Genomic DNA, 115,343 nt, shown 5'->3' with positions numbered 1-115,343 from the left:
AAAAACTACAATGGAAACCGGATGACGAAGCAATGACTTGTCTAGAAATGATTAGGCATGTTCTAGAAAGTGAACATTATTACCATCTAGCAATCCAAAATCAAGGCAGTCTGGCAGTATTTGATTCTCCTTTCGATAAACAGCCTTTTTCTACTGTGAATGCCGAATTGGAATTTGCCGAACCTTATAGAAATCGGTTCTTAGAAACAATTAGGTCATTTTCTGAAAAAGATTTAACCAATATTAAAATTGACCGCTCTGATGCAGGTTACATAAGAGACTTGGGTGATATGTTGTTAAGAGTTGCTTATCATGAATCTATCCATACTGGCCAATTGCTTGATTATTTAAGAACAGCGGGCATACCAAGACCCTTAGTTTGGGATTAATTTACTCACAGGTGTTATCACCTAGGTGATACACCCTTACTTTTTATATCTTACAGTTGTGTCTACTACGACGCTTTATGGTCGAACGGTTCAGTAAGGTTTGACGAACAGCTGAATCATTTGTTACAATCCACCTATCAAATAGGAAAAGGATGAGGACGATGGTTCGTCGTTTGAAACGGTTTAAGAATGTTGCTACGGCATTAAGCTTCTAAGTAAAAAATGATTTATACTACTTAGAAGCGAGGGAAAAAAATGAAACAACATCGATTTAACCACTGGTCTGAAATTAAGTATTTAAAAGATATTGTCACCAACCCAATGATTGAAGTAGGGGAATACTCCTACTACTCTGGTTATTACGATAATCATGATTTTGAAGATGGCTGCGTTAGATACTTATGGGGAGATGAAAAATCTAGAAAGTTGTTTAACCCCATCGAAGACCTTGGTTGGCATTTAGATAAGTTGATTATAGGAAATTACGTATGCATTGCAAGTGGTGTAATTATTTTAATGGGTGGAAATCACAATCATCATACTGAATGGATTACCGTCTATCCGTTTGTAGAGCAAATTGAAACTTCATATGAACAAAAAGGGGATACAATCATCGAAAATGATGCCTGGATTGGCATGAATGCAATGATTATGCCCGGTGTTACAATAGGTGAAGGTGCTATTGTTGCGGCAGGATCGGTTGTTGCAAAAGATGTCCCGCCATATACGATAGTAGGAGGCAACCCTGCTAAAGAGATAAAGAAACGATTTACAGACAAAGAAATCGAAAAGTTGAAGGAAATGCGTTGGTTCGATTGGGAACGTGAGAAAATTGAACGGGCTAGTCATATCTTATCCAGTTCATCTATTAACCAATTATACGACTTTTATCTAAGGGAAATTAAACCATAACGGATTAATCTTAGATCATCACCTTGAATAAATATTAATAAATTTAATAAGCCATAGTCTCTTCTTAATAGATAATTAAGAAGGGACTATTTTTAAAGTGAAAACACATCACTGCACAGTTTGTATCAACGGTGCGTTAATCAAATTATTGGTTTTGAGTATTGCAGCACATAACCCTTATCACTGTTGCATCTCCTTTTGAATCAACTTTTCCAATACATTTGTGCTAACTGATTTTCTTCTGAATGTTTTTCGTTAAGTTGTATCAGCAATTGAAAAGCAAACAAAAAAAAGTTCCTATGCTTGTACAAAATTCTACAAACATAGGAACTCATATCTATCGTACTCCCTTGGCAGGAATCGAAGAACTAGAATCTCACGCGCTATACATTGTAGCCCATCATGAGTTAATTCCAGAGGAAAGAAATCACTGCATATTATTTATGCAAACTTAGGACCTTTCACTCCACCCTCACTCTTTGGGATGAAGAAATACCAGAATATTACCTTCCTGAGCGTCACTAGAATAGCGTTCAGCTTCATCATCCGGGACTCCAATTTCCATTAGAGCATGCTTTAAACCGCCAGCACCAGAGCTAGCCCCTACGACTGCTCCGCCAATTGTTGTAATAATAGGACCTGCCGCCAACACAGCGCCAAATCCAGGAATCAATACAGTGGATAACCCTGCTATCACGCCCGCTATGCCAATTGCTCCTCCAGTTACAGCTCCTGCAATGGCTCCATCCTTAGTGGAAGGTTTTATTTCCTGTGTGATTTCAGATAGTTCTTTTGTATTTTTAGCAATAACTGAAATTTCCTCAGTTGTATAGCCTTTCTCTTTTAAATTTTCAACAACTTCAGTCGCTTGTTTTTCATTTTCGTATACGCCAATAACATGATTCTTCATTAAAAATTACCTCCTGTTTGCTTCAACTATGTATTCTTTACCCGTTCTTGAGTTTTTCTAGACACTTTAGCCTTCAAGCTTCATTCTTTTTGGAATTCGACTCCCATTTTGCAGTCCCTGGAAAGTGCTTTTTTAGGTCCTTCTTTGAATACTCCGCTATTTACCGTTTAATCGCCGGAAAGTTAAGATACATTAACGGATTCAAGTTCGCTTCTTCAAGATGTTAAGAAGTCTGCTCCTTTGTTTAACAAAAAAAACCGAAATCTCTACTATAATAGAAGAGATTTCGGTTCTTTGTTATGATAATAGAAATTACTTTTTCAAAACGTGCTATTTTATTTGTAAGAAACACTTAATTTGATCAATTATTAATCCAAAAGGACAAACAGAACAACTCAAGCTGTTCTATTTGTCCTTTATTATAATGTGTAACCTTTTATAAACCTCTTTTATTAACAAGTTTCATAATTACTATCATGACTTTCAACATAACAAAAGATGTCTAGTTTTTAAATTTTAGAATTCGTCTTAATATATATTATTTGTTATTAAAGATATCTTCAATTTCATCTAACATAATATTTGCTGCTAAAACGCCACCCGCTGTATTCCAGACAGCATCACTTACTTCATGAACATTTCCACTTTTAACAGCATTTAAATTTTTCCAAAGTGGGTCGTTCGTCCATTCAGTAGCAGTATCTAAGGCAGCTTGATCGCCTTGTGGTGCATATGTGAAATAGAATAGTACATCAGCGTCCATTTTCGGAATAACTTCTTTACCAACCTCAATCGCTAAGTTACCAAGTTTGTTATCAGCAGTAAAAAGTTCCGTTTGCTGTGAAGCACGTTTAAATCCTAATTGATCAAAAATAACTCCTGAGAATGAATCAGTATAATAAATTCTAGATGAACCAGCCATAAAGCGTACAACAGAAATTTCTTGGTTCACTTTATCTCCTAGATTTTGTTTAACTTCATCTAGATGAGCATCAAATTGACTTAATACTTCTTTTCCTTCTTCCTCAAGATTCAATGCTTTAGCATATAACGTAAAGTTTTCTTTCCAATCGCCTCGTAGTGTATCAGAAAATACTGTTGGGGCAATTGCACTTAACTGGTCGTAAACAGCTTCTTGACGTATTTTGTTTCCGATAATTAAATCGGGTTTTAAGGCTGCAATTTTTTCTAAATTCACTTCATGCTCTACACCCACAACTTCAACGTCTGTCATGTCTTCTTTAATGTGGTCGTACCAAGGATCACCTAGCCAAGATTGAACAGCACCAACAGGAGTTACTCCTAATGCAAGTAATGCTTCTGTACCTTCGTTAGTAAGAATTACAACCTTTTCGGGTGCTTTTTCAATCGTAGTAGTACCCATAGCATGTTCAACTGTGTAGCTATTATCTTCTTTGTCTTCATTTCCTGTTGTAGCAGTGTCTTCTTTTGTTTGTCCGCACGCTGCTAATAGCAATAAAGAAAATATTGAAATCATAACGAAAAAACGTTTCATATTAATCACTTAGCTTTCCTCCCAAATATAAATCTTATTGATAATCATTTTCAATACAAGCTTTATAATAGTTCCGAAATTATCCTATGTCAACATTTATTTGAAAATGATTATCAAGCTCATTGACACTCCTTATAACTTGCAATAGACTAGGTGATAAATAGATTAATTTATGGATTCTAGGAAGGTTAATATTATGTTATTAAAAACAAATGGACAAAAACTACTTGGGCTAATCATTATTGTTCTTATATTAGTCTTATTGATGTGCGCAAGTATAGTTTACGGATATACACAAACATCTTGGAAGATGGTACTAGATGCTTTTCAAAATAATAACGGCTCCAATGAACATATAGTAATTGCAACCGTTAGATTACCTCGCGCTTTAATAGCAGTTGCTGTAGGAAGCAGCTTAGCTATTTCAGGCGTCTTGATGCAAACTCTTACGAAAAATCCACTTGCATCCCCTGGAATTTTTGGCGTGAATGCTGGAGCAGGATTTGCAGTTGTTGTAGCAGTTACTCTATTCTCAGTAAGTAATCTTCAAGCATTCGCTTGGATATCCTTTTTAGGAGCAGCTGTAGCAGCAATTGCTGTTTATATTATTGGTTCAGCAGGAAGAGATGGACTTACACCTATGAAATTGACTTTAGCTGGAGCCGCGATGTCAGCTATGTTTGCTTCTTTTACGCAAGGTTTTCTTGTCATTAATGAAGCTGCTTTTGAGCAGGTGCTGTTTTGGCTCGCTGGATCAGTTGAAGGTAGAAAGATGGAAATCTTAACAAATGTTTTACCATATTTACTAGTAGGTTGGGTAGGATCTATTATTATAGCTTCTAAAATGAATGTTTTATCTATGGGAGAAGATGTCGCTAAAGGTCTTGGTGTAAATACTGGTTCTTTAAAAATTATAGTTGCTATTATCGTTATACTATTAGCTGGAGGATCCGTAGCTATAGCAGGACCAATTGGCTTTATCGGAATAGTGATTCCACATGTTACTAGATATATCATTGGTATTGATCATCGTTGGCTTATACCTTTTTCAGGTGCTCTAGGAGGAGTTTTGTTACTTGTAGCAGACATATTAGCTCGATATATAATTATGCCACAAGAAATTCCTGTAGGTGTAATGACTGCTATCATAGGGACTCCATTCTTCATCTACATTGCGAGAAAGGGGTTTAACGCACGATGAATCAGTATAAAAGCTTTAGAAAGTTAGAAGGAAAAGTATCCTTTTTGTTAGATAAAAAAGCCCTATTCATATTAATAAGCTTCCTAGTTGTAACATGTGTTGTTTTTATCGTCAGCACAGGTTTGGGTGATATGAAATTGAGCCCACTAACCGTCTTAAACGTTCTGTTTGGCGGCGGAAGCGAAATGGAACAGCTTGTAGTCCAATCCTTTCGCTTGCCTAGAATTATTGTTGCATTAATGGTGGGGATAGCTTTAGCGGTAGCAGGTGGAATCCTTCAAGGGATGATTCGAAATCCTTTGGCTTCACCCGACATTTTAGGAATAACAGGGGGAGCATCCGTAGCTGTTGTTAGTTTTCTAACCTTTTTCAGTGATGCAAATTACTCTCTGACAGTAAGTATTAAATGGTTACCACTAGCGGCATTTGTTGGTGCTGCAGTAATTGCACTATTGGTCTACATGCTAGCATGGAAAAACGGTGTATCTCCTATTAGAATAGTACTTATCGGAATAGGAGTTTCAGCGCTCATGCAAGCATTAACTACACTGATGATGATTATGGGACCTATTTATAGAGCGAGTCAGGCGAATATATGGATCACCGGTTCTGTATATGGATCTAGTTGGAGCAATGTAGCTATATTAGTGCCGTGGACCGTTGTTTTTGTTGGTATTGCTTTCTTTATGGCGAAGAATATTAATATTTTAGAGCTTGGAGATGACATAGCTACAGGAGTGGGAGGTCGTATTCAGCGACAACGATTCTTCTTATTATTAATAAGTACTGCCCTTGTAGGAGGGGCTGTAGCATTTGCTGGTGGTATCGGGTTTGTCGGGTTAATGGCTCCTCATATGGCAAGAAGGTTAGTAGGCTCTTCATTTGGAGCACTTTTACCTGTTTCAGCACTAATCGGGGGTATATTGGTTATGCTGGCTGATTTAATCGGGAGAACGATGTTTTCACCATTGGAAATTCCTGCAGGTGTATTTACTGCCGGAATAGGAGCACCTTATTTTATTTATCTACTGTTTAAAACTAGAAATGCATAATATGACCATGATAAGGAGTGTATTGAAATGAAGCAAGTGATTGAGACACAAAATTTAACCCTATCATATGGGGAGAGTATTATCATAGATGATTTAAATCTTCAAATACCAAAAGGGGAAATTACTGTTTTCATTGGTGGGAACGGCTGTGGGAAATCAACACTACTTCGCTCAATCGCTCGATTATTAAAGCCTAAAAGTGGAGCAGTATTGCTAGATGGAAGCGCGATATCTAAAATGTCTAGCAAGGATGTTGCAAAGCAAATGTCTATCCTTCCCCAATCTCCTGTTGCTCCTGAAGGATTAACTGTACTTCAATTAGTGAAGCAAGGAAGATACCCTTACCAAACATGGTTAAAGCAATGGACAGAGGAAGATGAAGAAAAAGTGACGAAGGCCTTAAAAGCAACAGCTATTGAAGACCTAAAGGATCGACCAGTGGACTCTTTATCTGGAGGGCAACGTCAAAGAGCATGGATTGCCATGACTCTAGCTCAAGATACAGATATTATCTTACTGGATGAGCCAACTACTTATCTTGATATGACACATCAAATTGAGATTCTCGATTTACTGTATGAACTAAATGAAACAGAGAAACGAACGATTGTAATGGTGCTACACGATTTAAATTTGGCGTGCAGATATGCGGATAATATAGTAGCGATTAAGGATCGGGAAATCTATGCACAGGGTAAACCAGAGCATATTATTAGCTGTCCATTAGTGAAAAGTGTGTTTGGTATGGATTGTCAGATTACAAAAGACCCTCTATTTGGTACGCCTTTATGTATCCCATTCGGTAAAGGAAGATGCATTCTTAAGGAAGTTGGAGTTTAATATTTAGTTGCTTTATTTTGTAACTACGCTACTAATTATTACAACTTTTAAAAGTAATATAGATGCACAAGATAACTGTTACATACTGTTTGATAAAAAAGTGATACAGACCACCTGTCTACTCTTTTGTCCGCATAATTAATTTTCTGTGTCAATCTTATCTTACTTAAATGAGGTTTACACTCGTGTAAACCTCATTTAATCAGACATATTTAACTAAATCGAATTCAGTTTTACCTGGTTATTTAAGGGTTACAAATTCGACAAGGTTGGGGTCGCAAGTTCGAGACTTGTTGAGACCCTCCTTCCCAAAAGCCTTCAAACCTTGATATTTCAAGGTTTGAAGGCTTTTTTTTATTAAAACTTCCTAATATACAATTCTTAATCTAGCATTTATCCACAGAATTTTTTTTGAATTATTGTCCTACTTGGATTGCATCGTGTAAAATGCCTGCAATATAACTATCCTCATTCGATAATAAATGTGCTCCCCTGTAACTTTAAAATCTCCCCCTCTTCGCATATTAGTAATTAGTATAGATGGCAAGTAAAAAAGTTAAATAATGTCGTCTTCTTTGCAGTTTTGGAGACTAATCAAGAAAAAATATTTACTGTTAGTTATTATTTTACAATATCATTAAATTCGGTAATCCTATTTCTCCCAATTTATTTTACTTGTATTTAAAAAATCAAAAATCGTATTCTTCGTCTTTTTTCGCTCGAATAATCTCAAAAGCTTCAACGGTTAACACTGTATCTTCGACTAAGCGATCTAGACGGAAAAGGATATCGTCATTCACAATTTCTTTCCGTAAGAAATCTTTTTCTTCGATAAACACATATGTCGGAACAATGTGAGCTTTCATATATGCTAAGATTGGCTTTAATTGCTGCTCTACCATTAAATAGTGTTTCGATGTACCGGCAGTCACGACACTACTTACGACTTTGTCACGGAAAGCATTGACTGGAAGTAAATCGAAAATATTTTTTAGCGTTGCTGGAATGGATGCTTGGAACGTTGGCGTACCAATAATAATGGCATCTGCTTCCATTATTGTTTCTGACACGTATTTTGTATCTCCTTCATATTCAAAATAATTACGTCCATCACTAAATTCCAATTTATAGTCGGCTAAATCTAGTAGTGTAACTTCATGCTGTGGATATTTATTTTCAAGTATTTCGACAACTTTAGTCATTGCTGTATTTGTTTTAGACCCGACAATTGAGCCGGCTATTGTTACTATTTTCATGTTAATCTCTCCTTTTTATTTGGATGTATATTTTTTAATCGCTGGAATTATTTCATTTCCAATGATTTCGATGTTTTTCATAATCTTTTCGAAAGGTACACCACCGAAGTCGATTTGTGCCATAAAGCGTTGCATCCCATATAGGTCATTTTGGTAAAGTAGCTTTTCGACAATTTGTTGTGTACTACCAACCATTAATGCATCACGTGTATCAGTTGCTTGGGCGAATTGTTGCTTAGGATACCCTCCCCCTCGGATCGCTTGGAATCCACCATTAATATGGGGGTACATGCCTTGTAATGCTTCTTTTGTTGTATCAGCTACATAGAACAAGCTTGTTGTTCCAATTGGGAGTGTACTTGGATCATAGCCATTTCGCTCAGCAGCCTCACGATACGCATCAACAGAAGGCTTAAAGTTGACAGCTGGTCCTCCTAAGGTAGTTAACATCATTGGAATCCCCATATAACCAGCTTTAATGGCACTTGCAGGTGGCCCACCTACAGCACGCCAAATCGGAAGTGAACCACTTTTTGGTTGTGGTAAGATTTCTGCATTTAAAAGTGGAGGACGGAACTCGCCTTCCCATGTAACACGTTCTTCTTCGTTTATTTTTTTTAGTAGTTCTAATTTTTCTTCGAATATTTCCTCATAATCTTGTAAATCCACACCAAGTAAGTGATAAGCACCAACGCGAGATCCACGTCCAGCGACGATTTCTGCTCGTCCGTTAGAAATTAAATCAATTGTGGAGAAGTCCTCATATACACGTACAGGATCAGATACACTCAGCACGGTTGCGGAGCTTGCAATTTTTATTTTACTTGTTGCTTGTGCAATAGCACCTAAAATTACGGTATGAGCTTGAGTTGTAAAGTAGGTTTGATGACTTTCTCCTAAACCGAATACCTCAATCCCTGCATCCTCAGCAAGTTTTGCCATTTCAATTAACTCTTTAATACGTTGTTGTGCAGATATACGTTCACCTGTTGTTGGGTTGACAATGTGATCTCCTAATGAATATAATCCAAATTCCATGCCTTTTGTCGGATTGATGCGATATTGTTCCATAATCAATTCTCCTCTATTGGTTGTAATTTTTCTTCAATTTCAGCACGACGCTGTTCTAAAAACGGTGGTAAATCTAATTTCTGACCAAGTGTTTCGATATTTCCGTCAATTGTAAATCCTGGTCCGTCTGTAGCAATCTCAAAAAGAATGCCATTTGATTCACGAAAGTATAAGCTCTTAAAGTAGAAACGATCCACAATTCCAGACGACTGGAAACCACGTGCTTGTACTTGTTCATCCCAGTATGCAAGTTCTACATCGTCTTTGACACGAATCGCTAGATGATGGATACTACCACGTCCTGGTTTTTCAGTAGGACCTTCTAAATACTTCACTACGATTTCACCAAATACTTCGCCTTGTACTGATTGGAAAATGGCTTCATCTTTCGTACGTGATATTTCGGTATACCCAAATATCTCTGTAAGCGTACTACCAAGCTTTTCAAGCCGGCGTACCGTTATTTCCACGGATCCCATGCCTTGAATTTGATGTTCTAGCGGTACGTTTGATTTTCCCCATGATTCCCATTGCTTCATCTTTTGTCCGTTGGATGCAAGTAGCACCATGCGTAAGCCTTCTTCATCTTCAAAGAATAGAGCAGGACGGTTGGCGTACGATGTAATATCACTATGCTGTACGTTGTATTCATCAAAACGTGCTTTCCAATAGGCTAAACTCATTTCTGTTGGAACAAGTAAACCGATTTGGGTGATAGCGTTTGTGCCTCGGTGAGTGCGTCCAACATTCGGAATTTCAAAGAAAGATAACTCTGTGCCGGGATTTCCAGTTTTATCTCCATAAAATAAGTGATACATCGATGGATCATCTTGGTTCACCGTCATTTTCACACGACGTAAACCAAGTACATTACGATAAAAGTGGTTATTTTGTTTTGCATTTTTTGTAATCATTGAAATATGATGATGTCCTGAAATTGTGTACATAATTTTTTCCTCCAATTCATCATTTGATTAGTCAAGTGACTAGGTAAAAAAATTACTTGTTTGGCAATTTCTTTTTTTCGCTATTTTTTTGTACACGCGACATAAGTAAATACAACGTTTTTTGTTCTTCATCAGATAAACAATCATCAAAGAATGAGGATTGAAATAAAAGCTGAGCTTCAAATGCATTTTCTAGTTTTTCCCGTCCTTTTTTCGTTAACGAGATCGTTTTAGTTTTCCACTCTTGCTTTCGTGCAATGAGTCCATCTTTTTCAAGGCGAGCAAGCATACGCGAAATACCGCCTTGTGACACGGTGACTTTCTCAGCTAGCTCACCTTGTGTTAATGGTTCATAAGTTGAAACTTGCATTAATACATCAAATTGTGCAGTAGTTAAATCAAATGGCTTTAAAAACTCATTCGATAGTAAGTTACTTTGATGTGTGAATCGAGAAATCCTTAACCATATTAACGACCCGCGAGTATTTTGTTGCATATTGTTTGTCACTCCCTTTCTTAATCATCACTTTACTACTCAATTGATAATAAAGCAAGAACAATATCTCGAATTCGAATTATTATTTTGGAAAATCGAGTGCCTATCCAATAACTCAGTTGGATTATTTTAATAACCCCCTTATCTGCTAACAGTTCAAAAATTTCCTCAAGTTCCTTTCTTGTAGTGGAAATTTTGATCCATAAACGCACTTCTTTGACTCTTCAAACTAGCATAAGTTATGGCTGCTTTAAATACCGATTTTCAACTTGTTACTTAGCAGATTAACTTTCAAATTCACGCACTTTGCCAATGGTAGATTGTTTTCCTACCGGCTGTTTAAGACGGTATAGCTCATTATTTTTATACCATTTCATCCACATTTTAATTTGACTCACATTACGAATATTCAAAACCGTTACTATTTCTTCATTGGATTTATCTGCAAATTTCATTTGAAGAGCTTTCATTTTCACTTCTACTGGATAACTGACTCTTGTCACCATAGAAAAAACACCTCCGTATTGAATTTAGGTGTTGTAAACCCGTTCTTCAACGAAAGGTGTTTTTATTTGTCTCATATTTTTGGGTCAGTGCAGTTTTAGATCATGCTCTCTTCACTATTAATCTTATTTAAGCTTTCCTTTTATGGACTCAGCAGCTGCATCAGCAGCCTCTTTTGGAGTTTTTTTACCTTCTAGCATAGTTTGAAGTTCTGCTTGTATTAAAGGCATAATGTTACGTCCTTCAGGATGTATTACTCCAGATCGAGTGAACTCAGTGTAAGACGCTAGTTGAGCTAGATATTTTTGATCATCATAAATATCTTTTGCAGATTCTCTGGTAGGGATAAATTGTGTTTCTCTATTAAATATTCTTTGGTTATCAGCATTAGTAATAACTTTAATGAATTCAGCTGCCGCATCCTGGTTATCTGAATTGATAGGGACTACAAACATTCCAGTGGTTCCATAGGTAGCCTGTTTTTTGTTTTTCAAAGGAGGAGCAATGACAAACTCAAAAGTCTCTTTTCCTAACATTCTACTAACTGATAGGCCTGCTCCTTGTATAGATAGTAGTTTTCCACTATCCCATAGAGAATCATGTTCTAGAGCAGTAATAGAATCCTTTGGAATCCATCCGTTTTTATACATTTTGTTAATAAATTCAAATGCCTCTACTCCATCTTCGTTATTAATCATTACTTCATTATCTTCTGTAAGAATTTCTCCTCCTGCTTGCCATAGGTAAGGATATAGAGTCCCGTTCATAGATCCTCCTCCTAGAAAACTAGAGGCATAGTAACCTTTCTCTTTAGCTTTTTCAGCCCACTCTTCAAATTCCTCCCATGTTGTAGGAAGTTTTGTTGGGTCTTCTCCTATTGCTTTAATTACGTCCACATTATAAATAAAGGTTTCAACCGATTGAAGGATAGGCACTCCATACGTCTTACCCTTCCATGTAGCAGAAACCATTGAACTATCCACAAAATCTTCCATATCATTGTCTTCCAAATAAGAGCTGAGATCTAATAGCATTCCGGCTTCTGCATATTGGGGCATTTGATCTGGAATTGCATAAAACACATCTGGTCCATTATTGGCTGCTAAAGCTGTAAGGATTTTTTGGTCACGGTTTGCCCAAGGAATTTGTTGAAAGTTAACCTTTACACCTGTTGTTTCCTCATAGGAACCGATTAATTCCTTCCACATTTCCCCTTCTTTTTCCTGGTTGTCTGTATAAGGATGAGCCCAAACTGTAATTTCTCCTTTGCCCTTAGATTCAGAAGTCCCCGCTTCATCACTACACCCCATAAGTAATACTCCGCATGTTAATAATAATAGAAAAATTATTAGTTTTTTCAATTAATTGACCCCTTCCATTTTTCATTAATTGTGTCTATCCCATTTCTCTTAGTTCCTATTTCATGCCTCCCCCCTTTCAAATCATGTGGAAATTCATAAGCTATAACAAAGGAAGCGAGGTTTACTACAAATTTTGAGAACGCTTAAATTTAAAGATAAAATTATCGGGTTTAATTTACAGAATAATAAGTTAATTAATAAACTCATAGTATACGATTTAACAGAAAGAGACAATGTCTTTAAACGGTCTTAAATTACGATCTAATTGAAAAAAGAAAAAACCGGACCAGATTAGGTCGGCTTTCGGCTTTCAATTTATATATTATAATTCTCTTCTTAACTTGCAATCCATAAGCCTATTAAAATCTTATAGGAATAATCCTAACTCTTTTTCTGATGAAATAATCGATACGTTTGACTTGCATTGGATATAAAGTTAACGCTAGTTCCAAATATAATTCTTCCTCAAACAAATTTCTAAAACAATCCCTTAAAAAATTATTAATTTAATGAACTATTTCCATTTTCATAAAAGAATTGCAAAGAACTAATTATTTTGAATAACATCTTCTATACTGAGCACATTAAACTCTAGGAGGTGAGGATATCATGACAAAGAAAAGCAAACCAAACTTTAAGAAGAAAGAACCTAATTCAAGAAATGACAATCGGGAAGAATTTGCAGAAGATCTAGATTTAAATCAAGCTAAACAGAAAAATGCACAACAAAATAACCAAAAGAATCGATAATAGATCATCCAATCATTCATTGATAAAGGCATTCAAAAAATTTTATCAATGCTTTCTCCTTAAAAAGCTACTACTACAAAATGGATCGAACTAAAGGATGACGCATCCTTCAAAGACTGTGTCAATGTAAATGGTAATCCTAAATTTGGGGGTGCACAAAAAGAATGGTTTTCAACAATTTGAAAACCATTCTTTTTTATTTATCAGATTTTTAGGAGATCACGATATAATTTGAGATATTGCTGCGAAGATGATGACCAACTAAAGTCAAGATCCATTGCACGCTCTACTAGGTTCCTCCATTTGTTCGGCTGGAAGCGAAATAGTGCAACTGCACGCTCAATTGTATACAGCAATTCGTGGGCATTATAGTTAGCAAAGCTGAATCCATTTCCTTCTTCAGTTAATTCATTATAAGGTATTACCGTATCCTTCAGCCCACCTGTTTCACGGACGAGCGGCAAGGATCCATAGCGAAGTGCAAGTAATTGTCCAATTCCGCACGGTTCAAATTGGGATGGCATTAGAAAAAGATCTGAACCGGCATAAATTTTTCGTGACAATGCTTCATCAAAATAAAGGTTGGCTGACACATTATCGGGATAAATTTCTTCAAAATATCTGAATGCCTCTTCATACTCCTGATTGCCTGTACCTAGTAAAACAAATTGGACATCCAAACCAATGATTTCATGGAATACATGTAGAATCAAATCTATACCTTTTTGATCAACTAGTCTAGTAACCATTGAAATTATTGGGATATCAGGGTTCATAGGAAGCCCAAGTGTTTCCTGTAGATGCTTTTTATTTACAGACTTTCCACTATATTCGTCGTATGGAAGAAATAAATTTTCATCACCTTTTGGATTATAGGAGTCATTGTCAATTCCGTTAACGATTCCTTGAAGATCATTTCCTATTTTTCGTAAGAACCCATCAAGTCTTTCCCCATAATAGGGAGACTGTATTTCGTCTGCATAGGTTGAACTTACCGTTGTCACGCAATCAGCAAAGGCCAGTCCACCTTTTAGGTAGCTGACATCCCCATAAAACTCTAAGGCGTCCATGTGAAAATAGAGCTCGCTTAAATCCAGCAAATCAGAAAGCACTGATTTAGGATATACCCCTTGGTAGCGTAAATTATGAATAGTGAACACAGTTTTGATGCCCTGGTAGTATGGATTATTTTCATAATGGGCCTTCAAATGAACAGGTATCAACCCTGTTTGCCAATCATGGCAATGGATTATATTGGGCCGTTCTTCTAAATACGGTAGAGCCTCTAGTACGGCTCTGGAAAAGAAAGCAAAACGTTCACCATCGTCTCCAAAGCCATAGCTACCATGCCTTTTAAAATAATATTCGTTATCGAGAAAGTATACTGTTATCCCCTGATAATGAAATTTATCTATACCGCAAAATTGACGTCTCCAGCCTACAGGTACTTCAATGCTTTTGATCCATTGCATTTGTTCTTTAAAATGTAATGGAAGGTCGCCATATTTTGGTAGTATCACGCTAACGTTTGCTCCCTTTTTATGTAAAGCTTGAGGCAAGGCGCCTATAACATCACCCAGTCCCCCGGTCTTTATAAATGGGGCGCACTCTGAGGCTGCAAATAATACATTCATGCTGTTGTAACCTCCAGTTTAAACTACTCCCTCTTTTTTGATCACCATTGGCTTATTTCTCGCCGTTATGATTTGATCCCTTGTAATGGTTACTTGTTTATCAGTAATCACATTTTCGACATGTGCTCCCTCTTCAATATCACCCTTTTGCATAATGATACTGTTTTTAACAACTGCACCTTTTTTTACTTTTACTCCTCTGAAAATAATACTATTTTCGACGGTGCCCTCAATAATACATCCATTGGCTATTAAAGAATTAGACACCTTAGAGTAATTTGTGAATTCGGCAGGTGCTTCATGTTTAATTTTCGTGAAAACTTCCCATGAATCATAAAAATAGTTACGAAGAATTTCTGGGTTAAGAAATTCCATATTACTAGCATGGTATGTTTCTAGGGAATGAATAAAAGGCATATAACCCGTGAACTGATAACCTTGCACTTTTAGATTTATCAAATTTGCTTTAACAATATCTTTCAAAAAATCATATTCATCATACTCTATACAATTCATTATTAAATCTATTAATAGTTGTTTTTTAATCACATATGTTTCCAAACATATATGATCACCTTTCTTAGGAGACGTATAAAAGTTTACATCACGGACTTCACCGTTTGTATCGAGTGAAATTTGATGATAAATTGGTCTTTTCACTGATAAACCATCATAATCCTTGTACAGAACTGTAATATCGGCTTCACTACTTTCATGTTCTTTGATCACATCATTAAAGTCAATTTTACAAATATGATGACCAGGAGCAATAATTACTGTATCTGCAGTTGCCCGTTGGAAAAATTCTAAATGATCATAGAACTGCTGTAAATCTCCTCTGATTTTTTCATCAGGATGAATCGAAGGAAGAATGAATAGACCTTGTGAACGATGATCAAGATCCCATTCCTTTCCAGAACCTAGATGATCCATCAATGATCGATATTTATCTTTTGTGAAAATGGCAACTTTACTTACGGAAACGTTCATAAAGTTTGACATAGTGAAATCAATCATTCGATAGCGTCCGCCAAATGGTATGGAGGCTAGGCAACGATGATGGGTCAATTCTTTTAATATGGGTCTTTCATTTACAAGATTAATTACACCCAATACATTTCTCATTTAAGCTACCTCCTATTATAAAGCTTGCAGAAAAGCACTTTCCGAAGAAACCAACTGATTTTCACCGATTAATGTAAGTCTTTGTTTAGTGTCAGAGATTACAGCCCCATCTTCGATAATTGTACCGCTACCGATTATTGCCTTTTCGATTATTACATTATTTCCAATTTTCACATTTGGCATAATTACGGAATTCTTGACGATAGAGCCACTTCCAACTTGGACGTTATAAGAAAGAACAGAATGGTCGACCTTCCCAAATACCAAACAACCTTCATTGACTAAAGATTGTGTCACATCTGCATCTTCAGATATATATTGTGGGGGGTGGTTGGCATTTCCTGCATATATTTGCCAGTTTGGGTCTCCGAGCTTGAAATCAGATGGTTCTTCCAACAAATCCATATGCGCTTCCCACAGGCTGTCAATCGTACCTACATCTTTCCAGTAGCCTTTAAATCGATACGCTTGTAATTTTGCATCATCTTGCAGCATCTTTGGAATAATGTCTTTTCCAAAGTCATTAGTGGAACTGCTGTCCTTTTCGTCTTCTGTTAAATATTTTTTTAGATGTTTCCAATTAAAAATATACACACCCATCGAAGCCAAATTACTTTTTGGATGTTTAGGTTTTTCATCAAATTCAATAATTTGATCCATTTCATCAGTATTCATGATACCAAAGCGATTTGCTTGTTCCCATGGTACCTCTATGACAGCAATAGTTGCATGTGCACCCTTATCAATATGATCTTCGAGCATTTTATTATAATCCATCTTATAAATATGGTCCCCTGAGATTACAAGTACATATTCTGGGTCATTATGATCGATAAAATGGAAATTTTGGTACACGGCATTTGCGGTACCTTTATACCATTCCCCACCATCTTTTCCCTGATAAGGTGGAAGGATAGAAACTCCGCCGTTATTGCGGTCAAGATCCCATGGGCGGCCATTTCCAATATATGAATTCAAAATATGTGGACGATATTGAGTAAGTATACCGACTGTATCTATACCTGAATGTGTACAGTTGCTTAAGGTAAAATCGATGATCCGATATTTGCCTCCAAATGGTACTGCGGGTTTAGCTAAGTCACTCGTCAACTCCCCGAGTCTTGAGCCTTGACCACCTGCTAAAAGCATTGCAACCCATTTTTTAGATGCCATTTGTACTGACTCCCCTTTTCCGTGTTTTTGTTTCTTTCATGAATATAGCAATCCCTAGTGGCGGTACGGTTATTTCAAGACAGTAAGGTTGATTATTGTGCGGAATTTTACTGGTATGGATTGGGGCAGAATTCAACTGTCCCGAACCGCCGAACGATGTAGCATCACTATTAAATGCTTCGAAATAGTTCCCGTTGGACGGAACTCCTATTTGGTAATTATGGTAAACATCGGCTGAAAAATTACAAACAACTATGCAATAATCCCCCTTCCGTTTTCCTCTCCTCATAAAAGTAATTACGCTTTGTTCCGTATTGTCCGCATCAATCCAATGAAAGCCAGTTTGCTCATGGTCCAGGCGCCATAGGGCACTAGTTTCCTGATAAAATTTATTTAGCTCTTTATAGTATCGATAGAAATTGGAGTGAGCTTCAAAATCTAACAGCATCCAATCCATTTCTTGCTGGTATTTCCATTCGTCAAACTGCCCTATTTCACTGCCCATAAATAAAAGCTTTTTTCCTGGATGAGCGAATAAATAGCCGAACAAGAGACGTAAATTTGCGAATTTTTGCCAGTAATCGCCAGGCATTTTATTTAATAATGATCTTTTTCCATGGACCATTTCATCATGTGAAAATGGAAGGACAAAATTTTCCGAAAAAGCATACAAAAATGAAAATGTCAGTAGGTGATGATGCTTTGGTCGTTCGCCAACATCAAGCCTCATATATTTCAGTACGTCATTTGACCAACCCATATTCCATTTATAATTGAATCCAAGTCCGCCTGTACTAGTTGGACTTGTAACCAGCGGCCATTCGGTTGCTTCCTCCGCCATCATGAGGGCACCAGGATATTTTCGAAAAATGGTTTCATTTAACTTTTTTAGAAATTCAATTGCTTCAAGATTTTCTTCGCCACCAAACTGATTTTTCAATTTTACTGGAAGCGGATTATCATGATTTAGATAAATCATGGATGAAACTGCATCAACCCGAATTCCATCAACATGATAAAAATCCATCCAAAACATTGCATTTGAAATCAGAAAGCTAACAACTTCGGGCTTACTATAGTCAAAACTATATGTTCCCCAGATTGGCCTCTCTGCTCGCAGGGGATCTACCGATTCGAATAGAGGTGTTCCATCGAACCTTCCAAGGCCATGCGCATCCTTACAAAAATGTGCAGGCACCCAATCCAGAATTACACCAAGGCCCTTTTGATGACATTGATCTATTAAATACATTAATTGCTCAGGTGTACCATATCTGCTACTCGCTGAATAATAACCAGTTATTTGATAACCCCATGAACCATCGTAAGGATGCTCCATAACAGGCATCAACTCAATATGTGTAAAGCCATTATCAATTGCATAATCGACTAATTCGTCAGCGAGTTCTTGATAACTATAAAACTCACCATCTTCTTTTTGTTTCCAGGAGGCTAGGTGAACTTCGTAAATCATCATCGGTTTGTGGTAAATATCTTTCTTTATTCTCTGTGCCATCCATTTTTGATCTTGCCATTCAAATGTATTTAAATTGTAGATAATTGAAGCTGTTGCCGGTCTCAACTCTGAATAAAAGGCATAAGGATCTGCTTTTAATTCCTTCCGTCCATCTGGTCCTATAACCTCATATTTATAAATGTCTCCATGAGAAAGCTCGGGAATAAATAAAACCCAGATTCCAGAATCCAAGCGTTCCATTGGATGCCGAGTACCATTCCATTTATTAAAGATACCCACAACGGAAACTTGCCTTGCATGCGGCGCCCAAACTGCAAAACGCACACCTTGAATATTGTTCTCATATAGGATATGAGCTCCAAGCATCTTATAACTTTCAAACAGTGTTCCTTCATGAAAAAGATATACATCAAAATCACTTGGGTATTGCCGGTTATTCAACTTCATAATTCCTACCATTTCAACACCTCTTACAATCTATGATTATTTGAATTTATATACCAGTGCTTATCCTAAATTATTCGCCATCTATCTAAAAACACCTTTAAAATATTTGACTTTTTACAATAATTAATAATTTTAAAACAAAATAAAAAATCCTCCAAGGAATGAAGGACTTTTGTAACTTTCATTTAGATCGTGAAATGATATCAATAATAAAATTCTAAAGTGCGATACCCGTAGACTATTTATCAGCTGTCCTCCCACATACCATACTTTTATACTTTAAATGTGATCCATAAGAATTTATAAGAATACACCTGTATTTGAAGCCTCAGTCATTTCCTGTCAATTGTGAAGAAGACATATTAATCATACGGTTTAAAAATATATAAGAGAGGGATACGGACCAAGCTAGTGGAGTATTGCCATTTGGCACATTTTTACCACCAATATATAACTCAGGGACTTCCCAATTATTTGGTACGATTTGTTCCGTTTTTTTAACATATTCATAAGCCTTATCATGCATACCCAGTTCAAAATAGCACAATCCTAGCCAAGGTAGCCCGAAGCACCATTCTGCTTCGCTGCCTTCGTTGTAATACTGATCGTTCTGATAACGAATGCAGCCATTTTTCCGCTCAAGGCGTTCAGAAACCATCTCGATAATCTTGAGTGCCGTTTTCCTTTCAACTATACGATACGGATAAATAAGTGATAGAAGGGATAAATCTGTTTCTTTCGTTTCACTTTCCCGTGGTAAAAGAAAACGGAGCGTCTCTTCACCTTTTTGTATCAGTTCATCCTTCACATTTACGAGCATTTTCACCGCACGTAATCCTGCCACGCATGCACCTACACTTGAAGCATGCAGTTCCATATTTTCTTCCCACATCCCATTATCCTTTGCCTGCCAGTATTGAAGACACTCTAAATAGTCGACTAGCTTCTGAACAATTGCCAGGTCTTTCTCATCACGGATAACCTTATGTCCGTGGTTTACTCCAACCCCTACTCCCCATAAGAAGGCTCCAATTGCATCATTCTGAGCATGGCCCCATTCTTGGCCCATTTCCTTTAAATCTGTGGAATACCGTGAGTGAATATATTCAAAAAGGTAAACCGGTTTTTTTTCACGGTGAATGTCGATTTTCCATTCATAGGTTTTAAATAGTTCAAATAAGGCATGATATGCTTTTTCATATCGATCAGATTCGTTTTGCAAAAAAGGCAAAACTGTGTATACGACATCACGTATCCAAACAAAATGATAGTCCTTTGAAACACTCGCAGTGTAAGCGCCGTTCGGTAGGCGCATCCGATCTAAAACCTCAAATGCATTGCTGATTTTCATATACGAGACCTCCCTTAAATAATTGCCTATATAGTGATTGTTAACCATTTGCGTTTATTCTAGACAAACCATTCCACGAAAGCGTTTCCAGTATAAAACGAAAAAATTTTATTACATATATTTTATGTAGGAATTTGTTATTTGGAAAAGCAATCAGACCCAATACCTAAAAATTCATTGGCAAATACTTTATATTCAGTATAGGAAATGACCACGATTCAAACTCTATTAAGGGTGTTAATAACTAATGTTACTAATACCCGAAAGATAAAACTTCAAATCAACTTTTGACGTTTGTAATGAGTTTACCTTTTCTTTAGTATTTTTTTAGAAAGAATATAAAGTTGCACTCCACTTACAAACAAGTAAAAAACACCCCACGTTTAAAGGGACAGAACCCATTTTTACGTAAAGGTGTTTATAAAATATCTAATTCTAGTTTAGCGGTATCTTTCTAAATACTAAATAGTAGAAGTGCTAACGCAAAATCTTACAATTCTTCTGCTATTACTTTAACAATTTCATCAATCGTAGTGGAAGCCCCAGATTTATCTTGTACTAACACGCTAAAGATGTACGATTGGCCGCTACCAGCTTCTAGATAACCACTCAACGTACTAACACCGGTTAATGACCCGGTTTTTGCATAGACTTTTCCGGCTGTTAATGGATCTTTCAATCGATTTCTTAAAGTACCTCCTACCATTCGATCTGTATTTGCAGCTACTGGTAAGCTAGTAAAATAGGTAGTAAACCAATCTTCTCCTTGCACTTGATATAACAACTCACTTACCAATAAACTCGAAACCCTATTTTCGTGAGACATTCCTGAACCATCTTCAAATTGCCAATCTGTCATATTTAAGTCTTTTGAGTTTCCATATTCTCTTATAGCTTGTAGACCAGCCTTTGTGCTACCGTGATTATTTTTCACTTTACCCATCGTCTTCACTAAAATATCCGCAATACCATTATTACTTAGTTTCATATAGGGGATTAGCAGTTGCTCCAGTGTCATCGATTGCTTCATTGCAACGAGTTTTGCACTATTTGGTGTTGCAGCTTGAAATACTTTTTCTTTTGAATACTCAATTCCTGCTTCTGCTAAAACTGTCTGGAACATCGTCAATGTATGTGTCGTTGGATGTTTGACTGTCACCCATTCTCTCTTAGTTTTATCGACAGGAAGGTTACCACTAATGACAATCTTGTTTGTTTGATGTAATCTTTCGATCGTTATTGTATTGGCTTTTCCCACTTCCACTGTCTGTGCTTCATTTACTATTTGTAAATCACCAATGTGAGGAGTTACTTTAATGGATGGTAAGTCTCCAACTATAGTCCCAACTGTTTCTACGATAATCGTACCGGAATCGTAGTCTGTGTTTGGAGAAGTGGTTAAAGCTGAAATAGGTGCAGCGTAATAATAAGACTCGTCCCCAATCCAAATTCCAGGTGTTAATAAATCATCATCAAACCATTTGTCATCACCAACAATCCGACCATCGATTTCATGGATACCCTGTGCTTTTAATTCTTCTGCGAACTGTTGCAAGTCTTCTATGGATAAAGTTGGATCACCTTGCCCTTTTAAATAGACATCCCCTTTTAAAATCCCGTTTGAAATTTTCCCAGAGGTATAAAGGCTTGTATTAAAGCGGTAATCCTTTCCCAATATGTCTAAAGCTGCTGCAGTAGTCAAAAGTTTCATATTAGACGCTGGTTTTACAGTTGCAAGACCATTGTAGTCATAAATCGCTTCTCCGGAGAATCGGTCTCTTACAGTAATACTCACATTTGCTCCTGGTAATTTTTCTTCTACAATCCTAGTAATAGAATCATTTAACGTTTCCTTTACTAATTCTTCTGCTTGAGCAGCATTTTGAAAACTTAACATACCCATAACTAACACCCAAGTCATCACCATGGTAATCCATTTTTTCTTCATGATTTTCCCCCACTTGTTTGAATTTTTAGATTATTACTTAAGTGTATATTCATCAAAAAGAAAATTTATCCTCTAAGACTATAAGAAACAGGCTTTTAGATTGAGCTTAAAAAACTTACCCTAAATATATAAACCTATATTTTTTTCAAAAATTACGTCTATTGACCTAGAATATTTGAACGATAAATTATTATTTTTAGATTCATTAAATTATGTCCGGTAAGTTGTTTTAATTTACTCCGCTTCTGAACAACTAAAAAATAATCCGCGCCTCTTACACTACCAACAAAGGATATAGTGGTTAAGTCCATAGAGTTAAATATTATGGAGGTTAGTTAGTACTAACTTCTACAAGAAAATTTTTAGCGAGCAATCTAACAAATAGATTTTCTACTATTAAATAGAAACTGTGCAATTTATTTTGCATTGTTATTCTTATAAGGGTAATTACCTAATTATTTGGATTTTTCTACAAAAAAAAGACATTCCAAAAGGAATGTCTTTTTTATTAAACTATCCGTCCAACGCCATCTATTGGAAACACAGATCCTGAGTTTTTAGTTGAAGCGTAAGAATTCAATTTGGCAGGAAGTGTTTTCCTTAAAGTTGATCAACGGCTTCCTTAAATATTTCATATGAACGTCTTCTAGCATGCTGGTCATAAACATAGGTAACAGCCATCAATTCATCTACTTGAAATGCTCCCAAGAATGATTTTAATTGCTCGGTGATAACATTTTGGTCGCCTTTAAACGTATAAGACGACATCCTACGTACCGCATTTTCTTCTAAATGGTTCCATAGACCATCCATTGTATCAACTGGAGGCTGCAACAAGTCCTTTTTACCAGTTACTACATTTAAATAAAAACGATCACTAGATGTAGCGAGCTTTTTAGCTTCCTCATTTGAATCTGCTGCTATTACATTTACACAAACTATCACATACGGTTCAGATAAATATTCAGAAGGAACAAACTTATTTCGGTAAATTTGAATCGCTAGCTCTAACTGCTGAGGGGCAAAATGTGCAGCAAATGCATAAGGTAGCCCTAAACGAGCAGCTAATTCCGCGCTTGAAGTACTTGAACCAAGAATGTAAATTGGTACACTAACACCTACACCTGGAAATGCACGAACTCCACCTTGATGATCTAATGATTTAAAGTAATTTTGCAATTCCACCACATCCTGCGGGAAAGAAAAAGAAGTTTCCTGTGTCGTTCTGCGCAGAGCATGAGCAGTTTGAATGTCAGTTCCCGGAGCGCGGCCCAGGCCTAAATCCAGTCTATCCGGATAGATGGTTTCAAGTGTACCAAACTGCTCTGCAACAACAATTGGTGCATGATTTGGTAACATAATCCCACCTGAACCTACTTTAATAGTTTCTGTCTTTTCCAATACATGACCGATTAAAATAGAAGTAGCAGAACTAATAACGGTAGGTGAATTGTGATGTTCCGTTAGCCAATAACGATTGTAGCCGAGCTCTTCAGCATGTTGAGCAAGATTAACCATATCCTTAAAAGCTTCTTTATTTGTCTGTCCTTCTTTTACGGCTACTAAATCCAAGACCGATACAGGGACGGTCTGAAGTTTTTTATTCATATACTTACTTCCCTTCGTTATTCAAACATCTCCATTTGATAATAGAACCAAGTAATAAATTCTTCAAGGTATCTGCTTCATAAGTGATGGATACTAAAACAGTCTAATTGGATTGAATTATTTGAACAACTTATTCTACCTGGTTTTCTGGCAATTTCCTTCTTACCTGAAGTAAAAAGGCTTGTATTAATACGGTAACTCTTTTAATTAGACTTTCCCATTGATTCGCCATGTTTACTGCCTAAATAATTTGGAACTATTTTTTGTATATTGACAATTCTATCAACATTTGTGATTCCTGTTTCAGTTCATTGATAATTTCAAACAACATATTGGATATCTTTATAGAATTGTCCATATTCTATGTATTCTAGAAATTGAGATAATAATTTTTCTTATTTCAATTTCTAGCCTCTTAAATTATAGAAATTAATATATGTGAGTCAATTTCATAAATCTTACTTTTTAAAAAACGTAGACTATTGTACTGACCTTTTTCTTGGTTTTTAAAACTAAGCTGTTAACAAAACTTTTCGTTTTATCTATCCATAGCCAAACGTGAAGCGTTATAAGTTAGAGTTACGAATTAGAAATGTAGTTTAGCTTTTTTGCCTGTACGATGCCTTACATTATTTAAATCAAAATACACTACGTTTTTCTTCTTCCATTCTTTGTTTAACTGCCAGCACCTTGCCTGTTTTTTAACAACAGAAAGTCAGCATCCATCTCTCGGACACTGACTTTTTTCTTTGCACTCCTACAGAAGATAAAAACCGATTCCCATGATTAAGTATGCGGCGAAAAGGGTCAAACCTTCAAACCAATTCGATTCCCCGTCATTTGAAAGGTTAATCACGAGAAGTGCGGCAGTAACCATCGCCACAAGTTCGGGCCATGTGAAAACGAGCGACATTGGTTCTGGCATAAACAAAGAAACAATAACTAATATTGGTGCTACGAACATGGCAACTTGCAATGTTGAACCGACTGCAATTTCCACTGATACATCCATTTTGTTTTTGACGGCCATTGTAATGGCGGAAACATGTTCAGCTGCATTTCCAACAATCGCTACGATAATGACCCCGATAAATAATTCTGTCCAACCAAACTTCTCGCCAAGCATTTCAAATGTATGGACTAATTGTTCCGATACAAAAGCGACCACTATAGTTGCTAATAGAAGTATTAAAATGGCTTTACCTTTCGTCCATTCCGGCACTTCTTTCTCCTTTTCTGGTTGGTCCGAGGAAGCGAAGACCCCTCGATGTGTGACAAGTTTGAAAAATAATCCCGCAAGATATAGTGCGATTAAAATAACGGCGATTCCAATGCTCAAGTTCAACGTTTTTTGCGAATCCATCCCCATTGAAAATACTTCAGGAATTACAAAAGCGATGATAACAGCAAAAATAAGCAACCCTGCATTATATCTGGAATCATGAACACTGAATTTTTGACGTTTAAACTTGATACCTCCAGCAAAAAATGAAAGCCCAAGTACAAGTAGTAAGTTTCCAAGAACGGATCCCGTCAGTGAAGCTAAAACGATTCCAACCATGCCTGCCTTCAACGTAAAAATAGAAATAATAAGTTCAACTGCGTTTCCAAAGGTAGCGTTTAACAATCCCCCAATTCTTGGTCCACTCACAATTGCAAGACTTTCCGTAGCTCGCCCTATGTACCCTGAAAGACCAATAATGCTTGCACAACAAAGAATGAACATAACCATATCCGACCAATTGAGAAATGCACCTACCAGAACTAATGGCACACCCGCAAAAACAAGAATGGCAAAGAATTTATCCACAAAAAACACCTCTTCATTAAACGAGTTCCTACACTATATTTCCCTTTTTTTTAAAATTAGAAACCTATTCCAATTACTTTTGAAAAATATTAAACACCCTTTCTCCCTTCAACAACTTTTTACTCATTGGTTATCTCAAAAGTCATTGTGGTTTTCATTCTAGAATTGTCCATATCCTATGTATTCTAATAAAAAATGAATATATAGAAGGTTATTCAAAATGAATTCTTTCCTGTTAAATTGAAAATTATAAAAGGCAGTAGAGAGTTATGACTTGTATCCTTCTACATCCAGGTTAATCATGTTGATTGTTTTCTTTCTCGTTAGATTAGAAGGAGGAAGATTTAAAAGACTTGCCTTTTATAAAGGACAAGTCTTTTATATTATCTTCTTATTTACTCTTTAGATTTTATTTCATTGGCTACTTTATTAATCCTTTCCAGCATTGTCGGATGGGAATATCGAAACCATTTTACAAGGAGTGGAGGATTCACTTCATTTAACCCGGCTCTTGTAAGTTCTTGAAAAGTGCTCACAGCAGCACTTGGGTCTGCGACTAACTCTATTGCATACTGATCAGCCCTTGTTTCTTGATATCTAGAAATATAATTTGAAAGTGGACTTGAAGCGAATAATAGAAAGGATGTAATTAGTAAAAACAATGGTAACGAGTGAATAGCATTTATCTGCCTTATTTTTAAACTACGCCCAAACCTAGCGACGATCCAAGGCATTATTTTCGCTGTTAACCAGAGCCCCAGAAACATAGTTAAAATATATTCAGCTATTCCGAAATATATATGTTTCTCCACATAGTGCCCCATTTCATGAGCCATAATGAAGAGAATTTCATTTTCTGATAAGCGGTTTAACGTCGTATCCCATAATACGATTCTGGAATTACTACCAATACCTGTAACATAAGCATTTAGCGCATTTGTCTTTTCCGCCATATTCACTTCATACACATGCTCGGTTGGAATATTTGCTTGATCGGCTAAAGTGAGTATTTTCGTCTCCAATTCTTTATTGGTTAGTGGGTAAAAATCATTATACAATGGGTCGATTACTACTGGTTGGATGAACATAAGGAAGATGGAATAAGGAATCATTAATAGCCAAGCTAGTAGCCACCATTTTTTGGAACTTTTCTTAATCAACCAATAAAGAACGGACACAATTACTACAGTCATTCCGAAGTCCACCCAAAATCCAATTACATTATCCCGCATCCAGGAAGCGAAAACCTGGGTACTAACCCCGTAGCTCTTACCTAAAGAATATCTGTAGTAGTCTAAAGGAAAGAATACGATAAATATAAAAAGGGAAAGCAAAAATAAATATACTCCGTTTTGCACTATTGCCCATTTGTTTCGCAAAGGATTCCATTTTTCAAATGCTCGAGAAAGTCCAGTAGATAATACAAATATATAGACAAGCCACTCGAAAGGTGTAGCTACAAAAAAGAGGAAATTCTTTATTTTTGAATACTCCTCACTAAGGTACAATTCCTGCTCCGACATAAAAACCTGTGGATCTGCAACCGTACCTTTCAAAGATCCTGGTATCCCCCCACTATTACTATGAAAAATATATACATACATTACTAATGCATATACCCCAAATAACAAAAGAGCAGTAATTCCGTATTTTTTCCTCAAATGCACTTCAACTCCATTCACACTTTCTTACATTAAGTGTAATCAGAAAAAAGAAAGATAGAACCAACTATAGTGTTTGGCTACTTTGAAGTCTCCCTGTGTTAAATACAATTCAAAACAGTATAGAATAGTTTTCGATTTATTTCTAACACAGGGAGCATTTTCAATATATCAAACTAGTTTTTATTCAATCTTGCTTCAACTAACAGGCCGCCACCATCTTTTAAGTATTTAATCATCCCTTCAGTTGCGCGGTAAATGAGTGCTGCAGCTGTTGTTGTTGGGTTTGTTACACCAAAGTGAGGGAATGCCGAAGCACCACATACGAATAGGTTTTCCATATCCCACATTTGAAGATAATTGTTTACGGCACTTGTATTATGTTCGGAACCCATAATGACGCCGCTTCCATTATACTGATAAGCAAGTCCTCCAGCATAATGTTCAGCCATAAGAACTGGTAGCAAATGTGTGGCACCCAACTTTTCCATTATTTCAACTTGCTTTTCTTGAATAAATGCATGAATTTCACGATCGTTATCGGAATAATCCCACGTAATGCGAATTAGTTGATCTCCATTTTCATCTTTGTAAATCGGGTCTAAATCAAGATAGTTATTTTTATACGGTAACGTCGCTTTTTGACTAACTAATGTCAACGAACGATTATGATAGAATAAAGATTGTTTTTTAAATTCTTTCCCCCATTGTGGTGTACCAGGTGGCGTTAAATTCGTTCCAATCGGAGCTTTACCACTATTAGGCGGTTGTCCAATAAGATAATGAAAAACCAAAGTGTTTATTGTAAAGTTTCTCACAAATAAAAGAATACCTTCATATAAATAAAAGTGTTTTCTAATTTGGAGACTTCCTACATATTCGGCTTCTAATTTACCATCAATTTTTTTATATCTCTAATTATATATTTTAGGATTGGATATTATTCCTTCGATCAATTTCGCCCTTCGCCTCCGCTTCATGTTCTTTCAGTTCCGCTTTAAACATACTCCTAATCACTTCTTTGTCACCGAACATTAGGATGAAGTCTCCAGCTTGAAGTTCAGTATTTAGTCTTCCCTTTCGGATAATGATTTCACCACGCTTTATTAATAGAATATTTATGTCTTCCTCTGAATTTAATTTTTCTATTAGTTTCCCTCCAATCATGCTGGAAGTACTGTGTAGAGGAACTTCCACTAAGTAATCATTCTCTTCTGTTAGGAAGACATCTTTTATTGTCAAATCTTGAATATCAAAGTTTGTTTCCAATTCACGCTCGAATAAGTCGGATAGTCTGTTCTTTACTTTACCTACTTTCAAAACAAATAGGAAAAAAACCAATACTCCTGCGACATAGCCTATTTTCATAGTGAAAAATTCATCTGACAGTATGCTGCTAATTGCAGAAATAATAACCGCTAATGAAAATGCACCAAAGAGGATTAAAAAAGCACCAAGCCTTCTGCGTATGGGATGATCAATAATTAGTTCTGATTCCCCAGTCGTAAATCCAGTTCCTGTAAGCATGGAGATAACCTGAAATCTGGCAATATGCTTTTTAAGTCCTGTAAAAGTAAATAGGAGGGTATTAATTTCTATTACAACTAAAATAATGGTTAAATATATTAAAATAAATAAATACCCCATATGGTTCCACCTCCGGTTAAATCTGTGATAAATAAAAAAACTTTAAGATAATCTATTTTAACCAACAATTGATAAATATATATTCGTTAAACTTTTAACTCCACTTTCCCATATGCAGCTAGATTAAAACATTAATACAATGAAAGTGATTATACAGATGTTAGGTGCTTTAATAATTCAACCATTCTCTCCAACAGAAGTATTATCAAATAAATTAAACCTAGTAGTCGAAAATTCAAAAGTTCACCTAGAATATGTAGACAATCAAAGAAAACAAACTTTTAAAGATTATTGCTAATCCACTATTTCAATAAAAATGGCAAAAAACCTTTAATAATTAATCACAATAATAATGTTCTTCAAATAAAAAAAGCATTCAACAATATTAAATCATCGAATACTTTTTAGCGATTATTCTAACTGCATGCTAAGGGTTGCTTCTTGTTTATCACAGTTATGTTCGTCACAAACTCAATCAGAATCATTTTACTTCAGCATGTATAAGTTAGATTTAAGTATTCTATCCCTCTATAAATAGTGTGAAATTATTTCATAAACATATTAGGATATAATCTAATCATTGCTTTCGATATGGTATCCGCCATTTCCCTTGCTTGTTCCTCAATCTTATCATATACTTCAATGTCTTTCTGATAATCCTTGTTTATCATATAAACAGCTTCCTGCTTTGTTAAATCTAAGTGGTGGTAGAACATTTCTCTTACGTCTTCTTCCAGTAAATACGGGTTAATGCTATTAAGAAATACAGCGATTTCATCCGCATTAGCATACCATTTTTGTTCTGCAATTCTCGCTGCTTCCTGGTCCTTAGCTAACGTTGCTTTTACTAAATCAGCTGCAAAAGTAAGATGTTCCTTAATTAGTTCTGCATACCTGTCAGCTGCAGCATCCCCATATAATGGTCGAATCATTTCTCCCATATCTGTCGCATTTTTCAAGAGACGTGCGATGACAAAATCTACGTCTGGCAGGTTAAATGTAAGGCTTATAATCGCCATTCTAGTCCATGCCACATGCTCCTCCCACAAACTACGATTATCATTCATTAGATCCACTGCTGACTGATTAATACATTCGTTTCGTCCTACATTTTGAATAGCTGTTTGTGAAACTGGGATGAAAATATGTTGTCCTACTAAAAGGGAGTACGGATTAACACCTCGATTAACAGTAAAAATATTCTCTGGAGTTGTATTAAACCTCTGTGCGATTCTCCAATAATTATCTCCAGGTTGAACAATATAGATAAATCCGCCATTTGAAAAATTATTCATATGCTTATACTTCACTCCCCTATCTAAATACCAATCAAAAAACAATGTGCATATTTGTATCCTTTACATCGTATTCAACTCAGTGGGATTGGGTGAGTCATATCAAAAAAGCTGTCCAAGTAGATTTAGTAACCTCCCTGTATTAGTAACAAAAACAATTCTGAATAGTTCCCGATTTATTCTATAATGGAGAAAAAAGGTTAATTAAATTTGAAAAGTTATTTTTTAATAAGTCGTCTTTTTGAATAGTAGAATCGTTTTCCTTGTAGAGGGGGTAATTTCTTGATAGACGAAGATAAATTAGAGCGGCTCATGCAGCAATATACAAAAGAATTGCTTCGTGTGAGTTATTATTACACGCACAATATGCATACAGCGCAAGATATTGTACAGGAAGTGTATATTAGGTTTTATCATAAACAAATTGCATTATTCGATGAGGAAATGAAGCCTTACTTGTTGAGGATGGTTATTAATCAATCAAAGGATTACTTAAAAAGCTGGCATTATCGGAAAATGAAAATAGTCGAAAAAATGTTCTCGCAATCCAGTAATGATACAAATCACCTCATACAGAAAGAGGAAGAGGATGAAATTAGTGAAGCTATTTTCTCTTTACCACTAAAACAACGGGAAACCATTACCTACTATTATTTTGAAGGATATACGACAAGAGAAATTTCCTATTTGTTAAAAGTACCTGAAAGTACGATTAAATCTCGACTAAATAAAGCAAGAGAACGTTTAAGAGAACAATTAAAAAATGCAGATTGGGAGGCGCTATTGAATGGCTAACTTTCGATTAAAGGAGCTTCAAGATATAACAAAAGAGGCACAATCCGTGAAACAATATGTACGAACAAACATGCATCGTCCGAAGAAAACAAACCATCTTGTTTATAGATTAACTGTTACTGTAGTCACTATTGCAATGATTTTTATTGTTTTGAATGTAGTGAAGTCTTCATTACCTCCTACTTATTCCTCCCTTTCGGAAAATTTGATTGAAGTAGAGAGTCTAGGTGGTGCTACAAGCAGTGAAATGTTTAGACATTATGATGATCAAGCTGATCGTGAATTGACGTATTATCGACCGATAAGTTTAGAGGAATATGCGGCACTATCCCCAATAAAAATTCCAGAAACTTCCATTCAACTAAAACAATATGATTCCACGGTAATAGTTGTGGAAAGTGACATAGGATTCGAAACGCAGTTCATGTTTGATAAACGTGATGAATATAAAAAAATTACCGATTTTTTAGTGATTTCGGTGAGCAATAGTGATATAAATCCATTTATTTTGAATGATTTCACAAAAATAACAGAGGATGGGGTTGGCAATTCTGTTCAAATGGAATCTCTCTCTGAATCGGTATACCTTATGCATCAAATTCGCACAACCCCCTCTGCACTTGTATATCGTTATTATGATTATGATGAAGCGACTGATCTCATTTCTGTAAATGTAACATCTGCAAATGAATTGTACACCTACTACAAAGGAAATATTTATCATATAGGCTATGATTTAAAACAGCCCATAGATGAAGTTGTAGCGTTTGTAAAAGAATTTATCTTACTGAATGCAGATAATTTTTAACCTTAAGTAGCACAAACCATTGTAGTGGTTTGCGCTACTATTTTTTTAGTGAACGAAAACAATTTTACTAAAAACAAGAGACCTAAAACCTTCTATTTAACCGCCTCGTTTTAGGGATAAGGGAGGAAATAACAATTGCTTCGATTGCAGTAGATAAACAAGAAGTTAAGGTGACTAAACAAAATTTCTTTCACTATTCGTATATATAATTCATTACATCTTGGATGTAACTTTCTAATGGTTGTCCAGTATCAACAGTCATGTACTTATATCCCCATGGTTTTTTACTATTTTCAATCGTGGATTTAAAAGCTATTTCAGACTTTATTTCTATTATTTGGCTTATCATTCTTTCACGATTTTTTAACCTAGAATTAGTTTCATGAATATCGTTAAGATAGCACTCTACATATTTATATTTCACATTATATTTTTTAGATAAAGATGTTCCTTTATCAATCATTTCTTGATATAAGCAAGGGCTATCAAATATTACATCTTGTCCTTGTGATAAGTGAAATTCAATTAAAGACCAATCAATATTGTATGAAATCTTACCAGCAAGATTTAAATCAATAACACCTTCCTCTATAGAATGTAATAAAGCCGATTTTACAATATCATGATCAATGATAACTGCTCCAGTTCTTTTAAAAATTTGTCGTGCAAGAGTGGATTTACCGGAGCCTGGGAAGCCAGACATTTGTACAAAAAACATAAGTATTACCTCACCTCAATTTATTCTTTTCCTTTGTAAAACTAAATTGCTGCGTAAGTGAATTTTCCGGCAGCATAGCTCTCTTTTTTATAATCACTTTTTCACATTCTTTTAAAGATGATTTATTATCTAGTTTAAATTGCATAATATTTAGTTTATAAAAACGGTAATAGAAATACGTTTTTTATAAAAGAAAGTTTCACTAATTGAAAATAATAAGTTTCCCCATACTATTCCTTTATTTTAATATTGTTCAATTTCCTCGATAAAAGTAGACATTAATAATGTTCTTTAAATAAAAAAAACATTCAACAATAATAAATTGTCGAATGCTGCTTTTTAGCGATTATTCTAACTGCATGTTAAGGGTTACTTCTTGGTTATTCAACATAACAGTTATTGCTGATTCAGTTACAAGCTCTGAAACAAACTGTATATTATGGACTAAGACATTTGATTTTATTAAAAATTCAAAGCGCTGGATTAATGATTTGGAATCTTCGCTACAATTTATTGAAAGGTTGATATATTTTTCAATTGGGTAATTATACTTTTTACGTGTGTCCTGAATGATTCGTATAAAATCACGAATCAGTCCTTCTTCTAATAACTCAGAGGTTAACTTCGTATTAATAAGTACCTTATAAATACCATCTTCTACAAATGCATAGCCCTCTTTTACATGGGTTTCTGTAATTACATGCTCCTTTAATAATTCATAGGATTCATTTGAAATAACTATTGGTATACTTCCTTTTGATAACAATAATTGTTTTTGGGTAGCTGTTAAATTCTCCACATACTTTTTTACATTATTCACATTTTTACCAAATATAGCACCAGCTACTTTGAAATTTAACTTAAACGAAATTTCTTCTAATTCATTTAAATCTGTTACCCAAGTTAATACTTTTATGTTTAATTCGTCTTGAATAATGGAGCCAAAGTCCTTCAAGCTTTCGTTGGATAAGTTTGTACAAATGACCATTTCAGCTAGTGGCTGTTTCACTTTCAAGTTATATGAACTACGGATACTGCGACCTAACTCAACGATCTTCAATACAGCATTCATATCATCCTCTAATTTTCCATCGATTAAACTACTGTCATGTTTTGGGTAGTCCCGTAGATGAACGCTATTATTGTGTAATTTTAAATGAATATCCTCTGCGATATAAGGACTGAACGGCGCAACTAACTTACTAACATTACTTAATACGTAGTATAACGTATTAAAGGCTGCACGCTTATCCTCAGAAAAACCTGTTGCCCAAAACCGTTGTCTTGACCGACGTACATACCAATTACTTACTTCCTCTACTAACTCAGCGATTTCACGAGTAGCTTGGGTAAACTGATAATCATCCATATATATTGTTACCCTTTGAATCGTACTATTCAACCGCGAAAGAATCCATCGGTCCATTTTTGTTTGGTTACCGGGTTTTGTTGTATCAAAGGAAAACTGATCAATATTTGCATATAGTGAATAAAATTTATATAAATTATCAAGCGTATCAAGTAGCTTTGAACTCGCTTCTTGGACAATCTTTGTTGAAAAACGTTTTGGATTCCATGGAGAACTATCGACCAATAATGCCCAGCGCAATGCATCGGCACCGTACTGATGCATTAATTCGAGTGGATCTAATGCATTACCTTTGCTTTTTGACATTTTCTGTCCCTGTTCATCCAATACATGGCCAAGTGATAATACATTTTTATAAGGTGCCTTTCCTGTAAAAAGTGTTGAAACCGCTAGTAAGCTATAGAAGAAACCTCTAGTTTGGTCAATTCCTTCTATCACTACATCCGCTGGGAACTGTTCGTTAAATTGTTTATTATCACCAAATGGATAATGATGCTGTGCAAAAGGCATCGATCCGCTATCAAACCATACATCTATTACTTCAGGCGTACGTAGCATCTCCCCACTACATTTTGGACAAGTACAGATAACGGCATCTATATATGGCTTATGCAACTCTAAATTTCCCGGTAATGGCTGAGATGCGAGTCTGGCTAAAGATGCAACACTTGTCGGTGCCTCTTCGTTTCCACAAGTTGAGCAAATCCACACGTTTAAAGGGGTTCCCCAGTAACGATTACGGCTTATATTCCAATCCACTACATTTTCTAAGAAATTACCAAAGCGCCCATTTTTAATGTGATCAGGGTACCAATTAACCTTTTCATTATTTTCAACTAGTTGCTCTTTTAATGCTGACATCTTGATGAACCAACTGTCCGTTGCATAATAAAGAAGTGGAGAATCACATCGCCAACAATGGGGATAGCTATGTTCATATTTCTCTTTATGAAATAGTAACCCCTTGGTCGATAATAGCTTAATAATCTCAACGTCACAGTCTTTCACAAATTTACCCTCTAAATCCGTGACTACTTCTGTATAACACCCTCGCTGATCCACGACATTTACAAAGGAAAGTCCATTTTGTTGCACTGTTCGATAATCATCCTCACCATATGCCGGGGCAATATGCACAATCCCTGTACCACTCGTTTCTGTTACATAATCTGCTAACACGACAAGATGCCCTTTTGGTACGTCTACATAATGGAATGGAGGAAGGTAAGGAACACCATCAAATTCGTCTCCTGAATGTTCACTTAGGATGATAGCTTTTTCTCCTAATACAGCAGGAACTAATGATTTTGCAACTATATATATTTCATCTTCTACCTTAGCTCGGACATAAACAAGAGAAGGATTCATAGCAAGCGCTACGTTAGCTGGTAACGTCCAAGGCGTTGTAGTCCAACCGAGAAAAAATTCATTAACATTTGCGAGTTTAAATTTAACAGTGGCTGAGAGATCTTTCACATCCTTATAACCTTGCGCCACTTCATGTGAACTCAGGGATGTTTGGCAGCTAGGACAATAAGGTGACACACGATGACCTTTGTAGAGCAATTTATCGCGATGCACTTTACTTAAAATATTCCATACACTTTCAATATAATCGTTACTTAATGTTAAATAAGGGTTATCCATGTCTACCCAATAACCTAGTTCCTCCGTAAAGGAACGCCAAACTCTTTCATATGTGAATACACTTTCCTTGCATTTCTTAACAAAATCCTCAATACCATAATTTTCGATATCTTGTTTACCTGAGATTCCTAGCTGTTTCTCCACCCCTAGTTCAACTGGTAAACCATGTGTGTCCCATCCTGCCTTTCGCTTTACTTTGTATCCCTGCATAGTTTTATAGCGAGCTACGACATCTTTAATCGTTCTTCCGAGTGCATGGCCTACATGTGGAAGTCCATTTGCTGTTGGTGGACCTTCATAAAAGACAAATGGTGTAGCCTCTTCCCGATTTTGTACAGATTTTTCGAAGGTATTATTGTTTTGCCAATACTCACGTATTCTTTGTTCCCGTTCTACTTTACTTTCTTTTACTTCATGCATGCTCATAACTTTTCCTCCTATACATTTTGTATAAAAGGCATACAAAAAACCCCGTCCCGAGTAAAGGGACGGGGTTAACCGCGATACCACCCTAATTCTATTGAGCCGATCCAATAGCACTTAGCAACGTACAAATCATACGTGTTCTTTTTAACGGTAGACACCCGGATAAGCTTACTAAAATCTTCAGCTCTTCTTCTCAGAGAGGATATTCATGTATCACTTGCACACTGACTTTCACCAATTTGTCAGCTCTCTGGGGAACTTATAGATACATTACTCTTTCTCTTCAACGAATTTATATGCTTTTATTGAATAGTACTATAACAAATTTAGTAAATAGTGTCAATTATTTTTCCGAATGCTAATAGTGTTTATATTAGCCGCAAACTGCTCAGTATCAGAAGCCTTCAATTTCTACATTAATGAATGAATAAGTTCAAGTTAATACTAACCATTTTTTGATTCATTTGAAAACCAGTGTTTATGACAAAAAGCCTTGCAAACGCAAAAAGCTTCAAAGTTCTGTGGACTCATTCCAATATATTTTTCACTCGTTGCACATATTCATCCATATCATAGGAATAGTATAGCTGACTAGCAAGTCGGACAGGATCCCCGAAGAAAAAACGTTCGTATAGAGTTTGTCTTGTGCCAAAAGCGCTCATCGTTAAGTCCCATGCTAATCGAAAAAGTTTCACACGGTCCTCTCCAATGTCCTCACTGGATTGTAAGTAATGATTTAACTCGTTTTTAATAGGTGATTGAAATGCACTTTCGGTTGGGATGGACATTAATCCACTCGCACCTAAGAGCTGAATGATTTCCGTAAACCTCGGATAAATGTGTGGAAATACATTCATTGCAATTTGTAATGTGGCGCGATCTGGTTGCATCCAACCCCCTTTGTCTATTTGGGCCTCTACCTCTGATTTTATCACTAATGCTTTCATCGTCTCCAGAGCTATGATTATTTCAGATGCTTTTTCTTGCACATGCTGGTATTCATCAATATTAATGGCATCGATAATTAATTGGACAATCCCCAGTATGAATTCGGTTTTTATAATTTGCCTAGATACTACTTGATGAAGTGTAAAGGGTAGGAACGAGTTCGACTTCATAAAATTATTTGATATATGGATATTATCATAATAAAATACGCGCTCCCAGGGAACTAAGACATTATCAAACACTACAACGCTATCCATTTCTTCATATTTCGAACTTAATGGATAGTTAAAAGAGGAATCCCCTCCAACAAATGATTCTCTACATATGAACCTTAACCCTTTTGTATTACTAGGTATGGAAAATGCGAAACTATTATCCTCTTCTACTTTCCCTCCTGCTGCGATTACTAATAATTCATCCGTTATTCCACCTTGTGTCGCAAGGAGTCGTGCACCTTTTACTATGATTCCATCTTCGTTCCTATCTATTATTTTTGCGGCAATCGGTTCATTCGAACGCTCCACATACAGTAGTGTTCGATTTACTTGTGGTTCTATAAAAGTATGGGTCATGGAGATATCATTTTCTCTTGCGTATTCATAAAATGATTGCAGATTATCTGGAAAACAGTTCTTTTGATCCTGCAACAAATGAACGGATGAAGCTAAAGCCATTAATGTTGTGTTCATATAATCTGGACTTCTTCCCATTAATCCATTATTCGATTTAGCCCAGTGCTGTACCATTTCACGTCTTGCCACTAAGTCCTCTTTTGTCTTCGGCTGCAAATACGACATACCTATCCGGTTTTTGCTAATTGGTGACAAATACGTTAGAACACATATTAAGTCTTTATGATGCTGCAGATCATATAATGCTGCCTGACTTTTGATAATTCCTTTAAACGCAGGATGCTCCGAAATATTCCCTGTGACAGGCTTTCCGTCTATCCAAACGTCCGTTTTCAACTGGTCAATCCGATCAATATACTGTTTCCCCGTTATAGCCGGCATACTCTCACTCCTAATGCATTAGGCTGTTCTTAGCATTATATTATTACTATTTTAGTTAAGGTGTGACTATAAAATAAACAAAGCTGTCTCCTCACTCAAAATAGTAGAGCTTCACTGTTTTCAATGCCATCTCTTCTTGGGAATCTGTAACATACCACCTACTAGATACTTATTTATGGTTCCATTCTCTATGTCTTTAGAATCAGACACGATAGGCAAAAGCTACGAGGAAGTGGATCTGTTGTTAAAATTTGTAGCCAATCAATTTCAGAAGTTAATTTCCCCATATAAGAACAGAATGGGACCGTTTATAGGTCTTCCATTCGGGTTCATTTTTTGTTTAAAGTGTTCCACCAGATCCACCGTCGATGTTTACAGATGTTCCAGTAACATAAGATGCTGCATCTGAGACTAAAAAAGTAATGACATTTGCTGCTTCTGCTGTTTCACCAATTCGTTGGAGTGGAACCGAAGGGCCAACTACATTTCTTGAATATTCCTCCCAAGTAAGTTCAGGAGCTTCTTTTTTCCATTTTAATTCGATTTGATTACTTCTGATTAGGCCAATGCAAACTGTATTAACACGAATATTGTCTTTTCCTAAATCTTTACTCATAGCTTTAGTCAATGCCATACCAGCTGCTCGACTAACTGTCGTTGGTAAAGAATTGGCAGGCGGTGTTTTCCCCAAAACTGCCGTTACGTTCACAATCGCTCCCCCGCCTACTTTTCTCATATATGGTAGAGCGGCTTTTGAAGTATGTATTGCTCCAAATAATTTTAAGTCTAAATCTGTTTGCCATAAATCTGTATCAACTGATTCAAAAGGATTCGCGGACGAAGTACCGGCATTATTAACTAAAATATCAATACGTCCATAACGATCTACTGTTTTTTGAACAATTTCTTTACACGCATCCTCTTTTGTAATATCAGCAGGAGCAATTAATACCTCTGTTCCAGTTTCACTTTTAATGAACGCTGCTGCTTCTTTTAATTCTTCTTCTCCACGTGCGCAAAGAACTACATTAGCTCCTTCTTGGACTAATTGTAAAGCAGTTTGTAAACCTATCCCTTTACTTGAACCAGTTACTATCGCTACTTTTCCTGATAACCCTAATTCCATAGTGTTGCCCTCCTCTAATTCAGTAATCTTGTTCATCTTTCATTATATTACAAGTTTATCATTTGTCAGAATTATTGCTCAGGTCATATAAAACCCCAGTACACTAAAATATGTACTGGGTTTATGAATTAGCTAATTTTTAATATAGGTTTAATTGCAATACCAGATTTAGAATCTTCGAAAGCTTCGTTAATTTGATCGAAGTCATAGAATTTTACTAGTTTATCAAATGGGAACTTCCCTGCTTTGTAGTATGCAACAAGTTCTGGTATGAATACTCGTGGCACTGAATCTCCTTCGATAACCCCCATCATTGTTTTACCTTCTGCCATTAAATCATTATGTATATCTATTGGCATTTCTGGTGTTACCCCAACAATTGCACAAGTACCAAGAGGGCGAAGGGCATTTAAGCTTTGTTTAACGACTGGAGGTACACCTGTTGTTTCAACTGCATAATTAGAACCACCATTAGTAATGGCCTTCACTTCTGCCACTACATCTACGTTACGTCCGTTCAATGTATGTGTTGCTCCTAACTCTTTGGCTAATTCAAGACGTGAATCATGTACATCCACAGCAATAATATGCTTGCAGCCAACAATTTTTGCTGCCATTATTGCTGATAAACCAACAGCTCCACTTCCGTAAATTACGATTGACGAACCAAATTCAGGCTGGATACGGTTAAGAACAGTACCTGCACCTGTTTGAATTCCACACCCTAGAGGTCCTAGTAATGCCAAATCTACATCTTTGTCTACTTTAATAACATTACGTTCGTGTGCAATTGCATATGTCCCAAAAGCAGATTGTCCAAAGAACGTTGAAAGTTCAACTCCGTCTTTACTTAACCTTTTTGTATTATCATCATGAACTCCACCAAAGTTTAAATCATTAAACGTTTCGCAAACTGTTGGATGTCCTGTTAAACAATTCGAGCAAGAACCACAATGAGCAAAAGATAGGACAACATGATCACCAACCTCTAGTCCCTTAACCCCATCACCAACTTGTTCAATAATTCCTGATCCTTCGTGACCAAGTACAGCTGGAAGTGGAGCAATTGCTAAATCACGTGCAACTGCATCTGTATGACAAACACCGGTTGCAACAATTTTCACTAATACCTCGTTTGATTTTGGATTAGCAAGATCAACTTCTTCAATTTGGAATGCTTCCCCTTGTCCCGGTGTAACTGCTGCTTTAATTTTCATGACATGTAACCTCCACTATAATTGTGATACAAAAAATTATTTACCTACATAAACATCATATATTTCCTTTCTTAGTAAAGCAATTATAAAGATTAGAATTTAAGTGGGAGTACTTTATTTCTAAATGTATATACATTATAGTTGTGTGTTGTTTTTCAGTAAACATACTAGATACAGAATGATTTATAGTAAATGACACATCCTAAGGTAAAGGAGATGAAATCAATTATGCAGAAAATAGTTGTTGCATTTGGAATTATCGCTTCCACCCAATCAGTTTCAACACATATACCTACAATTGCTCTCGCACAACAAGAAATACCTGCCTACGCTAAGTGGGGACAGCTCGCTATAAAAGAAACTCAATCCAAATATCCCAATGCGAGTATTATTGACTACCTCCACGAAGGAAGAGAATCTAAAGGAAATACTACAATTGAAAAATTTAGATTATGGTTAAAAGATAGTGACAAAGAATTTGGAGTCTCTGTAAAAATTGAATTTAAGACAGAGACTGATGAGCTACTTAATATTCAAATCCAAGAAATTTAGGATAAATTTAAGCACTATTTTGTTCATTGTTTTTTAGACATTAGCACTAAAATTATTAAGAAAGCCAATCATGCATGTCATTGGCTTTCTCTCACATTACGACTCGGAAGTTACATTATTTTCAAAAGGTTTGCCATCTCAATAGCTGAGATTGCTGCATCGTATCCTTTGTTTCCAGCTTTTGTACCTGCCCGTTCTATTGCTTGCTCAATGGATTCTGTTGTAACAATACCGAAAATAACCGGTACCCCAGTTTGTAAACCTACCTGTGCAATTCCTTTTGCCGCCTCATTGCATACATAATCATAGTGTGTGGTAGATCCTCTTATTACAGTTCCAAGACCAATGACAGCATCGTAATTATGGGATTCAGCCATTTTTTTCGCAATAAAAGGAACTTCAAATACACCAGGAACCCAAGCAACCTCAATGTTATCATCTGCTATTCCATGACGTTTTAATCCATCAATTGCACCATCAACTAACTTTGCATTGATGAAATCATTAAAACGCCCTACGACAATACCTATTTTCAAATCTGTGCCAATTAAATTTGCTTCTATTGTTTTTACCATTTTATTCTCTCCTTTAGCTAGCTTTAATATTTATTAAATAACTTGATAATTCTTCGATTGTTACAATTTTCATATGGAATTGTTGGGCAAATTCAAGTAAATCCGGTAGACGTGCCATTGATCCGTCATCTTTCATAATTTCACAAATTACACCTGCTTTAGCTGAAGCACAAAGTGTTCCAAAATCCACTGCAGCCTCTGTATGTCCACGTCTTTCTAATACACCACCAGGCTTTGCAATTAGTGGGAAGACATGTCCAGGTCGCTTAAATTGAAGTGCACTTGCTTGTGGATTAATGACTTGCAGCATTGTTTCTGAACGATCGAATGCACTAATACCTGTAGATGTGGTCTCGTGATCAATCGACACAGTGAATGCAGTTTGATGAAAATCTGTATTGTTAGAAACCATCGGTTGTAATTGCAATTCCTGTGCGATTTCCTCATGAATTGGCATACAAATCAATCCTCGACCATACTTGGCCATGAAATTAATATTTTCTGGTGTTGCAAATTCTGCTAAGCAAAGGAAATCACCTTCGTTTTCGCGGTTTTCATCATCTACTAAAATAATGAGCTTTCCTTGTTTTAGATCCGAAATTGCTTCTTCTATCGTATTTAGCATGTTATTATCTCCTTAAAAACCGTTCTGCTTTAAAAAATCTCGTGTAATAGTCGATTCCTTATTTGTAACATATTGATGCATATACTTTCCTAGCATGTCACATTCAATATTGACTAGTTCACGCTCTTTTTTCATCCCTAGGACGGTCTCCTTATTTGTATGGGGAATTAGGGACACGGTTATTGTCGATTTATTTATTTCAAAAATCGTTAAGCTTGTGCCATCAATCGTAATGGAGCCCTTTGGTATACAAAAGTGACTCACTTCTTCTGGTACACTTATATCAATATAAACTGCATTTGCAGTAGGACGTTTCTTCAAAATTGTACCGACTCCGTCAACGTGCCCTGAAACGAAATGACCACCAAATCGACCATTTGCCGCCATTGCTCTTTCTAAGTTTACAGCTGAACCACTGTTTAATAATTTTGTTGTAGTCGCGTGAAACGTTTCTGGCATAACATCTACTGTAAATTGGAATTGTGAAAACTCAATTACTGTTAAACAAACACCATTCACTGCGATACTATCACCTAATTTTATGTCTTCTAAAATTCGTTCGGCACGTATAACAAGTTGCATACTGCTTGCACTTTTTTGAACGTTCTTTACTGTGCCTAGCTCTTCAATAATTCCTGTAAACATTGCTTCCTCCTTTTACTAAGTATTTTAAGGCGAAAATTGTAAATCCCATATAAATAAAAAACTCCGTACACATAGGTGTCGGAGGAAAATTAGGTAGATTCAAATAAGCCTTTTGTCATTAACTCTCAAAAAGCATTGAACTACTCCTTCTCCCATCCAGACTGTAACTGTCGGCTTTGGATTTACACCAAATCATGCGTTTTACGGCTCACAGGCTCTGAGATTACTCTCTTACTGTCGATTGGGACTTTCACCCGACCCCGAAGGATAATTATTCAATTAAAAAACGCATCCAAAATTTATCGGATGCGAGAGAAGTCATACTTTAATAAGCCCTTTCGTTACGTTTTTTTTTAGCAGAACTAAAAAAACCTAGACAATAGGCGACCTACTCCTTCTCCCATCCAGACTGTAACTGTCGGCTTTGGACTCACACCAAATCATGCGTTTTACGGCTCACAGGCTCTGAGATTACTCTCTTACTGTCGATTGGGACTTTCACCCGACCCCGAAGGATAATTATTCAATTAAAAAACGCATCCAAAATTTATCGGATGCGAGAGAAGTCATACTTTAATAAGCCCTTTCGTTAAGTCTTTTTAGCAGAACTAAAAAAACCTAGACAATAGGCGACCTACTCCTTCTCCCATCCAGACTGTAACTGTCGGCTTTGGATTCACACCAAATCATGCGTTTTACGGCTCACAGGCTCCGAGATTACTCTCTTACTGTCGATTGGGACTTTCACCCGACCCCGAAGGATAATTTATTTAACTGATATTAGAATAGCAAGACTTGAATTTATTTGCAAGGAAGTTAGACTTTTATTACGATGACTCACCCTTATCTAAAAAATAATAAAATAAGAAAACGATATAAAAAAACGCCAATTCCCTCATTTAAAGGTAATTGACGAATTACAAATTTGTGTAAATAGAAGGTTATATTGACAATCTTTTATTTTTCATACCATTTAATATTTTCTTCTGTATGCTTAAATATTGGTCAAGCTCCTCCTCGGTTAATTCTTCAAATAACTCCACATATATTTCTTCACCTAGTTTTTGTGCTTCAATTAGAGCTGATTGACCTTTAGCGGTTATCTTCAGATGGATCGTCCTGCGATCTTCTTCATCATACAGTCGTTCAGCAAGCTCAAATTTCACAAGTTTTGATGAAATATTGGTTATTGCTCCTTTTGAATATTGAAGAATGTCTGCTAATTCACTTTGTTTTTTCGGTCCATTTGTACGTAACTGAGCTAATACTAAAATTGCTGATATTCCAACTGGATATGCAAACTTAGAGGAAAACTTGACAATATTTTCGTTTGAAATTAATTCACTTGAATGAATAAGTTTAAATAAATTTGTTTTTTCCATACAAATCACTCTTATTTAGCGGAGCATGATGGATCCGCCATCCACCATCATTGTTTGACCTGTCATATACCTAGAGTCCTCACTTGCTAAAAACACAGCTACACGACCAATATCCTCTTCCACATCACCAAAGCGACCCATTGGAATTTTACTTACTACAGATTCATAATATTCAGGTTGTGCTTGTGCCCATGCTTGTACCCCTTCTGAGTTTGCCAGCGGACTAATGATATTTACATTAATGCCAAAGCGACCCCATTCATTTGCTGCAACTCGAGATATTCCGCGAATAGCTTCTTTTGCAGCTGCATATGCCGCTTGTGTTTCATGCCCGGCCAGCCCTGCTCCAGAAGCAAAGTTAATAATATTTCCTTTCGTTTCTTTTAGATAAGGAAGTGCTGCCTGCATCAAATAGAATGTAGGATAAAATCCAGTACCAAATGATAGGTCTAGATCAGCTTGTGTAATGTTCTCAAACGTCAATTGTTTCGATGCATGTGCATTATTCACAAGTACATCTATCTTACCGTACTTATCAACTACTGTTTTAATGATATTAGGTAAGTTTTCACGATCCATAAGATCAGCTTTTACAAACATAGATTTTGGAGAAATTTCTTGCAATAATTTTTCACTTGCATTTCCTGTTTCATCATTAACATCTACAATCGTAACGATTGCTCCTTCTTTCACCATTGCTTTTGCCATTCCGAACCCAATTCCTCCGGCACCACCAGTAATAATTACAACTTTGTCTTGAAGTTTACTCATTCGTAACACTCCTTTAATAAATTTTTATTTCCAATATAGTTTAACACTAAACTATTTATCGATAAACTAATATGTTTTATAACTTATCGAAGTTCTATATCTTTTAGAAAATCATAAAATACATAGATTCTAATTTAGAAAAAAAGGGGGAAATGGAAATGTTTGCAGTTCATTTTATGGAGAAAAATATAATTGTTTTAACTCAAGTATTAAGAGTTATCCCTGCAGTAGATGAGGAACTAAAAATTAAAGGAAGAAAAGGCAAAATAATTAGCGTTCAAGAAACAGAAGAAAATGGTATCCGAGTACAAGTAGAATTTGAAAAAGTTGTGGATAAAAATAAAACTTCTATTAAGGATCTTGGGAAGAAAAAACGATAATAATTTCTATACAATAAATACCCGTTAAATGATTAAATACTCATTTAACGGGTATTTTGTATTAGTGAATATCTCGTTTTTTGAAGCTACCACCTCTTACTTCTGCCACTTCAGTGATAACAACAAAAGCAGTTGGGTCCATTTCTTTAATAATCGTTATTAATTTGTTTTCTTCCATTCGAGTGATTACACATGTGACAATGTCCATTGTTTCATTAGAAAAACCACCACGGCCACTGGAATATGTAACACCACGACCTAAACGATCCTGAATTGCAGAACCAATTTCCTCCGATTTTTTACTAACAATCCGAACAGATTTTGAATTTTCAAGTCCTACTTGAATAACGTCTATAACAATTTTAGCTATGTAATAAGTTGTAGCTGAATATAGAGCACTTTCTAATCCATAAATAAAACCTGCACCTACGAAAATAAACGCATTTATGAAAAGAATAATATCTCCTACTGAAAAAGGTACTTTGCGAGAAACAAGGACTGCGAGAACTTCTGCTCCATCGAGTGCTCCACCGTTACGTAGGACAACTCCAATACCAACACCTAGCATAACACCACCAGAAATTACTACTAATAAGGGATCCTGTGCACTTAAAATTGGCTCAATATGATGCATTAAAACTGTAGATATAGATAATGATGCAATCCCAATAATACTCATTATTGCGAAGGTTTTACCGACTTGTTTATAACCTAAGTACACAAACGGAATATTTAACACAAATAATAATACTCCAAGAGGAATGTTAAATAAGTACATACCCATGATACTAACTCCTGTTACTCCACCATCAATAACTGAGTTCGGTATTAAAACTGCTTCAAGTGCATAAGCCGCAATTGCTGCACCTATTACAATCATAATTATTTTACGGATTGTGTCCGCCACTTTGTTCTTTTGCATACGCTTGAAAAACTCCCTTATAATAAACAGATTGAACAAAGATTGTTCATTTTATAATTTTAAAGAAAAAATAGGTTGGTTACAAGTCAGAATCTTACTACCAAGCACTATTAGTACACATAATACAATTGTGAATTTGAAACACAACCATAAGACAAGCCTGTAAACTTATAACGTTTACAGGCTTGTCTTTCGCTTTTATTAGGTACCACAAAATGTTTTGTATGGTCCTGAGGTATCTAGAGGAAGTGAAGTATAGTCCAAATATTCCGAATTATAATCGTAAGGGTTGGATATTACTTTAAGAAGATTCTCTAATACACTATAGTCTTCTTTAACCACAGCTGCTTCAAGTGCTTCTTCTACCCGGTGATTACGGGGAATGACTACAGGGTTACTTTTTTGCATTAGTTGCTTTATAAATTCTTTAGATACTTCTTGTTTTTCTAATCTAGCTTGCCAAGTTTCATGCCACTGTTCAAAGTCCTTTTTGCCAACCAAAACTGTCTCTTCTAATTTACCGAGAGTCAATAAGCGGAATGTATTAGTATAGTCTGCTCCATATTTCTTCAAAAGTTGAAGTAAGTTATCAATTAATGAAATATCCTCTTCTTCTATATTAAAAATCCCTAGCTTATTTCCCATTCCTGTTAGCCAGTGTGCTTCATACTTTTCCGGAAAAGTTGTCATCGCTTCTTGCGCTTGTTCCAGAGCCTCATCCTGGTCTTCATGAATAAGAGGCAATAAGCTTTCTGCTAATCTTGCTAAGTTCCAAGCGGCAATATTCGGTTGATTTTCATAAGCATAACGACCATGAGTATCAATTGAGCTAAATACTGTTTTAGGGTTATAAATGTCCATAAAAGCACATGGACCATAATCGATTGTCTCCCCACTTATTGTCATGTTATCAGTATTCATCACTCCATGAATAAAACCGACAAGTTGCCATTTGGCTATTAAAGCGGCCTGGCGTTCAATCACTTCTTGAAGTAATAAAAGATAACGATTTTCTTTATCCATAAATATTGGATAATGTCTCTCTATTGCATAATCTGCTAATGCCTTTAGATCGTCTATACTTCCCCATTTTGCAGCATATTGAAATGTACCTACTCGTAGATGACTTGCAGCTATACGCGTCATAATAGCACCGGGTTGGACAACTTCCCGCATAATATCTTCCCCAGTGATGACTACGGCGAGGCTACGTGTTGTTGGAATACCAAGCCCATGCATAGATTCACTAATAATATATTCACGTAGCATTGGTCCAAGTCCTGCTCGACCATCTCCGCCTCGTGAATATGGTGTCCTACCAGAGCCTTTCAACTGTATATCAAATAGTTCTCCTGAGGGCGTAATTTGTTCACCAAGCAATAGAGCTCTTCCATCACCTAGCATAGTAAAATGTCCAAATTGATGTCCAGCATAAGCCTGTGCTAATGGTATACCACCTTCTAATGCGCGATTACCTGCGAGTTCTTCAACACTTTGTCTACTTTTTAGTGCGTTAGTATCTAACCCTAACGAAGTTGCCAATACATCATTTAAGATGACTAATTTTGGATCGCTTACAGGATTTACATTAATAGCTGTAAACATTATATGGGGAAGGCTGGTATAGGTATTTTCCAGGTTCCAACCTACTTTTATATTATCTTCTGTCATCGTATCATCCTATCTGTATAGTGATAAAATCAGACTTGTTACTTTTCTCTATATTATTATACACTTACTTGGTGAAAATACGCTTTTCTTGCTTCTATCTTATAATTTGAGAAAAACCGGGCTAAAAGATGCTCTGTCCTTTCCGTTCAAACCCTGTTTCTATTGTTTTCGAAGGTCTTTGTACAGACGTTTTGCTATATGATTACCGAATGAATTTTTAGGGATGCTGGTTGGTTGTGACTAACGTCACAACCAACCAGCATCCCTTTTTTCGGTAATCTTATAGCGTTTGTCCCGCTTTAACGGGCAGTACACTCCCATTTCGATGTTTGACCTAAGCGACAAAAGCATAAGCGGGAGATAACTGCCCGTAAAACAATCCTATCATCTAAGCGATAAGCGAGGCTAAATCTTATGGTGGAGTACTACACACTAATTGATTGTAGTGAAAGGTGGCGACTCCGGCAGGATCAGTGAGACAGATGAACCATCACATCGACGCGCAAGCGACGGTGATGGTTCATCGCTCACCCTGCGGAGGCCAACAGGATGTTGGTCACGAAGGCGTTGCGCTCGCGTGGTGGCGTTCTTAGCCTTCGTTCCTTTGTCTCCACCTGAAACGGAAATCAGTTGTATTATTCATTCTTTAAGGTCCCATTAAAGGCATCCCATGAATTACTAAACAAATAATTTTTTATTCAAAAAAACAATTAAGGTCACAATAACCAATAGTAAACCTGAAATAACAAATACTGCTCTTACACCAATTAGATCAGTAGTAATTCCGATAACTAGAGCTGATACACCAAATATCCCACTACCTACAGTTCCGAGTGAGGTATATACAGTAACAAGTTTTTCTATAGCAACACTTCGTTGAATAACTGTTTCCTGTGGGATATTTTTTACTTGGCTGAATAGGCCAATACTTGCCGAAAGAAATAAAGCAATTACAGGATGACTAATAGAGCCGAATACTATCGTCAGCATCCCACTTATCAGCGCACCAAAACAAATAAAATAAAATTTATATTTTTCTACTAAGTCAGGAAATTTTAAACAGTAAAGACTTCCAACCAAAAATCCTATAAAAAATGATCCATTTATAAAACCCCACCATTGTTCTCCTGCTGCAAGTACCTCTTCCACATATACGTAAACAATTGCTGCAATCCACACTGTCCCCGCTATTGTCTCAATCATATCCATCTGCATGATCTTTCTTAATACTGGCGTAGCACCTATACTTCTCCATCCTTCAGTGAGCTTTGACCAGAAGGTAGCTTCTTTTTCTTTTTCTTCTTCATATTTTACATGTTGAAGAAGACTTAAAGTTATACTTGATATTAAAAACAAGAAACTGACAATCATAATCATTTGGATAGGGCTTACAGCAAGAAGTAACAGACCACCAAAAAGCCAAGCGACTATTTGAATCATTTGTGTAAGTGTTTCCAGCATACCATTTGCTTTAACAAGTAATCTATCTTCTACGTAATAAGGTAGAAAAGTCCGCATGATAGGATTGGCACACCCATCAAAAAAACCAATTAATCCGATTATGAAGTAAATGACCCAATAATTAGATCCATTTAAAAATACATGGACAAATATTAATAGTCCGACTAACAATACAGTTTTGAAGCCTTGAGTCCAGACTAACAATGTTTTTAAACGATATTTCCCAAGCAATAATGGAGTTAATAAGTTGGAAAGAAACATTGCAGAGGTTATCGTAAATGGAACCATGGCTGATATTGCGGCTGAGCTTGTTAAATTATATAAAATACTAATTACACTAACTATATAAAATATATCCCCAAGATTGGCTATAGATTGCCCTGTTACTAATAAAATAAAATTCTTATTTGACTTCATTCTAATCCCCCACATTAAATTTCACGTTTTTTTTAACATGATTTTAGGGATCAGATTGGACAATTCATATACCAGGCTCCTTTTTCAAGCAAGCGGAAGGAACTTAGGGGGATTTGCAAAGTTCCTTCATTTCCTCGCTTCATTTTTCCAAATTATATCATTTTTAAAGTTAATCCACCATTCGTTTTTTATACACAATAGCTGTCAATAGATAGACCAACACTGCCCAAATCACAATTACGGCTAGGTTTGAAAATACATCACCGAACCCTGCTCCCTGTTCCACTTTTGTTGCAAGTTCGATGAGCTGAATATTTGGTAAATATTCAGCTACCTGCAATATTGGATACTTATCAGCCCATTCCGTTACAAATGATCCCATTGTAAAAATTGTAATGACAGGAAGGACAATTACAGAGGATTCCATAACTGATTTTGCAATAAGTCCCAGTAAAGTTCCTAATCCAATGAAGAAAATAGATGAAATAATAATTGCAACTGCAACGATTGCGATGTTAGCTGGACGATATTCTGATAAATATGCACAGAGGAAAACTATAGCAATGGTTAATATAAATGATAACAAGCTCTTACCGCCAAGAATTTCTAATGTGCTAGCGGGAGATAGCATAAGTCCGCGAAGAGTATTCTTTTCTTTTTCTTCTGCTATTAAACAGCATTGAACGTATGTACCAACCATTGTAAATGTCATATTAATAATCATAAAATGAGCTTGAATTGAATCTATTCCCATTCTTTCGTATAATGCAGCCAAAATTAGAGGTAAAAAAATAACGATTGACACTGCTATATTTCTTGAAAAATCCTTAAAATCTTTTTGAAAAATTGCATTTACTCTCTTCCATGAAAACGTCATACCAATTCTCCTCCAGTCACCTTTACAAATATGTCTCCTAAAGTTGGTTCGTTTGAATGTACGGTTTGAATTTGATTTTCTTTCATAAGCTGGAACATTTCTTCTGCACCAACTGAATCCTTTTGGAGTACAATTTTTTCATTGTTCAACAATTCTACAGTTAAGGTCCCATCAGCGAATGGTTTTTTCAGCTCACTCGGCTTATCTAAAAGCTGAATTTTCCCCTTGTGAAGGAAAGCTACTCGATCACACAGTGTATCTGCCTCCTGCATGTCATGAGTAGTCAGGAAAATCGTTGTTCCTCTATTGTTTAACGCTCGTAAGCCGTTGTATATATGTAGTGTATTTACTGGGTCTAATGCAGAGGTCGGTTCATCTAAAAATAACAACTCAGGATCGTGTAATATCGCTCTAGCTAAGTTGACTCGCTGTGTCATTCCTTTAGATAAAGTAGAAATCTTCTTCTTTCCCGCTTCTTTTAAATTCACAAACGCCAGTGCCTCATCCACCTTAGAAATGGGTAAATCATACAGTTTACAGTAAAGCTGAAGATTTTCAATTATTGAGAGTCTTCCATATAACCCACTATTATCTGTTAGAACACCGAATTTTTTCCGAGCTTTTGGATTTTTCAGGACAGACACGTTCTCTCCAAAAACGAAAGCATCTCCTTCTGTTGCATTTAATTGTCCCGTTAAGATTTTAATAGTTGTTGTTTTACCAGATCCACTAGGTCCAAGAAATCCAAAAATCTCTCCCTTTTTTACTTCAAATTGAACATCTTCTATTGCTTTAAAATTTGAATAGTATTTTGCTAGGCCCTTCACTTCGATTGCATTTTCCAATTGAAACCCTCCTAATTGTTTGTTGAGCATTTTGTATGAACAACTTAAGATTAAGAGATATTCTCATTAAAAACCTTATATTTCAGGTGAATGGAGTTAAAATTGGGGTGAATGGAGCTTATTTGAGGCCCAACATTCCCTTTAAATCTGCCATTTTCGTCTTCGAAAGTGGAACAGATGATTTTTCCGAATCATCCAGAACTAAACTATAACTATTTCTAGTCCACGTAATTACTTCACGCACTTTTTGTAAATTCACGATATAAGATCTGTGACAACGGAAAAATCCAAAGTGTAATAATCTTTCTTCTAAATCATTTAACGTAAATGTACACTGAAAACTTTCTCCTTTAATATGTAAAAAGGTTTGCCCTTCCATGCTTTCTATATAATCGATTTCTGGAGGATCAAATAATACGATTTTTTCATTTACTTTAGTTGGTATTTTTTCAAAACGAATAGGCTGAACTATCTTTTCTTCATAATCATTTTCTAATTTCATATTCGAATCTTCTTGTGTGTCTACTTCCATTTGAATTGGATGAAGTCCTTTTTCATCCAAACGGTATATTTTATCGGAATAAGCCAAAGCACTTTCTATTTGATTTGTTAAAATGAGAATAGTTTTATGTGACAAACTTAGGTGTCTAAGTGCATTTATTAAGACTTTCTTAGACTCCATGTCTAGGTTTTGATCTGGTTCTTCCATGATGTATATTGCAGGATTTTGGATAAGTAAATGTGCAAGTTGAACACGTTTCTTTTCTGAATATGTAAGTTCTTTTATTTTCTTATTCTTTAAGGCATCTAGCTGCACTATCTGTAAAACCTCTTCAATTGACTGATCTGATTGATGAATACGGTGGAAGAATTGGAGTGATTCCTTCACTGTAAGTCTTTCATACTCCCCTTCACGTAGGAAATAAAAACCTAGCTTTTGCTTAGGATTATATTCTATGTTCCCTTTTGATAACTTGATTTTCCCTAATAATGTGAATAATAGCTGCTCTCGAACATTGACGTTTGTACAAAGTGCAACAATTTCACTCTCATTTATTGTTAAGTTAAACTCTGGAAAAAGTATTGCATCATTCATTTGCTTTTCAGCTTGTATAAATTTTAGCGACATGTAATATACCCCAATTCTATCTATCTTATCTCTATTATATAAAAACACGAGCCGTAAATGGGCTCGTGTTTTTACTTTAAGTAAATTTTTTCATGTTAAATGAGGTGAAATCCATTCTTCACAATTTTAGAGTGCTATTACTTTCGAATCTTTCTTTTCGCGTGTAAGCAGTTGAATTGCAAATAATATCCCGAATACGACAAGTCCAATAACATCCGACATGCTCTCTGGGTATATCAATAACAACCCTGCTCCTACTGCAAAAATTCTTTCCAACCAATTAACCTTTCTATACCAGTAGCCTATCATTCCTGCACCAATAGAAATCATCCCAATTAGTGCAGTAAATGTAACCCAGATGATTTCCCACAATGTTGTATCAATCATCAACAATGTTGGAGAAAACACTACCATGTATGGAATGATAAAAGCTGCAATTGCTAATTTGGAAGCTTCAAGTCCAGTTTTTATAGGATCACCACCAGATATCCCTGAAGCTGCAAAGGCGGCGAGTGCAACAGGAGGTGTTATATCTGCGATTATTCCAAAATAGAAAACAAAGAAATGTGCGGATAATAATACAACAATTGGTACAGCACTTTGGGCAACATCTGGAGCTAACAAAGTAATTATAGCCGGTGCTGCAATTGTAGAAGTAATAACATAGTTCGCAGTGGTCGGTGCACCCATACCCAAAATAAGGGAAGCAATCATAACGAAGAATAATGTTAATATGATACTTCCACCAGCTAATTTAACCAAGCTTGTCGCTAAGCTTAAACCTAACCCTGTTTTTACAACTACCCCAACGATAATACCAGCACATGCAGTAGCTGCAACAACTCCTAATGCTGTTCTTGCTCCATCAACTAGGGCGTCCAAAATTTCCTTTGGACCAAGTTTTGTGTCTTTGTTTATCAGTCCTACTACTATACAAGCTAGTATCCCATATAAAGCTGAATGGATAACAGGAACTCCTACCATCATTAAAATAATGATCAAGAAAATAGGCAGGATTAAATAGATCTTTTTAAATATTTCTTTCCGATCTGGCATTTGTTCATCTGTTAATCCACGTAATCCTAAACGCTTTGCTTCAAAATGTGTCATAATCCAAATTCCGGTAAAATATAGTACTGCTGGAATGGCAGCTGCCTTGGCAATATCCCAATATGTTATGCCACGACCGATAAATTCAACCATTAAGAATGCAGCCGCACCCATAATTGGAGGCATCAATTGGCCTCCAGTGGAAGATGATGCTTCAACTGCCCCAGCAAATTCCTTTTTATAGCCAAGCGATTTCATCATTGGAATCGTATAAGCTCCAGAAGTAACAACATTTGCAACAGAACTTCCTGAAATTGTTCCTTGTAAGGCAGATGAGAAAATTGCAACCTTCGCTGGACCCCCTATAAGCTTCCCTGCAACTGCAACTGATAAATCATTAAAGTACTGACCTACTCCTGTTTTTACTAAAAATGCACCAAAAAGCAAAAATGCAAAAATATAGGTAGATGAAACAGCAAGAGGTGTTCCTAAAATACCATCAGTTGTGTAGAACATTAAATTGACAATATTATCGACACTTTGACCTCTATGAGCCATAAATGCAGGGAAATATTCTCCAAAGTATGCATATACCAAAAAGATTGCGGCGATTATTGTAATAGGCAAACCAACTGCTCTTCTAGATGCCTCTAAGACAAGTAACACCGCTAGTAAACCTACTATGAAGTCCATAGTCTCTAAGGAACCTAAACTTTGTACTAAACGAGTATAGTTTATCGTCCAATAGCTTCCGATTAACAAAGCACCAGCTGTTAATATGAAATCATACCATGCTATTTTCGACTTAGAAAATTTTCTTCGTGCTGGAAATAGTAAAAAGATAAAAACTAAACCAAATCCTAAATGGACAGTTCGTTGAATTTGAGCAGGAAATTGACCGTAAATGGCTGTATAAAGTTGAAATAAGGAAAATGCCATTAAACCAAAATAGATAATGTATTTAAGCACACCATCTAAAGTACGAGTATTCGACTCCAGATCATATTTCTCTAAAATTTCTTGTTGTTCTTCCAAAGACAGCTCTTCAAACTGATTGTCTTGTATATTTTGATTTTTCTTATCTGCCATTCAATTTGACTCCTTTCACTTTTTCAAACAACGAGATTTTCTTTACTTTAAATTCGTACGACTTACCTCTTTCGAGCTCTTCTTTTAAATTGAAATGTTTCTCGTTGTAAATAAAATCTAATTTTTTGTCTACATCTCCAATATGTAAAATAAAATCGTTCAAAACTGCTTCATCGTATTTGAGCGTGTATACACCATTCTCATAAGTCAATGTTTGACCTTTCTCGGCATAACCAGGCATTCCAATTGAAACATCACTATATTGCATGGATACCAACTGAATTTCATTCGACTCTAGTACTTTATAGCTTTCTATCACATCTGTAAGGTGAATAGTATGTGTGAAAATAATTTGAAAGCTATTCTGTTTCTCTATTGAAATATAGTGAATAGTTGGATGCTCCGTTCTAGTCTCCGTAAAAGTAAACGCCGGAAAGACAGGGATTAAACAAAAAATAATTAAAAGAAAAATCAAAACCAATCCGATTATTTTTTTCATGAAGTTGTTAAACCTCACTTTTGTTAACAAAAAGGGACTCGAAGCAATTCGCAACAGAGCCCCTTATAACTGTTAGATTATTTATTGACTTCATCGAAATATTTTTGTGCTCCTGGGTGAATTTCAATTCCGATACCATCTAAAGCAGTTTCGGCTTTGATAAACTCACCTTTTGCATGACTGATTTTATCAGTATTTCCATAGATTGCTTTTGTCATTTCATATACTAGGTCTTCTGGAAGCTCTTTGTTTACTGCTAGCATAGCTAGTACAGAGACTGTTGGAGTTTCTTCTGTTAAACCGTAAGTACCAGATGGAATTGTATCCTTCGCGTAATATGGATATTTTTCGATTAATTCGTCTGCTTTTTCATCACTTACTGGAATGATAGAAACTTTGTTTGTAGCATTTAGTGCTTCCACAGCACCAGTTGGATAACCAGCTGTAATAAATGCTGCATCGATTTGTCCAGATTGAATACCATCTGTTGACTCACCGAAATCTAAATTTTGTGCTTCAATATCGTCCATTGATAAGCCATGGATTTCAAGCAATTGCTCTGCATTCGCATAGGTACCAGACCCTGGTGCACCAACAGAAACCTTTTTCCCCTTTAAATCTTCAAATGAAGTAATTCCAGAATCCGCTAATGTAACTAATTGAACTGTTTCTGGATATAACGCACCTAATGCTGAAACCGCATCTGTTTTCTTACCTTCAAACATCATTATTCCTTCAGTACCATAGTAAGCAATATCCGTTTGAACGAAAGCTATATTACCTTCACCTTCTTGTAATGCTGTCATATTAGCTGCAGATGCTTGAGATACCTCTGCAGTAGTTTTAACACCTGTTTCCGTAGTGATTAATTCTGCAAAAGTTCCACCTAGTGGATAGTAAGTACCTTGCGTTCCACCAGTTAACATACTTAAAAATTTATAATCATCTTTTGTTTTACCTGAATCGCCTTCTGAACCACTGTCAGAAGAATCCCCATCTGTTGAACCACAAGCTGCAAGTATCAATAATACTAAAACGCTTAGTATACTCAAAAACTTTAACTGTCTTTTCCTCATTCCATTTCCTCCCTTTTTATATATAATCCCCTTGCACTTATTAATATTAACATATAAATTTATTTAATTGTCAACCTATTTAGTATTTTCGGTATTTTATAGAGGGTAAAGTGGTTTCAAAAAAAAGCATACATTTAATCGTGTTAGGATCAAATGTATGCCTTATTGGATTTTCTAATTATGAACAACTATCGTATGTTGTGTTTTTTACCTTAGAGCCGGTTTCACCTCTTAATAAATCACCATCTGTTGCTTCAATAATTTGGTTTGTTACGTTATTAGAAATTGAATTTGCAACTAATTGTAGCAGACTATTTACGTCACCTTGAGATTGTTTGAATTGTTGTACAATCGGCAGGCTATCAATTTCTTCTTCGATTGCTGAAATCTTACCTTCAATTAGTGTAAGTGCCTTTTCTTTTCCTAAATGCTGAAAGTTGACTGCTTGTTTTTGTAAGCTTTTAAGACTCGCTATTTTTTCACGTACCTTTGTATTTTCATTGATTTGCTCTTCTGCACGTTTGAAGAATTCAACTTCCTCAGTATTTGCAATCATTGTTGCAATTTCTTTTGCTTTTTCAATAATATCGTCTCTAGTATATTTTGTAGTAGACATTATACTCCCACCTTTTGCTCTATTGTTTCATTTACTAGTTCCCCAGTAAGTGACCATGTTTTTGCTTCTGTTACTTTTACTTTAACTAGTTGGCCGATAATATCTTTAGGACCCACGAAATTAACTAGTTTACTTTTACTTGTGTAGCCTGCAAGTACATCAGGGTTGTTTTTACTTTCACCTTCTACTAAAACTTCCACAATTTGTCCAGCATGTTTTTTCATAGCTTCAGCCGACATATCATTTACAAGCTTATTTAAACGCTGAAGTCTTTCCTTTTTCACTTCCATCGGTACGTTATCTACCATTTTAGCAGCAGGTGTACCTTCGCGTGGAGAGTAAATATACGTATAGGCAATTTCAAAACCGACTTCTTTATATAGTGACATTGTTTCCTCAAATTGTTCGTCTGTTTCATTTGGGAACCCAACAATTATGTCTGTTGTTAATGATACATTTGGGATAGCTGCTTTTATTTTACTAACTAGCTCTAAATAATGCTCTCTTGTGTATTTACGAGCCATTATTTTAAGTATATCAGATGATCCAGATTGTACTGGAAGATGAATATGATCTACTAAATTTCCGCCTTTTGCAAGCACTTCGATTAAATGGTCATCAAAGTCCCTAGGATGACTAGTCATGAAACGTATGCGAGCTACGTCAATCTTCCGAAGGTCATCCATTAAATCACCAAAGCGATAATCTAGATCTTCAAAGTCTTTTCCGTATGCATTTACGTTTTGACCAAGCAATGTTACTTCTTTGTATCCCTGCGCAGCAAGATGTCTAATTTCTTGAATAATATCTTCCGGGCGACGACTACGCTCTTTTCCACGTGTATATGGAACGATACAATATGTACAGAATTTATCACAGCCATACATAATGTTAACCCATGCTTTAATCGAACCTTTACGTACACGCGGTAAATTTTCTATAACGTCTCCTTCTTTAGACCAAACTTCCACGACCATTTCTTTTGAAAGGTATGCTTCGTTTAGTATGTTAGGAAGACGGTGAATATTATGTGTACCAAAAATCATATCTACTTGATTGTAAGTTTTTAATATTTTGTTGACAACTGATTCTTCCTGCGACATACATCCACAGACACCGATCAAGACATCTGGATTCTTTTGTTTTAAATGCTTAAAATGACCAAGCTCACCAAATACTTTGTTTTCTGCATTTTCACGAATGGCACAAGTATTAAGTAAAACAACATTTGCATCATCTACAGTATCCGTAGGTTCATATCCTAGTTGCATGAAGATACCTGCCATTACTTCTGTATCATGCTCGTTCATTTGACAGCCATATGTGCGGATATAAAATTTTCTATTTTGACCCATGCCTTTAAATTGCTCTGCAATAGCAAAGTCGTTATGGTATTCTACCTCTTCTTTGCCACGTTTTTTCGCATCTTTTAATGATGGCGGAGTATAGACTGCTTGAAAATATTTACTATAATCCTTTTCGGATTTTTTATCCAAAGAGCTAGCTTCCTTCACTTGAGTACTTTGTAAACGTGATTCCTCGTTCATAAGAACTCTCCTTTCCTTCATTCGTGAAAAGTACGAATATCCCTCCTATTATACTGAATAGTTCTCTGTTCCTACAAGGCATTCAGCTTAAAATTTCTTAATTAGACAAATTATGTTCAAATTTTTATTTGTTATTGGGAATTCTTAAGGACGGCACGAGTATTCAATCAAAAAACACGTAAATATTTTTCAATACAAAATATCCCTCCATTGTGGGATCGTCTAAACGGATGTGCGTTGCCAATCTAAAACTAGATATAGATCCTGCATATATGTTTTTCACATAAAGGGCAGCGACTCCGGCTTGAAAGTCAAGACCCCCTGGGAGTAAATAAGGTTACGTAGACTAACAACATCACATACATAAAGCCTTCATTATTTATATCATATTTGCCTGAGGGGGCTCGGCATCGCCCGCGGAAAGTGTCCGACTGAAACGGAAATCAAAATAATTTTGTAACTTTATTATTTCCAAATAATAAAAAAGCTCATGAACGTTAAAATTCATGAGCTAAATATTAATCACATAAAGTCTTGAAGTAATGCATTGAATTCCTGTTCACTCATCTTCAAATTTTGATCGACTAGTGGTGTAGGTGCGTAACCAGGAACTTGTTCTTGGTAGGATGGTGCATTTTCATCTTGATAAATGATACCTGTTACAAGTCCTTCTCTTTCCATTACTACTTTCATAGCTTCTTCTCTGTTTGTAGAGTCATATCCTTCAATATTAGAAAGCTTTGTAAGATGTTCCTTAAACCAATCATACGTATTTACTTTATTGTATGTTACACACGGGCTAAACACATTGATGAACGAGAAGCCTTTATGATTGATCCCTGCTTCGATAATAGCAGTTAGCTCTTTAATATCAGAAGAAAATCCTTGTGCTACAAATGTTGCGCCAGATGTAAGAGCCAGTTCTAATGGTTGAACAGAAGGTTCAATTGCTCCACCAGGAGTTGACTTCGTTTTAAAGCCCTCTGCTGATCGTGGGGACGTTTGACCTTTTGTTAATCCGTAGATTTGGTTGTCCATAACAACATATGTTATATCAATATTACGACGTATAGAATGTATAGTATGACCCATCCCTATTGCAAATCCATCACCATCACCGCCAGAAGCGATAACGTGTAAATCTTTGTTTGCCATTTTCAATCCTTGAGCTATTGGAAGTGCACGACCGTGAATACCATGAAAACCATATGAATGAATGTAACCAGAAATTCGTCCAGAACAGCCGATACCAGAAATTACTGCTAAATCATGTGGTTGAATGCCAACATTTGCTGCAGCACGTTGAATAGCCGCCTGCACTGAGAAGTCACCACAACCTGGACACCAGTTAGGTTTTACGTTATTACGAAAATCTTTAAATGTTACCATCTGTTAGCAACTCCTTTACTTGTTTTGCAAGCTGTAATGGTAAAAATGGTGTGCCGTCATATTTCGTAACACTGACCAATTTATCATGACCGCCAACATTCATTTTAATGATACTTGCTAATTGGCCTGTTGCGTTATTTTCGACTACTACTACTTTTTTCGCTTTCGCAACTAGTGGTAGCATTTCCTCTACAGGGAATGGATGGATTAAACGAATATGTGCATGGTTTACTTTAACATCACTTTCAATAAGTGTTTGCTGTAATTCTTCTAGCACTCCTCTAGTAGAATTGAAGCCAACAAATAGTATATCCGCTTCTTCGTATGGTGCGTTCACATATACTGGCTCTTTAAAGTTAATATGCTTCAGCTTCCCTAATCGTTTATCCATTTGAGCTTTACGATTTGTAGACGCTTCAGATGGCTTACCTGTTTCATCATGCTCTACTCCAGTTACATGGTGAATAGCGTGCTCGGTTCCTGGTAGAACACGTGGGGAAACCCCATCTTCCGTTAGTTCATAACGCTTGAAGTACGATTTATCTTCAGCTACAGGAATTTCTTCATTTTCTACTAATTTTCCACGACGGATTTCAACCTTAGAATAATCAAATGGCTCCACTGTTTGTTTACCAAGTGACAATTGTAAATCCGATAAGATAATTACAGGAAGCTGCAATTCCTCTGCAATATTGAAGGCTTGAATTGTATCGTAGAATGCTTCTTCCCCAGTACTCGGTGCAATAACAACTTTTGGAATTTCTCCATGAGTACCATAAATCATTTGCATTAAATCGGATTGCTCCTGCTTCGTCGGAAGTCCTGTTGAAGGTCCTCCACGCTGTGTATCTACAATCACAAGCGGTTGTTCGGTCATACCAGAAAGACCGATTGCTTCCATCATAAGTGAAAGTCCCGGACCTGCTGATGCAGTAAACGCACGAACTCCACCATAGTTTGAACCTATTGCCATTGTAGCAGCGGCAATTTCATCCTCTGTTTGAATAACTGCTCCACCAAATAGTGGTAGCTTTTTAATCATATACTCCATTATTTCGGAAGCTGGAGTGATTGGATAAGCTGCCATAAAACGAACACCCGCTGTTAATGCGCCAAGTGCAATTGCATCATTTCCTATCATAAACATACGGTGTTTTCCGTCGGCCGGAGCTATTTCCCACTCTCCTAGACGATCTCCTAGCTGTTCAGCCATTGTATCGAAGCCTTGTTGAATAGCTTGCATATTTTTTTCTACTACTTCTTGTCCTTTTTTCCCGAAAATTTCATCTACCACACCTTGGAATACAGCTTTATCCAAGTTAAGTAATGCGGCACTTGCACCAATTGCAACCATATTTTTCATAAGAGATGTTCCAAGCTCTGCAGCTATCTCTGTGAAAGGGACAATATACATAGGCGCTTTACATTCTTCAGGTTCTACTGGTGAGAATTTTGCGTCTGCCAGAATAATACTCTTTTCAGTTAACTCTTTGTAATTGACATCAATTGTTTCTTGATCAAATGCTACTAAAATATCTAAATCATCTGGAATTGTACGAACTTGCGTTGGACGTACACAGATTTTATTGTTTGTATGGCCACCTTTAATTCGAGAAGAGAAATGACGGTATCCGTATAGATAGTATCCTAGGCGGTTCATCGCCATAGAGAATATTTCTCCTGTACTTTCAATACCCTCTCCTTGCTGCCCTCCTACTTTCCAAGAAAGCTGTTGCAACATATAAACATCTCCTTACTATTCGATTAAATGCTAATTTCCTTCATTAGTTTATCATGAAGTAGCGTTTATCACTATGTATTCCCCGTATTTTTATTGAAATTCAGACCTTTGACGGAAACGTATCGTCACAAATTATTCTTAAAAATTATAAAATGAAAATATTACCATCTAAGAAAAATATGAGTGAGTTCTAAAGGTCAACACCTGGTTCTATCCTTTCCGAGTTGCTTTGGACAGACTTGTAGCTATATTATTACCGGTTAATTTTTGCTAGGCTGTCTAATCTAACTCACAGGTACTACTCACTTCTTTGATATCCGCGGAGAGCGGCGACTCTGGCGCAATGAGTGAGTCAGATGAAACATCACAAGCGACGCGTAAGTAGCGGTGATGTTTCATCGATCACCTTGCGGAAATCGGCAGTAATTTACTTTCTTTAAAAAGAGAGGTCGCTACTATAAAAGTAGCGACCCCCTGTCTATTTTGCCTTTTTTTCAACAAGTAACTTTAAAGCTGTTCGATCTTCACCAGATATGACAATATCGGTGAAAGCTGGAGAACAAGTTAGATCTGTTCCACTTGGGGCAACAAATCCTCTGGCAATCGCTATCGCTTTGATAGCCTGATTTAATGCTCCTGCTCCTACTGCTTGCATTTCTGCATACCCTTGTTCTCTAATTACTGCAACTAATGCCCCAGCAACTGAATTTGGGTTTGAACGGGAAGATACTTTTAAAGAATCCACTATCATTTCTCCTTTTGTCGCTATATTATGAACTTGCTTCTGGTCCATAACCTAACGTATGCGCAGGAGTAATCTTTTAGACTTTTTAGCCTTTAAACGGGTAATCCTCGTTTATATAAATTCGTTCTTGGTGTATTGCTTTCCCAGTGGTATTGTCCACTTCCACGAAGAAACCGCTAAGTACAGAACGTCCAATCTTAGGTACTTCAAAACGAGCTGGCATATTTGTTTGGAAACGGTAGAGTACATCTTCTTTTTTCATGCCTAGAACACCATCGTACGGACCTGTCATACCAACGTCTGTGATATAAGCTGTTCCTCCTGGTAATATACGAGAATCTGCCGTTTGAACATGTGTATGTGTTCCAACTACGACAGAGGCCTTTCCATCTAGATGCCAACCAAATGCAATCTTTTCACTTGTAGCTTCTGCATGAAAGTCTACAAAGACTATAGGTGATAATTTTTTGGCTTCTTCAACCATTTCCGTAGCCATTTTAAATGGATCATCGTGTGGTGGTAAAAATGTGCGACCATGCATATTGATCACTGAAATGGTATGACCATTTTTGGAGATGGAAGTCATTCCTTTACCAGGAGCATCCTCTGAAAAGTTGGCAGGGCGGATTAAATAGTCCGTGTCATCAATAAAGTCCATAATTTCTTTTTGATCCCAAGTATGGTTACCCATTGTTACTACGTCTACCCCCATATGGAGCAATGACTGAAAAATACTTTTCGTAATCCCACGACCTGCAGCTGCATTCTCCCCATTTGCAATAACTACATCCACATCATATTTTCTTTTTAGTCTTGGTAAATAATCTTCTAACGTATCGCGACCCATTGATCCAACGATATCACCTATAAATAATATTCTCATTACTATTTCATTCCTTTCACGAAAAAAAGGCTTCAATTCGAAGCCTTTTTGTTAATACTAACTTATGAAACATTAGAACACCATTACTGTATGCTATTTAGCGTATTCTACAGCTCTAGTTTCTCTTATAACAGTCACTTTAATATGACCAGGATAATCTAATTCTTCTTCGATTCGTTTACGGATATCTCTCGCCAAACGATGAGCTGTTAGGTCATCAATTTGATCTGGACGAACCATTATGCGAATTTCTCGACCTGCTTGAATAGCAAAAGATTTTTCTACACCTTCATAGGACTCAGAAATTTCCTCAAGTTTTTCCAAACGACGAATGTAGTTTTCTAATGTTTCACTTCTCGCACCTGGTCTTGCTGCAGATAATGCATCGGCAGCTGCCACTAATACGGCAATAACAGATGTAGCTTCTGTATCCCCGTGATGGGAAGCAATACTATTAATAACTACTGGATGTTCTTTGTATTTTGTTGCTAACTCGACACCAATTTCTACATGGCTACCTTCTACTTCATGGTCAATTGCTTTCCCAATGTCATGTAGTAACCCTGCACGTCTTGCAAGTGTTACATCTTCACCAAGTTCTGCAGCTAACAACCCTGCTAAATAGGCAACTTCTGTTGAGTGTTTTAACACATTTTGACCATAGCTTGTACGATAACGGAGTCTACCTAGAATTTTCATAAGATCTGGATGTAAATTATGAACACCAATATCGAATGTAGTTTGTTCACCAATTTCGCGAATTTGTTCATCTACTTCTCTTCTAGACTTTTCTACCATTTCTTCAATTCGTGCAGGATGAATTCGTCCATCCTGTACCAGTTTTTCAAGTGCTAAACGGGCTGTTTCTCTTCGAATTGGATCAAAGCCTGAAAGAATTACAGCTTCTGGCGTATCATCGATAATTAAATCAATACCAGTTAACGTCTCAAGTGTACGAATGTTTCGTCCTTCACGGCCAATAATGCGACCTTTCATCTCATCATTTGGCAAGTTAACAACAGAAACGGTTGTTTCAGCAACATGATCTGCTGCAAAACGTTGTAACGCAAGGGATAAAATTTCACGAGACTTTTTATCGGATTCTTCTTTAGCTCTAGTTTCCGATTCCTTTGTCATCACAGCAATATCCGTCGCAAGCTCATTTTCTACTTCTTGGAGAATAATTGTTTTCGCTTCTTCTCGAGTCAAAGTAGAAATTCTTTCTAGTTCAGTTTGTTGCTTGTTAACTAGTTCATCCACTTTGTTTTCTTTCTGTTCGATATGCTGTTGTCTTTCAGTTAGAGCATCATCTTTACGCTCAAGACCTACTTCTCTCTTGTTTAGAGCATCATCTTTACGATCAAGGTTCTCTTCTCTTTGTAATAACCGATTTTCCTGTTTTTGCAGTTCGCCTCGGCGTTCACGGATGTCAGATTCTGCTTCATTTCGTAATTTGTGAGTTTCATCTTTGGCTTCTAAAAGTGCTTCTTTCTTCAACGCTTCCGCTTCTCGCTTTGCTTCATCTATGATGATTGCTGAAGATTGTTTTGCACCAGTCACTTTTGAATCGTTCACGTTTTTCAGATAAATATAACCAACAACGGCACCGACAAATAGACCAAGCAAAGCGGAGATGATAATTTCTGTCATTCGAACACCCCCTATTGCTATACTTTTTAGTTTCAGTCGGCACGTATATACAAAAACATATACGTAATGCCTATAATCATTTAATAATAAAGAAATTATACAATTTTAATTGTATAGATGTAGAAATACTCTGTCAAGGAAGGGAGGTATAATATATGAAAAGTAGGACAAAATAAACACCTGTACTTGTGTATTTTTAAAAATTAAGACTGTTCGACTAGTGATTCTAAAATTAGCCCTTCAAATTTTAACTATGTAGAAGTGCAAGTGCATTTAAGGTAAAACCTGTATCTGTTGTTATCGAAGTGCTTTGTACAGACATCTCGCTATATTATTAGCGTCTGATCTTTTAGAGAGACTGATCGTCGCCCTTCTAAAACTTTAAGAACAGTTTTAGTGCATTCTTGTGTAATGAAAGAAAAAATACTTTCTAATCCGTAGAGTAAGCTCACGAAGATACAATTTCGTTCGCTATTTCGCTTCTTTATTGCGTGAACGCTTATTATTTCTCCGTAGTCCACTACCAATAGTAGTGGCCGCCATTAAACAACGATTACAGAATATTATTATCACTACAATTATTTAAACTAATTCTATTGTCTTAGCGATGGGCTGTGCTAAATCTTCTCATTGGGTACTACTAACTTCATTGATTGTAGTAAAAGGTGGCAACTCCGATGAGGATTCATCGCTCACTCCACGGAACGTGTACCTGAAACGGAAATCAGCAGGCTTTATCAATTTTCAAAGTACTATGAACCCCAATTGTTCATAGTATATTTCATATACATTCTTTCAAAAAATAGTCTCTCAAATGAATGAGAGACTATCAGGATTTTATTTTTCATCTAATAATAATTCAAATTCTTCGTCTTCTTCCTCTTCGATCTCATGACCACCAATCGTTAAGGAACTTGCTGCCATTCCAAGAGATTCACGGATTTTACCAGTGATTTCAGCCTTAATAGAAGGATTTTCTTTTAAGTACTGTTTAGCATTTTCTCTACCTTGACCTATGCGCTCTTCATTGTACGCATACCAAGAACCACTTTTTTGAATTATGTCAAACTCTGATCCTATGTCAACTACTTCTCCTTCTTGAGAAATACCTTCACCATACATAATATCTACTTCTGCAGTTTTAAATGGTGGAGCTACTTTGTTCTTCACTACTTTAATTTTCGTTTTGTTACCCATAATATCGGTACCTTGTTTAATAGCTTCTGCACGTCTTACTTCTAAACGGACAGAACTATAGAATTTAAGTGCACGACCACCTGGTGTAACTTCTGGATTTCCGAACATTACTCCAACTTTTTCACGAATTTGGTTAATGAATATTGCAATCGTATTCGATTTATTAATAACACCCGATAGCTTACGTAATGCTTGTGACATTAAACGTGCTTGAAGTCCGATATGAGAATCTCCCATCTCTCCTTCAATTTCAGCTTTTGGTACTAAAGCAGCTACCGAGTCAATTACTAAAATCTCAATTGCGCCACTACGTACAAGTGCTTCCGCTATTTCAAGTGCTTGCTCCCCTGTATCCGGTTGAGATAAAAGTAATTCATCAATATTTACACCAAGTTTTTGTGCATAGACTGGATCTAATGCATGCTCAGCATCAATAAAGGCTGCTTGACCACCAGTTTTTTGTATTTCTGCAATGGCATGTAGAGCAACGGTTGTTTTACCCGAACTCTCTGGACCATATATTTCAATAATACGTCCTCTTGGATATCCGCCTATTCCTAGTGCTGCATCCAATGCTAAAGAACCACTAGAAGAAGTAGAAATTTCAAGATTTGTTTTTTCACCTAGTTTCATAACTGAACCTTTACCAAATTGTTTCTCTATTTGTTTTAACGCCATATCTAAAGCTGCTTTACGATCATTATTAGCCAATTATATTTCCTCCTCAAAAGAAATGATGATGTTTTTTATTTCTATTCTTACTATACTCGGTCTTTGAGAAATTTACAAGAAAAAAGCGAACGTTCATTCGTTTATTTTTTGCATCTATTTAATTTTGGGCGTGAAAAACGACTCAAAATTAAATTTTGGGCCGTTTTTGTTAATCAAAATTAAATTCCTGCTAATTTTTGTTCTCGCAGTAAACGTATCAAATAATAGATCGTAAATTTCACTGCCCTAATTCTATTCGTGTTTCGTAAACCTGATAGATTAAGTTTATACGTTACCGGCTTAATATCACCTAATGCGATTCCAATCCAAATTGTACCCGCTGGTTGACCACCATGACCATCCGGACCAGCTGCTCCAGTAATGCCTACACCTATATCAGTCTGAAATATTTCTTTTACTCGAAGTGCCATTTGCTCTGCACATTGACTAGAAACTACGCTATATTTCTCGATAATATCAGCATGGACACCTAATTGCTTGATCTTCACGTCTTCTGTATAGGTTATCATTCCACCTACCAAAGCTTCTCCCATTCCCGGTACTGCAGCAAGCTCCGATTGGAATAGTCCTGCCGTCATACTCTCAGCCGCTGAGATAGTGAGGTCATTTTCAATAAGGATTTCCCTCAGCTTCGATGGTAAAGAATCATTATTATAGCCATAAACAAATTTGCCAACACGGTTGAGGATTTCAGCTTGTAATATTTCAATCTTTTTCCAAGCTTCCTCTTCCGAATTACTTTTTGCCGTTAATCGAAGTGTAACCTCACCATCAGAGGCAAGTGGTGCAAGTGTTGGATTCGTTTGGTTGTCTAGCAGATCCTGCACTTCTGTTTCCAATTCTGCTTCCCCTATTCCATAGAAGCGAATAACATGGGACATAATAACACTTTCATCCAAAAGGAGCTTCGGTAATAATGGCTTCGCCTCGAATTGGAACATAGGCTCCATCTCTTTTGGAGGTCCGGGAAGTAGTATATATGAATGACTTTCCGTAGAGAGTAACATTCCCGGTGCCATTCCATGTTTATTCTCAAGTACAGTGCACCCTTCTAAAACAAGTGCCTGTTTTTTGTTGTTTTCCGTCATTTTACGATCCATGCGCTTAAAGAAATCTTCAATATACATGATTGCATGATTATCTAGCACTAAGTTCATACCTAAATGCTTCGCTATAGTTTCCTTTGTTAAATCATCTTTTGTAGGACCTAATCCGCCCGTGAAAATAATAAGGTCTGCTCGTTTTTCTGCTATTTGAATCGATTCTAACAGCCTATCCGCATTATCTCCGACTACCGTATGATAGTATACGTCCAGACCGATTTCTGCAAGTTGAGTGGATATAAAACGGGCATTTGTATTAGAAATCTGCCCTAGTAATAGTTCTGAGCCTACTGCAATAATTTCTGCTTTCATGAAGAACTTCCTTCCTACTTAGAATCTAGTAACACCTTGCGATTCAAATAAAAATAATCCCATCCAGACCAAACCGTAAAGAATAGACATACATATAGCATGATCATATCAAAAGGAATATGGAACATTTCAAAGAATATATTACCCAATAAAAGTGAAGAAATCGCAACAATTTGTGTCCACATTTTTATTTTCCCTAATTGATTGGCCGCCACTACCTCCCCTTCATTCGCTAATATTAAACGAAGACCAGTTACAGCAAACTCACGGCTAATAATTAATATAACTACCCAAGCTGGCGCCATTCCAAACTGAACTAAAATGATTAAAGCAGCAGAAACTAATAATTTGTCTGCAAGAGGGTCAAGAAATTTCCCCATATTTGTAACCAAGTTATATTTTCTTGCGTAATACCCATCGATAAAGTCCGTAATCGATGCAATTATGAAAATAATTGCTCCAACTAGATGTCCTACAGGAATTGTTGCCCCCAGTAGTGTAACATCTCCCCAATTAAAATCTACTAGCATAAAAAACATAAAAATAGGGATTAAAAATATACGAAACAAAGAGATTTGGTTTGGTATATTCATTTTCATAAAAATAACTCCTTTCAATATCAAATAAAATAGCCATCATTAAGATGACTATTTGTTGAACTGTATTACTGCGTTTTGAGTAATCTCTGTACTTTTAAACTCTACTACTTCATCGTTTATTGTAACAGTATTCCCAGGAGCATGCCCAAGACGTATACGGATTTTAGAAAATGCATTTGCATCAAATTCGAAGGTTTCTCCGGCCTTTACAGATTGATCCACAAGAATTTTGTCGTTTTCATCCCTAATATTCAACCATGTAGTATTTACTGCAACCAATTTTACTAAATAGCTTTCAGCATTATCTAAATTATATGTTGAAGTTACACCTTGCATATCTACGAAAGTTAGCTGTTGGGTAGGTTTTGGTTCTTCTACCTCCTCTTCAACAACTTCTTCCTCTTCTGGCTCATCTACATCATCAGGTTGTATATTTTCATTGTCCTCAAACGTCGGTTTTTGCTCTTGTAGCAACTCGTCGTTTGTGACACTTTCTTCTGAATCATCCGGTCTATTTTGAAATAAAAACCAAGACATTACGATAATTGCAATAACAAATACTACTACCATAACCATCGGGAAAATCTCCATCAACTTACTAGTTGATCGTCCTCCCAAAGCTCTTCTAGACGGAGTTGCAGGAATACTTTTTGTTACTTCCTCGTTGGATGGAGAGGGAATCTCTGATTTATATGTTTCTAATAATTCGTCTCCATTCAATCCAACTGCCTCTGCATACTGTTTTATAAATGCGCGAACATAAAATGCACCTGGCATAGTTGCATAATTACCTTCTTCAATACTTGCCAAGTACCGTTTTTGAATTTTTGTTATTTCTTGTAAATCATCGATACTATAACCCTTTGCTGTTCTCGCTTCTTTTAAGCGAGCCCCAAGTTCAGTCAACTAAAACACCTGCCCGTTAAAAATTGAATCCACCAAATCCGCCAAAGCCTGTCATTCCTTTGTCAGACATTCCGTGGTTTTTTTCCATCATTTCATATGTGATTTGTTCATCAGGAGTGTGACGAAGTTCGATAATATAGTCAAAATCATCAATAGAATACTCAGAATGTTGGATGAACATATCAGGATGTTCCACAACCTTGATAGTCGGCATCCGCATCATTTCTCTTACTAACTGAAGATGCTTTTCATCATTTGATTTTCTCGTTACAATACCATCTAATATGAAAATATTACGATCGCTAAACTCGTCCCCTGCCAATTGACTTCTAATTGTTTGCTTGATCATTGTAGAAGACAGGAATATCCATTTTTTGTTTGCACAAACGCTTGATGCTACCACCGATTCAGTTTTGCCTACTCGGGGCATTCCTCTAATCCCAATAAGTTTATGACCATCTTGTTTAAAAATTTCTGCCATAAAATCTACTAAAAGACCAAGTTCATCCCGAACAAATCTAAAGGTTTTTTTATCGTCTGCGTCACGTTGAATATATCTACCATGGCGAACTGCAAGACGATCTCTAAGCTTAGGTTCCCTAAATTTAGTCAATTGAATCGTTTCCATAGTGGAAGCAATATGTTCAAAACGTTCAATGTTTTCTTTTTTCTCTGCTTTTATAAGCATACCCCGTCTGCCTTCATCTACACCATTGATCGTTACAATATTAACTCGAAGCATACCAAGTAAAGAAGAAATGTCACCTAAAAGTCCTGGACGATTAACTTGAATTTCATATTCAAAAAACCATTCACTAGCCATGTTATATCTTTCCCTTCTCTATAGATGACGTTTCACTTCATGATTAGTTCTATCATATATGATTTTGTAGTCGAATAAAAGAAAAAAAGAAAAGAGCGTGTATTTCTCTCTTTTCTTTTTATCTCAGTTAAACTATTCCGTTGATATCCTTTTTAGGCGGGCACTCCACTTATATATACCAACCACCATTAACTCGAATAATTTGACCTGTTATATAATTCGCCTTTTCACTAGTTAAAAATTCGACGGCATTCGCTATATCTTGCGCGGATCCCAAAAAACCTGCAGGAATTTCTGAAAGAATCAGCTGACGAGCTTCTTCTTCAATATGAGCGTTCATTTTTGTATCGATAAAGCCTGGGGCAACCACATTTACTCTTGTTCGTTGTAAAGCAACCTCTTTCGCATAAGCCTTTACAAAGGCATGCTGAGCTCCTTTAGCAGCAGAGTAGGCAACTTCATAAGAGGCACCTGTATCTCCCCATATACTCCCTACAAATATGACTGAACTACTATCCTGTTTCCGAAGCTTGCTATTTAGTTTTCCCAATAAAGCCATAGGATGCTCCACATGCACTTGAAACAATAGGCGAATATCATCTAAGCTAGTGTCCTCTAAAGCTTTGTATAGACTATGTCCTTGCGCAAATACGATCGTTTGAAGTGTAAAGACTGAATCGACTATTGTTTCTATACAATTCGGATTACTCATATCCGCTTGAACAACGATAAACTCTTGCTCAGGATAGGACTCGTTTAAATCTGTTAATAACTTTTCTAAGCTTTCTTTATTATTAGCATAGTGCAGGTACATGGACCAACCGACTTCCGCGAGATTACGACATATCGCGTGACCAATTTCACCAGATGCTCCTAGCACCAATGCAAATTTTTTACTCATTATTTTTCTCTAAAGGTAAGATTGTAAATACTGTATGAGCATTTTCATCTGTTAACGATTGGAATGCTGCTCTCACCTGATCCATTGTTAGTTTCTCTAAAGCAGGAACTACATCAAATAAATTCATGTCATTGAAAGAGTAACGTGTAAATTGATTTGCAATATATTCTATGGAATTTAATGCTCGTAAGAAAAAGCCAATTTTTTTACGGACAATACGTTGTAAATCCTCATCTTCTACATTCCAATTAGAAGCGTAGCTCTTAATAGTCTCTTTTATTTTCTCGGTCAGTTCAGTTGGATTGACAGAATCTGAACCAATCATTGTAAAACCATATCCCTGCTCCATTGAAAAATCTGCGGAATAAGATTCATCAATCCATCCGTTTTCGTATATTTCTTGATAAAATGCAGAACTTCTGCCAAATATCATTTCAATAGCAACTTGCATCGCTAGTTCGTAATTTAACATTTCGTCACCAGAAATATCGGTATTACTTGCTTTAATGCCAAATAATACTTTAGGTTTTTGAACATCCATCTGTAGAGTACGTTCTTTTATATCTACCGCCTTTTGCTCGTCAGGGTAGAATCGTTTAATTGCCTGGGGTTCCTCAAATGACTTCGCTGCTTGATCTGCTTTGATAAAGTCCATCATCTCTTTGGGATCAACTGCTCCTACAACGAATAAAACCATATTTGACGGATGATAGAACGTGTTATAGCACTCATATAAATGATCAGCTGTAATATGGCTAATCGTTTCTATCGTTCCAGCAATATCAATCTTTACAGGGTGTTCTTTATACATATTTTCGATTGTTCCAAAGTATAAACGCCAATCCGGCTGGTCATCATACATCGTAATTTCTTGACCTATTATCCCTTTTTCTTTCTCTACCGTTTGTTCCGTAAAATAGGGTTGTTGAACGAAATCCAATAACGTTTTCGTATTATCCAATACATGGTCAGTTGAGGAAAATAAGTACGCAGTTCTAGTAAAAGAAGTAAATGCGTTTGCAGATGCACCTTTCTCACTGAACTTTTGAAATACATCCCCTTCTTCCTTTTCAAACATTTTATGTTCTAGGAAATGAGCAATTCCATCAGGAACAACGACAGGTTCATCCTTACCTAAAGGAATAAATTCACGGTCGATCGAACCATATTTTGTAGTGAAAGTGACAAACGTCTTTGAAAACCCTTTTTTGGGCAAGATGTAGACATCTAAACCATTCGGAAGTGTTTCATTGTATAATGTTTCTTCTAATTGTTCAAAATACGTTTTATTCATTTGCTGCACCTTCCTTACCTGAAAGGAAATAAACAAATTCCTTTTCAATAGTTAATGCCATTTGTTGTATTTGTTCTTTCGTTACATGCTTCCACTTTTCTAGCCAATCTTCTACGGTAAAGGATGGATTCAATTCTTTATACTGGTCGTATATTTCAATTTGAGCACGTGCTGAATCTAAAGCCTCTTTCAGTTGGTTGGTAAGCATGGATTTCGTTTGGTTTAATTCTAAGTCGGAAATATCGCCGGCTTGCAATGCTTTTAGCTGTTCATCGATTAATGCAACTGCTTTTTCCTGTAAATTAGAATCTATTCCTGCAAGCACAAATATTAATCCGTAAAGTGAAGAGTAGCTGCTCGATGCATAATAAGCCATACTTTCTTTTTCTCGTACGTTCATGAAAATCTTAGAATGTGAAAATCCACCTAAAATACCATTAGTCAGCTGCATAACTGGAAATTCTTCTGAGAAAAAAGTGATAGGTGTTTGATAGGCAATATGGAGTTTACCTTGTTTCATATCTTGTATTTCGTGAAGAAATTTATTGTTATTCGTTTCGTTTGGTACATCTACTGCTTTTTCTATCTTTTCTGTACGATCAGCAAAGGAAAAATGACTCTTCATTTTTTCTTTTATTTCCTGCACGTTTACATCCCCAACTACGTAGATAGATAAATCATCTTTTGTTAGTAAATCATGATGCATATTGACAAGTTGATCGTTTGTAATCGCTTTAATAGCTTCCACTGTACCATTAGATGTAATAGAAGCTGCATTATTAGGGCGAATATTCTCTAACAAACGTTGCTGTGCATACCTCGTTTTATCATCATACATCGATTGGATACGTTCAATCACTTGTTCTTTTTCTCGCTTTACGATTGAATCATCAAATTTGCCATTCACTAAATTTGGTTTAATAATAACGGTATGTAATAAAGAAAAAACTTCATCGACAATTTTTTCATTGGATAAGTATGCGTCGTTTACGGTTTCCGCGTTCAATGAAAAAATATGATGACTACCTTTTTTCGTCGTATCAAAGTATAGAACAGCCCCGTACAAATCATCTAAACGCTTTCTAAAAGCTACGTTTGTTGGATATACCTCATTGCTGAATTGTAATATATTCGCTAATACTGCACGAATAGACGCTTTTTCTACTGTTAAAGGCTGTTTCCATTTAAACGAGATATTAATCGTTTTGAATTGTTCTGTAGGTCTCACAAACAGCTTAACGCCCCTTGCAAGTTCGAATTGTTGAAACATAAGTGATCCCCCTTTTCTTTCTAGTGTATCTCAGATAGTGATTCACTATACATGTACTAATTATATCAGTACATATAAAAAGGGACCAATTAATTGGTCCCTTTTCCATTTTCTATTTAATTTACGTCAATATACATACTGTTGGTTTGCGAGGAAGGCGGACGCTTTCCTCGCTCCACACTAATAAATGAAAGTTTTAGACTGTAACTACGAAACTTTGAATTATCGTTTCCCTTTGATATAAGGTATTCCACTTGCTTTTGGTGCGTTTGCTCTTCCTATAAATCCTGCTACCGCCAATATAGTCAAAGCATAAGGCAAGATGTGCAAGAAATAAGTTGGAACTTCTTTCACATATGGAATCTGTCCACCAACAATACTTAATGCTTGAGCAAATCCAAAGAACAATGCCGCTCCTAGTGCACCAAGCGGATGCCATTTACCAAAAATCATTGCTGCAAGAGCCATGAACCCTTGACCATTTATAGTAGTGTGACTGAATTCACCAGAAATCGATTGAGAGTATACTGCTCCACCTAATCCTGCAAGTGCACCAGACAAGATAACGGCAATATAACGCATTTTAGTAACATTTACCCCCATTGTATCTGCTGCCATCGGATGTTCTCCAACAGCACGTAAGCGCAATCCAAATGGAGTTTTATAAATTACAAACCAAGCCATCAAAGCGATACCGATTGCCAAAATAGAAGTACCATATACATCTTTAAATAACATTGGTCCAATTACTGGAATATCACTTAATAATGGTATATCAAAACGGATAAATCGTTCTTGAATATAATCTGTTTGTCCTTTACCATAGATCATTTTCACAGAGAAAAGAGCTATTGCAACCCCTAACATATTGATCGCAACCCCAGATATTGTTTGATCCGCACGGAAAGAAATCGATGCTACAGCATGCATAACTGAGAATAATCCTGAAACAATCATTGCTGCGATTAACGAAACCCATGGAGTCATTGCACCAAATGTATCAACAAACATTAAGTTAAATAGAATACCGATAAATGCACCCATAACCATTAAACCTTCTAATCCGATGTTAATAACACCAGATCGTTCGGAGAAAACTCCACCGATTGCTGTAAAGATTAAAGGAGCTGCATAGAAAATAGCAGAAGGGATAATAAAATATAATACATCTAAGAAGCTCATATTATTTCGCCTCCTTTTTCTTATTCGCTTTTTCAAGGAAATATCGAATAACGTAACCACATGCTACGAAGAATATGATAATAGCTATTACAATAGAAACGATTTCTACTGGAATACCAGCTTCGTTCGGCATATTGAGAGCTCCATATTTTAACGATCCAAACAGTACCGCACCGAAAATTACTCCCAGTGGTGTATTGGCACCTAATAAGGCAACTGCAATCCCATCAAAACCAATACCAGTAAATCCACCTTTAACATTTGCATATTGGAAAGTACCTAAAGCTTCCATTGCACCTGCTAGTCCCGCAAATGCACCGGAAATAACCATAGAAAGAATTATGTTTTTATTTACATTCATACCTGCATATTCTGATGCATGTTTATTAAATCCAACTGATTTTAACTCGTAGCCAGTTGTTGTTTTTTCTAATATAAACCACATCAGTAAAACCATTGCAAGTGCTATAAAAATACCATAATGCAAACGAGAGTAATCTGTAATACTTTCAAAAAATGCTGATTTTAATGAAGCAGTTGCGCTAATTGTACCTGTATTGTCCCCACCATCCGACACTACTTTAATTAGAGCATTCGTTGTATGTAAAGCAATATAGTTCATCATAATTGTTACAATTACTTCATGTACCTGTAATTTGGCCTTTAAAAGACCCGGGATAAAGGCCCATAAAGCTCCAGCTAAAGCTGCTGCTATAATAGCAAATGGTAAATGGATATACATAGGTAAATCAAATGCAATCCCTACATAAGCTGCTGCAAACCAGCCTACTAATAATTGTCCTTCAACCCCGATGTTAAATAATCCCGTACGGAAAGCAAATGCTACGGATAAACCTGCAAGTAGATATGGAGTTATTTGACGAATAGTTTCTCCAATTGCATAGGCATCCCCAAAAATACCATTCCATAGTGCAGCATAGCCAGCTATTGGATCATAATCACTCACCAGCATAACAACTGCTCCTACAAGCAACCCTAAAATAACAGAAATTACAGGGACAAGTATATTTATTAGTCTATTCGACATGAGTTGTTTCCCCCTGATTAACTATCTTTGAATTCTTTTTTTGACCTGCCATCAATAACCCAAGCTCTTGTTCAGAGGTTTCTTTTGGCAACAATGTATCTACAATTTGTCCATCATAAATAACTGCAATACGGTCAGATACATTCATAACTTCATCTAATTCAAATGAAAGCAGAAGTACCGCTTTTCCGTTATCCCGTTGTTCAATAAGACGTTGATGAATAAATTCGATAGCACCTACATCAAGTCCACGTGTTGGTAATGCCGCAATCAATAATTCTGGATCTCGTATAACTTCTCGTCCAATAATTGCTTTTTGCTGGTTTCCTCCAGAAAGTGCACGTGCAGGTGTGTGCTCCCCTTGTGTTCGCACATCAAAATCTTTAATAATTTTTTGCGCTAGCTCGGAAACTTTTGAATAATTCATTATTCCATTTTTCGAAATAGGATGTTGGTAATAAGTTTGTAATGCAATATTATGACCGATAGAAAAGTCTAGAACTAATCCATGCTTATGACGATCCTGTGGAATATGCCCTACACCAGACTCTGTAATCTTACGCGGTTTTTGATTGGTCACATTCGTTCCGTTAATCGATACAGAACCAGATTTAGATTTTCGCAGACCTGTTATTGCTTCGATTAACTCGCTTTGACCATTGCCGTCAATTCCAGCAATCCCTAAAATTTCACCTTTACGGACCGTTAAGTTTAGTCCTTTAACCTTATCAATGCCACGATAATCTGCTACAACTAGATCTTTAATGACAAGTGTATCGTCAGCAGGATTTGCTTCACTTTTCACAGTTTTGAATTCTACTTGTCTACCAACCATTAAGGAGGCTAATTCATTTGGATTTGTTTCTGCAGTAACAACTGTACCAATTCCTTCACCTTTACGAATAACCGTTACTCGGTCAGAAACATCCATAATTTCTTTTAACTTATGCGTGATCAAAATAATTGATTTACCCTCTTGAATTAAACGTTTCATAATTTGAATTAATTCATTAATCTCTTGAGGAGTCAGTGAAGCAGTCGGTTCATCAAAAATTAATATATCAGCTCCGCGATAAAGCGTTTTCAATATTTCCACTCGTTGCTGCATCCCAACAGAAATATCTTCAATCTTTGCAGTAGGATCTACATCTAGTCCGTACATTTCTGAAAGCTTTTGTATTTTCTTAGCTGCATCTTTAATATTGACGACGCCTGCTTTTGTTAACTCATTACCTAATATTATATTTTCCGTTACAGTAAAATTCTCAACGAGCATGAAGTGCTGATGGACCATCCCTATGCCTAAATCATTTGCAACATTCGGGTCAGTCACTTTAACGGTTTTCCCTTTTACTTTTATCTCGCCAGCCTCTGGTTGATATAATCCGAACAAAACGTTCATAAGCGTGGATTTACCAGCACCATTTTCTCCTAAAAGTGCATGAATTTCTCCCTTTTTTAACTGAAGGGTAATGTTATCATTTGCAACAAACGATCCAAACTCTTTCCGTATGCCAAGCATCTCTATTACATAATCCAATGAATTCACTCCCTACTATAATTCTAGTACTAAATTAATACAGGAAAGACTTTATACTTCTGAATAGTTAAAATCTTTCATCTATTAATTTAAAATATCATAAAGACCGAGAGAAATCGGCCTTTATGATGTTGGATAATACTATTTTTCTACTGTTTCAGGAACAACGATTTCCCCAGCAGCAATTTTGTCTGAGTACTCTTGAACTTGGTCTAAAATTTCTTGTGGAATTGCTCCGCGAGAATCAGCAAGCTGTACTCCTTCTTCTGCTAAACCGTAAGTTACAGTTGTTCCACCTGGGAACTTACCAGCCATTGCTTCTTTAGCAATATTTTGAACTGCGATGTCTACACGTTTTTGCATAGAAGTAAGTGTTACATTCGTGTTACCAACAGCACCTTCTTCGTATTGGTCAGAGTCAACTCCGATTACCCATACGTTTGCATTAGCATCTTTTGTTTTACGTTCTTTTGCTTCTGCGAATACACCATTACCAGTACCACCAGCAGCGTGGAAAATAATATCTACGCCTGAAGAATACATACGGTTAGCAGTTGTTTTACCAAGTGCAGCATCATCAAATTTACCAGTGTATTGTACATCTACTTTAATAGATGGATCTACAGCTTTAACACCTTCTAGGAATCCAGCTTCAAAACGTTCAATTACAGGAATTTCCATTCCACCAACGAAACCGATTTGTTTAGATTCAGACATTAGAGCAGCTGCAACACCTGCAAGGAATGATCCCTCTTGCTCTTTGAACATTACAGAAGCAACGTTTGGAGCATCAACGATTGAATCGATGATTGCAAGTTGAGCTTCAGGTTGTTGCTCAGCAATTGTTTTAATTGGTTCTTCCATTAAGAAACCAATACCATAAACTACATCAAAGTCACGACGTACTAAGTTATTTAAGTTAGTAATATAATCGGCATCTGAAGAAGATTGAAGGTAGTCATATCCACCAGTGCCTTTTTCAAGACCATTTTCTTGACCAAAAGCTTCAATACCTTCCCAAGCTAGTTGGTTGAAAGATTTGTCATCAACTCCACCAACATCAGTTACCATTGCTAGAGAAAAATCTACTGCTTCAGTTGTGCCTTCAGAACCTTTACCATCTGAATCTTTTGGTGTAGTTGTTTCTTCATCTTTAGAACCACATGCTCCTAGGATTGTTCCAGCAGCTAGTACTAGTGATAGACCTAATCCAAATTTACGCTTTGTCAATTTGAAAACCCCCATTTTTTTTCTTATTAGCAGGAATTGTTACATTTTACACCCTTTTCCGAACAACGTGAAAGCTAAATTTATCTGCTCGAAAATAATTTTTCGAGTACAAAACCACACGATCGTTTTCATCGTAATGGAGTTGTTTTAAAACAAGCAATGAAGTTTCTGGCTCACAATTCAAAGTTGGTGATGCGATCTCGTGATAACCCACAGGATCAATAAACGTCACCGCGTACGAAATACGTATTTCCCCAGACTCTTCTAATGCAGTAAAAATAGAGCCTTCTTCTCTAATGAGAAAATCATTAGGTAAATAATTTTTCGGAACCTTATCGACACAATACACAACTGGTTCGCCATTTGCAGTACGGACACGTTCCATCGTAACAACCGATTGCTCATCACCGCATTGAAATCTTAAAATATCATCCTCAGAAGGAATCGCTTGCATAGAACTCAAGTAAATAGTACCCGGCTCCATTCCAGCTTTACGAATCATAGAAGAAACGCTAGAAAGCTGTTCGATTCCCGATGTGAAAATGGGCTTCGAATTTACAAAGGTGCCCACTCCATGTCGTCTGACAATTACATTTTCTTCTTCCAATAGGCGAAGAGCCTCTCTTAAAGTTGCACGGCTTACTCCTAGCGACTTGGCTAATTCAAATTCAGAAGGAAGTTTTTCCTTTTCTTTAAATATGCCCTTATCGATGTCTTGTTTAAGACGATCAATCACTTGCAGATATAAATGACGATGGTCTACTTTTATTGTCATCTAAAACACCACCATTTTGAAGAGATCAGACCTCTGATGTAAAACTTTCCTACTAATCAGTCATACTATACCATTTTTAAAACATGAAATAAATACTTTTATTCACATTAGGTTAAAAGTTGTTACAAAAACTTTATTCATTTGTAATGATTTTGTCATACTTTTTTTGAAAAGTGTTATACTAATTACCCTTTTGGCCTAAATTATATCATCATCTACAGGATGTTTGGAGACTAAAACCTGTCTTGGCTTACTTCCTTCATAAGGTCCGACAACTCCACTAAGTTCTAGCTGATCAATAATTCGAGCTGCTCTAGAATAACCAATTCTAAATCTTCTTTGAAGTAAGGACACTGAAGCAGTTTGCATTTCTGTCACGAGCTGAACAACATCATCATATAATTCATCTCTATCTATCTGTTCTGCAGATTCTTCCACTTCATCAGGAATCATTTCATCCTGATAATTTGCCTTTTGTTGTTCAATAACAAAATCTACAATTCTTTCAACTTCTGCATCTGATAAAAATGCTCCCTGCACTCGGACTGGTTTGGAGCTACCAGCTGGGAGGAATAACATGTCTCCTCTACCAAGTAATTTTTCTGCTCCCCCCATATCTAAAATGGTTCTGGAATCAATAGCTGAAGATACCGCAAATGCAATTCTAGAAGGAATATTAGCTTTAATAATCCCTGTTATAACGTCTACGCTTGGTCTTTGTGTAGCAATAATCAAATGAATACCAGCAGCACGAGCCATTTGGGCTAATCGGGTGATTGAATCTTCTACATCATTAGAAGCTACCATCATTAAATCTGCTAACTCATCAACAATTACAACAATAAAAGGTAGTTTCGGATGTTTTTCTTCATTTTCTTCATTCCATCTATCAATATGCTCATTATAGCCTTCCATATTACGTGTGCCCGTATGTGAAAATAATTCATATCTTCTTTCCATTTCAGATACGATTTTCTTCAAAGCCTGTGATGCTTTTCTTGGGTCGGTTACTACTGGTGCAAGTAAATGTGGAATACCATTATACATATTAAGCTCTACCATTTTTGGATCGATCATCATCATTTTTACTTCATGAGGTTTTGCGCGCATCATAATACTTGTAATTATCCCATTGATACATACACTCTTCCCACTACCAGTGGAACCTGCTACTAGTAAATGTGGCATTTTATTTAATTGTGCAAGAACAGCTTGTCCTGTAACATCTCGCCCAAAACCTATTAGTAGCTTCAGATTTGGTTTATCATTCTCTTCAGATTCTAGAACTTCTCGTAAGCTTACAATTGCTACTTCCTTATTCGGTACTTCAATACCTATCGCAGATTTACCAGGAATAGGTGCCTCGATCCGAATATCTCTTGCAGCTAACGCTAGGGCAAGGTCGTCATGTAGACTAACAATTCTGCTAACCTTTACACCAACATCAGGTAAAACTTCATATTTTGTTACTGCTGGTCCTAAGTGAACTTGAGTAACCTTTGCTTTTACTCCAAAACTTAAAAATGTTTGCTCTAATTTTTTGGCATTTGCTTGAATCGCATTTAGTTCTCCACTTTGGTCACTATGAGCAGGTGCATCTAACAAGTTAATAGAAGGTAATTGATAATCTTCGTTTTCTACTGTTCCATTTTCCATATTAATTTCCAATGGTTCAACAGGCTCAGAATGTTCTTCCACGACTTCTTTTCTAGCTATTCGTTCAGTGAATGCAGATATAATAGGTGATGAGGATTGCTCTACTTCTTCTGCTTCTATAGAAACTGTATCAATAGGAACTGACTCTATTACTGTAACCGCTTCTTCCTGAGCAGCTTGTTTTTTGCTTCGACGGGACTGACTCCTAGGTGGAGCTTGGGCTGGTTTTACTTTCTTTTTCTTTGGTCTATTTAGGAAGCTTTCTTTTAGTTTCGGAAATGTCTCTACTAAGTAAGGAACAAGTGCTTTTCCAGTTAGTAATACGATCCCTATAAATAACATAAGCCATCCAGCTACTTTTGCTCCAGCTGAATCAAATAGAACATGGAATGTCGCAAAGAATATTGCACCTATCATTCCCCCACCTAACGAACTATTTCTATCGATGATTCCACCACTTTCAACTAGAACACGATAGCTTTCTCTTAAAACGGAATTTGTTACTAATGCTTTTCCTTCAAATAATTGTTGAAATAAAGCGATGTGACTAAACAATAGTAAACTGCTTAATATAAATGCACAGCCTAATAGTAGTCGATGATTCCATGCTGGGACTGATTGTTTGATCATGATTATAAGTGCATAAACGATTAGCATAAACGGAACAGCAATATGCCAATTTCCAAATAGGAAATAACTTATATAAGCCAAAAATTCTCCTACAAGCCCATATTCAAAAAACGAAATGATAGATAATCCAATAATTAGAAGACCAATAATTTCATAAAGTAGCGGGTGCATTGTTTTTTTTGCGGGTTTTTTTGTCGGTCTTTTTTTCTTCCTTGCCAAAGTGTCACCTACTTTCTAAATTGTCATTAATATCACTTTTAAGAAAAACCGGACAAATAGGTGCCCGGTCCTTTAATTTTAAAACCTGTTTCTATTGTTTTCGAAGTGCTTTGGACAGACTTGTTGCTATATTATTACCGAGTGATTTTTTAGTGATATTGGTTGTGACGCCGGTACAACCAATATCACTTTTTTCGTTAATCTTATGGCGTTTCCCTGTCCGTCGCCCTCCTACAACTCTTACCAACAAGTAAATGCGTTTTTGGATAACTAGAGAAAAGATACTTCCCTATTCAGAAAGAAAGCTCTCGAAGATACAATTTCGTTCGCTATCATTCCTTCAAGTACAATGAATCCAGTGTTCACACTACATTTTTAAATACTTTCTATTGTTTAAGATAAAAAGGATTTCCTTCCGCATTCGGAAAGGAAATCCTTTGTTCACATTAATATTCCATAATAATCGGGATGATCATCGGACGTCTTTTTGTTTGTTGGAATAAATATGAATTTAGCGTATCACGGATTTCTTGTTTAATGTTTGTCCATTCAAACGTTTCTTTATTCACATATTTTTCAACAACTGTTCTAACTAGCTTAGCAGACTCGTCCATTAGCTCCTCTGACTCACGAACATAGACAAATCCTCTCGAAAGAATTTCTGGCCCAGAAGCAATTTTCTTCTGTGCTCGATTTAACGTGACCACTACAATAAATATACCATCTTGCGAGAGTAGCTTACGATCGCGTAGAACGATGTTGCCCACATCACCAACACCAATTCCATCGATTAGTACATTTCCTGCCTGAACTCGACCACTCATTCTCATTTTACCGCTCTTATATTCTACAATATCGCCTTTATCGGCAATGAAAATTTCCGATTTGGACATTCCAGTTGCTTGCGCCAATTTTGAATGGGCCATTAACATACGATATTCGCCTTGAATTGGTATAAAGTACTTGGGTTTTGTTAAATTCAACATCATTTTCAAATCTTCTTGACTTCCATGACCGGATACATGGACATTTTTCTCGGAAGTTAATACTTTCGCTCCAACTTTTGCGATTTGGTTCATCGTATTATACATTCCTACCTCCATACCAGGAGATGGGGTAAAAGTGATTAAAACAGTATCTGTATCTTTGATTTTAATATCTTTATGGTGTTTGCGAATCATTTTTTCTAAAGCTTCTAACGGTTCACCTTGCGTACCAGATACAATAACGACAACATTCTCATCATTGTGTTTTGAGATTTCTTTGATAGAAATAATTGTGTCCTCTTCTACAGTGAAATAACCTAGATCTAAACCAATTTCAAAGATATTTTCTAAACTTTTCCCAGCAATCGCAACTTTTTTCCCTGTTTCAATTGCTTTGTCAATTACTTGTTGAATACGGATGAAGTTTGATGCATATAGAGCAACTAAAATACGACCTTTAGCAGCGTGGAATGTTTCTGATAATTGGTTTTCAATTACTGCTTCTGAAGTTGTATAACCTGGTCTTTCTGCTTCAGTTGAATCGGATAAAAGAATAAATACACCATCTTCTCCTAAACCGGCGATTTTCGCTATATCTGGACGATACTTTCCTTTAGCCGATTGATCAAACTTAAATTCCCCAGTATGGACAATTGCACCTTCAGATGTATGGAACACGATTCCAAGTGAATCTGGTATACTATGCGTCGTATGGAAAAAAGTTACATATGCCCCTTGGAAATTCATACGGCTTTTATTTGTTACTTCAAAAAATTTGACTGGTTGCTTCGTCGGTAACGCTTTTAAATGCGTCTTTGCCAAAGCTATCGTCAATTTAGAACCATATACTGGTGCTTGTACTTTTTGAAGTAAATAAGAAATTGATCCAATCGCATCTTCGTGGCCATGCGTTAAAAAGATCCCTTTTACTCGATCTTTATTTTCCACTAGATAAGTAATGTCCGGTATAACGATATCTATTCCTAGCATTTCATTTTCTGGGAACATTAATCCACTGTCTACGACAAATATTTCTTCATCTATTTCTACTACATACATTGCTTTTCCGATTTCCCCAACTCCACCGAGCGGTATAATTCGAATAAGTTCATTTTTTACTTTTACCAAATCTTTTCCTCCTATAAATCAATTACGCCTCGGCATTGCGTCCAGATTTTGAATTGTACTTAGCCCTGCTTGATGCAGGTCAGTTAGCCGCCGTCGCATGTATACAACGTATTTTAGGCTAACAACATTCTAAGAGTCCGTTCAAAATCTGTGACATCCGCCGGAGGCTTAACTTTTCAGCAAGTGCTAGTACCTACTGAATTGTTATTACATATTAGTATTAATCTCTCCGCTTTCTCCAGAACTGAGAGATATCTATTCCTACGTTAGCTTGTTAAATTTTTGCTGAAGAAGGTAACCCGACCAACATCCACTAATTTTCATTATATCGGACGTCAACGATTCACACAAATAAAAAAAAGGCTGAAATAGGAAATCTTCAGCCTTTCTGCCAAAATTATTTAGTATTCAAGTATTGTTCCCAAATTATATCAAATTCCCGTTTTTCACTTTCAGCCATTTCAACAAGTGGTAGGCGTAAATTTCCCGCCTCAATTCCTACTTTAGAAAGTGCATATTTTACGACAATCGGATTGGGATGTTTAAATAACGCCTGTATTAGCGGCAATAATGATTGATGAATTCGTGCAGCCTCCGAATGATTACCATTTTGGAAAGCTAAAATCATATTCTTCATATCATTTCCAACAACATGAGAAGCAACCGAAACTACTCCCGAACCACCAATTGCTAATAATGGAAGAGTGAGTGAATCATCTCCACTATATACTTCTATATTACCTTTTGTTTTAGTCATAATTCTAGTCATCTGATCTAAATTGCCACTAGCTTCTTTTAGAAATTTAATAGATGGAATTTGACTTAACGTTACAACTGTTTCCAACTCCATATTTATTACTGAACGACTTGGAATATTGTAAACGATAATCGGTAAAGTTGTTGCATTTGCAATTGTTGCAAAGTGGGCAACCAACCCTCGTTGATTTGGTTTATTATAATATGGTGTGACGATCATTAGTCCATTTACTCCAAGAGCCTCAGCCCTTAGAGATAAGTCAATAGATGCTGCTGTACTATTACTTCCTGTACCTGCAATAACAGGAACTCTATTATTCACTTTTTCTACAACGAATTTCAACAAATTTAGTTTTTCTTCGGTTGATAGAGTAGGAGATTCACCTGTTGTCCCGCTAATGACAATAGAGTCAGTCCCTGTCGCAAGTAAATGTTCGATTAATAGTTCTGTCTGTGCATAATTGATAGAACCATCTGTTTGAAATGGGGTAACCATTGCCGTAGCAATAGGACCTATATTCATTTTTACACCTCTTTTAATATACCTTCAGAAATAAGCGCTTCTGCAATTTGTATAGAGTTAAGTGCTGCGCCCTTCAATAAATTATCTGATACAATCCACATATGAAATCCTTTATCATTCGAAGGATCTTTTCTTAAACGACCTACAAATACATCGTCCTTATCCTCTGCGTAGTATGGCATAGGGTATAATTGTTGATCTGGAGCATCCTGCAAAGTAATACCTTCAGTAGCTGAAAGAAGTTGCTTTACCTGATCTAGCGTGACGTTCTCTTGTTCCACTTCGACATATACGGATTCAGAATGTCCCGTCACAACTGGTACCCTTACACATGTAGCTGCGATTGCAAGATTTGGTAGAGACATAATTTTTTTTGTTTCATTCATCATTTTATGTTCTTCAAATGTAAAACCATCTTCGGTGAATATATCGATTTGAGGGATAACATTTCCTGCAATTGGATAATGCTTTTCAGCACTTTTCACTGGTAAAATTTCTGGTTTTGCCTGCTTATTTTTTAGGTCTTCACTTTGTATTGTCAATTCACTAATTGCAGCTGCTCCAGCACCAGACACTGCTTGATAAGTAGAAACGATAACTTTGTTTAAACCAAATTTCTGTCTAATTGGTTCAAGTGCGCAAACCATCTGAATAGTAGAACAATTCGGATTAGCAATAATCCCTGTTTGTTCATGCAACGCTTGTTTATTAACTTCTGGAACGACAAGCGGCGTATCTTTATCCATCCGGAAGGCGCTTGTATTATCGATAACTATTGCACCTCTATTACTAGCCTCTTTTGCTAAAGCTTTAGATATAGAACCACCAGCAGAGAAAAATGCTACGTCAACACCTTCAAAAGCCTCAGGTGTCGCTTCTTCTATTGTATAGGAGCTCCCATTTACTTCTACTTGTTTACCAGCTGATTTTTTGGAAGCTAATAATTTTAATGTTGTATAAGGAAAACTTCTTTCTACCAATTTTTCGATAATTTTTTGACCGACTGCACCTGTCGCTCCAACTATTGCTACTGTATAACCCTGTGACATGAAAAGCTCTCCTCCTAGACCAATGCTATTTTTTGATATTGTATTATATTATACATGAAAATACATCTTCATCAATATTTATAATTTATGAGTAATAAGTAAAGGCTGGAGCTGTTGGAATTGAATTGCGTGTTCCACCGTTGGTACTATTTTCGCAAAGTCAGCAATAAGTGAGTTTGGTTTGTTATGAGGATTATCTTGGCCGAAGGGGATAAAGTATATATTTTTGGTAGAAAGTAGTTTCATAATGTTCATACCATTCAATCCTAATGCATCATTTGTGGATATTCCGAGCACTACCGGTTTTCCATTGCGCAATGTAGCTTTTGCGGCCATTAACACAGGCGAATCTGTTTGGGCGTTGGCCAGCTTACTGATAGAATTGCCAGTCATCGGTGCGATTACCATACAATCCAATGGATTTGTTGGCCCAAATGGTTCTGCCTCTACTATTTTTGATACCACTTTACTTCCACTTGCCTCTTCTATTTTCTGTATCCATTCCTCACCTGTTCCAAAACGAGTTGCTGCGGTTAATACAGAATACGTAATAATAGGAACTACAGTAGCTCCTATTTCTGTAAACTGTTTAATCATTGGGATAACTTCTTCATAGGTACAATGAGAAGCAGTTATTCCTAACCCAATCCGTAGATCTTTTAACACTATTTTTCCCCCTCCAGTATAGCCAATTGAGTTTGCACAGTCTTTGCTATTAAATATCCCGCATCTTTCGGAAAATACAAGCCTGGTAAGCTAGTAGAATGTTTATAGTTTGTAGGGATCGAATCGGCTGACTCGAGTAGACATCCTGGATTTGAAGCTAGATCATACACTTTTTTAAATCTAGTCGTATCGGACGGACTAAGCCATCTATATGGAATGGTATTAATCAGATAGGTCGAGAGCGCATCTTGATTTTTAGCTACATGCTCAAATTGCTCAATCTGATACCCATAGCTTTTTGCTTCAAATAACTGATGATCAGAACGAACCGAGATAATTACCTCTGCACCTAAATGATGCAGAGCAAAAGCCAGTCTTTTCCCTACTCTTCCATAGCCTGTAATGATGAATTTTTTGTTATAAATTGATTCGTTTTCGCTTCTATAAAAGTCATTGATGAATCCCTCTGCTGTAAGATTTGCATTTTCCCAAATCCACTGTTCATCCTCTAAATAATTAAAAGCATGGACCTGGCTATTTTCTATTTCCTGTTCAATTTGTATATTCTTTTTTCCAACGAAAAGGAGAAGACATGACTCTGGCAAAACGAAAGAACTTTCTATTTGTAATGGTGGTATAGGTAAAAAGATAATGGTAGGCTGAAAATCGATTATTGCAGCTTTGAGTTCTTCCGTCCAAATCATCGTTGGAAATAATTTCACATCTAGTATGTTTTCTAATGTTTCCTGTAAAAACGGTAGACGGGCATCTGTACCTACGATTGCACATTTATTTTTCACGAATATTCACTATCTCCAATTTCATTGTTAGCTTCATTAAACAGGATTCTATCTTTTCCAATAAGAATAATTTCTTCCCATGCAATAAATTCCTTTTTCTTGCCAGACTTGCTGCCTTGAAAAAATGATCCTGTTTTTTGAAAAACTTCGAACCCCTCAATTTTCCCATTCTCAGGATTGAAGAGTAATTCAGTGTCTGCTAATTTGCCATATCTTGCGCCGTCCTTAACTTGAATAAGTTCTTTTTCTGCAAGTTCCGAAAGTAACAATCATTCTCCCCCTTATTGATTTCTATTTATATATATGCCATTTCGTAGTACAAAGTGAATAAAAGAAAAACCGGTTAAAATGACGCCAGGTCCTTTAGTTCAAAACCTGTTTCTATTTTTTTCACAGAGCTTATACAGACTTGTTGCTATAATATTACCGTATGAATTTTTAGGGATGCTGGTTGGTTGTGACGCACGTAACAACCAACCAGCATCCTTTATTCGGTAATTTTATGGTGTTTGTCTGCCCATTGCTCTCCTACAACTCTTAGAAACAGGTTATTGCGTCTTTGGATAACTAGAGAAATGATACTTTCCAATTTATATAGGAAGCCCACGAAGATACAATTTCGTGAGCTACTTCGCTTCTTTATGCGACAAACACTTACTACTTCTCTTTATTTCCACTAGTAAAAGAAAATTGTCTGCCTTCCTCTATCAGGGCATAATAGTATTTCCACTTCATCAGCGAGTACAAATCATTTTATCCCTACATTAACTTGGGCTAAACTTATTATCTAAGATACACTTTGCCAAATCCTATAGTGGAGTACTACTCACATTATTGATTGTAGTGCAAGGTGGTGACTCTGGCGGGAACAGCGCGAGCTGAAGACCCCGCTGGAGTGAAACGACGAGGAGGCTGAAGCCGTGCCCGCAGAAAGCGCCACCTGAAACGAAAATCACTAGTATTAACAATTCTTTAAATTATTATGAACCCAGTGTTCACTGCTATTTTTATATACTTTCATAAAAAAAAGCCGATCAGTTTTGATCGACTTTTGGTTTGATGATGGATATGGCTGGTTTATGAGTGAATGTCTCTGCAGCAAGATCCATTACTGATTGTAATGTGACTTCATCAATTGATTCACTTACTTCATCTAATGAACGATGTTCTCCGTAGAGTAATTCATTTTTACCATTACGGCTCATTCGAGCATTGGAGCTCTCTAACCCAAGAAGTAAATTACCTTTTAGTTGCTCTTTTGCATTGGAGACTTCCGTTTCAGTAAACCCCTTTTCAAGGACGTTTTGTATCGTTTGCTGAATAGACTCTGATAGTTCCTCTAGTTGGTTGCTTGAGGTACCACCATAAATAGCAAGTGCCCCTGTATCTTCATAGGAAGAATGATAAGAATAGATAGAGTAAGCAAGACCTTTTTCTTCTCTAATTTCTTGGAAAAGCCTAGAAGACATACTACCACCCAAAATATTATTCATCACTACTAGACTATAAATATTATCCGCTTTTACACTTAAACTTGGATAAGCTAAACAAAGATGTGCTTGCTCTGTCTCTCTAAAGTTTTCCACATGCACTGCTTTCAAATTTGGAGTTTCCACATGTATTTTCTCATTATTTTTATTGTCTAACCGGCTAAATAACGTTTCAATATGCTGTATTAGTCCTTCGGGAATATTACCCGCAACTGAAATGACAACATTTTCTGGAGTATAATGTTTTTTCATATATGCCAAGATCGTTTCTTTTGTGAAACTATTCAACGTTTCCTCTGTTCCTAAAATAGGTGAACCTAGAGGATCATTTTCGTACATTGCTTGCCATAAATATTCATGCACGATATCATCTGGTGTGTCCTCTACCATGTTAATCTCTTCTAGAACAACCTGTCTTTCTTTCTCTATTTCGTTTGCATCAAATTGTGAATGGAAAAACATATCTGCAAGTATATCTACGGCGTGTTCTGCATGATGATCCAATACTTTAGCATAGTAGCACGTATTTTCTTTAGATGTGAAGGCATTGATATTTCCACCAATGCGATCGAATTCTTCTGCAATTTGTTTCGCTGTTCTAGTTTCAGTTCCTTTAAATAACATATGTTCAATGAAATGAGTTAACCCATTTTCTTCTGGCAGCTCATATCTTGACCCAGCTTGCACCCAAATCCCCACAGCTACAGAACGTACATATGGAATATGCTCAGACACAATTCGAAGTCCATTATTACATGTAATTTTGTTTATCAAATTAACACCTCTGTTTATTCTATTCAGCTATTTAAAAAGGTTGCCGTAGCTATATGGCTACGGTCAACCTTTTATGTCGTGCTGATGTAATTAATTATTTGTTTTCTTGTTGTTCAGCACGTTCTTTTTCTTCTTTAAGTACAACTTTACGGGATAAGTTGACACGACCTTGATTGTCGATTTCGATTACCTTCACTAGTAGCTCATCACCCAATTTAAGGACATCTTCGACATTTTTCGTACGTTCTTCTTGAATTTCCGAAATATGCAATAAGCCGTCTTTACCTGTGAATATTTCTACGAAAGCACCGAATTTTTCAATTCGTTTTACTTTTCCTAGGTAGTATTCGCCAACTTGGGCAACTCGCACGATGTTTTCGATAATTTCTTTAGCGCGTGCAATCATATCTTCATCAGCTGAAGCAATATAAATTGTACCGTCTTGCTCTGTATCAATTTTTACGCCAGTTTCATCAATGATTTTATTAATTTGTTTACCACCTGGTCCAATTACATCACGGATTTTATCCGGATTAATCTTAATAACGACAATCTTAGGAGCATATTTTGACAATTTCTCACGTGGGTCAGAAATTGTTGCAAGCATGCTTTCTAAAATTTGCATACGGCCAATTTTTGCTTGTTCAAGCGCTTCTTCCAGAATTGTTCTTGATAGTCCATCAATTTTAATATCCATTTGAAGTGCTGTAATTCCTTTAGACGTACCAGCTACTTTAAAGTCCATATCTCCAAGATGATCTTCCATCCCTTGTATATCCGTTAAAATAGTATAGTTTTCGCCTTTTTTCACAAGTCCCATTGCAATTCCTGCAACTGGTGCTTTTAATGGAACACCTGCATCCATCATAGCTAGAGTAGACGCACAAATACTAGCTTGTGATGTAGAACCATTCGATTCTAATACTTCTGCTACTAAGCGAAGTGTATACGGGAAATCAGCTTCATCCGGAATAACTGCTTCTAGAGCACGTTCTCCTAATGCACCATGTCCAATTTCACGACGACCCGGAGCACGAATAGGACCAGTTTCTCCAACACTAAATTGTGGGAAGTTATAATGGTGCATAAAGCGTTTTGTTTCTTCTAGACCAATACCATCAATAATTTGAACATCACCTAGAGGTCCTAAAGTACATACACTTAAAGCTTGTGTTTGACCACGTGTAAACAATCCAGAACCATGTGTTCTAGGCAATACTCCAACTTCTGAAGATAGTGGGCGGATTTCTGCAACTCCACGACCATCAGGACGGATTTTGTCTTCTGTAATCAAACGACGAACTTCGTCTTTTACCATTGCGTCTAAAATTTCACGCACTTGCTTCAACGTTTCGTCCGTTGCTTCTTTTTCTGTATATTGTTCTAAAACTTCTGTTTTTACTTCCGTAATAGCATCTTCGCGAGCATGTTTTTCTTGTACTTGAATTGCTTGTACAAGTTTTGCTTCACAAATGCCCTTCACTTCTTCGAAAAGTACTTTATCTAACTCAAATAGAGGAATATCTTTTTTCGCTTTACCAACTTCAGCTACCACTTTTTCTTGGAATTCGATTAACTTGATAATTTCATTATGACCGAACATAATTGCTTCAAGCACCGTTTCCTCGGAAACTTCTTTAGCTCCTGCTTCAACCATGTTGATCGCATCTTTTGTTCCAGCAACAGTAAGATCTAAAGTACTCTTCTCCATTTGCTCTACTGTTGGATTAATAATAAGTTCTTCACCTATTAACCCTACTTGTGCTCCTGCAATTGGGCCATCAAAAGGAATATCTGAAACGCTAAGCGCTAAAGATGAACCTAACATTGCTGCCATCTCAGATGAACAGTTTTGGTCAACAGACATAACGATTGAAATAACTTGCACCTCGTTACGGAATCCATCTGGGAATAAAGGACGGATTGGACGGTCAATCAAACGACTAGTTAAGATTGCTCGTTCCGAAGGACGTCCTTCACGTTTAATAAATCCACCTGGAATTTTACCTACAGCATATAATTTTTCCTCGTAGTTCACTGTTAACGGGAAGAAATCTAAATTCTTAGGATTTTTAGATGCAGTTGCTACAGATAATACAGTTGTATCACCATATCTTACTAGTACTGCTCCGTTCGCTTGTTTTGCAAGTTGTCCTATCTCTACTTGCAACGGGCGTCCTGCCCATTCGTACGTAAATACTTTCTTTTCACTCATGTAATCTGGACTCCTCTCGACTTCAAAAACTCCTTAAAAAAAGGGTATATAAAAGTTATATGTATCATAAGTAGTGTATCAAAATTCTTTAAACTATGCGAAGTTTTTTATGCAAAAGAAAAAGCGGGATAAATCCCGCTTTCCTAAATCGAATCTTATCGACGTAATCCAAGTTTTGCGATTAGATCACGGTAACGTGATACTTCGTTTTCACGTAAGTATTTTAACAAGTTACGACGACGTCCAACCATTTTGAATAGACCACGACGTGAGTGATGATCTTTCTTATGAGTACGTAAATGTTCGTTTAAAGAGTTAATCTCTTCTGTAAGAATTGCGATTTGAATATCAGCAGATCCAGTATCACTTTCGTGTGTTCTGTACTCAGCGATTAATTCATTTTTGCGTTCTTGTGTAATTGCCATGTTGTTTTCCTCCTAAAATTCTAATTATCCCCTACTCCTGAGCAATCGTTGGAGAATCGAAAAAGCCAAGGAAAGGTTAAGTACGGTATTGTACTTCTAAAGATTATCATAAAAAAAGGTCTGAGGCAACTAATTGGAATACCTTTGCAATTATGTTTTTGATAAATCCACTCTATCTAGATGGATTAAAATCAGGTAGCTTAAAGGATTTTTATATTTATAGTAGATAAAAAATGCTCTGATTTCCTTTTCCCGCTGGAGTCGCCGCGTTGCACTCCAATCATTAAGCAGTGGTCATCTGTTTAGAAAAGGCTTTTATGAGTGAAAGGCGGCGACTCCTCCGGGATGAGTGAGACAGATGAGCCATCACAACGGAAGCGTAGCTACAGTGATGGCACATCACTCACCTCGCGGAACGCGTTCCACCTGTTTCTGCATCGCTGCGCTAGCTTCGAAACATGAAAGTGCGTTGTAACGGAAATCAGCAGAAATATTGAATAGGTCTCATTCTTCGATAAACTTGGAACACTAGATTTATTCAACAGGAAATTTTATACTTCTTATTCAATTAAATAAGCTACCGAAATTAAATGCCGGTAGCCCTTCTTTTTTTATTCTTCTTCTTTTTTAAAGAACTCGATTGCAACTTGCTTGTCTTTTCCGATTTGTTCTTTTAACTCTTCAATTCCATTGAATTTTTGCTCTGATCTAATACGCTTATACCAATAGACCGTTACTTCTTCACCATAAATGGATTGATCGAAGTTGAAAATATGTACTTCTATTGAAAGCTTTTTCTCTTCGGGATTATTAAATGTTGGTTTATAGCCCACATTACATACACCCTCATGCCAAGTCTCCTGAACGCAAATTTTAACTGCATATACGCCAGTTGCAGGTGTAAATTGTCCTTCAGTTGGTTCGACATTTGCCGTCGGGAAGTTTATAGTTCTTCCTCTTTTGTCTCCATGGATTACTACTCCTGTTAACTTAAAAGGCCTACCTAATAATTCTCTTACTTGCTCCATATTACCAACAGTTAGCTCTGCTCTAATACGAGTAGAGCTAATCTTATCACCAATGAGCTCTTTTTTATCTACGACTGATACGGAATATTTCCCTTCGGAAAGATGCTCCATATCCTTCATCGTTCCTTTTCCAAAAGCTCCAAATGAGAAGTCAAAGCCGGCAGTAACATGTTTTACATTTGTTTGGATTATAAAGTATTCGATAAACTTTTCGGGTGTTAGCTTTGCAAAATCGGAAGTAAACCGAACAACAAAAACTGCATCCACACCTAAACTTTTCAATATTTCTATTTTTTCTTGAATGGGTGTAATATAAAATACTTTTTCTTTTCTACCACCAAGCACTAATGAAGGATGAGGGTCAAATGTCATTACTGCTGTTTTGATATTCAACTCTTTTCCTTTATCGATTGCTCCCTGAATAACTGCTTGATGCCCTAAATGAACACCGTCAAAAAAACCGACAGCTAAGGAATATGATTCGTTTGTAGGATTTATATATAAATGGTTTGGATAGGATAAGTGATATACGTCCATATTATTCTCCTTTTTCAGATGAAAACATTTTTTCTGGTTTCATCATACCACTTTTTGTTGGATGTTTAATATATACTGCAATTGGATTCTCCAGTAATACATATACAATTTTCTCATGTTCGATTAGAAATGGATGTATTTGTACTACTTGTCCATTCATAATACTTTTTTTATTTTCTTCATTTATTTCAACTGTTGGCCAAGCAGATACTGCTTCTCTTATAGGTAGTAAGGTTTCAGTTAATGAATTTTCATCAACCGCTTCCTGGACCTCGGCTAAAGTTAAACATTGAGCTTTTGTAAAACTTCCCGAAGCAGTTCTGACCAAAGAAGACATATGTGCAGGATATCCAAGTAGCTCACCAATTTGAACAGCGAGTGTACGGATATAGGTTCCTTTTCCACAGGCAATTTCTATATTGAACGTAACTTCCTGTCCTGAAAAAATACCTTTTTCGTCCAGTAAATCAATTTTGTGAATCATCACTTTTCTACTTGGACGTTCCACTTCTTTTCCTTCACGGGCATATTCATATAGTTTTTTCCCATTCACCTTGACTGCAGAATACATAGGCGGAATTTGCGTAATTTCTCCTGTCAACTCCGCTAATACTTCTAAAATCCGTTCTCGGGAAAAAGACTTTAAAGTTAAGTCATTTTCTACGATATCACCATCGGCATCTTCAGTCGTCGTTGATGTACCAACAGAAATAGTAGCTACATACGTTTTTCCTTGATCCATTATGTATTCAGACACCTTTGTCGCTTGCCCTAAACAAATGGGTAAAACTCCTTCAACGCTAGGATCCAGCGTTCCTGTATGACCAATTCGTTTCATTTTAAGAATTTTTCTAAGTTTAAATACACAATCGTGTGAGGTCATTCCTTTTTCTTTCCATAAAGGCAATATTCCTTCGTACATACAGTTCACCCCCATTATACATAACAAAGAAGTCTGCTTCATTAAATAAGCAGACTTCTTTGTTTATTTTATTACTCAGATGGTTTATTAATTTGTCTTAATAAATCATCTATACGATTACCATAAGCTGCAGATTCATCATATTCAAAGATTAGTTCAGGCGTGATACGTAAGCGAATACGCTGCCCTATTTCAGAACGAATAAATCCTTTCGCTTTTTCTAAAGCTTTTAAAGTATCAGCTCGGTTTCCTTCAAGCACAGTGATGTAAATAGTCGCTTGTTGTAAATCACCAGTTACAGCTACATCTGTGACAGTGATAAAACCGATACGTGGATCCTTTAATTTTCGTCCGATGATTTCGCCTAACTCTTTTTTCATTTGTTCAGCAACTCGGTTAGCACGCATTGACATGATCGCTACACCTCATTTTCTTTATAAATATTCCTTACTTATATTAATGCATTCCCATTCAGGATTAGATTCCAAGAAACGGATGGCGTTCATAAGTTCTCGTTCAGCTGCATCTTTTTGGGATGCAATTGAAACGATTCCAATAGTTGTACGCTGCCACGTATCTTGATGGTCTAATTCTGAAATAGAAACATTATACTTTTGTTTAGTTCTTGTGAGCATTCGTTGAAGAACTGCTCTTTTTTCTTTTAAAGAATGTGCAGTGGGAACGAGAAATTCGCAGTCTGCATATACAATCATTATCGTTTAATTTCTTCCATGATATATGCTTCTACAATATCGCCTTCTTTGATATCATTGAAGTTTTTAATCGTAATACCACATTCATATCCTTTAGCAACTTCTTTGGCATCATCTTTGAAACGTTTTAAAGTATCTAGTTCGCCTTCAAAAATAACAATGCCTTCACGAATAACACGAACACCACTATCTCTAGAAATTTTACCCTCCGTTACGTAAGAACCAGCAATCGTACCAACTTTAGATACTTTGAAAGTTTCACGAACTTCGGCTTGACCGATAATTTTCTCTTGGAATTCAGGGTCAAGTAGCCCCTTCATTGCAAATTCGATTTCTTCGATAACTTTATAAATAACACGGTGTAATCGAATATCTACGCCTTCTTGATCGGCCATACGTTTTGCATTTGTATCTGGACGGACGTTAAATCCGATTACGATTGCATTCGATGCAGCAGCTAGGCTAATATCTGATTCCGTAATTGCTCCCGCTCCAGTATGAATGATGCGAACATTTACGCCTTCTACATCTATTTTCATAAGGGAAGCAGCCATCGCTTCAACAGTACCTTGAACGTCTGCTTTGACGATTAAGTTTAACTCTTTCATTTCCCCTTGTTTCATTTGATCAAATAAATTGTCTAATGTCACACGAGTTTTTTCTGAGCGTTGAGTAACTTGTGCTTCTGATGCACGAGATTCTCCAACTTGACGAGCTGTTTTTTCATCTTCAAATACAACAAAGCGATCTCCAGCTTGAGGGACTTCGTTTAAGCCAGTAATTTCAACTGGAGTAGAAGGACCTGCCTCTTTCACACGACGACCAAGGTCATTAACCATTGCTCTTACGCGTCCGAATGCATGACCAACAACGATAGGATCTCCAACTTTTAACGTACCATCTTGAACTAGTAATGTAGCAACAGAACCTCGACCTTTGTCAAGTTGAGCTTCAATTACAGTTCCTAATGCAAGGCGTTTTGGATTTGCTTTTAACTCTCCAACTTCAGAAACAAGTAATACCATTTCTAATAGGTTGTCGATTCCTTCCCCTTTTAGTGCTGAGATTGGCACGAAGATAGTTTCGCCACCCCATGCTTCAGGAACTAAACCATGCTCTGTTAACTCTTGCATAACACGGTCAGGGTTTGCAGAAGGTTTATCCATTTTATTTACCGCAACGATAATTGGCACCTCAGCTGCTTTAGCATGGTTAATAGCTTCTACAGTTTGAGGCATAACACCATCATCCGCTGCAACTACAAGAATCGTGATATCCGTAATTTTCGCACCACGTGCACGCATTGTCGTAAATGCAGCATGTCCTGGTGTATCTAAGAACGTAATCTTTTTGTCATTATCTACTATCTGGTAGGCACCGATATGTTGAGTAATACCGCCTGCTTCCCCAGCAGTTACTTTTGTATGACGAATGGAGTCAAGAAGCGTTGTTTTACCATGGTCAACGTGACCCATAATTGTAACAACCGGTGGACGCTCTGTTTGATTGGTACTATCTTCTGGAGTAGGATCGAAGTGAACCTCTAAATCAGTAATATCGATTCGAATTTCTTCTTCTACTTCTACACCATAGTCTGCACAAATAAGTTCAATTGCATCCTTATCTAATACCTGGTTTATTGTTGCCATTACGCCAAGTAAGAATAATTTTTTGATAATCTCAGCCGGTTCACGACCAATTTTTTTCGAAAGTTCTAAAACAGTTAAAGAATCGGTAAACGTAATTTTCGCAGGAAGTTCGCGTTCTTTTCTTGGTACTGGTGGTTGAACTGGTGTAGTAGGACCTTTTCTACGTTTTTGGAATTTTTGACCTGGTCTATTGCCACCTGGACGATTCTGACCACCCGGACGATAAGCACCTGCTGGAGCTTTGTTATTAGTAAAAGTCTTTTTAGGTTGGTTATTAGTTCCTTGTGTACTGCTAGCTTGAGTACTACTACCCGTAGTAGGTTGGTTAGATGGTCTTGATTGCCCTTGTGACGACGGTCTTTGTTGACTTTGGTTAGAAGGTCTAGATTGGCCTTGTGAAGCTGGTCTTTGTTGACCTTGGTTCGATGGTCTAGACTGTCCTTGTGAATTTGATCTTTGTTGACCTTGACTTGTAGGTCTTGATTGATTTTGTTGTACTGGTTTTGCAGATGTTTGAGCAGGTTTTGTTGTTTGTTGCGATGACTTTTTATAAATACCATCAAGTTTACTGATAGCATCTCCTTCAAGTGTAGACATATGATTCGTTACTTGAATATTCATCTTTCCTAGTTGCTCAATAACTTCTTTACTAGATTTATCTATTTGTTTCGCGTATTCATGAACTCTGATTTTAGTCATTAGCTCACCCCCGGTTATATTCGTTGAGAAGGCCGGACAGTTTTTTAGCGAAACCGTCATCCATAATGGCTATTGCCACCCTGGCCTCTTTTCCCGTCGCATGTCCGAGATCGTGCCGGTCTCCAAAGACATGCAGCTCAACGTTAAAAGATGCACATTTATCATTAATTTTTTTTGCTGTATTTTTAGAAGCATCATTCGATAAAACAACTAGTTTTGCCTTTTGGCTTCTTATTTCTTTTACTACTAATTCTTCACCAGTTATTGTTTTTCTTGCTCGAGTCGCTAAACCCAATAGATTAGATATTTGTTCTTCTATTGTCATTTGAGTTTTTCTCTTTCAATAATGACGATTAACTGATCATATATTTCATTTGGAATTGGTGCTTCTAAATGAGTGCCTAATGAATTTTTCTTTTTCGCTTGGTTTACCGCTTCGATAGATTTAGATACATAAGCACCACGACCTGATTTTTTACCTGTTAGGTCCACGGAAACTTCTCCTTCTTTCGACCGGACTATACGAATCATTTCTTTTTTCGGAAACATTTCACCAGTAGCAACACATTTACGTAACGGTATTTTCTTTTGAACCGCCATACAAAATCACCATCCTTGCTTATTCTTCTTCTTTATAAAAATCGAAATCATCCAATTCCTCTTCGTCCAAGTTTTCTATTATAAGCTGTGGAGAATTTTCATTGGGATAAATACCAAGTTCTCTTGCATCTGTTTCACTTTTAATATCAATCTTCCAACCAGTCAGTTTTGCTGCAAGACGAGCATTTTGACCTCTTTTACCAATTGCAAGAGATAGCTGATAGTCAGGAACAACAACGGTTGTGGATTTTTCTTCTTCATTTACTTGAACGTCGATTACTTTAGAAGGACTTAGTGCATTTGCTACAAACACTACTGGATCTTCAGACCATTCAACTATGTCAATTTTCTCTCCACTTAACTCATTCACAATTGTTTGAACTCGAGCTCCTTTTGCCCCAACACATGAACCAACTGGATCAATTTCATGATTATGTGCAAAAACGGAAATCTTAGAGCGATCCCCTGCTTCACGAGCAATTGACTTAATCTCGACAATACCTTCAAAGATTTCTGGTACTTCCATTTCAAACAAGCGACGAAGTAAACCAGGGTGTGTTCTAGAAACGAATACCTGTGGACCACGAGTTGTGCGTTCTACTTTGGTAATATACACTTTGATACGTTCATGAGGTCGGTATGTCTCTGTTTGAATTTGCTCATTTGCAGGTAATACTGCCTCAACTTTTCCTAATCCCACGTATATATTCCGTGCATCTAAACGTTCAACGATACCATTTACGATATCATCTTCACGATCCACATATTCTTCGTAAATAAGACCACGTTCAGCTTCGCGTACACGTTGAGTTACAACTTGTTTAGCTGTTTGAGCTGCAATACGTCCAAAATTACGTGGAGTTACTTCCTCTTCCACTACATCACCAATTGCATAGTGTGGGTTTATAGTCTGCGCATCCTCTAAAGAAATTTGCAAACGATCGTCTGCTACTTCTTCTACTACATCTTTTCTTGAATAAACCAGCATAGTACCAGTAGCTAAGTTAATATCCACTCGAACATTTTGGGCTTGATTAAAATTTCTTTTGTAGGCTGTCACTAAAGCAGCTTCTATTGCTTCTATTAAAACATCTCTTGAAATTCCCTTTTGTTGTTCGAGCGCAGTTAACGCATCTAATAATTCACTACTCACTGCTTTCACTCCTCCATATACGTTATGCAGAGAAATCGATTGCTAAACGAGCAAGCGCAATTTTCTCTTTTTCAATTTGAATTTTTACTCTTCTAGTTTTAACTCGTACTTCGATTAATACGCCTTCTTCCATTGAATAAGAAAGTAATGTCCCTTCAAATTCCTTTGCTCCGTTCACTGGTTCGTATGTTTTGATATAAACATACTTGCCAATTGCATTCGTGAAGTCAGCATCTTTCTTCAAAGGTCTTTCTGCTCCAGGAGAAGAAACCTCTAAGAAGTAATTTTCCGATATTGGATCTTCTACATCTAGCTTTTCACTTAACTTTTCACTAACTTGAGCGCATTGTTCAATATCAATACCGCCAGCTGGAGTATCAATATAAATACGTAAAAACCAATCTCGGCCTTCTTTTACATATTCTATATCTACAAGATCTAAATTTAACTCTTGTAAAATAGGCGATACAAGTTCTTCAATTTTACTTGTAATATTACTCATATAAGCCTCCTACACAACAATGATTTTCTATATAACAACAGAAAAGAGCGGGAAATCCCACTCTTTCGTCACAGAACTATGAAACATTGGTAGTTTTATATTACCATACATCATGTAGCCTTGCAAATTTCCTACTAAAACAGAGAAAGCTGATTGGCATCTGGTAAGCCTTCTAAACAGCCCATCGCATCCATATATTCGATGATTGTCTTCGATACTTTACCTCTTTGTTGAAGGTCTTCCTTCGATAAAAATTCGCCATCAATTCTTGCTTTAGCAATTTGAAAAGCAACATTTGTACCTAATCCTGGTATCGAATTAAAAGGAGGAATTAATGTATTTCCTTCAATTATAAATTCATTGGCATGCGATTTGTATAAATCTACTTTTTGTATTCTAATGCCCCGTTCAGACATTTCTAATGCAATTTCTAATACTGTCAATAAGTTCTTTTCCTTTGGAGATGCTTCAAGTCCCTTTGCGTTAATCTCGTCTAATTTAGCTCGGATTGTTTGAGATCCGTTTACCATAGAGATTAAATCAAAATCAGACGCCCTAACTGTAAGATACGCTGCATAATATAGTATGGGATAATGAACTTTAAAGTATGCAATGCGAACCGCCATTAATACATATGCGGCAGCATGAGCTTTCGGGAACATGTACTTAATTTTTTTACAGGATTCAATATACCAATTGGCAACTCCCTGTTTCTTCATCTCTGCTTCAAATTCTGGAGATAGCCCTTTACCTTTCCGCACGGACTCCATGATTTTGAACGCTAAGGAAGGATCTAAACCTTGATAGATTAAGTAAACCATAATATCATCACGACATCCAATTACATCAGAAAGCTGACAAGTGCCAGCTTGGATTAGCTCCTGAGCATTTCCAAGCCATACATCTGTTCCATGCGATAAACCAGATATTTGGACTAACTCAGAAAAAGTAGAAGGTTTTGTTTCTTCTAGCATTTGTCGAACAAATCGAGTCCCAAATTCCGGAATTCCTAAAGTACCAGTTTTACAATCAATTTGTTCTTCCGTCACACCTAATGAAGCAGTCCCACTAAATATCTTCATCACTTCTGGATCATCTGTAGGTATTGTTTTAGGATCAATTCCTGAAAGGTCTTGGAGCATACGAATAACAGTTGGATCATCGTGCCCTAGAATATCTAGTTTCAGTAAATTATCATGTATGGAATGAAAATCAAAATGAGTTGTTTTCCATTCAGAGTCCTGTGCATCTGCCGGAAACTGTATCGGTGTAAAGTCATATATATCCATATAGTCCGGAACAACAATAATACCACCTGGATGCTGTCCAGTTGTTCGTTTAACACCAGTACACCCCTGCACTAAACGATCTATTTCTGCACCGCGAAGAGCCATATTGTTATCGTTCATATAGCCTCTTACGTATCCATATGCCGTTTTTTCAGCGACTGTTCCGATTGTACCAGCACGAAATACATAATCTTCTCCGAATAATTCCTTCGTATAGTTATGCGCTATAGGCTGATATTCGCCACTAAAGTTTAAATCTATATCGGGAACCTTATCCCCTTTGAATCCTAGGAAAGTTTCAAACGGAATATCTTGCCCATCTTTTACATAAGGGGTATCACATTTAATACAATTTTTGTTTGGTAAGTCAAAGCCAGAACCAACTGACCCATCTTGGAAAAACTCTGAATGCTGACAACTTGGGCATACATAATGAGGTGGTAACGGGTTTACTTCAGTAATTTCCGTCATTGTTGCTACAAGAGAAGAACCTACCGAACCCCTTGATCCAACCAAATAGCCGTCATCTAATGATTTTTTTACTAATTTATGAGAAATTAAATAAATAACAGCAAAACCATGACCAATAATGGATGTTAATTCCTTCTCAATACGTGCCTCTACTATTTCAGGAAGTTCTTCGCCATAAATTTCTTTTGCTTTAGAATAAGTAAGGGATCTTACCTCTTCATCTGCCCCTTCAATCTTAGGTGTGTATAAATCATCTTTAATTGGTTTAATGTCGTCAAGTGAATCTGCTATTTTCTGAGGATTATTCACTACAATCTCTTCTGCTAGTTCTTCTCCCAAAAATGCAAAGGCATCTAACATCTCATTTGTCGTACGGAAATGTACTTTAGGTAGCCCGTGGCGATTTAGAGGATTTGCCCCACCTTGAGAGTTTACTAATATTTTTCTAAAAATAGCATCATTCTCATGTAAATAATGTACATTCCCAGTTGCTACAACTGGTAAATCTAATTTTTTGCCGAGTTTAATCATTTTACGGATGATGTCTTCTAAATTCCATTCGTCTCTAACTAATTCTGCCTCGATTAAATGAGCGTATACTTCTTTAGGGTGTATTTCTAAATAATCATAGAACTGAGCAATCTCTTCTACTTGCTCTAATGGTTTTTGCATAAGACCTTCAAAAACCTCACCTTTATCGCATCCTGATCCAATGATAAGTCCTTCTCTATGCTTTTGCAGCACAGATCGTTTTAATCTTGGTACACGATAGAAGCTAGTAGTATGAGCAAGTGACACTAATTTGAATAGATTTTTTAATCCAATTTCATTTTTTGCCAAGATTGTGCAGTGGGTAGGTCTAGCTCTCTTATAAGAATCACCTTGTCCAATATGCTTGTTAAAATCATCGTGATACTCTATTTTATGTTCCTCTGCTTCTTTTAATAAATGAAGCAATAAATAGCCTGTTGCCTCACAATCAAAGATTGCTCGGTGGGCTTGTGTCAGCTCAATATTGAATTTTTTTGTTAGAGTACCAAGACGATGAGATTTCATCTCAGGATGTAATAACCGGGCAAGCTCTAAAGTATCAATTACTGGGTGATTGAAATGATCTATTCCAGTTCTACGATAACCCTCGTATAAGAAGCCCATATCAAAAGATGCATTATGTGCAACAATTATGCCATCTCCAATAAACTCGTAAAAGTCTTTAATAACCTGTTCTATCTCAGGCGCATTACGAACCATTTCATCGGTAATTCCAGTTAACTCGATAGTAGTTGCAGAAAGAGCATGATGCGGATTAACAAATCGTTCAAATTTATCAATTATATTGCCGTTTTGCATTTTTACAGCTGCCAATTCAATTATTTTGTCGTAAGTGGCAGATAAACCCGTAGTTTCTACATCAAATACTATATATACTGCATCCTCTAATGCAGTATGCTGTTCATCATAAGCAATAGGAACTCCGTCATGTACAAGATTCGCTTCTAAGCCATACAGAATTTTAATACCATTCTTTTTACCTGCTGCATACGCTTCAGGAAATGACTGTAGATTAGCATGATCTGTAATGGCTATAGCTTTGTGACCCCATCTAGCTGCTTGTGAAACTAACGACGAAACAGAGGAAACAGCGTCCATTTGACTCATTGGTGTATGAAGATGTAGCTCTACTCGTTTTTCTTTAGCCGTATCCATGCGGACCATTGGATTTATCTCGTTCATATCTTGTGCCATAATGATTAAATCTCTTACAAAAGTATCATTTTGCACTGAACCTCTAACCTTTATCCACATTCCTTTTTGCAGTCGCTCCATCATTTGAGCATCTTCTTTATCTCTAGAGAACATCTTCACTAATATGGAATCTGTATAATCGGTAACTTTCGCAGTCAAAAGAGAACGTCCACTTCGCAATTCTTTAACTTCTACATCGAATACAAAGCCTTCAATCGTCACTCTACGTTCTTCATCCTGGATTGTTTTAATATCAATAATAGGTTCATCTTTTTTAAGCGGTACTCCCAGTTGGAAAGGACCGTCTGTATTTTGGTTGCCGTTTTCCTGTCTATTTTGGTCACGTTTTTGCATATCTTCTAACGCTTTTTGACCAAGTTTCTCTTCTTCTATACGGCGTTGTTCTAAAAACTCTGACTGTGCTTTAGCAATTGCTTCTGTATCTTCTACTAAACGGAAGTCGAATGCAATTTTAGGAAACCCAAACCCGACATATACATCAGATAATTGTTCGATATATTTCTTTTTAAATGTACGCAATTCAATTTCCTGCCCACAGGTTAAGTGAATCATCTGACCGTTCCATTCAGGTTGTTGTTTTAACAAGCGTTCTTTTAAAGGTGGAGCCATATCACTTAATTCTTTAAGAACTAACGGCCAATATTGGTTGATCAGTTCCTGCGAAACTTCTTTGCCCTCACTTTGAATAGTGAGCAATATATTAGCTATACCGGAGAACTTTTCTATTAGTCTTGTTTGGAATATCGTAAATACATCTATTGGTAGTATAGCCTGTAATTGAATTTGAAAATCCCATTGTCTATTTTTCTTATGTACAGTGAATCGATCGATGGATGCATGTTCAAAGTGCTTTACGAAAGAATCCTCTGTTAAATCCAGTTGTTGCAATAACAAGTGCATCCTCATTTTCCCGTCATCCATAGCTCGTATCCCTCCTTTTGCAGAAAAAGAAAGGAAGTTCAGATAATTGAACTCCCCCCCTAAATTTTTTACCCATTGAAGAAAAATCTTTGTATATCATTCCATGTAACGACAACCATTAATACCATAAGCAGCATAATTCCCACAAAGTGGACCATACCTTCTTTTTGTTTGTCTATCGGTTTCCCACGTAAAGCTTCAAACAAGAAGAATAATAATCTTCCTCCGTCTAATGCTGGTAATGGCAATAAATTCATAATACCAAGATTTATACTAAGAATTGCAGCCCAGTGCATTAAATTGTATACACCATATTGCGCAACTTCTTCTGTCGCTTTATATATTCCAACAGGACCTGATAAATCATCAATTGAAAAATTACCAGTTATTAATGTACCAAGTATAGTAAATATACGTTTAGTCCATTCATATGTCTGTTCTGCCCCGTAGACAACTGCCTTAACAGGATTTTTCTCTAACGGACTAGAGTATTGTACACCAATTTGTCCCACTTTTTCTTTCCCAGCTACAACTTCATTCGGCGTCATAGATAGATTTACTTCTTGCCCATCACGTTCTACTGTAAATTCCATTAGCTCGTTTGAACTAACCTTCACTTTTTCAGATAGTTCGTCCCATGTAGTAATAGAAGCTCCATCAATCTTCGTTACCAAATCACCATCTTGCATACCAGCTTGTTCAGCAGGACTGTCTTTAACTACAGTTGTAATGACAGGTTCATATGTTGGTACTCCCTGAAACAATCCAAGCGCTAAGAATATGAAAAAAGATAAAATAAAGTTAAAAAGGGGTCCTGCAAAAATAGTCATTGTTCGTTGTCCAACTGACTTCGAACCAAATTGACGATCAGCAGGTGCAATTATTGTTTTATTGCCCTTTTCATTTATGACAGCATTTCGCGCTACTTTGTATCGCACTAACTTTTCTTCTTCATTGTATCCTTCGATAAACATTTGGTCGGTTAAATTAGATCTTTCTACTTCTAAAAACAACATATCTGGAAACTGTTTGTTTTGATTTAATAAAATCTGATCGATTTCGTCTAAATCATTTAGATGTATCCCTAAACGATAGCCAGGCTGTAGCTCAACAGAGTCCATATCTTCACCCGCCATACGAACATATCCACCAATTGGCAATAATCGCAGTGTATAAAGAGTTTCGCCCTTTGTATATCCAAAGATTTTAGGTCCCATACCTATCGCAAACTCACGCACCATTATTCCTGCTCTTTTAGCAAAGATAAAATGCCCAAACTCATGGAAAAATACAATACTTCCAAATATAATTATAAACGCAATGGCTGTCTCCATTATACCCCACCTTTAGTTTCTAGCTGATTATGCTTTCACATCTCATCATTTTACCATGTTCTGAACGGATTTTCTTGTTTTAGCATCTACATGAAGAATTGTTTCTAAATCTGGATTCGAAAGGTTCACATGTTCATCCATTGCTCGCTCTATTAACTCATCAATTGTTAAGAAGCCAATCTTTTCTTGTAAAAATAATGCTACAGCCGCCTCATTTGCAGCATTTAGAACCGTCGTCATTGTTCCACCTGCTCGTCCTGCATCAATGGCCAATTTCAATGCATGATAACGTGTATAATCCATCTCTTCAAAATGCAATTTGCCTATTTGAGCCAAGTTAAGTCGCGGGGCCGTTTGTCTTGTCAATCTTTCTGGATAAGACAATGCATATTGAATTGGTACACGCATATCCGGAGTTCCTAGCTGAGCAATAACACTAGTATCTTGAAATTCAACCATCGAATGTATAATACTCTCTCGGTGAAGTAACACTTCGATATCATCATAAGCAATATCAAATAGAACTTGGGCTTCAATTACTTCTAGGCCTTTGTTCATCATCGTGGCAGAATCAATCGTAATTTTCGAACCCATAGACCAGTTCGGATGATTAAGTGCATCCTGTACAGTTACATTTTTTAGCTCTTCCCGCGTACGATCTCTAAAGCTTCCGCCCGATGCAGTGATTATTAGCTTTGCAATTTCCGAACGTTTTTCTCCGTTCATTGCTTGGAATAATGCGGAATGCTCACTGTCGACTGGAAGAACTGGCACATTATGTTCCTTAGCAGCTTTCATTACTAAGTGTCCTGCAGTCACTAACGTCTCTTTATTAGCAATTGCAATTGTAATTCCCTGTTTGATGGCTTCTAATGTTGGTCTTAAACCTACACTACCTAGTACTGCATTCACTAAAACATCTGCATCTGAATGAGCAGCAACTTGTATTAGTCCATGTTCACCAAAAACTATTTCTATTTGAGGAAACTCTTTTCCTAATTGAATGGCATCCTCCTCGGATAAAACAGAAACTAAAGGAACAGTAAAATCTCGAATTATTTGCTTTGTAGCTTCTATATTTTTCCCCGCTGAAAATGCTACTAGTTTAAACTGTTCTGGATGTTCTTTTATTATATCCAGTGTTTGTATCCCGATAGAACCAGTGGCTCCTAATAAGCTTATTCTTTTCGCCATGAAATAATGTCGTCTCCTTATATAAAATGTAAAAAGTGAAGAAGCGGTAAGACAAATAAGATACTGTCAAAACGATCCAAAACTCCACCGTGACCTGGCAACAGATTACCAGAATCTTTCACATTATAATGTCTTTTTATCGCCGATTCCACTAGGTCCCCTAGTTGTCCAAATATAGAAGCAACAATGGTAATTCCTATTAAAACTAGCATTGATGAAGTAAGTGGGCTTATCCATTGAATGATAAAAGCAGTGATTAATGCCCATATGATTCCACCTATAAATCCTTCTACGGTCTTATTTGGAGAGATTTCAGGCCATAATTTCCTTTTCCCAATTTTTCGACCAGTAAAGTAAGCACCAGAATCTGTTGTCCATACGATAAGCAATGCAAAAATAACGTATGCCAAACCTTCATTTCTTGTTTCTATAAAATAATAAAAACCAATTCCAACGTAAAGTGTACTCAAAATTACAAATGCTGCATCATCAAAAGTAAAACGATTTTTTACTAAAACTGTATAGATTAACACTAAGAAAACTCCAACAAACACCCATTCTAATTTTGTGTGTCCTGTATATGGTAATATCTCCTCCGCTAAGGATGACGGCAATAATAATAGAAACAGGAGCAGAAACGAAACTAAACCTGCGAATGAAAATAATTTTATACCCTTCATACGAAGCATCTCATGCAATCCAACTGTTGCTATTATGTATACTGATATAGTGAAAACAGACCCGCCTAATAAAACAATTGGGAGAAATAGTGCTAATGCAATAGCACCAGTTATAATACGTTGTTTCAATTCACTTCTTCCCCCTTAAGTCCACCGTATCTTCTATTCCTTTTTTGATATCCTTCAATAGCTTCTAGCAAACAAGCTTCATCAAAGTCTGGCCACAGTGTATCAGTAAACCAAAACTCAGTGTAAGCGAGCTGCCATAGCATAAAGTTACTCAGTCGAACTTCGCCACTCGTTCGAATAAGAAGATCAGGTTCGGACAAGTCCTTAGTCATTAAATGACTCGTCAGTAATTCTTCCGTAATTTCTTCCTCAGAAATTTCATCTTGCTGTATTTGTTTAGTAATACGTTTGACTGCCTGCACAATCTCATCTCTACTTCCATAGTTCATAGCAAAGTTTAGTATGAGACCGTCATTTTGTGCGGTTTCATCCATCGCTTTGTTAATAGCTCTTTTTGTATGCTCAGGCAGCATCTTTAAATTCCCCATCATACGTACTTGAACATTTTGCTCAATTAACTCTGGTAAATACGTCCCTAAAAATTCTTCGGGGAGTCTCATTAAAAATTCTACTTCCATTTTTGGACGCTTCCAATTTTCTGTGGAAAAAGCATACAAAGTTAGCGTATCTATTCCGAGTTCATTTGCAAATCGCGTTATTTTTTTAACAGTCTTCATACCTTCATGATGACCAGCAATACGGGGAAGTGACCTTTTTTTAGCCCATCTACCGTTCCCATCCATAATAACTGCAATATGGCTGGGCAATTGTTCTTTTTGGGCATTTATTTTTCGTTCATCTAAATGAATACTGGTTCTATTATTATTTTTACGAATAAGTTTTTTAAACATTTAGAAACCCCCAATCTACCAAGTCGAACGTCTATACCTATCATAACAAATAAACGTACATATAAAAAGACGTCCCCTTCAAAGGACGCCTTTTTTAAATAAAAGTTCAGAAGTACTTAACCTAGACTAATCATTTGAAGAAGATTTTGGTATTATTTAAAACTTTAACCCTAATCACATCTTCTAAAAGGTTAAACATCTAAAATTTCTTTTTCTTTTTCTTTTGTAATTGCATCGATTTTTTCAATATTAGCATCTGTAAGTTTTTGAATTTCATCTGTATAATTTCTTAACTCGTCTTCTGTAATTACACCAGTTTTCTCAAGTTTTTTCAGATCATCATTGCCGTCACGACGAACGTTACGAACATTTACTTTTGCTTCTTCCGCTTCTTTTTTCACTTGTTTAACTAATTCTTTACGGCGCTCTTCCGTTAATGCTGGAATTGCAATACGAATTAATGTTCCATCATTAGTTGGAGTGATCCCTAAATCAGATTTCATAATCGCTTTTTCAATATCCCCTAGAATTGTTTTATCATAAGGTAGGATTGTAATTAAGCGAGCTTCAGGTATAGAGATACCAGCCATTTGATTGATTGGAGTTGGTGCGCCATAGTAGTCTACAGAAATTTTATCAAGTAAAGAAGCACTTGCACGGCCAGCACGGATAGTAGATAATTCTCTACTATAAACTGATATCGTTTTTGCCATTTTATCAGTTGTTTGCTCTATCACTTTTTTCGGCATTATGAATTCCTCCTAACGACTGTACCTATGGTCTCCCCTAGTACAGCCTTTTTAATATTACCTTTTTCCATAATCGAGAATACAATAAGAGCTATGTCATTGTCCATACATAAAGTAGATGCTGTAGAATCCATAACTTGGAGTCCTTGCTGAATCACTTCAATAAATGAAAGATTATCATATTTTACTGCTGTACTATCCGTTTTAGGATCAGCAGAGTATACGCCGTCTACATTATTTTTGGCCATTAATATAACATCCGCTTCTATTTCTGCTGCTCTTAAAGCTGCTGTTGTATCTGTTGAGAAGTATGGATTTCCTGTTCCTGCCGCAAAAATAACTACTCGTTTTTTTTCTAAATGACGAATGGCTCTTCTACGTATGTAAGGCTCTGCGACTTGTCGCATTTCGATAGATGTCTGTACGCGTGTTTCGACACCTGCTTTTTCAAGTGAATCTTGTAGTGCCAGTGAATTCATAACTGTAGCAAGCATACCCATATAGTCCGCAGTAGCACGATCCATGCCCATTTCGCTTCCTACTTTACCTCGCCAAATATTTCCTCCACCAACAACTACCGCAACCTCTACGCCAAGATCTACAACTTCTTTCACTTGTTCAGCTACAGATTTAATAATGTCAGGAGATAAACCGAAACCCTGTTCTCCAGCTAATGCTTCGCCACTTAATTTTAAAACGATTCTTTCGTATTGTGGTTTGCTCATAGGTATCCTCCATCTCTATCTTGAAAAATAGGGAACACAAATTACGTGCTCCCCGGTTGTTATTGCATATTATTTCTAGCAAAGACGCACTTATGCGCTTTCGCTTTTTTTATTGTCTAGCTCCAGCGCCTTGCCCCTCGGGGTCAAATAACCTTACATCAATGAAGACAAAGGCCGTCTTCTTTGGTTTAAGAACATTTGCCTGTCGGGGCAAACATAGGCGCTTTCGCATTTCTTATATTAATTCCCTTTTACTTGGCTCATTACTTCTTCAGCGAAGTTGTCTTCACGTTTTTCGATTCCTTCACCAACAGCATAGCGAGTGAATGAAACTAGTTTACCACCAGTTGATTCAACAAATACTTTTACTTTTTGGTCTGGATTTTTAACGAAAGATTGCTCTAATACACAAACTTCTTCAAAATATTTACCAAGGCGACCCTCTACCATTTTAGCAACGATATTTTCAGGTTTTCCTTCATTTAAAGCTTGTTCTGTTAATATTTTACGTTCACGTTCTACTTCATCAGCAGAAACCTCATCACGTGAAATATAAGCTGGGTTTAATGCTGCAATGTGCATCGCAACATCTTTAGCAGCTTGCTCATCTGTTGACCCTTCTACTACTGTAAGAACTCCGATACGTCCTCCCATGTGTAGGTATGGTCCAAATGTATCTGCATCTGTTTTAGTTTCGATTACGAAACGACGAAGTGTAATTTTTTCTCCAATTTTAGCAACTGCGTTAGAGATTAAGTTTTCAACAGTAACCCCTTCTTCAACTGTCGAAGCTAAAGCTTCTTCAACTGAAGCTGGCTCTGTTGCTAATAAATGAGAAGCAACTGTTTGAACTAATTGTTGGAAAGATTCATTTTTTGAAACGAAATCAGTTTCTGCATTCATTTCTAATAATACAGCTTTGTTTCCTTCAACTTGAATATAAGTAGTTCCTTCAGCAGCAATACGATCTGCTTTTTTAGCTGCAGAAGAAAGACCTTTTTCACGTAAAAAGTCGATTGCTGCTTCTAAATTTCCATCAGATTCTACTAAAGCTTTTTTACAGTCCATCATACCTGCACCAGTTTTTTCACGCAATTCTTTTACCATTTGTGCTGTAACTGCCATTATAAATTCCTCCTAGTACAATTAGTGTCATTTTCTCAAAAAAAGGTGATAAGAGGTTTGGCCGCTTATCACCTGTTAAGTACAATTTGTATTACTCAGGTATTACTCAGCTGCAACTTCAGCAGAAGTTACTTCTTCGTCTTCACCTTGTCTTGCTTCAAGTAATGCATCCGCCATTTTAGCAGTCAATAATTTAACCGCGCGAATTGCATCATCATTTGCAGGAATTACGTAGTCGATTTCATCTGGATCACAGTTTGTATCAACGATTCCTACTAATGGAATGTTTAGTTTGCGAGCTTCTGCAACAGCAATACGCTCTTTACGTGGATCAACAACGAACATTACGTCCGGAATAGCTTTCATATCACGGATACCGCCTAAGAATTTAACTAGACGCTCATGTTGTTTTTTAAGTTGAACAACTTCTTTTTTAGGTAGCACTTCAAAAGTACCATCTTCTTCCATTTTTTCAATCGCTTTTAGACGAGCAACACGTTTTTGAATTGTACCGAAGTTTGTTAAAGTACCACCTAACCAACGTTGGTTAATATAGTAGTTACCTGAACGTTCAGCTTCATCTTTAATAGCTTCTTGAGCTTGTTTTTTAGTTCCTACGAAAAGAACTTTCCCACCGTCTTGACCTACTTGACGCATGAAATCATAAGCTTCTTCTAATTTTTTCACCGTTTTTTGAAGATCGATGATGTAGATACCGTTACGTTCAACAAAAATGTATTTTTTCATTTTTGGATTCCAACGGCGAGTTTGGTGACCGAAGTGTACACCAGCCTCTAATAATTGCTTCATTGAGATTACTGACATGATTTATTTCCTCCTGGTTTGGTTTAGTCTTCCGCATTCATCATTTTTCATTAGCTACTCTATATATAGAGCACCTGCTAAATCCATCCGAACTGCGTGTGTATTCATACCGTTTTCTAATATAACATATGATTTTTATACTTTCAACTATTTAGTCGTTAAATTTTAGAAAAAGCTCTACTTCCGTCTTCCCTATTTGTAGCATTTTTGCTATTTCGTCAGAATTTTTCCCTTCTTCATGATGAAATAATACTTTTTCTCTCACAGTTTCAGGCACTTTTTTTGTAGTTGTTTGGACAGATTTCAAATAACTGCTTGCTGCTATTTGTTTAGATACAAAAGAAATTGGAGGTTCGAAAGTTGTTGCTGCTTTTATGAACGGTTTTTCTGAAACTTCTGGATCGGTAGTTTTTGGTACATCTGTATTTTGCAGTTCCTGTAAAAGTCTATTATTTTCATCTGTAATTTCTGCGATATAAGCACTAAAAGAATCTTCAATGTCAATTAAGACTTGTTGTTGCTTTTGTTCCATATTATTAAATCTTGAAATCTTGGCATTTAATAGAGCAATAAAGTAAAAACTTATAACTTGCAATAAGAATAATATTATTAATATAGTCGTTATCATAACTGCTCCTAACCACTAAAATCTACAAAGTTCCCTTTGAAAGGATGCTTTGTCTCTTTTATTTCCCGTTCTCTCTTTTCTCTGTTCTGCCGCTCTTGCTCCGTTCGTTCTCTTTCTTCCTCCGAGCTTGTCTCCGAAGCTTCATTAGACTTTGTGACGGTTTCTCTATTTTTTTCTAACTGTCTTTCCGAAGCTGCTTGCGCATTAGATTGATGGATGGCACTTTGTTGTTGGATTTGATCGGCTACTTTACCGGCATCAAACGTTTTAGGAATAGCTATTTGAAGTTCCGCTAATTTTAAGCTCATGGTAGTATCCCCTTTTTCTATACGAGTCAATTTCATAATTAAGTGATTAGTAGTAGAATCCGAACAAAGTTGTTTTCTGCTCCAACGCACTTTCATGTTTCGAAGCTAGCCCAGCGATGCAGAAACAGGCGGACGCTTTCCGCTCAGCACGGCTTCAATCTCCTCGGGCCAACAGGATGTTGGTCACGAAAGCGTTGAGGCCCACAGGATGTGGGTTATACAATCGTTGCCGCAGGACGCGGCGAACTTAGATTGCCTTCCTTTTGAAGTTGTGGAGTTCTTAGCCAATGTCCCTTTTAACGTTCCTGCGGGGCTTTCAGCTCGTGCACCTGTCGTTTTGCTTTCGGCGCGGAGAACATTTGCTGTTCCAGCTGGAGTCGCCGCCTTGCGCTCCAATCAACAAAGTCCACTTTAAATAAATGGATAATTGAATATAAAACCACATAAATATTCTTGTATTATAGTAAGTAATTATGAAATAGACTCAGACATTCATCATTTCATTCATTAATAGTTTTCTAAGTTTAAAAAGTGCTTTCGAATGAATTTGAGATATTCTAGAAGTAGATAAACCTAGCATCTCTCCAATAACCGTGAGCGTCAATTCCTCTGTATAAAACAAACTTAACACTAATTGCTCATTTTCATTTAATTGTTGAATTTGATCGGCTAAATCATCGATTAACTCTCGCTTAACCATTTGTTGTTCAGGAGTTTTCTGAGAGTCATCTCGAATGACATATGATTTGTTTTCAGGTTCTTCACTTTCTTGTAGTTGCTCATCGATTGACAGTACATTGGAGAAAAAATGCTCCTGTACTGTATGATATACATCTTCTACAGGCATTTCGACAAATTCCGCTATTTCTTCAGCAGATGCATGTCTCATTAACTTTTGCTCGAGTTCTTCAATTTTAGCTTCTAATTTCTTTGCTTTTTCTCGCGAAGAGCGTGGAAGCCAATCTTCTTTCCTCAATCCATCAATGATAGCCCCTCTAACTCGAAACGAAGCATACGTATCAAATTTTAGCTCTCTACTATAATCAAATTTATTGATAGCATCAAATAATCCCATCATTCCTAAACTTTTAAGCTCTTCTCTAGATATATTTTTAGGGATACCTGCACCGATTCTTTGCACATGATAGTTAACTAGCGGTATATATTTTCTCATGAGTAAATCTCCGGCCTGAGGATCTTTGCTTTCAGTCCAACTCTTCCATAGAAGCTGCTCATCTGTCGAATCTTGATTTGCCACAATTATCCCCCTTTCCAATATATCTGATCATTATGGTTATTATAACAAAAATCTCACTAAAAAGGGGAGTCGAAACTATCGACTCCCCTTGTTTTCCATTCATCACGACCTATTAAGTCTGTGAGTTGGGCT

Annotated in this window: 100 protein-coding genes, 1 pseudogene, 3 riboswitches and 1 other annotated feature (2 of these 105 only partly in view); of the genes and pseudogenes, 10 read left to right on the top strand and 91 right to left on the bottom strand. The window is 36.5% G+C overall.

Annotated features, from left to right (window positions below; genetic code table 11):
• Both KD050_RS18250 and KD050_RS18245 read left to right on the top strand, forming a co-directional pair.
• Positions 1–389: the 3' portion of a DinB family protein gene (locus KD050_RS18250; protein ID WP_211893734.1), read on the top strand. Its footprint begins 82 nt before the window's first position; only the last 389 of its 471 coding nucleotides appear in the window; its start codon lies off the left edge, out of view; its stop codon occupies positions 387–389.
• Positions 390–644: 255 nt separating this feature from the next.
• Positions 645–1,301: a CatB-related O-acetyltransferase gene (locus KD050_RS18245; RefSeq protein ID WP_211893733.1), complete on the top strand. Its 657-nt coding sequence runs from the start codon at positions 645–647 to the stop codon at positions 1,299–1,301.
• Positions 1,302–1,773: 472 nt separating this feature from the next.
• On the opposite strand, the gene KD050_RS18240 is transcribed toward KD050_RS18245, so the two are convergent.
• Both KD050_RS18240 and KD050_RS18235 read right to left on the bottom strand, forming a co-directional pair.
• Positions 1,774–2,211, bottom strand: coding sequence for a general stress protein (locus tag KD050_RS18240; RefSeq protein ID WP_211893732.1), 438 nt, complete (start codon positions 2,209–2,211; stop codon positions 1,774–1,776).
• A 538-nt stretch (positions 2,212–2,749) separates the two neighbouring features.
• Positions 2,750–3,727 (bottom strand): ABC transporter substrate-binding protein, encoded by a 978-nt coding sequence (locus tag KD050_RS18235; protein ID WP_211896352.1) that lies wholly within the window; start codon positions 3,725–3,727, stop codon positions 2,750–2,752.
• 196 nt (positions 3,728–3,923) lie between these two features.
• On the opposite strand from KD050_RS18235, the gene KD050_RS18230 reads away from it, so the two are divergent.
• From KD050_RS18230 to KD050_RS18220, 3 genes are read left to right on the top strand one after another with little or no spacing between them, the layout of a single operon-like run.
• Complete coding sequence (locus KD050_RS18230) at positions 3,924–4,928, top strand: FecCD family ABC transporter permease (protein ID WP_211893731.1); 1,005 nt, start codon at positions 3,924–3,926, stop codon at positions 4,926–4,928.
• Complete coding sequence (locus KD050_RS18225; protein ID WP_211893730.1) at positions 4,925–5,980, top strand: FecCD family ABC transporter permease; 1,056 nt, start codon at positions 4,925–4,927, stop codon at positions 5,978–5,980. Before KD050_RS18230 ends, KD050_RS18225 begins: the two co-directional genes overlap by 4 nt.
• A 27-nt stretch (positions 5,981–6,007) precedes the next feature.
• Positions 6,008–6,820, top strand: coding sequence for an ABC transporter ATP-binding protein (locus KD050_RS18220; RefSeq protein WP_211893729.1), 813 nt, complete (start codon positions 6,008–6,010; stop codon positions 6,818–6,820).
• A gap of 689 nt (positions 6,821–7,509) precedes the next feature.
• On the opposite strand, the gene KD050_RS18215 is transcribed toward KD050_RS18220, so the two are convergent.
• The 6 genes from KD050_RS18215 to KD050_RS18190 form a co-directional block, all read right to left on the bottom strand.
• A complete protein-coding gene (locus KD050_RS18215; RefSeq protein ID WP_211893728.1) occupies positions 7,510–8,076 on the bottom strand; it encodes an NADPH-dependent FMN reductase in 567 nt (188 codons plus the stop codon).
• A 15-nt stretch (positions 8,077–8,091) separates the two neighbouring features.
• Entirely contained in the window at positions 8,092–9,147 is a 1,056-nt protein-coding gene (locus KD050_RS18210) for an LLM class flavin-dependent oxidoreductase (protein ID WP_211893727.1), read from the bottom strand.
• 2 nt (positions 9,148–9,149) lie between these two features.
• Positions 9,150–10,094, bottom strand: coding sequence for a ring-cleaving dioxygenase (locus tag KD050_RS18205; RefSeq protein WP_211893726.1), 945 nt, complete (start codon positions 10,092–10,094; stop codon positions 9,150–9,152).
• A gap of 52 nt (positions 10,095–10,146) precedes the next feature.
• Positions 10,147–10,590 (bottom strand): MarR family winged helix-turn-helix transcriptional regulator, encoded by a 444-nt coding sequence (locus KD050_RS18200; protein WP_211893725.1) that lies wholly within the window; start codon positions 10,588–10,590, stop codon positions 10,147–10,149.
• 284 nt (positions 10,591–10,874) lie between these two features.
• Positions 10,875–11,096, bottom strand: coding sequence for a hypothetical protein (locus tag KD050_RS18195; protein WP_211893724.1), 222 nt, complete (start codon positions 11,094–11,096; stop codon positions 10,875–10,877).
• 123 nt (positions 11,097–11,219) lie between these two features.
• Positions 11,220–12,455, bottom strand: a complete 1,236-nt coding sequence (locus KD050_RS18190) for a sugar ABC transporter substrate-binding protein (protein WP_235753849.1) — start codon at positions 12,453–12,455, stop codon at positions 11,220–11,222.
• A gap of 609 nt (positions 12,456–13,064) precedes the next feature.
• Here KD050_RS18190 and KD050_RS18185 point away from each other — a divergent pair.
• Complete coding sequence (locus tag KD050_RS18185) at positions 13,065–13,205, top strand: hypothetical protein (RefSeq protein ID WP_211893723.1); 141 nt, start codon at positions 13,065–13,067, stop codon at positions 13,203–13,205.
• A 203-nt stretch (positions 13,206–13,408) separates the two neighbouring features.
• On the opposite strand, the gene glgA is transcribed toward KD050_RS18185, so the two are convergent.
• From glgA to KD050_RS18125, 12 genes are all read right to left on the bottom strand, one after another.
• Positions 13,409–14,839, bottom strand: coding sequence for a glycogen synthase GlgA (glgA, locus tag KD050_RS18180; RefSeq protein ID WP_211893722.1), 1,431 nt, complete (start codon positions 14,837–14,839; stop codon positions 13,409–13,411).
• Positions 14,840–14,857: 18 nt separating this feature from the next.
• Positions 14,858–15,964, bottom strand: a complete 1,107-nt coding sequence (glgD, locus tag KD050_RS18175; RefSeq protein ID WP_211893721.1) for a glucose-1-phosphate adenylyltransferase subunit GlgD — start codon at positions 15,962–15,964, stop codon at positions 14,858–14,860.
• 15 nt (positions 15,965–15,979) lie between these two features.
• Positions 15,980–17,137 carry a glucose-1-phosphate adenylyltransferase gene (locus KD050_RS18170; RefSeq protein WP_211893720.1) on the bottom strand — a complete coding sequence of 386 codons (1,158 nt, stop codon included), beginning with the start codon at positions 17,135–17,137 and terminating at the stop codon, positions 15,980–15,982.
• Positions 17,127–19,073 (bottom strand): 1,4-alpha-glucan branching protein GlgB, encoded by a 1,947-nt coding sequence (gene glgB / locus KD050_RS18165; protein WP_211893719.1) that lies wholly within the window; start codon positions 19,071–19,073, stop codon positions 17,127–17,129. The genes KD050_RS18170 and glgB overlap by 11 nt, the downstream gene beginning before the upstream one ends.
• Positions 19,074–19,389: 316 nt before the next feature.
• Complete coding sequence (locus KD050_RS18160) at positions 19,390–20,412, bottom strand: glycoside hydrolase family 15 protein (RefSeq protein ID WP_211893718.1); 1,023 nt, start codon at positions 20,410–20,412, stop codon at positions 19,390–19,392.
• A gap of 490 nt (positions 20,413–20,902) precedes the next feature.
• Positions 20,903–22,360, bottom strand: a complete 1,458-nt coding sequence (gene dacB / locus KD050_RS18155; protein WP_211893717.1) for a D-alanyl-D-alanine carboxypeptidase/D-alanyl-D-alanine endopeptidase — start codon at positions 22,358–22,360, stop codon at positions 20,903–20,905.
• Between the two features lie 600 nt (positions 22,361–22,960).
• Positions 22,961–23,968 (bottom strand): LLM class flavin-dependent oxidoreductase, encoded by a 1,008-nt coding sequence (locus KD050_RS18150; RefSeq protein WP_211893716.1) that lies wholly within the window; start codon positions 23,966–23,968, stop codon positions 22,961–22,963.
• Between the two features lie 757 nt (positions 23,969–24,725).
• Complete coding sequence (gene cax / locus KD050_RS18145) at positions 24,726–25,778, bottom strand: calcium/proton exchanger (RefSeq protein WP_211893715.1); 1,053 nt, start codon at positions 25,776–25,778, stop codon at positions 24,726–24,728.
• Between the two features lie 395 nt (positions 25,779–26,173).
• Positions 26,174–27,439, bottom strand: coding sequence for a M48 family metallopeptidase (locus tag KD050_RS18140; RefSeq protein WP_211893714.1), 1,266 nt, complete (start codon positions 27,437–27,439; stop codon positions 26,174–26,176).
• 176 nt (positions 27,440–27,615) lie between these two features.
• Complete coding sequence (locus tag KD050_RS18135; RefSeq protein ID WP_235753848.1) at positions 27,616–28,257, bottom strand: GMC oxidoreductase; 642 nt, start codon at positions 28,255–28,257, stop codon at positions 27,616–27,618.
• Positions 28,258–28,366: 109 nt separating this feature from the next.
• Positions 28,367–29,086 carry a TrkA C-terminal domain-containing protein gene (locus tag KD050_RS18130; protein WP_211893713.1) on the bottom strand — a complete coding sequence of 240 codons (720 nt, stop codon included), beginning with the start codon at positions 29,084–29,086 and terminating at the stop codon, positions 28,367–28,369.
• A 545-nt stretch (positions 29,087–29,631) separates the two neighbouring features.
• Positions 29,632–30,381: a LysM peptidoglycan-binding domain-containing protein gene (locus KD050_RS18125; RefSeq protein WP_211893712.1), complete on the bottom strand. Its 750-nt coding sequence runs from the start codon at positions 30,379–30,381 to the stop codon at positions 29,632–29,634.
• A gap of 282 nt (positions 30,382–30,663) precedes the next feature.
• Between KD050_RS18125 and KD050_RS18120 the strand changes: the two genes are divergently transcribed.
• Both KD050_RS18120 and KD050_RS18115 read left to right on the top strand, forming a co-directional pair.
• Positions 30,664–31,176 carry a sigma-70 family RNA polymerase sigma factor gene (locus KD050_RS18120; RefSeq protein WP_211893711.1) on the top strand — a complete coding sequence of 171 codons (513 nt, stop codon included), beginning with the start codon at positions 30,664–30,666 and terminating at the stop codon, positions 31,174–31,176.
• The gene (locus KD050_RS18115) at positions 31,169–31,984 is read left to right on the top strand and encodes a hypothetical protein (protein ID WP_211893710.1); all 816 of its coding nucleotides are present in this window, start codon (positions 31,169–31,171) and stop codon (positions 31,982–31,984) included. The genes KD050_RS18120 and KD050_RS18115 overlap by 8 nt, the downstream gene beginning before the upstream one ends.
• A 193-nt stretch (positions 31,985–32,177) precedes the next feature.
• Here KD050_RS18115 and KD050_RS18110 read toward each other — a convergent pair whose 3' ends face one another.
• The 5 genes from KD050_RS18110 to KD050_RS18090 all read right to left on the bottom strand — a co-directional run bounded on the left by KD050_RS18110 (position 32,178) and on the right by KD050_RS18090 (position 40,448).
• Positions 32,178–32,702, bottom strand: a complete 525-nt coding sequence (locus KD050_RS18110; protein WP_211893709.1) for a P-loop nucleotide/nucleoside kinase family protein — start codon at positions 32,700–32,702, stop codon at positions 32,178–32,180.
• Positions 32,703–33,048: 346 nt separating this feature from the next.
• The gene (gene ileS, locus KD050_RS18105; protein ID WP_211893708.1) at positions 33,049–36,144 is read right to left on the bottom strand and encodes an isoleucine--tRNA ligase; all 3,096 of its coding nucleotides are present in this window, start codon (positions 36,142–36,144) and stop codon (positions 33,049–33,051) included.
• Positions 36,145–36,199: 55 nt separating this feature from the next.
• Positions 36,200–36,440: a binding site (T-box leader), on the bottom strand.
• 231 nt (positions 36,441–36,671) lie between these two features.
• Positions 36,672–38,105 carry a 4-hydroxyphenylacetate 3-monooxygenase, oxygenase component gene (hpaB, locus tag KD050_RS18100; protein WP_211893707.1) on the bottom strand — a complete coding sequence of 478 codons (1,434 nt, stop codon included), beginning with the start codon at positions 38,103–38,105 and terminating at the stop codon, positions 36,672–36,674.
• A 340-nt stretch (positions 38,106–38,445) separates the two neighbouring features.
• On the bottom strand, positions 38,446–39,231 hold the full coding sequence (locus tag KD050_RS18095; RefSeq protein WP_211893706.1) for an SDR family NAD(P)-dependent oxidoreductase: 786 nt from the start codon (positions 39,229–39,231) through the stop codon (positions 38,446–38,448).
• 128 nt (positions 39,232–39,359) lie between these two features.
• The gene (locus KD050_RS18090) at positions 39,360–40,448 is read right to left on the bottom strand and encodes an NAD(P)-dependent alcohol dehydrogenase (RefSeq protein WP_211893705.1); all 1,089 of its coding nucleotides are present in this window, start codon (positions 40,446–40,448) and stop codon (positions 39,360–39,362) included.
• A gap of 228 nt (positions 40,449–40,676) precedes the next feature.
• On the opposite strand from KD050_RS18090, the gene KD050_RS18085 reads away from it, so the two are divergent.
• The gene (locus KD050_RS18085; RefSeq protein ID WP_211893704.1) at positions 40,677–41,000 is read left to right on the top strand and encodes a DUF3889 domain-containing protein; all 324 of its coding nucleotides are present in this window, start codon (positions 40,677–40,679) and stop codon (positions 40,998–41,000) included.
• Between the two features lie 110 nt (positions 41,001–41,110).
• Here the strand turns inward: KD050_RS18085 and ribE (KD050_RS18080) are convergent, their stop codons facing one another.
• From ribE (KD050_RS18080) to KD050_RS18060, 5 genes and pseudogenes are all read right to left on the bottom strand, one after another.
• The gene (gene ribE, locus KD050_RS18080; protein WP_211893703.1) at positions 41,111–41,575 is read right to left on the bottom strand and encodes a 6,7-dimethyl-8-ribityllumazine synthase; all 465 of its coding nucleotides are present in this window, start codon (positions 41,573–41,575) and stop codon (positions 41,111–41,113) included.
• A 37-nt stretch (positions 41,576–41,612) separates the two neighbouring features.
• Positions 41,613–42,200: pseudogene (gene ribB, locus KD050_RS18075) on the bottom strand (3,4-dihydroxy-2-butanone-4-phosphate synthase); the annotation flags it as partial.
• 12 nt (positions 42,201–42,212) lie between these two features.
• Entirely contained in the window at positions 42,213–42,845 is a 633-nt protein-coding gene (gene ribE / locus KD050_RS18070; protein WP_211893701.1) for a riboflavin synthase, read from the bottom strand.
• A 140-nt stretch (positions 42,846–42,985) separates the two neighbouring features.
• Positions 42,986–43,117, bottom strand: a riboswitch (FMN riboswitch).
• 116 nt (positions 43,118–43,233) lie between these two features.
• Positions 43,234–43,365, bottom strand: a riboswitch (FMN riboswitch).
• Between the two features lie 114 nt (positions 43,366–43,479).
• Positions 43,480–43,611: riboswitch (FMN riboswitch) on the bottom strand.
• A 175-nt stretch (positions 43,612–43,786) separates the two neighbouring features.
• Positions 43,787–44,227, bottom strand: coding sequence for a MarR family transcriptional regulator (locus KD050_RS18065; protein WP_211893700.1), 441 nt, complete (start codon positions 44,225–44,227; stop codon positions 43,787–43,789).
• A 15-nt stretch (positions 44,228–44,242) separates the two neighbouring features.
• On the bottom strand, positions 44,243–44,998 hold the full coding sequence (locus KD050_RS18060; protein WP_211893699.1) for an SDR family NAD(P)-dependent oxidoreductase: 756 nt from the start codon (positions 44,996–44,998) through the stop codon (positions 44,243–44,245).
• A gap of 158 nt (positions 44,999–45,156) precedes the next feature.
• On the opposite strand from KD050_RS18060, the gene KD050_RS18055 reads away from it, so the two are divergent.
• Positions 45,157–45,378, top strand: coding sequence for a hypothetical protein (locus KD050_RS18055; RefSeq protein WP_211893698.1), 222 nt, complete (start codon positions 45,157–45,159; stop codon positions 45,376–45,378).
• A 61-nt stretch (positions 45,379–45,439) separates the two neighbouring features.
• Here KD050_RS18055 and KD050_RS18050 read toward each other — a convergent pair whose 3' ends face one another.
• The 61 genes from KD050_RS18050 to KD050_RS17750 form a co-directional block, all read right to left on the bottom strand.
• Positions 45,440–46,300 (bottom strand): YitT family protein, encoded by an 861-nt coding sequence (locus KD050_RS18050; RefSeq protein WP_211893697.1) that lies wholly within the window; start codon positions 46,298–46,300, stop codon positions 45,440–45,442.
• Positions 46,301–46,501: 201 nt separating this feature from the next.
• Entirely contained in the window at positions 46,502–47,971 is a 1,470-nt protein-coding gene (locus tag KD050_RS18045) for a protein adenylyltransferase SelO (RefSeq protein WP_211893696.1), read from the bottom strand.
• 678 nt (positions 47,972–48,649) lie between these two features.
• Entirely contained in the window at positions 48,650–49,849 is a 1,200-nt protein-coding gene (locus KD050_RS18040) for an MFS transporter (protein ID WP_211893695.1), read from the bottom strand.
• Between the two features lie 169 nt (positions 49,850–50,018).
• Positions 50,019–50,726, bottom strand: coding sequence for an ABC transporter permease (locus KD050_RS18035; RefSeq protein ID WP_211893694.1), 708 nt, complete (start codon positions 50,724–50,726; stop codon positions 50,019–50,021).
• Positions 50,723–51,571 (bottom strand): ABC transporter ATP-binding protein, encoded by an 849-nt coding sequence (locus tag KD050_RS18030; RefSeq protein WP_211893693.1) that lies wholly within the window; start codon positions 51,569–51,571, stop codon positions 50,723–50,725. The genes KD050_RS18035 and KD050_RS18030 overlap by 4 nt, the downstream gene beginning before the upstream one ends.
• Before the next feature lie 118 nt (positions 51,572–51,689).
• Positions 51,690–52,700, bottom strand: coding sequence for a LytTR family transcriptional regulator DNA-binding domain-containing protein (locus tag KD050_RS18025; protein WP_211893692.1), 1,011 nt, complete (start codon positions 52,698–52,700; stop codon positions 51,690–51,692).
• A gap of 126 nt (positions 52,701–52,826) precedes the next feature.
• Positions 52,827–54,839, bottom strand: a complete 2,013-nt coding sequence (locus tag KD050_RS18020) for a TRAP transporter permease (protein WP_211893691.1) — start codon at positions 54,837–54,839, stop codon at positions 52,827–52,829.
• A complete protein-coding gene (locus KD050_RS18015) occupies positions 54,829–55,338 on the bottom strand; it encodes a DUF1850 domain-containing protein (RefSeq protein ID WP_211893690.1) in 510 nt (169 codons plus the stop codon). Before KD050_RS18015 ends, KD050_RS18020 begins: the two co-directional genes overlap by 11 nt.
• A gap of 77 nt (positions 55,339–55,415) precedes the next feature.
• On the bottom strand, positions 55,416–56,414 hold the full coding sequence (locus tag KD050_RS18010; RefSeq protein ID WP_211893689.1) for a TAXI family TRAP transporter solute-binding subunit: 999 nt from the start codon (positions 56,412–56,414) through the stop codon (positions 55,416–55,418).
• 178 nt (positions 56,415–56,592) lie between these two features.
• On the bottom strand, positions 56,593–57,030 hold the full coding sequence (locus tag KD050_RS18005; RefSeq protein ID WP_211893688.1) for a YlbF/YmcA family competence regulator: 438 nt from the start codon (positions 57,028–57,030) through the stop codon (positions 56,593–56,595).
• Positions 57,030–58,577 carry a tRNA (N6-isopentenyl adenosine(37)-C2)-methylthiotransferase MiaB gene (gene miaB, locus KD050_RS18000; protein ID WP_211893687.1) on the bottom strand — a complete coding sequence of 516 codons (1,548 nt, stop codon included), beginning with the start codon at positions 58,575–58,577 and terminating at the stop codon, positions 57,030–57,032. Before miaB ends, KD050_RS18005 begins: the two co-directional genes overlap by 1 nt.
• Before the next feature lie 522 nt (positions 58,578–59,099).
• The gene (locus tag KD050_RS17995; RefSeq protein WP_211893686.1) at positions 59,100–59,966 is read right to left on the bottom strand and encodes a 2-oxoacid:ferredoxin oxidoreductase subunit beta; all 867 of its coding nucleotides are present in this window, start codon (positions 59,964–59,966) and stop codon (positions 59,100–59,102) included.
• Positions 59,953–61,707, bottom strand: coding sequence for a 2-oxoacid:acceptor oxidoreductase subunit alpha (locus tag KD050_RS17990; protein ID WP_211893685.1), 1,755 nt, complete (start codon positions 61,705–61,707; stop codon positions 59,953–59,955). Before KD050_RS17990 ends, KD050_RS17995 begins: the two co-directional genes overlap by 14 nt.
• Before the next feature lie 478 nt (positions 61,708–62,185).
• The gene (locus KD050_RS17985; protein WP_090562386.1) at positions 62,186–62,452 is read right to left on the bottom strand and encodes a stage V sporulation protein S; all 267 of its coding nucleotides are present in this window, start codon (positions 62,450–62,452) and stop codon (positions 62,186–62,188) included.
• An 85-nt stretch (positions 62,453–62,537) separates the two neighbouring features.
• A complete protein-coding gene (locus KD050_RS17980) occupies positions 62,538–63,335 on the bottom strand; it encodes a TIGR00282 family metallophosphoesterase (RefSeq protein WP_211893684.1) in 798 nt (265 codons plus the stop codon).
• A 93-nt stretch (positions 63,336–63,428) separates the two neighbouring features.
• The gene (rny, locus tag KD050_RS17975) at positions 63,429–64,985 is read right to left on the bottom strand and encodes a ribonuclease Y (RefSeq protein WP_211893683.1); all 1,557 of its coding nucleotides are present in this window, start codon (positions 64,983–64,985) and stop codon (positions 63,429–63,431) included.
• A gap of 837 nt (positions 64,986–65,822) precedes the next feature.
• On the bottom strand, positions 65,823–66,893 hold the full coding sequence (gene recA, locus KD050_RS17970; protein WP_370627144.1) for a recombinase RecA: 1,071 nt from the start codon (positions 66,891–66,893) through the stop codon (positions 65,823–65,825).
• A gap of 179 nt (positions 66,894–67,072) precedes the next feature.
• Positions 67,073–68,329 (bottom strand): competence/damage-inducible protein A, encoded by a 1,257-nt coding sequence (locus KD050_RS17965; protein WP_211893682.1) that lies wholly within the window; start codon positions 68,327–68,329, stop codon positions 67,073–67,075.
• A 14-nt stretch (positions 68,330–68,343) separates the two neighbouring features.
• The gene (gene pgsA, locus KD050_RS17960) at positions 68,344–68,922 is read right to left on the bottom strand and encodes a CDP-diacylglycerol--glycerol-3-phosphate 3-phosphatidyltransferase (protein ID WP_211896348.1); all 579 of its coding nucleotides are present in this window, start codon (positions 68,920–68,922) and stop codon (positions 68,344–68,346) included.
• A gap of 54 nt (positions 68,923–68,976) precedes the next feature.
• On the bottom strand, positions 68,977–69,834 hold the full coding sequence (locus KD050_RS17955; protein WP_211893681.1) for a helix-turn-helix domain-containing protein: 858 nt from the start codon (positions 69,832–69,834) through the stop codon (positions 68,977–68,979).
• 16 nt (positions 69,835–69,850) lie between these two features.
• On the bottom strand, positions 69,851–70,657 hold the full coding sequence (locus KD050_RS17950) for a DUF3388 domain-containing protein (protein ID WP_211893680.1): 807 nt from the start codon (positions 70,655–70,657) through the stop codon (positions 69,851–69,853).
• A gap of 169 nt (positions 70,658–70,826) precedes the next feature.
• Positions 70,827–71,558, bottom strand: coding sequence for an elongation factor P 5-aminopentanone reductase (ymfI, locus tag KD050_RS17945; RefSeq protein WP_211893679.1), 732 nt, complete (start codon positions 71,556–71,558; stop codon positions 70,827–70,829).
• On the bottom strand, positions 71,551–72,852 hold the full coding sequence (gene yfmH / locus KD050_RS17940; protein ID WP_211893678.1) for an EF-P 5-aminopentanol modification-associated protein YfmH: 1,302 nt from the start codon (positions 72,850–72,852) through the stop codon (positions 71,551–71,553). Before yfmH ends, ymfI begins: the two co-directional genes overlap by 8 nt.
• A complete protein-coding gene (yfmF, locus tag KD050_RS17935; RefSeq protein WP_211893677.1) occupies positions 72,845–74,122 on the bottom strand; it encodes an EF-P 5-aminopentanol modification-associated protein YfmF in 1,278 nt (425 codons plus the stop codon). Before yfmF ends, yfmH begins: the two co-directional genes overlap by 8 nt.
• Positions 74,123–74,344: 222 nt before the next feature.
• A complete protein-coding gene (locus tag KD050_RS17930) occupies positions 74,345–75,304 on the bottom strand; it encodes an ABC transporter permease (RefSeq protein WP_211893676.1) in 960 nt (319 codons plus the stop codon).
• Position 75,305: 1 nt separating this feature from the next.
• On the bottom strand, positions 75,306–76,352 hold the full coding sequence (locus KD050_RS17925; RefSeq protein WP_211893675.1) for an ABC transporter permease: 1,047 nt from the start codon (positions 76,350–76,352) through the stop codon (positions 75,306–75,308).
• Positions 76,342–77,892, bottom strand: a complete 1,551-nt coding sequence (locus KD050_RS17920) for an ABC transporter ATP-binding protein (RefSeq protein WP_211893674.1) — start codon at positions 77,890–77,892, stop codon at positions 76,342–76,344. Before KD050_RS17920 ends, KD050_RS17925 begins: the two co-directional genes overlap by 11 nt.
• Before the next feature lie 141 nt (positions 77,893–78,033).
• Positions 78,034–79,122, bottom strand: coding sequence for a BMP family lipoprotein (locus KD050_RS17915; protein ID WP_211893673.1), 1,089 nt, complete (start codon positions 79,120–79,122; stop codon positions 78,034–78,036).
• A gap of 46 nt (positions 79,123–79,168) precedes the next feature.
• A complete protein-coding gene (locus KD050_RS17910) occupies positions 79,169–79,897 on the bottom strand; it encodes a GntR family transcriptional regulator (protein WP_211893672.1) in 729 nt (242 codons plus the stop codon).
• Positions 79,898–80,095: 198 nt separating this feature from the next.
• Positions 80,096–82,354: an FtsK/SpoIIIE family DNA translocase gene (locus KD050_RS17905; RefSeq protein ID WP_305080255.1), complete on the bottom strand. Its 2,259-nt coding sequence runs from the start codon at positions 82,352–82,354 to the stop codon at positions 80,096–80,098.
• 494 nt (positions 82,355–82,848) lie between these two features.
• Positions 82,849–84,516 carry a ribonuclease J gene (locus tag KD050_RS17900; RefSeq protein WP_211893670.1) on the bottom strand — a complete coding sequence of 556 codons (1,668 nt, stop codon included), beginning with the start codon at positions 84,514–84,516 and terminating at the stop codon, positions 82,849–82,851.
• Positions 84,517–84,913: 397 nt separating this feature from the next.
• Positions 84,914–85,795, bottom strand: coding sequence for a 4-hydroxy-tetrahydrodipicolinate synthase (gene dapA / locus KD050_RS17895; RefSeq protein ID WP_211893669.1), 882 nt, complete (start codon positions 85,793–85,795; stop codon positions 84,914–84,916).
• Between the two features lie 2 nt (positions 85,796–85,797).
• Positions 85,798–86,844 carry an aspartate-semialdehyde dehydrogenase gene (locus KD050_RS17890; RefSeq protein WP_211893668.1) on the bottom strand — a complete coding sequence of 349 codons (1,047 nt, stop codon included), beginning with the start codon at positions 86,842–86,844 and terminating at the stop codon, positions 85,798–85,800.
• A 78-nt stretch (positions 86,845–86,922) separates the two neighbouring features.
• On the bottom strand, positions 86,923–87,510 hold the full coding sequence (locus KD050_RS17885) for a dipicolinate synthase subunit B (protein ID WP_211893667.1): 588 nt from the start codon (positions 87,508–87,510) through the stop codon (positions 86,923–86,925).
• Positions 87,510–88,310, bottom strand: a complete 801-nt coding sequence (locus KD050_RS17880; protein ID WP_211893666.1) for an NAD(P)-dependent oxidoreductase — start codon at positions 88,308–88,310, stop codon at positions 87,510–87,512. Before KD050_RS17880 ends, KD050_RS17885 begins: the two co-directional genes overlap by 1 nt.
• Positions 88,307–88,579 (bottom strand): YlmC/YmxH family sporulation protein, encoded by a 273-nt coding sequence (locus tag KD050_RS17875; protein ID WP_211893665.1) that lies wholly within the window; start codon positions 88,577–88,579, stop codon positions 88,307–88,309. The genes KD050_RS17880 and KD050_RS17875 overlap by 4 nt, the downstream gene beginning before the upstream one ends.
• A gap of 765 nt (positions 88,580–89,344) precedes the next feature.
• Positions 89,345–90,574, bottom strand: coding sequence for a M16 family metallopeptidase (locus KD050_RS17870; protein WP_211893664.1), 1,230 nt, complete (start codon positions 90,572–90,574; stop codon positions 89,345–89,347).
• A gap of 94 nt (positions 90,575–90,668) precedes the next feature.
• A complete protein-coding gene (pnp, locus tag KD050_RS17865; RefSeq protein ID WP_211893663.1) occupies positions 90,669–92,789 on the bottom strand; it encodes a polyribonucleotide nucleotidyltransferase in 2,121 nt (706 codons plus the stop codon).
• Positions 92,790–92,944: 155 nt separating this feature from the next.
• Positions 92,945–93,214: a 30S ribosomal protein S15 gene (gene rpsO / locus KD050_RS17860; RefSeq protein ID WP_090562453.1), complete on the bottom strand. Its 270-nt coding sequence runs from the start codon at positions 93,212–93,214 to the stop codon at positions 92,945–92,947.
• A 611-nt stretch (positions 93,215–93,825) separates the two neighbouring features.
• A complete protein-coding gene (gene ribF / locus KD050_RS17855; protein ID WP_211893662.1) occupies positions 93,826–94,779 on the bottom strand; it encodes a riboflavin biosynthesis protein RibF in 954 nt (317 codons plus the stop codon).
• Position 94,780: 1 nt separating this feature from the next.
• The gene (truB, locus tag KD050_RS17850) at positions 94,781–95,701 is read right to left on the bottom strand and encodes a tRNA pseudouridine(55) synthase TruB (protein WP_211893661.1); all 921 of its coding nucleotides are present in this window, start codon (positions 95,699–95,701) and stop codon (positions 94,781–94,783) included.
• A 71-nt stretch (positions 95,702–95,772) separates the two neighbouring features.
• A complete protein-coding gene (gene rbfA / locus KD050_RS17845; RefSeq protein ID WP_090562463.1) occupies positions 95,773–96,114 on the bottom strand; it encodes a 30S ribosome-binding factor RbfA in 342 nt (113 codons plus the stop codon).
• A 21-nt stretch (positions 96,115–96,135) separates the two neighbouring features.
• Positions 96,136–96,414 carry a DUF503 domain-containing protein gene (locus tag KD050_RS17840; RefSeq protein ID WP_093494485.1) on the bottom strand — a complete coding sequence of 93 codons (279 nt, stop codon included), beginning with the start codon at positions 96,412–96,414 and terminating at the stop codon, positions 96,136–96,138.
• Positions 96,414–98,762: a translation initiation factor IF-2 gene (infB, locus tag KD050_RS17835; protein ID WP_211893660.1), complete on the bottom strand. Its 2,349-nt coding sequence runs from the start codon at positions 98,760–98,762 to the stop codon at positions 96,414–96,416. Before infB ends, KD050_RS17840 begins: the two co-directional genes overlap by 1 nt.
• 4 nt (positions 98,763–98,766) lie before the next feature.
• Positions 98,767–99,087 carry a YlxQ family RNA-binding protein gene (locus KD050_RS17830; RefSeq protein ID WP_211893659.1) on the bottom strand — a complete coding sequence of 107 codons (321 nt, stop codon included), beginning with the start codon at positions 99,085–99,087 and terminating at the stop codon, positions 98,767–98,769.
• Positions 99,084–99,362 carry an RNase P modulator RnpM gene (gene rnpM / locus KD050_RS17825; RefSeq protein ID WP_090562476.1) on the bottom strand — a complete coding sequence of 93 codons (279 nt, stop codon included), beginning with the start codon at positions 99,360–99,362 and terminating at the stop codon, positions 99,084–99,086. The genes KD050_RS17830 and rnpM overlap by 4 nt, the downstream gene beginning before the upstream one ends.
• A gap of 19 nt (positions 99,363–99,381) precedes the next feature.
• Positions 99,382–100,515: a transcription termination factor NusA gene (nusA, locus tag KD050_RS17820; protein WP_211893658.1), complete on the bottom strand. Its 1,134-nt coding sequence runs from the start codon at positions 100,513–100,515 to the stop codon at positions 99,382–99,384.
• 22 nt (positions 100,516–100,537) lie between these two features.
• Positions 100,538–101,017, bottom strand: coding sequence for a ribosome maturation factor RimP (gene rimP / locus KD050_RS17815; RefSeq protein ID WP_211893657.1), 480 nt, complete (start codon positions 101,015–101,017; stop codon positions 100,538–100,540).
• A gap of 134 nt (positions 101,018–101,151) precedes the next feature.
• Complete coding sequence (locus tag KD050_RS17810) at positions 101,152–105,465, bottom strand: PolC-type DNA polymerase III (protein ID WP_211893656.1); 4,314 nt, start codon at positions 105,463–105,465, stop codon at positions 101,152–101,154.
• A 68-nt stretch (positions 105,466–105,533) separates the two neighbouring features.
• Positions 105,534–106,799 (bottom strand): RIP metalloprotease RseP, encoded by a 1,266-nt coding sequence (gene rseP / locus KD050_RS17805; RefSeq protein WP_211893655.1) that lies wholly within the window; start codon positions 106,797–106,799, stop codon positions 105,534–105,536.
• Between the two features lie 45 nt (positions 106,800–106,844).
• Positions 106,845–107,993 (bottom strand): 1-deoxy-D-xylulose-5-phosphate reductoisomerase, encoded by a 1,149-nt coding sequence (locus KD050_RS17800; RefSeq protein WP_211893654.1) that lies wholly within the window; start codon positions 107,991–107,993, stop codon positions 106,845–106,847.
• A gap of 17 nt (positions 107,994–108,010) precedes the next feature.
• On the bottom strand, positions 108,011–108,802 hold the full coding sequence (locus tag KD050_RS17795) for a phosphatidate cytidylyltransferase (protein WP_211893653.1): 792 nt from the start codon (positions 108,800–108,802) through the stop codon (positions 108,011–108,013).
• Complete coding sequence (locus KD050_RS17790; protein WP_211893652.1) at positions 108,799–109,593, bottom strand: undecaprenyl pyrophosphate synthase; 795 nt, start codon at positions 109,591–109,593, stop codon at positions 108,799–108,801. Before KD050_RS17790 ends, KD050_RS17795 begins: the two co-directional genes overlap by 4 nt.
• Positions 109,594–109,784: 191 nt before the next feature.
• Positions 109,785–110,342 (bottom strand): ribosome recycling factor, encoded by a 558-nt coding sequence (gene frr / locus KD050_RS17785; RefSeq protein WP_211893651.1) that lies wholly within the window; start codon positions 110,340–110,342, stop codon positions 109,785–109,787.
• On the bottom strand, positions 110,342–111,067 hold the full coding sequence (gene pyrH, locus KD050_RS17780; protein WP_090562507.1) for a UMP kinase: 726 nt from the start codon (positions 111,065–111,067) through the stop codon (positions 110,342–110,344). The genes frr and pyrH overlap by 1 nt, the downstream gene beginning before the upstream one ends.
• A gap of 240 nt (positions 111,068–111,307) precedes the next feature.
• Positions 111,308–112,192 carry a translation elongation factor Ts gene (gene tsf / locus KD050_RS17775; RefSeq protein ID WP_211893650.1) on the bottom strand — a complete coding sequence of 295 codons (885 nt, stop codon included), beginning with the start codon at positions 112,190–112,192 and terminating at the stop codon, positions 111,308–111,310.
• A 102-nt stretch (positions 112,193–112,294) separates the two neighbouring features.
• Positions 112,295–113,017: a 30S ribosomal protein S2 gene (rpsB, locus tag KD050_RS17770; protein ID WP_211893649.1), complete on the bottom strand. Its 723-nt coding sequence runs from the start codon at positions 113,015–113,017 to the stop codon at positions 112,295–112,297.
• A gap of 151 nt (positions 113,018–113,168) precedes the next feature.
• A complete protein-coding gene (locus KD050_RS17765) occupies positions 113,169–113,645 on the bottom strand; it encodes a DUF6115 domain-containing protein (protein WP_211893648.1) in 477 nt (158 codons plus the stop codon).
• Positions 113,646–113,653: 8 nt separating this feature from the next.
• On the bottom strand, positions 113,654–113,953 hold the full coding sequence (locus KD050_RS17760; RefSeq protein ID WP_211893647.1) for an RNA polymerase subunit sigma: 300 nt from the start codon (positions 113,951–113,953) through the stop codon (positions 113,654–113,656).
• Positions 113,954–114,437: 484 nt separating this feature from the next.
• Complete coding sequence (locus KD050_RS17755) at positions 114,438–115,211, bottom strand: FliA/WhiG family RNA polymerase sigma factor (protein WP_211893646.1); 774 nt, start codon at positions 115,209–115,211, stop codon at positions 114,438–114,440.
• Positions 115,212–115,323: 112 nt separating this feature from the next.
• Positions 115,324–115,343, bottom strand: the end of a protein-coding gene (locus KD050_RS17750) for a hypothetical protein (protein ID WP_211893645.1). The gene runs 295 nt beyond the window's last position; only the last 20 of its 315 coding nucleotides appear in the window; its start codon lies beyond the right edge, outside the window; it ends in the stop codon at positions 115,324–115,326.

The organism is Psychrobacillus sp. INOP01 (assembly GCF_018140925.1).
Lineage (GTDB): Bacteria > Bacillota > Bacilli > Bacillales_A > Planococcaceae > Psychrobacillus.
This window is presented reverse-complemented; position numbering and strand designations above follow the sequence as displayed.

What these genes read in the sequence shown, in the direction of transcription:
- KD050_RS17790 (WP_211893652.1), bottom strand. Translation starts at nt 109,593, where the DNA reads ATGTTTAAAAAACTTATTCGTAAAAATAATAATAGAACCAGTATTCAT.
- KD050_RS17800 (WP_211893654.1), bottom strand. Translation starts at nt 107,993, where the DNA reads ATGGCGAAAAGAATAAGCTTATTAGGAGCCACTGGTTCTATCGGGATA.
- frr (WP_211893651.1), bottom strand. Translation starts at nt 110,342, where the DNA reads ATGCCGAAAAAAGTGATAGAGCAAACAACTGATAAAATGGCAAAAACG.
- KD050_RS17765 (WP_211893648.1), bottom strand. Translation starts at nt 113,645, where the DNA reads ATGATAACGACTATATTAATAATATTATTCTTATTGCAAGTTATAAGT.
- KD050_RS17905 (WP_305080255.1), bottom strand. Translation starts at nt 82,354, where the DNA reads ATGCACCCGCTACTTTATGAAATTATTGGTCTTCTAATTATTGGATTA.
- KD050_RS18205 (WP_211893726.1), bottom strand. Translation starts at nt 10,094, where the DNA reads ATGTACACAATTTCAGGACATCATCATATTTCAATGATTACAAAAAAT.
- KD050_RS17930 (WP_211893676.1), bottom strand. Translation starts at nt 75,304, where the DNA reads ATGAGCTTCTTAGATGTATTATATTTTATTATCCCTTCTGCTATTTTC.
- KD050_RS18160 (WP_211893718.1), bottom strand. Translation starts at nt 20,412, where the DNA reads ATGAAAATCAGCAATGCATTTGAGGTTTTAGATCGGATGCGCCTACCG.
- KD050_RS18010 (WP_211893689.1), bottom strand. Translation starts at nt 56,414, where the DNA reads ATGAGGAAAAGACAGTTAAAGTTTTTGAGTATACTAAGCGTTTTAGTA.
- ribF (WP_211893662.1), bottom strand. Translation starts at nt 94,779, where the DNA reads ATGGACGTATATCACTTATCCTATCCAAACCATTTATATATAAATCCT.
- KD050_RS18005 (WP_211893688.1), bottom strand. Translation starts at nt 57,030, where the DNA reads ATGTCTACTACAAAATATACTAGAGACGATATTATTGAAAAAGCAAAA.
- KD050_RS18040 (WP_211893695.1), bottom strand. Translation starts at nt 49,849, where the DNA reads ATGAAGTCAAATAAGAATTTTATTTTATTAGTAACAGGGCAATCTATA.
- glgD (WP_211893721.1), bottom strand. Translation starts at nt 15,964, where the DNA reads ATGAGAAATGTATTGGGTGTAATTAATCTTGTAAATGAAAGACCCATA.
- dapA (WP_211893669.1), bottom strand. Translation starts at nt 85,795, where the DNA reads ATGAATATAGGTCCTATTGCTACGGCAATGGTTACCCCATTTCAAACA.
- KD050_RS17840 (WP_093494485.1), bottom strand. Translation starts at nt 96,414, where the DNA reads ATGATTGTATATGCAGACTGCGAATTTCTCGTTCCCACTGCACATTCT.
- rpsB (WP_211893649.1), bottom strand. Translation starts at nt 113,017, where the DNA reads ATGTCAGTAATCTCAATGAAGCAATTATTAGAGGCTGGTGTACACTTC.
- KD050_RS17980 (WP_211893684.1), bottom strand. Translation starts at nt 63,335, where the DNA reads ATGAGAATATTATTTATAGGTGATATCGTTGGATCAATGGGTCGCGAT.
- ymfI (WP_211893679.1), bottom strand. Translation starts at nt 71,558, where the DNA reads ATGAGTAAAAAATTTGCATTGGTGCTAGGAGCATCTGGTGAAATTGGT.
- KD050_RS17925 (WP_211893675.1), bottom strand. Translation starts at nt 76,352, where the DNA reads ATGTCGAATAGACTAATAAATATACTTGTCCCTGTAATTTCTGTTATT.
- KD050_RS18210 (WP_211893727.1), bottom strand. Translation starts at nt 9,147, where the DNA reads ATGGAACAATATCGCATCAATCCGACAAAAGGCATGGAATTTGGATTA.
- miaB (WP_211893687.1), bottom strand. Translation starts at nt 58,577, where the DNA reads ATGAACGAGGAATCACGTTTACAAAGTACTCAAGTGAAGGAAGCTAGC.
- KD050_RS17810 (WP_211893656.1), bottom strand. Translation starts at nt 105,465, where the DNA reads ATGGATGACGGGAAAATGAGGATGCACTTGTTATTGCAACAACTGGAT.
- yfmH (WP_211893678.1), bottom strand. Translation starts at nt 72,852, where the DNA reads ATGAATAAAACGTATTTTGAACAATTAGAAGAAACATTATACAATGAA.
- yfmF (WP_211893677.1), bottom strand. Translation starts at nt 74,122, where the DNA reads ATGTTTCAACAATTCGAACTTGCAAGGGGCGTTAAGCTGTTTGTGAGA.
- KD050_RS18215 (WP_211893728.1), bottom strand. Translation starts at nt 8,076, where the DNA reads ATGAAAATAGTAACAATAGCCGGCTCAATTGTCGGGTCTAAAACAAAT.
- KD050_RS18050 (WP_211893697.1), bottom strand. Translation starts at nt 46,300, where the DNA reads ATGCAAAAGAACAAAGTGGCGGACACAATCCGTAAAATAATTATGATT.
- KD050_RS18025 (WP_211893692.1), bottom strand. Translation starts at nt 52,700, where the DNA reads ATGTCGCTAAAATTTATACAAGCTGAAAAGCAAATGAATGATGCAATA.
- KD050_RS18235 (WP_211896352.1), bottom strand. Translation starts at nt 3,727, where the DNA reads ATGAAACGTTTTTTCGTTATGATTTCAATATTTTCTTTATTGCTATTA.
- truB (WP_211893661.1), bottom strand. Translation starts at nt 95,701, where the DNA reads ATGTACGAAGGAATATTGCCTTTATGGAAAGAAAAAGGAATGACCTCA.
- KD050_RS17995 (WP_211893686.1), bottom strand. Translation starts at nt 59,966, where the DNA reads ATGGTAACATTTAAAGATTTTCGTAATAACGTAAAACCTAACTGGTGT.
- rnpM (WP_090562476.1), bottom strand. Translation starts at nt 99,362, where the DNA reads ATGGCGGTTCAAAAGAAAATACCGTTACGTAAATGTGTTGCTACTGGT.
- hpaB (WP_211893707.1), bottom strand. Translation starts at nt 38,105, where the DNA reads ATGCCGGCTATAACGGGGAAACAGTATATTGATCGGATTGACCAGTTG.
- rbfA (WP_090562463.1), bottom strand. Translation starts at nt 96,114, where the DNA reads ATGTCAATGCGTGCTAACCGAGTTGCTGAACAAATGAAAAAAGAGTTA.
- dacB (WP_211893717.1), bottom strand. Translation starts at nt 22,360, where the DNA reads ATGAAGAAAAAATGGATTACCATGGTGATGACTTGGGTGTTAGTTATG.
- ribE (WP_211893703.1), bottom strand. Translation starts at nt 41,575, where the DNA reads ATGGTAAAAACAATAGAAGCAAATTTAATTGGCACAGATTTGAAAATA.
- KD050_RS18195 (WP_211893724.1), bottom strand. Translation starts at nt 11,096, where the DNA reads ATGGTGACAAGAGTCAGTTATCCAGTAGAAGTGAAAATGAAAGCTCTT.
- KD050_RS18115 (WP_211893710.1), top strand. Translation starts at nt 31,169, where the DNA reads ATGGCTAACTTTCGATTAAAGGAGCTTCAAGATATAACAAAAGAGGCA.
- KD050_RS18065 (WP_211893700.1), bottom strand. Translation starts at nt 44,227, where the DNA reads ATGGAAAAAACAAATTTATTTAAACTTATTCATTCAAGTGAATTAATT.
- KD050_RS17950 (WP_211893680.1), bottom strand. Translation starts at nt 70,657, where the DNA reads ATGGCTAGTGAATGGTTTTTTGAATATGAAATTCAAGTTAATCGTCCA.
- KD050_RS18060 (WP_211893699.1), bottom strand. Translation starts at nt 44,998, where the DNA reads ATGAGTAAACTTCAAGACAAAGTTGTAATTATTACTGGTGGTGCCGGA.
- KD050_RS18125 (WP_211893712.1), bottom strand. Translation starts at nt 30,381, where the DNA reads ATGAATAATTTTTCAAATGGCGGATTTATCTATATTGTTCAACCTGGA.
- rpsO (WP_090562453.1), bottom strand. Translation starts at nt 93,214, where the DNA reads ATGGCAATTACACAAGAACGCAAAAATGAATTAATCGCTGAGTACAGA.
- KD050_RS18200 (WP_211893725.1), bottom strand. Translation starts at nt 10,590, where the DNA reads ATGCAACAAAATACTCGCGGGTCGTTAATATGGTTAAGGATTTCTCGA.
- pnp (WP_211893663.1), bottom strand. Translation starts at nt 92,789, where the DNA reads ATGAGTGAAAAGAAAGTATTTACGTACGAATGGGCAGGACGCCCGTTG.
- glgB (WP_211893719.1), bottom strand. Translation starts at nt 19,073, where the DNA reads ATGGTAGGAATTATGAAGTTGAATAACCGGCAATACCCAAGTGATTTT.
- KD050_RS17760 (WP_211893647.1), bottom strand. Translation starts at nt 113,953, where the DNA reads ATGAGCTTAAAATTAGCGGAACTTCAAATAGCTATTCCTAAAACGTTT.
- tsf (WP_211893650.1), bottom strand. Translation starts at nt 112,192, where the DNA reads ATGGCAGTTACAGCACAAATGGTAAAAGAATTGCGTGAAAAAACTGGT.
- infB (WP_211893660.1), bottom strand. Translation starts at nt 98,762, where the DNA reads ATGACTAAAATCAGAGTTCATGAATACGCGAAACAAATAGATAAATCT.
- KD050_RS18220 (WP_211893729.1), top strand. Translation starts at nt 6,008, where the DNA reads ATGAAGCAAGTGATTGAGACACAAAATTTAACCCTATCATATGGGGAG.
- KD050_RS18230 (WP_211893731.1), top strand. Translation starts at nt 3,924, where the DNA reads ATGTTATTAAAAACAAATGGACAAAAACTACTTGGGCTAATCATTATT.
- KD050_RS18150 (WP_211893716.1), bottom strand. Translation starts at nt 23,968, where the DNA reads ATGAATAAAAAACTTCAGACCGTCCCTGTATCGGTCTTGGATTTAGTA.
- ribE (WP_211893701.1), bottom strand. Translation starts at nt 42,845, where the DNA reads ATGTTTACAGGAATTATTGAAGAGCTAGGCACAGTAAAGAACGTTCAA.
- KD050_RS18090 (WP_211893705.1), bottom strand. Translation starts at nt 40,448, where the DNA reads ATGAAAATTAAAGCAGCAGTTACACCGGGACAAGGGGAAGCATTCCAA.
- KD050_RS18020 (WP_211893691.1), bottom strand. Translation starts at nt 54,839, where the DNA reads ATGGCAGATAAGAAAAATCAAAATATACAAGACAATCAGTTTGAAGAG.
- KD050_RS18245 (WP_211893733.1), top strand. Translation starts at nt 645, where the DNA reads ATGAAACAACATCGATTTAACCACTGGTCTGAAATTAAGTATTTAAAA.
- KD050_RS17890 (WP_211893668.1), bottom strand. Translation starts at nt 86,844, where the DNA reads ATGTCACAGGGTTATACAGTAGCAATAGTTGGAGCGACAGGTGCAGTC.
- KD050_RS17965 (WP_211893682.1), bottom strand. Translation starts at nt 68,329, where the DNA reads ATGAAAGCAGAAATTATTGCAGTAGGCTCAGAACTATTACTAGGGCAG.
- KD050_RS18185 (WP_211893723.1), top strand. Translation starts at nt 13,065, where the DNA reads ATGACAAAGAAAAGCAAACCAAACTTTAAGAAGAAAGAACCTAATTCA.
- KD050_RS17910 (WP_211893672.1), bottom strand. Translation starts at nt 79,897, where the DNA reads ATGACAATAAAAGTAGACCATCGTCATTTATATCTGCAAGTGATTGAT.
- KD050_RS18085 (WP_211893704.1), top strand. Translation starts at nt 40,677, where the DNA reads ATGCAGAAAATAGTTGTTGCATTTGGAATTATCGCTTCCACCCAATCA.
- KD050_RS18055 (WP_211893698.1), top strand. Translation starts at nt 45,157, where the DNA reads ATGTTTGCAGTTCATTTTATGGAGAAAAATATAATTGTTTTAACTCAA.
- KD050_RS18015 (WP_211893690.1), bottom strand. Translation starts at nt 55,338, where the DNA reads ATGAAAAAAATAATCGGATTGGTTTTGATTTTTCTTTTAATTATTTTT.
- KD050_RS18110 (WP_211893709.1), bottom strand. Translation starts at nt 32,702, where the DNA reads ATGTTTTTTGTACAAATGTCTGGCTTCCCAGGCTCCGGTAAATCCACT.
- KD050_RS18170 (WP_211893720.1), bottom strand. Translation starts at nt 17,137, where the DNA reads ATGGCATCTAAAAAATGGGTTGCAATGCTTTTAGCAGGTGGTCAAGGC.
- KD050_RS17990 (WP_211893685.1), bottom strand. Translation starts at nt 61,707, where the DNA reads ATGTTGCAACAGCTTTCTTGGAAAGTAGGAGGGCAGCAAGGAGAGGGT.
- KD050_RS18045 (WP_211893696.1), bottom strand. Translation starts at nt 47,971, where the DNA reads ATGACAGAAGATAATATAAAAGTAGGTTGGAACCTGGAAAATACCTAT.
- rseP (WP_211893655.1), bottom strand. Translation starts at nt 106,799, where the DNA reads ATGGAGACAGCCATTGCGTTTATAATTATATTTGGAAGTATTGTATTT.
- rny (WP_211893683.1), bottom strand. Translation starts at nt 64,985, where the DNA reads ATGACAGAAATTATCATCTCCGCTTTGCTTGGTCTATTTGTCGGTGCC.
- KD050_RS17830 (WP_211893659.1), bottom strand. Translation starts at nt 99,087, where the DNA reads ATGACAATAGAAGAACAAATATCTAATCTATTGGGTTTAGCGACTCGA.
- KD050_RS18035 (WP_211893694.1), bottom strand. Translation starts at nt 50,726, where the DNA reads ATGACGTTTTCATGGAAGAGAGTAAATGCAATTTTTCAAAAAGATTTT.
- KD050_RS18240 (WP_211893732.1), bottom strand. Translation starts at nt 2,211, where the DNA reads ATGAAGAATCATGTTATTGGCGTATACGAAAATGAAAAACAAGCGACT.
- rimP (WP_211893657.1), bottom strand. Translation starts at nt 101,017, where the DNA reads ATGAGTAATATTACAAGTAAAATTGAAGAACTTGTATCGCCTATTTTA.
- KD050_RS18095 (WP_211893706.1), bottom strand. Translation starts at nt 39,231, where the DNA reads ATGGAATTAGGGTTATCAGGAAAAGTAGCGATAGTAACTGGTTCAAGT.
- glgA (WP_211893722.1), bottom strand. Translation starts at nt 14,839, where the DNA reads ATGAATGTATTATTTGCAGCCTCAGAGTGCGCCCCATTTATAAAGACC.
- KD050_RS18130 (WP_211893713.1), bottom strand. Translation starts at nt 29,086, where the DNA reads ATGGGGTATTTATTTATTTTAATATATTTAACCATTATTTTAGTTGTA.
- pgsA (WP_211896348.1), bottom strand. Translation starts at nt 68,922, where the DNA reads ATGAATATACCAAACCAAATCTCTTTGTTTCGTATATTTTTAATCCCT.
- ileS (WP_211893708.1), bottom strand. Translation starts at nt 36,144, where the DNA reads ATGAGCATGCATGAAGTAAAAGAAAGTAAAGTAGAACGGGAACAAAGA.
- pyrH (WP_090562507.1), bottom strand. Translation starts at nt 111,067, where the DNA reads ATGAGCAAACCACAATACGAAAGAATCGTTTTAAAATTAAGTGGCGAA.
- KD050_RS18225 (WP_211893730.1), top strand. Translation starts at nt 4,925, where the DNA reads ATGAATCAGTATAAAAGCTTTAGAAAGTTAGAAGGAAAAGTATCCTTT.